This window comes from Saccharopolyspora sp. NPDC000359, assembly GCF_040300525.1.
Classification (GTDB): Bacteria; Actinomycetota; Actinomycetes; order Mycobacteriales; family Pseudonocardiaceae; genus Saccharopolyspora.
Genome location: NZ_JBEPDU010000020.1, coordinates 1 through 107,959, shown reverse-complemented (window position 1 = coordinate 107,959; position 107,959 = coordinate 1). Strand labels below are relative to the sequence as shown.

The window sequence follows — 107,959 nt, the reverse complement described above, 5'->3', positions numbered from 1 at the left end:
CGCAAGTCCACCCTGGTGGCCTCGCTGCTGACCATGGGCATCTCGACCGTGGTGATCGGCCTGCTGCCCGGCTACGAGCAGATCGGCGTCATCGCGCCGCTGCTGCTGGCGCTGTGCCGCTTCGGGCAGGGGCTGGGCCTCGGCGGTGAGTGGGGCGGTGCTGCGCTGCTGGCCACCGAGAACGCCCCGCCGCGCAAGCGCGCCCTGTTCGGCACCTTCCCGCAGCTGGGGGCGCCGATCGGGTTCTTCTTCGCCAACGGCCTGTTCCTGCTGCTGTCCGAGCTGATGGACGACCAGGCGTTCCTGTCCTGGGGCTGGCGGGTGCCGTTCCTGGTCTCCGCGGTGCTGGTGGTCGTCGGCCTGTGGGTGCGGTTGAGCATGCACGAGACCCCGGCGTTCTCGAAGGTCGTGGCGCGCAACGAGCGGGCCAAGGTGCCCTTCGCGCAGGTCTTCCGCAGCGACTTCAAGGCCCTGGTGCTGGGCACCTTCATCATGCTGGCCACCTACGTGCTGTTCTACCTGATGACGGTGTTCTCACTGTCCTACGGCACGGCCGACACCGGGCTGGGCTACGAGCGCTCGTCGTTCCTGGTCATGCTGATGATCGGGGTGGTGTTCTTCGGCCTTACGGTGCCGGTGGCGGGCCTGCTGGCCGACCGCTACGGGCGGCGCCCCACGCTGATCACCACCACCAGCGCGATCATCGTCTTCGGCCTGCTGCTGGGGCCGTGGTTCGGCGCGGGCTCCATGGTCGCGACCCTGTCGTTCCTGATCGTCGGGCTGGGCCTGATGGGCATGACGTTCGGCCCGATGGGCGCGGTGCTGCCGGAGCTGTTCCCCACCGCGGTGCGCTACACCGGTGCGTCGGTGTCCTACAACCTGGCCAGCCTGCTCGGCGCCTCGGTCGCGCCCTACATCGCGACCTGGCTGGCCAGCTCCCACGGACTCGGCTGGGTCGGTGTCTACCTGGCGGTGGTGGGCGCGATCACGCTGATCGCCCTGCTGGTCAGCAAGGAGACCAAGGAGGCCTCGATCGAGGATTGAGCCGATCCGCGCGAGCAGCTCCGCCAGCGCCCTCGCGCGGGTGATGCGGACTTCGCCCCGCCCGGCCCCGAGCCGGGCGGGGCGAAGTCCGTTCCAGGCAGGTCCTCAAGGCAGGCGCCCGGATTCGCGCAGCTCGTCGAGAAGCCGGTCGACGAACGCGGTCTGCGCCGGGTTGAGCTTCTCGCGCGCGGTGGCCGGATCGCACCACAGGGCGCGGTCGACCTCCGGGAACAGCTGGCGACGGCCCGAACGCGGCGGCCATTCCAGCTCGAACTCGTTGCTTCGCAGGGAAGCCACGTCGAAGTCGCCCTCGACTGCCCAGGCGGTGACGACCTTGCCGTTGCGCTGCTTGACCTCTCCGAGCGGGAGCAGGTCGCGGTTGGTCAGCGCGGTGCCGGTCTCCTCGGCGAACTCCCGGAGCGCCGCGGCCTGCGCGTCCTCGTCCGGGTCGTGCTCGCCCTTGGGTACCGACCAGGCACCCGCGTCCTTGTTCTTCCAGAACGGTCCGCCCGGGTGGACCAGCAGCACCTGCGGGGCACCCTCGACCAGCCGGTACAGCAGGACGCCGGCGCTTCGCTTGCTCATGCCGCCAGTGTCGCGCACCGGAGACCTGGCGGGATCGGCGGAACCCGTCGATGCTGGCAGTGTGGAACGGGTCTTGCTGCACGTGGATCTTGATCAGTTCATCGTGGCCGTCGAGCTGTTGCGCCACCCCGAGCTGCGGGGACGGCCGGTGCTCGTCGGCGGCAGCGGCGACCCGACGCAGCGCGGCGTGGTGGCCGGGGCCTCCTACGAAGCCCGCGCGGCCGGGGTCCGCTCCGGGACGCCGCTGCGGACGGCGGCCGCACGCTGCCCGGAGGCGGTGTTCCTGCCCGCAGACAACGAGACCTACCTGGCGGCCTCGGCCGACGTGATGAACGCGCTGCGCGACCTCGGCGGCATCCTGGAAGTGGTCGGCTGGGACGAGGCGTTCATGCTGGTCGACACCGAAGACGCCGAGCAGACCGCCCGCGTCGTCCAGCAGCAGGTCCGGGAGCGCACCGCGCTGGCGTGCTCGGTGGGCATCGGCGACAACAAGCTCCGCGCGAAGCTCGCCTCCGGGTTCGCCAAACCAGCCGGGGTGTTCCGGCTGGAGCGGGCCAACTGGGTCGAGGTCATGGCCGAGCTGCCCACGGACGCGCTCTGGGGCGTCGGCGCGAAGACCGCGAAGAAGCTGGCCGCGCGGGGCATCACGACCGTCGGCGACCTGGCCCGCACGGAGATGTCCGAGCTGGCTGTCGAGTTCGGCCCCAACGTCGGGCCGTGGCTCGTCGCGCTCGCGCACGGCTACGACTCGACGCCGGTCACCGACGAGCCGTACGAAGCCCGCTCGCATGGCCGCGAGGTGACCTTCCAGCACGACCTCCGCGATGTCGAGGAGATGCGCGCGGAGGTGCGGCGCCTGTCGCACGTGGTGGCCGCCGACCTCGCCGCGGCGGACAAGCTGGCCCGCCGCGTCGTGGTCAAGGTGCGCAACTCCAGCTTCGCCACGCACACCCACGGCGTGTCGCTGCCGAGCCCGACGCGCGACGCCGAAGCCATCGAGCGCGCCGCCCGCTCCGCGCTGGACCGCTTCCCGCTGGACCGGCCGGTCCGACTGCTCGGAGTCCGCGCCGAACTGCCGCGCACCGGGGCTTAGCCCTCGGCCGCCGCGGACCCGAACCCGGCCGCGATGGCCAGGAAGACCTCGGTGCAGCGCTCGACGAGCTCGCGTTCGTCGAGCAGCAGCGTGCCGTCGAGCCAGGCAGTCAGCGCCTGCGCCAGCCCACCCACGATGAAGTGCGTGGTCAGCTCCAGGTGCGGGCTGTCGGTGATGCCGTAGAAGTCCTGCGCCTGGCCACCCAGCAGCGCGGCGAACAGCCGCGAGGAGTCCAGCCGCCGCTGGGCGAGCAGCGGGCTGCTCAAGCTCACCGAGAACAGCAGCCGACCGCGCCGCGGGTCCTGCCCGATCGTCCGCACGATGTTCTCAAGCCCGGCGCGGACCTTCGCCCGCTCGTCCGGTCCCGCGGTGGTCACGGCCTCCAGTGTGGTGGTAGCCAGGTGGTCCACCACGTGGTCGTACACCGCTGCGGCCAGCGCGTCCCGGTCGGCGAAGCTCTCGTAGAAGTAGCGCGTCGCCAACCCCGCCTGCTGGCACGCGCCGCGCACCGTCAGGGCAGGGCCGTCGCCGGCGGCACCGAGCAGGTCCAGACCGGCCTCGAGCAGCTGCGCCCGCCGTTCCGCCCTGCGGTGATCGCCCTGCACCCCGCCGTAGACCCGCAGTGGTGACGTGCTCATGGGCTCATCTTGACAGATCGGCGAGGCCGCTGGTTCCCTATCTGGAAACGGTCGTGTGCAGAATTGGCCTAGGCGTGGGAGGGCAGCGGACGGTGGCTGTTCCGGAGGACGCGACCACCTCGGTCAGGAATGCGGTGACCGGGGCGGGGCTCCTCGCGGGCAACGCGAACGTGATCATGCAGCTGGCCAGGCCCGGGGTGGGGTACGGCGTGGTGGAGAGCCGGGTGGAGAGCGGGCAGCTGTTCCGCCACCCGGTCAAGCGGACCCGCACGACGCTCGCCTACATCGCGGTCGCGACGATGGGCACCGAGCGCGAGCGGGAGCTGTTCCGGCGGGGTGTCAACCGAGCGCACGCCCAGGTGCGCTCGACCGACTCCAGCCCGGTCTCATACAACGCCTTCGACACGGATCTCCAGTTGTGGGTGGCAGCGTGCCTGTTCAAGGGTTTCGAAGACCTCCACCTCCTCTTCTTCGGTGAGCCCGACGCCGAGACCGCCGAGGCGTTCTACCGCGACGGAGCAGCCCTGGGCACGACGCTGCAAGTGCCTCCTGATGCCTGGCCGAGTGACCGCGACGCGTTCGAGCACTACTGGACCGAGTCGATGGACCGGATCTCCATCGACGACACGGTGCGGGACTACCTCCTCGACGTGACGATGTTGGCCTGGCTGCCGCGCCCGCTGTCGCTGCTGTTCGGCCGGTTCAACCGGTTCGTCACCACCGGGTTCCTGCCCGATCCGTTCCGCGCGGAGATGCGGCTGCCCTGGACCGCGCGGGATCAGCGCCGATTCGACCGGATGATGGCCGCGGTCGCCGCGGTCGTCCGCTGGTCGCCGCCGGTGCTGCGGCGCTTCCCGTTCAACCTGGTCCTCTGGGACCTCCGCCGCCGTATCCGGACCGGCCGCCCGCTGGTGTGACCGGCGGACGACGCGACGCCGTCAGGGCTCGCGCGGGCGGGTAGTACCTGCCTGCCCGGGGTGTCAGACCTCCTCTCGAATCGACCACTGTGGACGTTCCTGGACGTCGTCAGCTGTTCGCACGCTCGTCACCTGTCTGGTGGTGGACTGCGCCCACCAAACATGAAAGATTTTCTGATCAGTTCGATGATCAGGGCGCATGGACTGGAAACCGACATGGCAGGGATTGACAGGCGCGGCTTCCTCCGGGCTGCGGGCATGACCGGTGCGGTACTCGGCGGCGGGTTGCTGGGCGCGGCACCCGCGTTCGGGAGGGGCACGCGACCGCAGCTGGCGCACAGCGCAGGCACCACGCTGCAGTCCGTGGCGCAACCCGAAGCGGGCGAGGGCTACCGGCGGCTCACCGCTGGTCCCGGGTGGCCGCAGGTGGTCCGCACCGACCTGGTGGTGGGCAGGACGGACCGCGTCGACCGCCGGGTCCCGGTGGTCGCGTTCACCCAGTTCACCGACCTGCACGTGGTCGACGCGCAGAGCCCGGCCCGCTTCGAGTACGTCCACCTGCTGGCCGGTGGCGCCTTCCGGCCGCAGGAGACGCTCACCGCGCTCGGCGCGGCGCACCTCGTGCACCGGGTGAACTCCCTGCCCGGAGCCCCGGTGACCGGGCGCCCGATCGACTTCGTGATCACCACCGGGGACAGCACCGACAACCACGAACTCGCCGAGCTGGACTGGTACTTCGGCGTGCTCAACGGTGGCCGGGTCGCCCCGAACACCGGCGACCCGAACGCCTACGAAGGCGTGCAGGACTCCGGCGACCCGCTGTACTGGCACCCCGACGGGGCCGTCGCGGACCGGTACCGCGAGCTCGGGTACCCGGTGCTGCCGGGACTGCTCGGTGACGCCCTCCGCCCCTTCGACAGCCCGGGGCTGCGCATGCCCTGGTACGCAGTGTTCGGCAACCACGACAACGCCGTCGTCGGCACGGTGCCGGACCAGCTGGTACCGGGCCTGGTCGACTGGTACACCGGTTCGCGCAAGATCATCGGCCGGGACGAGCGGGAGAAGCGCGAGATCGTGGCCCTCATGGAAGGGCGGAGCCAGCAGCGGACGGCCAGCGTCGTGGACACCCGCACCGGGCTGATCCGCACCGTCACCCCGGACGAGCGCCGCAGGCCGTTCACCACCGAGGAGTTCATCCAGGCGCACCGCGACCCCGCCCACACCGGTCCCGGACCGGTCGGCCACGGGTTCCGCGCGGACCACGACGAGCCCTACTACACCTTCCCAATCGCGCCCGGCGTGACCGGTATCAGCCTGGACAGCACCAACACGGCGGGTTTCGCCGAGGGGTCCCTCGGGCTGGCCCAGTTCCGCTGGTTGGAGGAGGTGCTCACCGCGGGCAGCTCGGAGTACTACGACGAGCTCGGCCGCAAGCAGCGGCGGCCGGTCACCGACGAGCTGTTCCTGCTGTTCAGCCACCACACCAGCGGCACCATGACCGCACTGCTGCCCGACTTCCGCCGACCCGGCGAGATCCGCAGGAGCGGGGCCGCGGTGCTGCGGCTGCTCAAGCGCTTCCCGAACGTGCTGGCCTGGATCAACGGGCACACGCACCGCAACACGATCACCCCGCACCACGCCGACGACCCGGCCTGCGGCTTCTGGGAGATCAACACCGCCTCCCACGTCGACTTCCCGCAGCTGGCCCGGGTCATCGAACTGGTGGACAACGAGGACGGCACGCTGTCGCTGTTCACCACGCTGATCGAAGCCGACAGCCCTTACCAGGCCGACTACGACGACCGGTCCCCAGCCGCGCTCGGCGCCCTGTACCGGGAGCTGTCCTTCAACGACCCGCACACCGATCTGGCCCAGCTCGGCGAACTCGGTGACCGCAACACCGAGCTGCTGGTCCCCGGTCGCATGCCGACCCGGTAGCGGCCGTCTCGACGAGCACGGTCCGGCGGATTCGCCCACCCTGGGAGTGTCGTCCTGCACGGCGCTGGGAGGGCCGGGATGAGCGAGTTCGGGCACGTGGTGGTCGGGGTGGATGGCTCCGCCGTGGCGCGCAACGCCGCGTGCTGGGCGGCGCGCGAGGCCGCTCGGCGCGGGGTCGTGCTGCGGATCGTCTACGCCGATCCCACCACCGCGCCCTTGCTGCCGGAGCTCCCCGGCCTGCACTGGCCGAAGGAGCACCGCGACCAGGTGCGCGAGCAGGTCGCGCACTGGCTGGACGTCGCGGCGGCCGCGGCGCGCGAGCAGGCTCCGGAGGCTGTGGTGACCACGGCAGCCTGCTCGGGCTCGCCGGAGCGGGTGCTGATCGCAGAGTCCGACACGGCCGGTCTGGTCGTCGTGGGCGACCGCGGGTTCGGCGGGTTCACCGGGCTGCTCGCCGGAGCGGTGGCGGTGAAGGTCGCCGCGCACGCGCGGTGCTCGGTCGCCGTCGTGCCGGACACCGGTGATCCGCTCACCTTCCCCGTCACCGGCCCGGTCGTCGCCGGCGTCGACGACGACAGGTCCGCCCAACCCGTGCTTGAGCACGCCTTCGCCGCCGCCTCGGGCTGGGGCGTTCCGCTGCACGTGGTGCACACCTGGGAAGTGGTCGGCATCGACCTGAAGTGGTTGCGCGGGCGGCTGCCCGCCGACGCGGTCGAGGAGGACGAGGCGCGGTTCGTCTCGGAGGCCCTCGCCGGTTGGGGCGAGAGGTACCCCGACGTCGAGGTGCACAGGTTCATCGGGCGCGGCGCAGCGACCGCCGAGCTGCTCTCGCGAGCGCGGGAGGCGCAGCTGGTCGTGGTGGGGGCACGCGGTCGAGGCGGGGTGGCGGGGGCGCACCTGGGCTCCACGAGCCACAAGCTGCTGCACCACTCGCCATGTCCGGTGCTGATCGTCCGCACCTTCACAACCGCATGAGCTGTTGGCGGGGCAGGGCCCGACCGCGATCGCGCTGATGACCTTGTTCCAGCGGTACTTCGACAACATGGCAGGGTCTCCTCCTCGTCCTTCGCGGTGATTCGCGCGACCACATTCGGGAAGTCCATTGTGGACGCAAGTCAGGCGGGTTGGTTCGCATTGGGCGGCAACCAGTTTCGAAATATACTGTCGACTGTCGTGACCTCGAACTGAGCGCCTTGCGTGATCCCAGTGTTCCACGATTCGAACGCGGTTTCGAGCGATTATCGGTCGCCCGATGAGGTGATCAACTTTGAGGGAAGTTCACTTTTCCGTTGTGTAGGGTGGGTTTCGTCGAGCGGAACCTGATGGGCAGCTGAATCACTTTGACGGGGCGATGAACTCGCGCGGTCACGTGGTTCCGTGTTCGGCTGCATGGGCGAGCCCTCGTCGCAGCGAAGCGTGCCGTCGGACGCGGCGCGACCTGGAGATACACCCTCATCGGAGCTCGTTTTCCGCACCACATCGGGGAAAGCGTCCGTCCGGTCGTCGGGGGAGTGTCGACGTCCTGGCGCGGAGGCGCGAGATTCGCTGGGGTAGGCCCTTGACTGCGATCACCCGACTTCCCATGCTCGGGAAGCCATGCTTCGGCGCCCATTTCGATGAGGAGTGGATATGAAGACCAAGGCCGCACTGCTGCACGGTCCGGGCAAGGACTGGGAAGTCGATGAGATCGAGCTGGGAGATCCCGTTGCCGGAGAGGTGCAGGTGCGGCTGGCGGCATCGGGGCTGTGCCACTCCGACGAGCACCTGCGCACCGGTGCCAGCCCCGTGGCGTTCTACCCCGTCGTGGGAGGCCACGAGGGTGCCGGGGTGGTCACGAAGGTCGGCCCCGAGGTGTCGGGCTTCAAGGAGGGCGACCACGTCGTGCTGGCGTTCATCCCCGGCTGCGGCACCTGCCGCCCGTGCGCGCGGGGCATGCAGAACCTCTGCGACGCGGGTGCCGGGCTGCTGACCGGGCAGGCGATCTCCGACGGCACCTACCGGACGACGCACCGGGGCAACCCCGTCGTGCCGATGTGCCTGCTGGGGACCTTCGCGCCGTACGTGACGGTCAACCAGGCGTCGGTGATCAAGATCGAGGACGACATCCCGCTGGACAAGGCCGCGCTGCTGGGCTGCGGGGTGTCCACCGGCTGGGGCTCGGCGACCGAGATCGGCGGCACGCGTGCCGGTGACACCGTGGTCGTGGTGGGCGTCGGCGGCGTCGGGATCAACTCGGTGCAGGGCGCCGCGGCGGCGGGTGCGCGGTACGTGGTGGCGGTTGACCCGGTCGAGTACAAGCGCGAGAAGGCCCTGGAGTTGGGCGCCACGCACGCCTTCGCCTCGATGGAGGAGGCCGCCGGGGTGGTCTCGGAACTCACCTGGGGGCAGAACGCCAACACGGTGGTCCTGGCCATCGGTGACACGACCGGGGAGCACCTGCAGCCAGCGGTGTCGATGACCGCCAAGGGCGGCCAGGTGGTGGTCACCGGCATGGGGCACTACGCGCAGGTCGACGCCAAGCTCAACCTCTTCGAACTGACCCTGCTGCAGAAGCGGGTGCAGGGCGCGATCTTCGGCGGGGTCAGCCCGCGCACCCAGATCCCGCGGCTGCTGGAGCTCTACCGGCACGGCACGCTGAAGCTGGACGAGCTGGTCACCACCACCTACCGGCTGGAGGACATCAACACCGGGTACCAGGACATGCGCGACGGGAAGAACCTGCGCGGCGTGGTGGTCTACGACGACGCCGACTACTGATCGGCCTGGGCCGGGTACCGCTTCGCGGTGCTCGGCCCGACCGGCGGCCACGGCTCACGAGTCGGCGAAGGACATCCCTATGGCGGCCAGGTCTTCCCCGAGGCCCCGGATCGCTCCAGGGCCCACGCCGTGGATCTCCAGCAGCTCGGCCGGGGTGACCTCCGCGAGCTGGGCGTACCGGGTGTACCCGTGGGCGGCCAGCTGGCAGCGGGCGACCTTGCCGATCCGCGGCGTGAACTCGTTCTGCCCGGTGGTCATCCCGGCCTCCCGGCGTCTCGACCCGCTCCGGGGCTAGTCCTCGGCCCCGAGGCGCGGCGAGTCGGCGAATGCGGCGGCGAGTTCGCGCATGGCCGCGTCCAGCAGGTCGGTGAGCTCGGTGCCGGGTTCGTCGAGCCACCGCTCGTAGGCGGCGAGCGCGACCCCCAGCGTCGCGTGCGCGATCGTCTGCGGTGCGAGGTCGTCGGCCGGGTGCCCGGTGCGCTCCCCGGCGAACTCGGCGATGACCTGCCGCCAGGCCTGGAAGCGCAGGGTCGAGTGGGCTTGCAGCGTGGGGATGCCGAGGATCAGCCGCATCCGGCGCCGGTGCGCCGGGAGCTGGTCCCGCGGCACCCGGTTGAACTCGACCAGGCAGTGCCGAATGCAGTCCATCAGCGGGGTCCCGGCGGGGGAGGCGCGCAGGTCGGCGCGCAACCGGGCCAGTTCGGCGTCGAAATCGCCCCACGGGATGTCGTTCTTCGACGGGAAGTAGTGGAAGAACGTCCGGCGCGCGATGCCTGCGGCGCGCGCGATGTCGCTGACGGTGGTGCTGTCGAACCCCTGCTCGTCGAACAGGTCGAAGGCCACCTGCTCCAGCTCGGCGGCACTGGTCACGCGCCGTCGTCCACCGGGTCGCGCGGTTGCTCCAACAGTGTTGCGCTCCAAGAGTTCCTGCCCTGGCCCTTCCAAAGTGCACCGGGTGCAAATACGGTGACGGCGGTGGATCGTTCAACGTCGACAGGAGCATCCCATGGCTGAGGAGCAGGTCGAAGCGGGAACCACCGAGCCGGTCGTCGAGGAGGAGCTGCTCGTGGAGGAGGTCTCGATCGACGGGATGTGCGGGGTCTACTGATGACTACCGCGGCGGAGTTCGACACGGGCCTGGGCTACCGGTTGAATCCGCAGGTCGCGTTGCGCCCCGAACCGTTCGGGGCGCTCGCGTACCACTTCGGCAACCGGAAGTTGTCGTTCTTGAAGGTTCCTGAACTGGTCGAGCTGGTGCGCGGGTTGGGCGAGCACGCCAGCGTCGAGGACGCGTTGCTGGCCGTGCCGCAGGAGCGGCGGCCGCAGTTCCGGCGGGCACTGGCCTCGCTGGCCGCCTCGGACATGATCCGGCCCCGTTGACGGGAGTGGAGACAACGTGACTGCGGTGGAACCGGTGCCTTCCCTGGTCGAGCAGTTCAAGGGCGGATTGGACGCCCCGATCTGCCTGACGTGGGAGTGGACCTACGCCTGCAACCTGGCCTGCGAGCACTGCCTGTCGTCCTCCGGCAGGCGTGATCCGCGGGAGTTGAGCACCGCCGAGATGAAGGCGGTGGTCGACGAGCTGCAGCGGATGCAGGTGTTCTACGTCAACGTCGGCGGCGGCGAGCCGACGGTGCGACCGGACTTCTGGGAGCTGCTGGACTACGCCGTCGAGCACCAGGTGGGGGTGAAGTTCTCCACCAACGGCCTGCGGATCGACCGCGAGCGGGCCGAGCAGCTGGCCGCCACCGACTACGTGGACGTGCAGATCTCGCTGGACGGCGCCACGCGCGAGGTCAACGACGCGGTCCGCGGGCCCGGCTCGTTCGACATGGCGGTGCGGGCGTTGCGGAACCTGTCCGACGCAGGCATGCGGGACTTCAAGATCTCGGTCGTGATGACCAGGCAGAACGTCGCGCAGCTCGACGACTTCCGGGCCATCGCGGACCGGTTCGGCGCACAGCTGCGGATCACCCGGTTGCGGCCGTCGGGGCGCGGCGCGGACGTGTGGGACGAACTGCACCCGACCGACGCGCAACAGCACGAGATCTACGCCTGGTTGGTCGAGCACGGCGACCGGGTGCTCACCGGTGATTCGTTCTTCCACCTCAACGCGCTGGGGTCCACGCCGTTGCCGGGGCTGAACCTGTGCGGCGCGGGTCGGGTGGTATGCCTGATCGACCCGGTGGGTGACGTCTACGCCTGCCCGTTCGCGATCCACGACGTCTTCAGGGCGGGCAACGTCCGCGACGAGGGCGGGTTCGCGCGGGTGTGGCGCGAGTCGGAGCTGTTCACCGAGCTGCGCCAGCCGCAGTCGGCCGGTGCCTGCCAATCGTGCTCGGCGTTCGACGCCTGCCAGGGCGGGTGCATGGCGGCGAAGTTCTTCACCGGTCTCCCACTGGATGGCCCCGATCCGGAATGCGTCAAGGGGCACGGCGGGACGGCGCTGTCCGTTGTGGACAGGGCGGGGCTGCCGAAGGCGTCGCAGGACCACTCCCGGTCGTCCCGGCGCAAGGTGGGCTTGGGGCTGCCCACCGTACCGGCCAAGCCGTGCGACTCCAGCCCGCTGGTGGCCGGTGGATGAACCTCGTGGACAGCGTGCGGCTCGGGCCCGCCGATGCACCGTCCAGGGTGGTGTTCGGGCCGCACGAGACGAACTTGGGCCGTGGGCGGGCCATCTCGGACCGCCACGTCGCCTACTACCGGGCCCGCGCGGCCGGTGGTGCCGGTGTGATCGTCACCGAGACCGCCAGCGTGCACGCCTCGGACTGGCCCTACGAACGCGCTCCGCTGGCTGCTGAGTGCGTTCCGGGGTGGTCGGCTGTCGCGGAGGCCTGCCGCCCGCACGGCACGGTCGTCCTCGCCGGGCTTGGTCACGCCGGGTCGCAGGGTTCCTCGGCGTTCTCCCAGCAGGCGTTGTGGGCGCCGTCGCGGGTGCCGGACGTGGTCAGCCGCGAACTGCCGATGGAGGTCGAGCAGGAGCAGATAGACGAGCTGGTGGCCGGTTTCGCTGCGGCGGCGCGGTCGGCCGTGCGCGCCGGGATGCACGGAGTGGAACTGGAAGCCGGCCAGTTCTCGCTGCTCAGGCAGTTCCTCTCCGGGCTCACCAACCAGCGGTCGGACCACTACGGCGAAGACCGGGTGCAGTTGTTGCACCAGGTGCTCTCCGCCGTCCGCGACGCGGTTGGGGATGGTGTCGTGGGCTTGCGGTTGTCCTGCGACGAACTCGCCCCGTGGGCGGGCATCACCCCGGAGCAGGCCGCCGAGATCGCTCGGGCGGTGTCGAAGCGGATCGACCACCTCGTGGTGGTGCGTGGCTCCGCGATGGCGACCTCGGCGACGCGCCCGGACCTGCACACCGAGCCCGGCTTCAACATCGACCTCTGCCGCCAGGTCCGCGAAGCCGTGCGCGCTGGCGAGCACGCGCCGCGGGTGGTCCTGCAGGGCAGTGTTGTGGACCCGGACCAGGCGCAGCGGGCGTTGGAGGACGGCGTCGCGGACCTCGTCGAGATGACGCGGGCGCAGATCGCCGAGCCGCGGTTGGTCGAACTGGTGCGCTCCGGGCATCCGGGGCAGGTCAGGCCGTGCGTGCTGTGCAACCAGAAGTGCCGGGTGCGGGACAACCGCAACCCGATCGTCTCGTGCATCGGCGAACCGTTCAGCGGTCACGAGGCGACCGAGGAAGTCGGTTCGCCCACGGCTCCGCGGACCGTGCTGGTCGTCGGCGGCGGCCCGGCCGGGATGGAAGCCGCGCGGGTGCTGGCCCGGGACGGGCACGAAGTGGAGATCGTCGAGCGCGCTGACCGGCTCGGCGGGACGTTGCTGCTGGCAGCGGAGGTGGGCGGTCGTGCTCGGCTGCGGCGGCTCGCGGATTGGCTGGAGGCGGAGGTCCGTCGGCTCGGGGTGCGCATCACCCTCGACACCGAGGCCACGGACGCCGACCTGATCGGCCGGGACGCGGTGGTCGCAACCGGCTCGCTGCCGGGGCCGCGCGCCTACGAGGACTTCGGCGGCACCATCCTCGACGTCACCGACCTGTTGGCGGGCGCCGTGCTGCCGGAGGGACCGGTCATGGTGTTCGACCCGGTCGGCGACGCGGTGGGCGTCGGGGTCGCCGAGCTGCTCGCCGATCGGGGACGGGACACCGCCATCGTCACCCAGGACCAGATCGTGGGCACCCAGCTCGCCCTGACCGGCGACCTGGCCGACGCCAACGGGCGCCTGCAGCGCGCCGGGGTCCGCTTGGAGAAGCGTGCCCTGCTGCGTGCGGTCCACCCCGACCACGTGGTGCTGGAGGACGTCTTCACCGCCCAGCGCCGCGACCTGCCTTGCGCTGCGGTCATCCACTGCGGACACCGCCTGCCGAACCCGGAACTGGCCGGGACACCGCGCGCCGGGGATTGCGTGGCACCCCGCACTGTCCACGAGGCGATCCTCGAAGGCCGCCGCGCCGCCCACCGGATCACCGCGCTCGAGGGCGTGCGATGAGCGGACACCGGTACCTGTTCTCCCCGCTGCGGATCGGCCCGCTCACCGTCCGGAACCGGATCGTGTTCTCCGCGCACCTGACGAACTACGCCCAGGACGGGGTGCCAACCGACCAGCACGCCGCCTACTACGCGGCACGCGCGGCGGGCGGCGCCGGGCTGATCATCACCGAGGAGCACTCCACCCACCCGACCGACTGGCCCTACGAGAAGCTGATCCACGGCTTCCGACCCGAGGTGGTGCCCGGGTACCGGCGGATCACCGAGGCGGTCCACGCCCACGACGTGCCGATCCTCGCGCAGCTCAACCACAACGGTGGCCAAGCGTCCTCGATGTACTCGAGGCTGCCGGTGTGGGCCCCGTCCGCGGTGCCCGACCCGATGTTCCGCGAGGTGCCCAAGGCGATCGACGCGCACGAGATCGCCGAGGTCGTGGCCGGGTACGGCACCGTGGCCGGGCACTGCGCGGAAGGCGGTTTCGACGGCGTCGAGCTGCAGTGCTCGCACTCCTCGATCGTGCGCGGCTTCCTGTCCCCGGCGACGAACGCGCGCACCGACGCCTACGGCGGGCCGCTGGCCAACCGCGCCCGGGTCCTGCTGGAGATCATCGACGTGGTCCGGGAGGCCATCGGACCGGGCCGGGCGCTCGGGGTACGGCTGTGCGGGGACGAGCTGATCGAGGGCGGCACCACCATCGACGAGGCAGTCGAGGTCGCGCGGATGGTCGAGGCAACCGGGAAGGTCGACTACATCAACACCTCGATCGGCGTGGCCACCTCCACGCTCTACATGATCGAGGCGTCGATGACCATCCCGCCCGGGTACGCGCTGTTCATCTCCAACGCGATCCGCCGCGCGGTGGACCTGCCGGTGGTCGGCGTCGGCCGGATCAAGGACCCGCTGCAGGCCGAGCGCGCACTGGAGGAGGGGCACTGCGACCTGGTGGGCGTGGTGCGGGGCCAGATCGCGGACCCGGACTTCGCGGCCAAGGCCCGCTCCGGGCACCGCGGCGACATCCGGACCTGCCTGTCCTGCAACCAGGAGTGCGTCGGCCGGATGGGCCTGAACCGCTGGCTGGGCTGCATCGAGAACCCGCGCACCGGACGGGAGGCCACCCCGCTGCCAATGCCGCGGGCGCGCAAGCGGGTGCTGGTTGTCGGCGGCGGGCCAGCGGGCCTGCAGGCCGCCGCGACCGGGGCGGAACGCGGCCACCACGTCACCCTGTTCGAACGGGAACCGACCACCGGCGGCCAGGTCGCGGTCGCCGCCACCGTGCCCAGCCGTGCCGAGTTCCTCGACGTGGTCCGCAACCTCCGCGCGGAGTGCGAGCGCTTCGGCGTGGACATCAAGACCGGTGTGGCGGCCACGGCGGAGATGCTGCGCGCCGAGCACCCCGATGCGGTGGTGCTGGCCACGGGCGCCCGTCCACAGCCGGTCCACTGGGCGGGGGAGGCCGAGCGGGTTGTCGATGTCCGCGACGTGCTGGAGGGCCGGGTCGCGCCGGAGGGCGAGGTGCTCGTGGTCGACGAGCTCGGCTTCCACCAGGCGGCGTCGGTCGCCGAGCTGCTGGCCGACCGCGGGTGCCGGGTGCAGATCACGACCCCGGGGATGGTGGTCGGCCAGGACCTGGGCGTGACCCTGGACCTGGAGACGTTCAACATCCGGGCGCATGCGAAGGGCATCGAGCAGCGCACGGACGAGGTCGTGATGTCCGCGACCGCTGAACCCGGTGGGGTGGTCCTGCAGATCCTCAAGCACACCACCGGGGGCACGACCGAGGCACGTTTCGACTGGGTCGTCTGCGCAGTCCACCAGGCGCCCGAGGACGGGCTTTGGCACGAGCTGAAGAGCTCGCCATTCGCGCTGCACCGCGTGGGCGACTGCATCGCCCCGCGTCGCGCCCACGCCGCAGTGGTCGAAGGACACCGAGTGGCGGTGGGCTTGTGACCGAGCTGCCCGACCTGCTGGCCGTCGTGGTCGTCCGCGACGCGGCGCTCCCCCTTGGTGCCGACGAAGCCACCGCTGAATGCGGCGGAGCGGTCCTGCTGGTCGGGACGGGCACCCGCGCTGCCGCCCGGGAGCTGTTCGCCGCGCGGAAGGCTTGGACCTGCGAGGTGCCACGGGTCGCGCCAGGCGCACTGGCCGTGGCACTCGCCCCGGTGCTGCACGACGTCCCGGTGGTGCTGCTCCCGGCGTCCCCGGACGGTCGTGATCTCGCCGCCAGGATCGCCTTCCACGCCGACCGGCGGCTCCTCGCCGGGGCCACCCGGTGCACCTCGACGCACGTCGAACTGTCCAGGGTGGATGATCGGCTGGCGGTGGAGGTCGAACTCGACGGTCCTGCCGTGGTCACGCTCCAACCGGGGGCGCGAGGAGTGCCCGAACCGCTGCCGTGCCCGGAACCAGTCGAGCTGGTCGCAACGCTGCCCGATGACGTCCTCGACGCCGAGGCGGTCCAGGTCCTGGAGCCCGACCCGGAAACCGTCGAGCTCACCGAAGCTGAGCGGATCCTCGGTGCGGGCGCCGGCTTGGTCCGGCCAGGCGAGGACGGTCGCGCTGTGATGCGCACGCTCACCGAGGTCGCCACCGCACTCGGCGCCTCGACAGGGGCGACCCGGGTCATCACCGACGCGGGGTGGGCCGACCACGACCGCCAGATCGGCACCACCGGGGTGGTCGTCAACCCGGACCTCTACGTCGCCCTCGGCGTCTCCGGCGCGTCCCAGCACGTCGGCGGGCTCGGCCGCCCCGAGCACGTGATCAGCGTGAACACCGATCCGTCCTGCCCGATGACGGCGATGGCCGACCTCGGCATCGTCGCCGACGCCCCCGCGGTCCTGCACGAACTCGCCCGCCGACTGAACGGAGCCACCGATGAGCGCTGAGCGGGTGGACGCGGTGGTGGTCGGCGCCGGGCCCGCGGGCTCGGCGGCCGCGCTGGAGCTGGCCCGCGCGGGGCGCAGCGTCGTCCTGCTGGAACGCGGTCCCTTCCCGGGCGCCAAGAACGTCTACGGCGGGGTCGTCTACGGCCGGGTCCTCGACGAGGTCCTGCCGAACTGGTGGGAGGAGGTGCCGGTGCAGCGCTGGGTGACCCGCCGCAGCACCATGGTCCTGACCGGCACCCAGGCGCTGACCATCGACTTCCGCACCCAGGACTGGGCGAGCGCGCCCCACAACGGCATGACGACCTACCGCGCCGACTTCGACTCCTGGCTGGCGGGCAGGGCGGTGGCGGCGGGAGCCCAGCTGGTGACCTCGACGGTGGCCACGGGGTTGCTGCGCGAAGGTGGGCGGGTGGTCGGGGTCCGCACCGACCGCCCGGACGGTGACCTCCGCGCCGACGTGGTCATCGCCTGCGACGGCGTCAACTCGTTCCTCGCCAAGCAAGCCGGGCTGCTGCCCACGACCGACCCCGCGCACCACACCCTCGGCGTCAAGGAGACCCTCGCGCTGCCGCGCCGAACCATCGAGGAGCGGTTCGGGCTGCGCGGCGACGAAGGCGCGGACTTCGAAGTCCTCGGCTGCACCGGCGACATCCCCGGCGGCGGTTTCCTCTACACCAACCGGGACGCGGTCAGCGTTGGCGTGGTCCTGTCGCTGCCCGGGTTGGCCGAATCGGGCCGCCGTCCCGAGGACGTGCTCGCCGACTTCAAAGCCCACCCAGGCGTCGCCCCCTACCTGCGCGGTGCGGAGCTCAAGGAGTACTCCGCGCACCTGATCCCCGAAGGTGGTTACCGCAGCATGCCGCCGCTGAGTACCGACGGCATGCTGATCGCCGGTGATGCGGCCGCGATGTGCCTGGCCGCCGGGATCTGGCTGGAGGGCGTCAACTTCGCCATCGGATCCGGGCTGGCCGCGGGACGCGCGGCCGCCGAAGCCATCGCCACCGGGAGCCGCGACCTGAGCGGTTACCGCAGGCGGCTCGAGGACAACTTCGTGCTGACCGACCACCAGAACCTGCAGCGCGCGCCCCACCTGGTGCTCTCCGAGCGGGTCCAGCGGCAGTACCCGAAACTGCTCTGCGACCTGGCCCAGGAGGTCTTCACCGTCCGCAACCCGGAACCGAAACCGGGATTGCGCAAGCTGTTCCGCCGCACCGCCGCCCGGCACGGCATCCGCCTGCGCGAACTCGCCGCGGACGCCTGGGCGGGATTCCGGACCTTCGGTTGAGGAGCGACCATGCACCACGAGATGTCCTTCGCGGACCGGATGTCCACCGTCGAGTTCGACGTCGGTGACCGCCCGCACATCACGGTCGACACCGAGGTCTGCCGCTCCTGCACCACCAAGGCGTGCGTCCCGGCGTGCCCGGCGAAGCTGTTCGTGCCGACCGACGATGGCGGAATCCTGTTCAACTACGAGCAGTGCTTCGAGTGCGGCACCTGCTACCAGCTCTGCAACTCGGCGGGCGCCATCACCTGGACCTACCCCGACGGCGGGCACGGCGTCGTGTTCCGGAAGGGCTGACATGCAGATCGTCGCAGCGCTGAGCTGGTCCTGGCAGCGGATCGAGGTGGACCCGCTGTCCGGAGCCATCGATGCCGATCACCGGGGAGCCAACGCCGCTGAACTAACAGCGCTGGAGCACGCTCTCAGGCTCGCCGAGGAGTTGGACGGTCGTGTGCTCGCGGTGACGGTGGGACCGCCCGAAGCGGACGAGGTGCTGAGAACGGCTTTGGCGGCAGGAGCGCACGAGGCGATTCGAGTAGAGCGCGACACTCCACCCGACGCCCGCTGGTTGGCGTCCAACGGTGCTGAAACCGCTCGGGCGATTGCCACGGCGCTAACCACAACCCCCGACCTGGTGCTGTGCGGTGACCGGTCGTCCGACGGCGCAACCGGCGCTGCACCGGCGTTCTTGGCAGCCCGCCTCGGCGCAGCGCAGGCGCTCGGGGTGGTCAAGCTCGAAACCGATCGAGGCACGATCCTGGCCCACCGGCGCTTGGACGGCGGCAGACGCGAAGTGCTCCGCCTGCCCGCCCCCGCAGTGGTCTCCGTCGAGGGCGGGGCCCGCCTGCGCCGAGCGAGCCTGCCAGCCGTGCTGGCCGCTCAACGCGAACAGATCCGCTCGGTGCCGTTCGAAACTCGGCCGGGCCCAGTGGTCGCTGCCCGCCCACGCCGCCCGCGCCCGCGCGAGCTCCCACCCCCAGCCGCGCCGACCGCGCACTGCCGGATCCTGGAGCTGACTGGCGCACTCGTCGAACGCACCCCGCCGACGATCGTCGGCCCGCTCACGGCGCCAGAGGCAGCTGACGCGCTCCTCGGGTACATGCAACGCCACGGCTACCTCGACACCGCACCCCAGGGCGACAGCCGCGAGGAACCGCGAGACGCACCCGCCACTGCGAGAAAGGGCAGGTCATGAGCAGAGTCGCGGTCGTCACCGGTGCGGCGCGTGGAATCGGTGCGGCCGTGGTCCGGCAGCTGGCGGCCGAGGGCTGGCGCGTGGTCGCAGTCGACGTGTGCGCGGACGTCCCCGGCGCCTCCTACCCGCTTGGCACCCGTCAACAGCTGCGAGATCTGGCCGAGCAGTGGCCGGGATCGGTGCGTGCGGTCGTGGCCGACGTCCGTGACGAAGCTGCCGTCCGGGATGCCGTCGAGGTTGCCGAAGCGGAGTTCGGGGGAGTCGACGCGGCAGTAGCGGCGGCTGCGGTGATGGCTGGCGGCCAACCCCTGTGGGAGACCACCGACGAGCAGTGGAACGCGCTGTTCGACGTCGGGGTGCGCGGCGTGGCGAACCTGGCCCGTGCCACCGTGCCAAAGATGCTGCAACGGCCGCAACCCCGTTCCGGCCGTTTCGTCGCGCTGGCCTCGTCGGCGGCGCACCGCGGGCTGTACCACCTCGCCGGGTACAACGCCGCCAAGCACGCGGTCGTCGGCCTGATCCGAGGCCTGGCGACCGACCTGCGCGGCACCGGCATCACTGCCACCGCCGTCTCACCCGGATCGACCCGCACCGACATGCTCACCGCCACCGCGGCCTACTACGACCTGGACGACGTCGAGGAGTTCAGTCAACACCAGCTCGTCGACCGACTCCTGGAGCCCGAGGAGGTCGCGGCGGCGGTGTGCTGGCTGTGCGGCGAGCAGTCCGCTGCTATCACCGGCACCGTGGTGCACGCCGACGGGGGGTTCACCGCATGACCCTCCGGCTGGTGCCCGACCCGGGCCTGCGCCGCTTCGCCGACGGCCGGACCCTCGCGGGCGGCACACCGTTCCGCGTCCTCCGGCTGAGCGCAGCAGGAGCGCACCTGGTCGATGCCTGGCTGGACGGCGAACCGGTGACCACCGGGGCAGCCCTCGCGCAGCGCTTGATCCGGACCGGCATGGTGCACCCGCACCACGAGCAGTCGCAGTTCCTCCCTGAGGACGTGACGGTGGTGCTCCCGGTGCGCGACGCCCACCCCCGCGCGCCGCAGTCGGCGATCGTGGTCGACGACGGATCCCGGACCCCAGTACCGGGAGCGGCGGTCCGGCACGAGGTCCCCCGCGGTCCGGCCGCAGCCCGCAACGCGGGCCTGGAACTGGTCACCACCCCGCTGGTGGCGTTCCTGGACGCCGACGTCCACCCCGAACCCGGCTGGCTCGAACCGCTGCTCCGCCACTTCGAGGACCCCGACGTGGCAGCGGTGGCGCCCCGCGTCAGGAGCACCCCCGGCGACTCCGCGCTGGCCCGCTACGAGAGCGCACGATCCCCGCTGGACCTCGGCGAGCAACCTGGTGTGGTGCAACCGGGCAGCCGGATCAGCTACGTGCCCACCGCAGCCCTGGTCGTCCGGACGGAGGTGTTGCGCGAGGTGGGAGGCTTCGACGAGGACCTCCGCTACGGCGAGGACGTCGACCTGGTCTGGCGCCTGGCCAGGCACCACCAGGTCCGCTACGAACCCGCAGCCACCGCGCACCACCAGCCGCGCCGAACCTGGCCCGCCCTGCTCCGCCAGCGGTTCGCCTACGGAACATCGGCCGGACCGCTCGCCACCCGCCACGGCACGGCGGTGGCCCCGCTCCGGACCTCGCTGTGGAGCGCGGCCACCTGGGCGCTGGCCAGCACCCGCCGCCCCGGCCCGGCCCTCGCCGTCACCGGCGTAGCGGCAGCGCTCCTGGCCCGCAAGCTCGGCAGGACCGGGGTCCCCGTAGTGGAGTCGCTGCGCCTGACGGCGCTGGGCACCCTCGGCGCTGGCCGCTACCTGGCCGACGCCATCGGCAGGCCCTGGGCCCCGCTCGCGGTCCCCCTGCTGTCCGCGAGCCGTACCGGTCGCCGGGTCCTGGCCGCGGTGGCGCTGAGGCACGTGCTGGACTGGGCCCGCGAACGCCCTCCGCTGGACCCGGCGCGCTGGACCCTGGCCCGTCTCGCCGACGACGCGGCCTACGGCTGCGGAGTGCTCCGTGGAGCACTCCGAGCGCGCACGGCCGCCCCACTGCTGCCGGTCCTGACCGACGTCGGCGGCCGCAGCAGCGTCCCGACGACGGGGGAGCGGCCATGACGAACCTCGCGGACCTGACCTGGCCGGACCTGACCGAACCGACCCTGCTGGCAGTGCCGGTGGGAGCGACCGAGCAGCACGGCCCCCACCTGCCCTTCACGGTGGACACCGAGATCGCGGTGGCCCTGTGCGAACGCCTGGCCCAGCACCGGCCGGTCCTGGTGGCCCCGCCGGTCGCCTACGGCTCCAGCGGCGAGCACGCGGGCTTCCCCGGAACCCTGTCGATCGGCCAGCGAGCGGTGGAGCTGCTCCTCGTGGAACTGGTCCGCTCAGCGGACGCCTACGCGGGAGTGGTCCTGGTCTCGACCCACGGAGGCAACGCCGAGCCCGTGCACCGAGCCCTCCGAACCCTTCGGGCCGAGGGCCGCCGAGTCTTGTCCTGGTCCCCGTCCGCCAGCCCCGACGACACCCACGCAGGTCGCACCGAAACATCGGTGATGCTCGCCCTGCGCCCCACCGCGGTCCGCCTCGACCGGGCCGAACGGGGCACCACAACCCCGCTGCCGGACCTCCTGCCAACCCTCCGGACGCAAGGTCTGGCGGCGGTGACCCCCACCGGAGTCCTCGGCGACCCCCGCGGAGCAACAACAGAGGAGGGCGAGCGGGTCCTGACCACCTGGACCCACGCCCTGACAGCCGCCATCGACGCCTGGACCTGCGAAAACACCAAAACAGGGGGGTAGATGATCGCCCGTTCAGAGGTGCGGTAAGCTATCGGCACACCCCAAGAGGTGAGTCGGGATGTAGCGCAGCTTGGTAGCGCACTTGACTGGGGGTCAAGGGGTCGTGGGTTCGAATCCCGCCATCCCGACGGTGTAGAGGGTCTTCGCAGGTCAGAGCCTGCGGAGGCCCTCTTTTTTGATCGCGGTCAGGCTGGCTGACTCGAGCGCGCCGTTCGTGGACAACTTGAATTCACGCTGAGTGGCTCGGGTCGCCTCATGTCCTTCCCGGTCGGCTGGATCTTGGCGTCGTCCTGGACTCCTTGACCAGGCGTCGACGATCTGGGCATCGAGCACGGACGGGAGGCACGGCTCTCGCGGGGAGCGAGCGTGCCTGCGACGTGTTCGACCTAACGAGGGAGCGTCTGCGTTCTCGCCGATCATGGTCAAGGTCCGAAGGCATCTCGTCATCGCTCTGGCCCGGCTTCTGCGAAGCAGCACTCTGGTTCTCCAAGCATTTGAGCGTCATTCGCAAGCGGCGGAGTTCCTGTGTGTCAGCTCATGGACCAGAACCAGGTCCATCGGCCTTCAGTGGTAACTGCATACGCGCGTAGATGGTGCTCATGCGGGAATGTGCTTGTAACAGGTGCACGCGGCGATGAGGGCGAGGAAGCCGCATGGCCGCGTGCTGGATCGTTTGCAGCGGTCGGTGAGCGTGCAGTAGCCGAGGGTGCCTAGTTCGGCGGCGGGCGCGTCAGACCTCGGCGTCCGCGGTCGTGAGAAACGCCGTTCTTCTCGGGGTGCAGTCGAGGGCGTCCTGGAACTGTGCCAGCACACCTTCCAGCGGGCCTTCGCTGGCCGGGTCGATGCTCAGGCGATCCTCCTCGACGAACAGGTGCGACGAGAGGAGGAAGAAGCTCTGCACCACTTGGCGGGCTCCCATCGAGTGCACTACCGGACGCAATCCGTAGTCGAGGGCCAGCACGTGTGCGAGGCTGCCCCCGGTGGCGAGCGGAAGCACCACCTTGCCGGCGAAGGCATACTGCGGCAGCAGGTCCAGGAAGGTCTTGAGCAGGCCGGAGTACGCCGCCTTGAAGGTGGGGGTTGCAAGCACTATTCCGTCGGCCTTGGCGACTCGGTTCACCGCATCGGCGATCTCGGCGTTGCTGGTATCCGCACCGAGCAGAGGTGCGGCAGGCAGTGTTCGGAGACGCAGGTGCTCAGCATCGCAGTCCGATGCGCTCAGGCGCTGCGCGATGTGCTTGCCCACGAGCTCGGTCTTCGACGTGAGCGACGGGCTACCGGTGATGATGAGAACAGTGGACACGGATACTCCTCAGTACTCTTTCGGTGCTACTCCACCAAGGCCAGGAGGGTGCCTTCGCGGACCACGTCGCCGACCCCGACCGCGAGCCGGGTGAGTCGGCCTGCTGACTCGCTGATGACCGGGATCTCCATCTTCATCGACTCCAGCAGCATGATCGTGTCGCCCTCCGCTACCTGGTCGCCTTCTCCCGCGACCAGGTCCAGGACGCTCGCGACGATCTCCGCGCGGACCTCTTCAGCCATGAACGAACCTCCTCAGGACGGTGACTCGCAGACTCGTGTTGGCATCAGCTGCAGCGCAGCAGGTTTAGGTGGTTGTCGACGATCCTGGAGACCGCCTGCCTCTGCGCGTTGAGAAAGAAGTGCCCACCTGGCAGAACGTGCATGTCGAACGGGCCGGTTGTGTGCGCTTCCCAGCGCTCTACCTCCGCGGCGGTGGCCTTCGGATCGGCGTCGCCGACGAGCGCGACGACCGGGCAGGCCAGCCGCGCACCGGGCTCGCACCGGTAGGTCTCGATCGCGCGGTAGTCGGCGCGAACGGTCGGCAGGACCATCCGCAGGATCTCCTCGTCGGCCAGCACCCGCGAATCGGTTCCGTCGAGGGACCGCATCTCTGCGAGCAGAGCCTTGTCGTCGTACTCGTGGACCTGCTCGACGCGTACGGTCGACGGTGCCCGCCTGCCCGAGACGAACACCGCCAGTGGGCCGGTTCCGGTCTCGCGTTCCAACCGAATGGCCACCTCGAAGGCGACGGTGGCACCCATGCTGTGGCCGAAGAAACCGAGCGGACGGTCGGGAAGCTCGCCGAGCGCCGCGAAGATCCGGTCCGCGAGTTCCTCGACTGAAGTGCACAGCGGTTCCTGGCGCCGTTCCATCCGCCCGGGGTACTGGACCGCATGTACCTCCACGTCCGTGGTGAACTCCTTGGCCAGCGGGGAGAAAGATCCTGCGGCACCACCCGCGTGCGGGAAGCACAGCAAGGTGGAACCCCGTGCTGATCCCTCCCGGAACCCCTGGGGATCTACTCGACCGTGACCGGATCCGGCATGGCGCTGGGCCTCCTACTCGGCGGCGTGCTCACCGCCTCGGCGTCCTGGCGCTGGGTGCTGCTCGTCAACATCCCCATCGGTAGGAGCCCGTCCGGTTCCTGCTGGCGAACAACCGGAGCGGCATGATCGGCTGCTTCGCCTTGGCCTCGTCGAGGAGGAACACCGCGAGGAGCACGATGCCGACGGCGAACGAGGCCAGGGTGATGGGGTTGCAACCAGTACCGCTTGCGCCGAAAGGCGTACGTGGGCAGATCGACCCACCGCGGGTCCTGGTCGCCGAAGAACTGCTCCCAGTCGATCCGCACACCGCGCACGTGGGCGGCGGCGAGTGCTCCGGCCAGCGCCTCCGGCTCGTGGCGGTCGCCGCGCAGGAGCGGGATCGCCCGGCCTGGTTCGCCGACGCCGGTCAGGCAGCCGGGGACCATCGCGCTGAGCGGCGCGTCCGGTCCGATCTCGAGGTGGGTGCGGACGCCGAGGTCGTGCAACGCGCGGACGGCGTCGTGGAACCGCACGGGTTCGCGGACGTGGCGCACCCAGTGCTCGACGTCGAGCAGCTCGTCGGTGCTGAGCCGGCCGGTCCGGGTGGAGACGACCGGCACCGCCGGTTCGGCGAAGGTCAACCCGCGGACAACGGTGCGGAACTCGTCGAGCACCGGATCCATGTGCGGGGAGTGGAAGGCGTGGCTGACCCGCAGCTTCGTCGTCCGGCGCCCCTGCTCGGCGAGTCGCCCGGCGATGGACCCGACGGCGTCCTGCGCGCCGGAGATCACGGTGGTGCGCGGTCCGTTGAGCGCGGCGATGCCCACGGCACCGGCGTGCTCTTCGAGCAGCGGAGCGACCTCGTCCTCGGTGGCTTCCACCACGGTCATTGCGCCACCAGACGGCAACGCCTGCATCAGGCGACCGCGCGCCGCGATCAGTGCGCAGGCGTCGGGGAGGGACAGCACGCCCGAAACGTGCGCTGCGGTGATCTCCCCGATCGAATGCCCAGCCAGGTAGTCCGGTGCGATACCCCATTGCGTCAGCAACGTGTGCAGCGACGTCTCCAGCGCGAAGATCGCCGGTTGGGCGAATGCCGTGGTGTCCAGCGCGGCGGCTTCCGCGCTGCCCGGTTCGGCGAACATCACCTCGCGCAGCGGCCGGTCCAGGTGCGCCGCGAACCCCGCGCACACCTCGTCGAGCGCCTCGGCGAACACCGGGAAGACCTCGTGCAGGTCGCGTCCCATCCCCGGACGCTGGCTGCCCTGGCCGGTGAACAGGAAGGCGGTGCGACCGCCAGCACCGGCGAGTCCGCGGAACGTGTCCGCATCGGCTTCGCCGCGCGCCAGCTCCGCCAAGCGCTCGACCAGGGTCGTGGTGTCCGCGGCGACGACCGCGGCCCGGTGGTCGAAGGCCGTGCGCCGGGTGGCGAGGCCGTGACCGACGTCGAGCGGGTCGAGGTCGGGGTGGGCGGCTAGGTGGTCGCGAAGCCGCTCGGCCTGTGCGCGGAGGGCAGCGTCGTCACGGCCGGACAGCACGACTGGCACCGCGGCCACCGCGGGGGGCCGCGGCGCGGGCTCGTCCTCGGCGACTTCGGCCTGTTCGAGCACGACGTGCGCGTTGGTGCCGCTGACTCCGAACGACGACACCGCCGCGCGGCGCGGACCCGAGGTGCGCGGCCAGGGTTCGGCTTCGGTGAGCAGCGAGACCGCTCCCTCCGACCAGTCGACCTGGGGCGACGGGCGGTCGATGTGCAGGCTCGCGGGCAGCACGCCGTGCCGCATGGCCTGCACCATCTTGATGATCCCCGCCACCCCGGCCGCGGCCTGGGTGTGCCCGATGTTGGACTTGACCGACCCCAGCCGCACCGGTTGGCCGGTCGGCCGGTCCTGGCCGTAGGTGTCGAGCACGGCCTGGGCCTCGATGGGATCGCCCAACGTGGTCCCGGTGCCGTGCGCCTCGACCACGTGGACGTCCCTCGCCGACAGCTGCGCGTTGGCCAGGGCCTGCCGGATGACACGCACCTGCGAAGGTCCGTTGGGCGCGGTGAGGCCGTTGCTCGCACCGTCCTGGTTGACCGCCGAACCCCGGACGAGCGCGAGCACCTGGTGACCGTTGCGCCGGGCGTCGGAGAGCCGTTCCAGCAGCAGCACCCCGGCGCCTTCGGCGAAACCCGTGCCGTCGGCCGCTGCGGCGAAGGACTTGCAGCGCCCGTCGGCGGCGAGCCCGCGCTGCCGGCTGAACTCCACGAACACCCCGGGCGTCGACAACACCGTGACCCCGCCGGCCAGTGCCAGGTCGCTTTCGCCGGTGCGCAGCGACTGCAGGGCCAGGTGCACGGAGACCAGCGACGACGAGCACGCCGTGTCGACCGTGACCGCTGGCCCCTCCAAGCCGAAGGTGTAGGCGACGCGCCCGGAGACGACGCTCGCGGCGCTGCCGTTGCCGATCTGGCCCTCGACGGTCTCGGGCACGCGGCGCAACCGGGCGCCGTAGTCGGCGTACATCACCCCGGCGAACACCCCGGTGCGGGTGCCGCGCAGCTGCTCGGGGACGATTCCGGCCCGCTCGAAAGACTCCCACGCGACTTCCAGCAGCAACCGCTGCTGCGGGTCGGTGGCCAGCGCTTCCCGGGGACTGAGCCCGAAGAACGGCGCGTCGAAGTGAGCGGCGTCGTCGAGGAAACCGCCCTCGCGGACGTAGGAGGTGCCCGGGGCGGCCGGATCCGCCGAGTACAGGGACGCCAGGTCCCACTCGCGGTCGGTCGGGAACTCCCCGATGGCGTCGGCACCGCTGGCCACCAGGTCCCACAGGTCCTCCGGGGAGCGGACGCCACCGGGGTAGCGGCAGGCCATGCCGACCACGGCGACCGGTTCACGTTGCGTGTCCTGCATCTCCTGCAACCGCTGCCGGGTCTCGTGCAGGTCTGCCGTCACCCACTTCAGGTAGTCGGCGAGCTTCTCCTCGTTGGTCACCTGGATCGTCTCCTCGGTTCGGGCGGTCAGACCGCGCCCAGCTCGTTGTCCAGCACCGCGAACAGCTCGTCGTCGCTCGCGCCTTCGACGCTGTCGGCGGCGTCCCCGCCCTCGGCCGCGGCGTGCCAGGTCCGCAGCAGTTCCCGCAGCCCCGCGGAGATCGTGGACCGGTTCTCGTCGTCGGCGGGCACCTCGGTGAGAGCGGCGGCGAGCCGACCGATCGCGGCCAGCGCCCGGGTCGGTGCCGCGGTCGCAGTCGGCACGAGCTCGGCCCGCAGGTGCCGGGCTAGCGCCATCGGTGTGGGGTGGTCGAAGACCAGGGTGGTGGGCAGCTGGAGTCCGGTCGCCGAGGTCAGCCGGTTGCGCAGTTCGACCGCGGTGAGCGAGTCGAAGCCGATCTCGGTGAACGCCGTCTCGAGGTCGACCTGCTCCGGCCTGGTGTGCCCGAGCACGGCCGCGGCGTGCCCGCGCACCAGGTCGCGCACCACCCGTTCGCTGTCCAGTTCGGACATCTCGGCGAGCTGTGCGGCCAGCGCCTCGGCGGGTCGGCCGACGCTCGCGGCGGCCTTGCGCGGGCCGGTTCGGGCCAGGTCGCGCAACAACGCGGGCACGGTGTCGCCGGACTCCCGGAGTGCCGCGGTGTCGAGCTGGGCGAGCACCGGCGCGGGCTCGTCCAGTGCGAGGGCGGCGTCAAACAGCGCCAGGCCCTTGGCCGGAGCCAGCGGGGCCAGTCCGGAGCGGCTCATCCGGTTGCGGTCGGCCTCGCTCAACTCGCTGGTCATGCCGTTGCCGTCGGAGGCCCACGGCCCCCACACCAGCGAGGTGGCGGGCAGCCCACCGGCCCTGCGGTGGCGGGCCAGCGCGTCCAGGAAGGTGTTGGCCGCGGCGTAGTTGGCCTGACCGGGGTTGCCCAGCGCGCCCGCGATCGAGGAGAACAGCACGAACGCCGACAGGTCCAGGCCGCGGGTCAGGTGGTGCAACGTCCAGGCCGCGTCGACCTTCGGGCGCAACACCTCGTCGATCCGTTCCGGGGTCAACGCGGTGAGCAGCCCGTCGCGCAGGACCCCGGCCGAATGCACGACGGCGGTCAGCGGCCGGTCCGCGGGGATGGCGGCCAGCGCCCCCCGCAGCGCTGCTTCGTCGGCCACGTCGCACGCCGCCCACGTGACCTCGGCCCCGAGCCCGGTCAGCTCCTCGGTCAGGTCGGCGGCGCCCGGTGCCCGATCACCTCGTCGGCTCGCCAGCAGCAGGTGCCGGACGCCGTGCGCGGCGACCAGGTGCCGGGCCACCGCGCCACCGAGCGCGCCGGTGGCGCCCGTCAGCAGAACGGTGCCCTCCGGCGCGATCGCGGGCGGCAGGGTGATCACGACCTTGCCGACGTGCTTGGCCTGCCCCAGGAACCGGAACGCCTCCGGTGCCTCGCGCAACGGCCACTCGCGGACCGGCAGCGGCTCCAGTAAGCCGTGCTCGAACAGTTCGCGCAGCTCGGCGAACATCTGCTGGATCCGGTCCGGTCCCGCGTCCGCGTACAGGTCGAAGGGCCGGTAGACCACGCCCGGGTGCTGCTCCGCGATCGCGGCCGGGTCGCGCACGTCGGACTTACCCATCTCCACGAACCGGCCGCCGCGGGGCAGGAGCCGCAGGGAGGCGTCCACGAATTCGTGGGCCAGCGAGTTCAGCACCACGTCCACGCCGCGCCCCCCGGTGCGGTCCAGGAAGTGCTTCTCGAACTCCAGCGTGCGGGAGGACGCGAAGTCCGCGTCGGCGATGCCCAAGGACCGCAGGGTGTCCCACTTGGATGGGCTCGCGGTCGCCCAGACCCGTACGCCCCAGGACTTCGCCAGGTGCACGGCGGCCATGCCGACGCCGCCGGTGGCGGCGTGCACGAGCAGCGATTCACCGCGGCGGACCGCGGCGAGGTCGGTCAGCGCGAAGTAGGCCGTCAGGTAGACCACGGGCACGGCCGCGGCCTGGGCGAACGACCACCCGGAGGGCATCGCGGCGAACATCCGCTGGTTGTTGACCGCGAACGGGGCGATGCCGCCCCTGGTCAGCCCCATCACGCGGTCGCCGAGCGCGAACGCGGTCACGTCCTCGGCCACCTCCACGACGACGCCCGCGATCTCGCTGCCGATCAGGTCGTCGTCCGGGTACATGCCCAGGCCGATGAGCACGTCGCGGAAGTTCAGCCCGGCGGCGCGGACCGCGACCCGGATCTGACCGGGTTCCAGCGGTTCGGCCGCGGCCGGGTTCGGCACCAGCGCGAGGTTCTCCAGCGTGCCCTTCTCGGTGACGTCCAGCCGCCAGGAGGTGTCGGCCGGCGGTGCGACCAGCGCATCGGAGCCTTCGGCCTTCTTGGACAGCCGCGGCGCGCAAAGCGCCCCGTCGCGGATGGCCAGCTGGGGCTCCCCGAGCGCGGACACGTCGGCGACGAGTCCCGGTGTCGTCGCGCGGCCGAGGTCGAGGAGCACGAACCGGCCCGGGTTCTCCGACTGCGCGGAGCGCACCAGCCCCCACAAGCCCGCCTGCGCCAGGTCGTCGCCGTCGACCGCTCCGCGGGTCACCACGACCAGCCGGGACCCGGCGAACCGCTCGTCGGCGAGCCAGTCGCGCAGCAGCTCGGTGGTCCGGTGGACGGCTGCGCGCACCGATGCCGCGGCGTCGGCGGAGCCGAGTTCGGCGAGTGCGAACACCACCTGCGGAGCCGGCCCGGCGGAGTCCAGGGACCCGCGCAGCGCAGCGAGGTCGGCGTGCTGCTCCACCGGAACCCCGCGGTCGAGCAGTGCTTTGGCGAAGCCGGTGTCGTCCGCGCCCAGGACGGCGCTGGGCACCAGTTCGGCGGCTTCCGGTACGTCGACAGGTAGCCAGCGCATGTCGAGGACGTCCTCGGTGCGCGGGACCTGCGCCTTGCTGGCGGGGAATGCGCTGACCGGGCGGACGACCAGGCTGTCCACCGTGATGACGGGCGCGCCGACGGGGTCGACAACGAGCAGAGCGTAAGTGTTCGGCGCTGTCGGCGAAATGCGGACGCGCGCCGCGGTGGCCCCGGTGGCGTGCAGCCGGACACCGCTCCACGCGAAGGGAAGCAGGAGCGTGTCGTCGTCGGGCAACGTCTCGACGGCGATGGCGTGCAGCGCTGCGTCCAGCAGCGCCGGGTGGACGCCGAAACCGTCCACACCGGTCTCGGCGGGCAGTTCCACCTCGGCGCACACGTCATCGCCTGCTCGCCAGGCAGCGCGCAGCCCCCGGTAGACCTCGCCGTAGTCCAGCCCGGCCGCAGCCAAGCGCTGGTAGGGGTCGTCCAGATCAACCGCTTCGGCCCCGTCCGGTGGCCACTGCTCGATCGAGCTGCCTGGCGCCGACGTCTCCGCCGCGAGCACGCCTCGCGCGTGGCAGGTCCAGGTCTGCCCGTCACCGTCGGGTTTCGCGTGCAGCGACAGCGCGCGGTGCCCGCCGTCGTCGGGCTCCGCGACGGTCAGCCGGAGATTCGTGGCGGCATGGGCCGGCAGCACGAGCGGTTCCGACAGCGTCAGTTCTCGGAGCTCACCGCCGCCGAGCCGGTCGACCGCGTGCAGCGCCAGATCGACGAGCGCGGTCCCGGACACCACGACAGCGCCGCCGACCGCGTGATCGGCCAGCCACGGGTGCGTGGTCGTCGAGATCTTGCCGGTGAACTGCACACCGCCACCGTCGGGATCGTCGACCTCCGCGCTGAGCAGCGGGTGGTCGGCGGCGCTCAGCCCGATGGCGGCCGCGTCGCTGGCGCCCAGCGGCGCGTCCAGCCAGTACCGCTGGTGCTGGAAGCCGTAGGTAGGCAGGTCGACGCGCCGCCCCAGGAATCCGAGGTGGAAGGCCGACCAGTCGACCCGGACGCCGCTGACGTGAGCTGCGGCGAGTCCGTTGACCAGCGCGCGGACCTCGGGCTGGTCGTTGCGCTGCAGTGCGATCAGCGAGGCGCCATCGTCGATGCACTCGTGGGCCATCGCAGTCAGCACGGAGGACGGGCCGACCTCGACGAGCGCGGTGACGCCGTTGTCCCGCAGAGTGCGAACACCGTCCAGGAAGCGCACGGCGTGCCGGACGTGCCGGACCCAGTAGTCAGGGGTGCGCAGGTCGTCACCGGTCGCGATCTCGCCGCTGAGGTTCGACACGACCGGGATGGTCGGCGCGTGGAAGCTCAGCGCGTCGAGGCACGACCGGAACTCGTCGAGCATGGGCGCCACGAGCGGGGAGTGGAACGCGTGGCTCACCCGGAGCCGTTTGGCCTTCCCGCCCCGGTCGGTGACTGCCCGGGCGATGGTCTCGAGGGTTTCCGCATCACCGGAGAGAACCGTCGACTGTGGACCGTTCACCGCGGCGACGTCGGCGGTGCCGCCGTGCTCGGCGAGCAGCTCCCGTGCGGCGGCCTCGTCGACCTGCACGGCGAGCATCGCTCCGCCGTCGGGCAGTGCCTGCATGAGGCGCCCGCGAGCGGCGACCAGGGCAGCGGCGTCGGCCAGCGAGAGCACCCCGGACACGTGCGCCGCGACGAGCTCGCCGATCGAGTGGCCGATGAGGTAGTCCGGTTGGACGCCCCAGCCCGCCAGCAGCCGGTAGAGCGCGACTTCGACGGCGAACAGTGCCGTCTGGGTGTGCTCGGTGCGGTCCAGCAGATCGTTCTCGGCGGTGAGGACGACCTCGCGGACCGATCGGTCGAGGTGCTTGTCCAGCTCGGCGCACACCTCGTCGAAAGCACGCGCGAAGTCCGGGAAAGCGGCGTGCAGTTCGCGGGCCATCCCGGCGCGTTGGCTGCCCTGACCGCTGAACAACAGCGCCGTCTTGCCCGAACTGCTCGCCTGTCCGCGCAGGACCGGTGCGGCGGTGTCACCTGCTGCGAGGCCTGCCAACGCGCGGAGGAAGTCGTCCCGGTCGTCGGCGACGATCGCCGCGCGGTGCTCGAAGTGCGCTCTGGTGGTCGCCAGCGAGCAGGCGATGTCGGCTGCCGAGTCGTCGCTGGTCCGGACGTGGGCGGCCAGTCTTTCGGCCTGCGCGCGGAGAGCTTCCTCCGACCGGGCGGACAGCAACCACGGGAGGACGTCGGTGCGCACGGGCTCCGCAGGTGGCTCGACCGGTTCGGGCGCGGGTGCCTGTTCGACCACGACGTGTGCGTTGGTGCCGCTGATGCCGAAGGAGGAGACGGCGGCGCGGCGGGGGTGTCCGGTGTTGGGCCAGGGTTGTTGTTGGGTGAGTAGGGAGACGTTTCCGGTGGTCCAGTCGACGTGGGTGGTGGGTTCGTCGACGTGGAGGGTTTTGGGGAGCGTGCCGTGTCGCATTGCTTGTACGACTTTGATGACGCCGCCGACTCCTGCGGCGGCTTGGGTGTGTCCGATGTTGGACTTCAGCGATCCGAGCCAGAGTGGGTGTTCGCGGTCTTGTCCGTAGGTGGCCAGGATTGCCTGGGCCTCGATCGGATCACCCAGCGAAGTACCCGTCCCATGGGCTTCCAGCAGGTCGACATCGCGCGGCGAAAGCTGGCTGGCTTCCAGTGCTCGGCGGATGACCCGTTGTTGCGCCGGACCGTTGGGCGCGGTGAGCTGGCTGCTCGCGCCGTCCTGGTTGACCGCGCTGCCGCGGACCACGGCGAGGACCCGGTGGCCGTTCTCCTGCGCGTCGGTGAGGCGTTCGAGGAGGAGGAGTCCGATGCCTTCGGCCCAGCCGGTGCCGTTGGCGTTGGTGGAGAAGGCTTTGCAGCGTCCGTCGGGGGAGAGTCCGCGTTGTCTGCTGAATTCGATGAAGGTGGCGGGGGTGGCCATGATGGTGGCGCCGCCGGCGAGTGCGAGGTCGCATTCCTGGTTGCGGAGTGCTTGGGTGGCGAGGTGGAGTGCGACCAGTGATGAGGAGCAGGCGGTGTCCACCGTGACCGCCGGGCCCTCGAACCCGAACGTGTAGGAGATCCGGCCCGAGGTCACGCTTCCCGCGCTTCCGCTGACCAGGTAGCCCTCGAAACCCGCGGGCGCCTCCGGCGCCTGATGCAGGCGGGCACCGTAGTCGTTGTACATGACGCCGGTGTAGACGCCGGTGCGGGTGTGGTGGAGGGTGGTGGGGTCGATGCCGGCGTGTTCGAGGGCTTCCCAGGTGGTTTCGAGCAGGAGTCGTTGTTGGGGGTCGGTGGCGAGTGCTTCGCGGGGGCTGAGTCCGAAGAACGTGGGGTCGAATTCCGCTGCGTCGTGGAGGAATCCGCCGTGGCGGGTGTAGCTGGTGCCGGGGTGGTCGGGGTCGGGGTGGTGGAGTTGGTCGAGGTTCCAGCCGCGGTTGGTGGGGAACTCGGTGATGGCGTCGCGTTCTTCGGTGACGAGTTGCCAGAGTTCGTCGGGGTTGGTGACGTTGCCGGGGTAGCGGCAGGCCATGCCCACGATCGCGATCGGCTCGTCGACCGGTGCGGTGCGCGCCGGCTGGACCCGCGCGTCCTCGTCGGTGCCGCCGATCTCCTGGGTCAGGTGTTCGGCGAGCGACTGAGCGCTGGGGTGGTCGAACACCAGCGTGCTGGACAGCCGGAGCCCGGTGCGGGCGCTGAGCAGGTTGCGCAGTTCCACGGCGGCCAGGGAGTCGAAACCCAGTTCCGCGAACGGTCGGCTGGGATCGACCGCGGAGCCGTCGGCGTGCCCGAGGGCCATCGCGGTCTGCTCCCGCACCAGGTCGAGAACGGCGCGCGCACGCTGCGCCGCTGGCAGCGCGGCGATCTCCTCGGCCGGCGACGAGCTCGTCGCACTCCTCGATTGGGCGGTGCGCCGCGTGGTTCCGCGCACCAAACCGCGCCACAGCGGGGGAACCTCGCCGCCCTTGCGAATTGCCGCGAGGTCGAAGCGGGCCGGTAGGACGACGGGGCGGTTAGTCGCCAGGGCGGCGTCGAACAGGGCCAGACCCTCCTCCGGCGACAGCGGCATCAACCCGCCGCGCGCCATACGCGCGAGGTCGACCTCGCTGAGCTTCTCGCCCATTCCAGCGCCGTCCCAGAGTCCCCAGGCGAGTGAGGTGGTGTTTGGGTGGTGGTGGGCGAGTGCGTCGAGGTAGGCGTTGGCGGCGGCGTAGTTGGCTTGGCCGGGTGTTCCGGTGGTGGCGGTGATGGAGGAGAAGAGGATGAGTTTGGTGAGGTTGTGGTGTTGGATGAGGGTGGTGAGGTGGTGGGCGGTGGTGGTTTTGGGGTGGAGGACGGTGGTGAGTTGTTGGGGGGTGAGGTTGTTGATGGTGGTGTCGGCGAGGGTGCCTGCGGTGTGCATGATGGTGTTGAGGAGTTGTTGGAGTTGGTGGGGGTTGGTGGTGTCGCAGGTGGTGGTGGTGATGGTGGCGCCGTGTTGGGTGAGTTGTTGGGTGAGTTGTTGGATGCCGGGGGTGTTGGGGCCTTGGCAGCTGGTGAGGTGGATGTTCTTGGCGTGGTGGTGGGTGACGAGGTGGTGGGTGATGAGTTTGCCGAGGGTTCCGGTGCCGCCGGTGATGAGCACGATCCCATCCGGATCGAAACCGGCACCGCTGGTTTCGGGCTGCAGGCGCGCCATCCGCGGTGCGAGCACGGTGCCTCCCCTCAGCGCCACCTGAGGTTCGCCGGAGTCGAGCGCGGCCCGGAAGACCGCGGGATCGGGCGTGGCCTGGTCGGAGTCAACGAGCAGGAACCGGTTGGGGTGCTCGTTCTGCGCGCTGCGCACCAGGCCCCACACCGCGGCCCCGGCCAGGTGCGGCACGTCTTCGCCAGCGGTGGCGACCGCACCCGCGGTGAGGAAGACCAACGGCTTGGTCTCCTGCTCAGCGATGTGCTGCTGGATCCGCTCCAGGGCCTGGATCGTCGCGGCCTCGACCTCGGTTTCGACGACGCGGTGGACCTCCACGTCGCGGTCTGTCCCCGGTTCCGGCTCGACCGGCGTCCACGTCAGACCGAACAGCGCATCGGGAATCGTGGTACCGGACGTGTTCGGCACGGCGCGCACGGCCAGTGACCGGACGGACGCCACGGCGTTGCCTTCCGCGTCCGCCAGCAGCGCGGACCAGGAATCACCGCGGACCGTCAGGCGCACGCGGAGTTCGGTCGCCCCCGTGGCGTGCAGCGCGAAGCCGTTCCAGGAGAACGGGATCCGAACTTCACAGCGGGCCAGCGAGTCCAGCGCGATCGGGTGCAGCGCGGCGTCCAGCAGCGCTGGGTGCAGGCCGAACCGGGCAGCGTCATCACGCAGCTCCTCGGGCAGGACAACCTCGGCGTAGAGGTCGTCGCCGTGCCGCCAAAGCGCCCGCAGACCCCGGAAAGCCGATCCGTAGGAGTACCCGCCAGCGGCTAGCTCGTCGTAGCTGTCCGTGAGGTCCACTTCGGACGATCTCGGCGGCGGCCAGGTCGTGAGGTCGCTGTTCGGTGCGGTCGGGTCGAAGGTCACGAACCCGGAGGCGTGGTGGATCCACTCCCCGTCGGCCCGCGAGTGGATGTCGACGGTTCGGCGTCCGGTCTCGTCGGCGGAGGCGAGGGTCACCCGCACCCGAACGGGTTTCGCCGCCGGTAGCACCAGCGGCGCCCGCAGCGTCAGTTCGTCGACCTCCGCTCCTTCCTGCACCGCGTCCCCGGCCCGGAGCGCGAGGTCGATCAACGTGGTGCCCGGGAGCAGGGACGTGCCGGCGATGACGTGGTCGGCCAGCCAGGGCTGGTCCGCTGCCGACACCTGACCGGTGAGCACCACACCGCCGTCGGGCAGTTCGACGCTCGCGAACAGCAGCGGGTGGTCCTCGGCGGCCATGCCGAGATCTCCCGCCGCGCGAACGCTCCTCGGCGGGTCGAGCCAGTAGCGCTTGCGCTGGAAGGCGTAGGTCGGCAGCTCGACCCGGTTCGCGGACACCACCTGCGACCAGTCAGGAGACCGGCCTGTGGTGTGGAGTTGTGCGAGTGTGGTGGTTGTGGTGCGGTTTTCGGGGTGTCCGGGGCGGAGTGGTGTGGTGGTGGTGTGGTGGGTGTCGAGGGTGTTGTGGACGAGTGTGGTGAGGGTGGAGTCGGGGCCGATTTCGGTGTAGGTGGTGACGTTGTGTTGGTGGAGGGTTGTGATGCTGTTGGTGAAGCGGACGGGTTGGCGGATGTGTTGGGTCCAGTATTGGGGGGAGGTGAGTTGTTCGGTGGTGGCGAGTTGGCCGGTGGTGTTGGAGATGATTGGGATGGTGGGTGGGTGGAAGGTCAGGGTGCGGGCGAGTGTTTCGAACTCGTTGAGGATTGGCTCCATCAGTGGGGAGTGGAAGGCGTGGCTGACCTGGAGTTGTTTGGTTTTGCGGCCGCGCCCTGCGAAGGTCGCGGCGATGGTGGCGACGGCTTTCTCGTCGCCGGAGATGACGGTTGTTTGGGGGGTGTTGAGTGCGGCGATGCTGACGTTGGTGGTGAGGTGTGGGGTGATTTCGTCTTCGGTGGCTTGGATGGCGGTCATGGCGCCGCCGGGTGGGAGTGTTTGCATGAGTTGGCCGCGGGCGGCGACGAGGGTGGTGGCGTCGGTGAGTGAGAGGACTCCGGCGAGGTGTGCTGCGGTGAGTTCGCCGATGGAGTGGCCTGCGAGGTAGTCGGGGGTGAGTCCCCAGTGTTGGAGGAGTCGGTAGAGGGCGACTTCGATGGTGAACAGTGCTGGTTGGGTGTAGTTGGTTTGGTGGAGCAGTGTGGCTTCTTCGGTGTCTGGGTTTGCGAAGATGATGTCTTGTAGTGGTTTTTCGAGGTGTGTGTTGAAGTGTTCGCAGGTTTCGTCGAAGGCTTGGGCGAAGGTGGGGTGGGTGTGGTGGAGTTCGCGGCCCATGCCGGGGCGTTGGCTGCCCTGCCCGGTGAACAAGAACGCGAGTTTGCCGCCCTGCCCCGCTGTTCCGCGCACCAGCCCGGCTGCTGGAGATCCCTCCGCGAGTGCGGCGAGCGCGCGCACCGCCTCTTCCCGGTCGGCGACGGCGGCGACCGCGCGGTGCTCGAACGTGCTCCGGGTGGTCGCCAACGAGTGAGCGACGTCGGTCAGGCGCAGTTCCGGTTGCGCAGCGAGGTGGTCCCGCAGTCGCGCCGCCTGCGCCCGCAGCGCCGCATCGCTGCGCCCTGACACCAGCAGTGGGGCAACCTCCGGTTCCTCGGCCGGTTCGACGTCCACCACGGTGGCGGGCGGTTCGGTGAGCACGACGTGGCAGTTCGTGCCGCCCATGCCGAACGAGCTGACGCCGGCCACCAGTGGCTCGTCCGGCCGGGGCCAGGCTCCCGCGGACTGCCGTCGATGATCTTCGAGCAGATGTCGCCGCCGATCACCAAGGCGTGGCGGTAGCCCCCGGTGGCCATCATCTGGCTTGCGACGTCCAGCGCCTGCACAGCACCGGTGCAGCCGGACTGCAGCTGGAAGCTGGGCACCCCGTCGATGCCGAGGGAGTCGGCGACCACGTTCACCGTGGCGGGCATCAACTTGTCCGGCGTCGCGGTCCCCATGATCAGCAGATCGACGTCCTGCGGCCGGACATCAGCTCGCGCCAACGCCTGCCGTCCCGCACCCGCCGCCAGCTCGGCGAGGGACCAACGCACCTCGCCCGTGGTCAAGTCGGTGGCCAGGTGACGGGTCCGGGTGCCGATGAAGGCCTCGACCCACTGCTCCCACAGATCGTCGGCCTCGAAGTGCCTGGCCAAAGCAGCGTTGTCCACTGGCGGCCCTGGCAGGGCCGTCCCCACCCCTAGAATGTGCGTCAGCCGAGCATCCATCCTGATCCTTCCTTGAGGGATCGTGCTGACGTGATGCTCGGTGGCGGCCCTAAAGCCGTCCTTATGCGGCCCTTGCGCCTCGCACGAGCTGCCTCGGGACAGGCTCTTGCTGTAGCTGGGTTGGTCGGGAGTCCGGAGAGGGCGATAACGGTGGACTCCACTGCTTCGGCTGGCCGTCGAGCTGCCCGGCGGAGGAAACTTCCTGCGCGCGAACGTCGGGATGGCCGAGGAAGAGCTGGCCGTCGACGGGATTCGGTAACGCACTGTGGTTGCCCGAATCTGGCGTACGAATATCAGGTGGCGCTTATGGAATGTCGCGCCTGATCAGCAGGCCGGAGAGGGAGGGCACGCGGTATGACCGAGAACTCCGTCGCACTTGAGCCAGTCGAGCGCGAGACCGGTAGCAAGCTGATCGCCGCAGGTGCTGCGCGCAGCATCGTGATGCGCCGACACTACGATTCCCCGATCGAAGACGTCTGGGCGGCGTGCACCGAACCGAACCGCATCAATCGCTGGTTCGACGATGTCAGCGGTGATCTTCGAGAGGGCGGGACGTTCTCGCTCGGCGACTACTTCACCGGAGAGGTCCTGGCCTGCAGGCCGCCCCGGATGTACCGGATCAGCTGGCCCTGCGGAGACCGGCCCGCTGATGAGGTCGAGCTCCGGCTGGAGCCGAGCCCCTCCGGCGGAACCGTGCCGGTGATCGTGGCGAAGGATTCCGATCGATCCGTCGCCTACACCAGCGCAGGTTCCTGAGGCGTTCGACGTGGAATGCGGGACCGAGCACGCAGAGGTCCACGACGATCGTCGTGCGCGGCCTCGTGAGGTTCAGCTCCGCCGACGAGGTCGGGACCCGGGTCGGCCGCGTGCTGCGAGCGCTGTGCACGCAGGGCGGACCCAGAGCGAACTGCGACATTCAGCGCCGTGGCATCACACCGGGCAGAGAACAAAATCCACCTATTGTGCTTCCTTTCCATGTAACACATGCCCTCTAAAGGTGGATGCCACCCTCGGTTTTAGTGAAACCGAGACGCCTTGGCAGGCAGTAGGCGGAGTTTGGCGCCTACTCTTCTGTTCGTCCCCCGACCGCTTGCTCAGAAGGAGCTCAGAATGACGCTACGACGCACGATTTCCGCCGCGATGATCACGGGGATGATCTCGGTGGCGCTCGCCGGGACCAGTGCGGCCGAAGGATCGGCGCAGGTGGAGGCGCGAGCCGGTTCCTGCACGTCGGGCTTCGTCGCGCGCGGAGATCAAGAAGGCTCCGGTTCCGACTGCTTCCGCCCCGAATATCCGGGAGAAGTTTTTCGCGCGGTGGCATTCTGCGAGAGCAGGCGCGGCACCTACACCGCATACGGGCCGGACCGACTGGTGGGCTCCGGACGAACTTCCATTGCTTGGTGCGCCCCGGGCGACCTGGTCACGGGTGGCGATACGCAGGATCGCGGATAGCTCCGAGCACCTGCGACCCCGGGAGCTCCGATCGCTGCGATCGGGGCTCCCACCCGTGTGCGGGCGGGGCTCGGCCGCGGCTGAGCCCTTCCGGTCGAGAGGAACGCGACGCCCGGCGGTGTCCGACTTCGGCTCCATGGTTTCCCATAGATTCGGAGATCTTCAGCAAGGCGAATCCCTTCCGCGCCAAGGCGGTCGAGCAGGGGGCCGCCGGACGAGGTGGACCAGTGGAGCCCGGCCGTGCTCCCGTGCGCGTTCCTGACGCGAAATGGGGACGGACCGGTCGTGGCCCGGCTCGGCGGCCACCCGGCGCTTCCGCTCGACGCGCCGACTCTGGACACCCCCTACGTCGCCACCGTGGACTGCGGGTCGCTGGGCCCGGTGGCACCGCACCACTTCGAACCAGCTGCCTCGTTGCGGCGCCTGGCCGACGAGCTCACCACCTGGCCACGAGGACGACGCATCGAACCGATCAGGGTTCGCGCTTCGCCGACGCCGGTGCTACTCACACGTTGGATGTCGGCGATGGGAGTGCAATGGAATAGTGCGCATGGAGGGCGACATCTTGCAGAAATTTTTCTATCGATTGCATCTCGTGGCGCACGGCGGGCTCGATCGTGTTGCGATTGGCGAGCGTTCCGTCCAGAATGGTCACCCAGTTTTCACCCTCCGGGTCTGACATTCCCTCTGCAATCAGCTTGCCGCATCCATATAGTGCTCCTGCCAGGGCCCCCCAGGCCGCCCCTTCGGCGCCTCCGGCTGATCCGATGGTCACACCAGTTGCGATTGAATTGATCATCGTATCCGCGCGGTCGGCTGCGGAGGATCGTTGATCAGGTCCGCCGCCGGTCAACTTGCTCATGGCAGATCCGAGGATGTCCAAATATTTTTGTCGCGCCTGGTCGATGATGGCCTCGCACGATTTTATGGCGGCTGACATGTACGAGAGGATGAGGTACTCGTCGTACAGGGCGTGGTCCAAGCTGTTCAAGTACGAGTTGTGGAAGTTCGAGGCGGCGCTTCCCCAGGGGCCGTTCCAGTACTGGAGGATGCCCTTGATTTCCTGAGTGGGGCGATTGTGCAGATGAATGTCATGCTTTTGGAGCGCGTTTCGCGCCTGATCTTCGATGAAGTGCGTCGCTACTTCTGTCCCTCCCGATATTTGCCCGAACCCTTCTACTGTGGTTCCGACGTCTCGGATCTTCTGCAAGTAGTCCGCGGCGGTCTCTATGCCGCTCTTCCTCGTCTCCCACACGAAGTTGTCGATTTGGGCATAGTAGTGCACGGACTCTGAAAGTCTCGCATTGAAGTCCTCAATGTCGTGTGCGAATTCGTCGTCCTTCTTCGGCATGGTCCATCCTGTCGCTACTGCGGGTCGAAAGATCGCAAAATCTTGGTGAACTCCGCCGCGGCCTGCGCATCGGCCTCGTCGTAGTCGTCGGCGGAGGCGCGAAGAGCGTCGGCGGAGTCATTGATTCTTTCCTCGGCGGCTTCCATCTTGTCGACTATTGCGCTTGCCGCTTCGCTCCACATGCCGCTTGCCGTGGAGAACGCATGAGCCAAGATGGCGGTGCCCATGCTCTGTGCGAGCACCATGTTCTCGCGAGCGATTTTCACGTCCTCGGCGATCGCAGGCAATTCCACTGCCGCGACACGTCTCATCGCGCCGGTGTCATGACTGTAATCTTCTTTCTCTTCCATGGTTCTTCATCCACCTTCCGGCGATGCTGTGCCAGGTTTTGGTAGCGCGTTTTGCATGTATATACGATTGTGTGGAGACCACTTCGGTCCCAAAACACCTCGTACTGTCCAGACACCCCCCGGCGGCGTTCAGGTCCGTTGCGTGCAGGAGCAGGCTGGCGCCGCAGATACCCCAGCGCCGACAAGCTCGCGCGGTGTGCTCGCCAGTTTCGTAGATGGTTCAGGCACGCGGGCCGCTTGTCGAAAACATCACCGTATTGGACTAATGGGTAGATGGGATGCGCTAGCGTGAGATCCGTGGGGCCGTGCCTTGGACGAGATCGCGATCACAGACCCGCGCGAGCTGCGCGGAGCTCTGGTGGGGGTGCGCGAGGACGGCTCGCGCTGATCGACGGTGAACGCGAGGAGGGGGGCCGCTCGGTGGCTGCCCCCATCCGGGACCGGAGCAGGGGCATCGCTGTGCTCAACATTGCGGTCAACGCGGCGCATGTCCGCCGGGGAACTCAGCGATCGGTGCGCGACCCTCGTGCGGGATCACGCCGAGGCCGTCTCGGCCGAGATCGGGCACCGGTGACGACAGCGCTCCGCGCCCGACCAGATCGTGTGGGTAGCCGTCAGAGGCCGGTGAGGTCGGCGCGGTCCTGGCCGCCTGCGGCGCGCAGGTCGGGGTTGGCCTCGCGGATGGCTGCGGCGTGCCGGACGTGTTCGGCGGTCAGCCTGGCGGCCTCCTCCGCGTCGCCTTCCCGCAACGCTTCCAGGATCGCGTCGTGGTCGCGTTGCAGTTCCGTGGCGGCGTCCTCGCTGCCTCAGATGGTCGCGGGCGGGGTGAAGCGCACCCACAGCGTCTCGACGTACTGCAGGACCAGTGGTGACGCCTGCTCGTAGATGGTGAAGTGGAACTGCTTGTTCAGGCGGGACAGCTCGGCGGAGGAGGCGTCCTCGCGCAGCGCCCGGTCGATCTCGGCGTGCCGGCTCTCGACCTCCCGCAGCTTCTCGGGGGTCATCCGCTCGACCGCCATCTCGGCTGCGGCGGACTCGACGGCGGCGCGCAGCCGGTAGAGGTCGGCGGCGGTCTCCGGGGTCATCTCCCGGACCGTGGCGCCCTTGTGCGTGGAGTAGACGATCATGCCGTCGGCCTCCAGGATGCGCAGCGCTTCGCGGACCCGCAGGGCCTGGGCAGCAGGGTCGCGCCGAGCCGTTCACCCGGATGGTTGTGCTGCCGTCCGCCCGGTGTTAATTTCGTTCCTGGATTTAAAAAGTTCATGCAGGTAGCGCCGCAGGTGGCGGTCCTCCAACGAAGGTGGGTCCCGAGTATGAAGCAGGTCGCGCCACAGCAGGCGCCCGTTGGACAGCGTCGTGAAGTGCCACCCGGCCTGGTCTACTTCCTCGGTGCTCTCGGGGCGGTCCTGTGGGGTTACGACAACGGCGTCATCGCGGGTGCGCTGCTGTTCATGACCGAGGAGTTCCACCTCGACCCCGCCGCGCAGGGGGTCGTCTCGTCGTCGCTGGCGATCGGCGCAGGGGTGGGGCCGTCGTGAGCGGCGCGCTGGCCAATCCGCTGGGGCGCAAGCGACTCGTCTTCATCGCCGGCCTGGTCTTCATGGGCGGCACGCTTGCCTGGGCCACGGCCGGTTCTGCAACGCTGCTCGTGGTGAGCCGGATCGTGATCGGGGTCGGCATCGGTATCGTGTCCGTGTCCGTCCCGATCTACCTCGCCGAGATCTCGCCCGCGCGGATTCGCGGGCGGATCGGGGCGCTCACCCAGCTGATGATCGCCTCCGGGATCCTGCTGTCCTACGTGGTCGGGTACGCGCTGTCCCCGTTCGAGGCGTGGCGGTGGATGGTCGCCTTCGCGTTGGTGCCCGCACTCGTCCTGATCGCGGGGATCTGGTTGCTGCCGGAGAGCCCGCGCTGGCTGCTCACCCGGGGGCGGGACGAAGAGGCGCGGGCGGAGCTCGCGCGGCAGGTGCCCGCGCACGAGGTCGAGCAAGCCATGCGCGAGATGCGTGAGGCCTTCCACCGGGCGAAGCCGTCGTGGCGGGAGGTGTTCCGGCCGGGTGTCCGCCGCATCGTCCTCGTCGCTGTGGGGTTGGCGGTGCTCACCCAGCTGCTCGGCATCAACACGATCACCTTCTACGCCCCCACCATCCTGAAGTCGATCGGATTCAGCGAGCAGGCGTCCCTGCTCAACACGATCGGCTTCGGCATCGTCTCGATCGTCTTCACGGTGCTGGCGTCCAGGCTCCTCGACGGCTGGGGTCGCCGACCGTTGTTGATGGTCGGGGCGCTCGTGATGGGGCTGAGCATGGCGACCATGGCGGTGCTGTCCTGGACCGCCGGTCTGACCGTCGGTGCCAGCGGACTCGTCGCGATCGCGTGCCTGGTCGTCTTCAAGGCGATGTTCTCGCTGTCCTGGGGGACTTCCTCGCGGATCGTGATCGCCGAGATCCTCCCGCTGCGGGTCCGGGGTTCGGCCCTCGGCCTCGCGGAGGTCTTCAACTTCGCATCGACCTTCGCGCTGTCGTTGACGTTCCCGATCCTGCTTGCGGCCGGGAGCGGGCTGGCTTTCAGCCTCTTCGGCGTCATGGGCTTGATCGCGTGCCTGTTCGTCGGCCTGCTGGTACCGGAGACCAAGGGCAGGACCTTGGAGGAGATCGAGGCCGAGATGCTCCCAGCCGGCAAGCGGTAGTTGGCGCTCACCCCAGGCGGGGCGCGGTTCGACCGCGTCCCGCGGCGGGCTCCGAAGGTGGCGGGCCGTAGAAGAAGGTTTCCAGTGCGCTCGCGGCTGCTCCGACGATCCCGGGGGACGCGAACGATGTCCGGTTGAGGAGCAACGAGTCCCGCAGCAGGGGGAAGGCCCGCTCACGGGTGCGCTCCGTCAAGTCGTGCAGGAAGGGCTCGGGCGCCTCCGCGAGCAGGCCTCCGAGGACGATCATCGTCGGGTTGAGCAGGTTCGCCACGGCGGCGAGGCCGGTGGAGAGGTGCCGCAGCACGGAGTCGCGGAGGTCGGCGGCGTCCTTCTCGGTGGTCGCGGCGTTCTCCAAGGCCTTGAGGAGTTCGTCGGCATCGTCCACACCGAGCTGGGACAGCTTCCGCCGGAGCGCGGGCTCCGCCACGATCGTTTCGAGGCAACCGCGTGCTCCGCACGCGCACAGCTCCCCGTCGGGCACGACCTGGATGTGGCCGAGTTCGCTGACGCCGTGCTCGCCGCACAGGAAGGGTTCGTCGTGGAGCACGAGGCCGAGCCCGACACCGGTTTTGACGTGGACGAAGGCGATGCTCCGGGCGCCGTGGCCGAACCTGTTCTCGGCCAGCGCCATGGCACGCACGTTGTGCTCGACGACGGTGGGCAGGCCGCAGATCTCCTCGCTGGTGGTCGCCATCGAAACGTCGCTCCAGCCGAGGTTGACCGACATGAGGTTGACCCGGTTGGTCGTGTCGACCGCGCCAGCTGCCCCGATGCCGATGCCGATCAGTTCCGACGCGGCCAGCGGCAGCAGTTCCTCCCGCACCCGCTCCGCGAGCTGCTTCATGACGGTCTCCGCCGGTGCCGATGGGTCGAACGTCCACGTCCGCACGTCGTGGGTGCGCCCGACGGCGTCGACGAGTCCAGCCCGGGCGGTGCCGACGTCGATCTGGACACCGCAGACCTCGACGGCCTCCGGGACCAGGCGCAGTCCGATCGCGGGACGGCCGATGCGGGACTCGGTTTCGGCGCTCGACTCCTCGATGTACCCCTTGCTGATCAGCGGTGCGACCGCCTTGGTCACCGTGGTGGGGGACAGGCCGGTGGTCTCGGAGATCGCGCTGCGGGAGAGCGGCTCGCCGGAGCGGAGCAGGGTGAGGATCAAGCCGTCGTGGCGTCCTCGGGTCGGCAGCGGGACGGGAGTGGAACGGGGCATCGTCTTCCTCGCGGAGCCAGGTGGACCAGGCAGCTTGATCCTACCGCCTCGCGTTGTTAATTTTTCTATGAAAGAAAATAAATCTTCGCTGGGGAAGGGTGGTCTCATGGGTAGCGGGCCAGTGGGGCGGCGGACCAACGTGGTGCTCGTCCTCGCCGACGATCTCGGGTTCTCGGACCTGGGCTGCTACGGCGGTGAGATCGACACCCCGCACCTCGACCGGCTCGGCCGCTCCGGGGTGCGGATGTCGTCGTTCTACAACACCGCCCGCTGTTCGCCGTCGAGGGCCTCGCTGCTGACGGGTCGGCATCCCCACGAGACCGGGATCGGCATCCTCACCGATGACCAGCGGCCCTGGGGTTACCCGGGTTCGCTCGACGTGGCGGTGCCGACCGCCGCCGAGATCTTCCGGGACGCGGGCTACGCGACGTGCCTGTCCGGGAAGTGGCACCTGTCCTGCGATGTGAGCACGCCCAACCCGACCTGGCCGACCCGGCGCGGATTCGACGAGTTCTACGGGATCCTCCCCCGGGGCGGACGACTACTTCCACCCGCGCAACCTGTACATGGGAGAAGAGCGGCAGCCGCCGCCTGCCGGCGACTACTACCTGACCGACGCCATCGGTGAGCACGCGGCGGACTTCGTCGCCCGTCAAGCCGACGCGGACCGGCCCTTCTTCCTCTACCTCGCGTTCACCGCGCCGCACTGGCCGCTGCACGCCCCCGAGGGCGACGTGCGCCGCTACGCCGAGCGGTTCACGGCGGGTTGGGACGAGCTGCGCGCCGCTCGGCACGCACGACTCGTGGAAGAGGGGTTGGTGGGCGACGAAGCTCCACTGAGTGAGCGGGACCCCGAGCTGGTGCCGTGGTCCGAAACCGGGGCGCAGTCGTGGGAAGACCGCCGGATGGCGGTTTACGCCGCTCAGGTCACCGCGATGGACCGCGCGATCGGCCGAGTGATGTCCACTTTGGAGCACAGCGGCGCCGCGGACGACACCCTCGTGGTGTTCCTGTCCGACAACGGGGGGTGCGCGGAGGAGCTGCCGCCGCCGGACGCGCCCAAGTTCCGCGACCGGCAGCCCTCGCGCACGCCGGACGGTCGTCCGATCAAGCTCGGCAACGATGCCGGTACCTGGCCCGGCGGGGAGGACACCTTCTGCAGCTACGGCAAGGCGTGGGCGAACCTGTCGAACACCTCGTTCCGCCTCTACAAGAGGTGGGTCCACGAAGGAGGGATCGCCACCCCCCTCATCGCCCACTGGCCGGGCGGAGGGCTCGACAGCGGACGCATCGTGCACGCTCCGCACCAGCTCACCGACGTGCTCCCGACCCTGCTCGAGGCCGCTGGCATCCCGTTCCCGGCCGGACCGGGCAGCTCGCTGCTCGCCGAACTCCGCGGGGAGCCCGACGAGCCGGAGCGCATGCTGTTCTGGGAACACGTCGGCAACGCCGCCGCCCGCCGCGGTCGCTGGAAGATCGTCCGGGAAGCAGGTGGCTCCTGGGAGCTCTACGACATGGCCAACGACCGCTCCGAGCGGTGGGACCTCGCCGCGCAGGAGCCCGGTCTGGTCGGTGAACTGGCTGCGAGCTGGCAGGAATGGGCCGACTCCGTCGGCGTCGTCCCGTGGGTCACCATCCGCGCCGCAGGCCGCTGACGAACAACGGAAGGGAACTGACCAGCATGCCCACCAGCTCGGAGCCTCGCCCGAACATCGTGATGATCCTGACCGACGACCACGCCGCGCACTCGATCGGGGCGTACGGTTCGGTCGTCAACAAGACACCGCGGATCGACGAGATCGGCCAGCGCGGCAGGCGGCTCGACAACTGCTTCGCCACCAACGCGCTGTGCTCCCCGAGCCGCGCGTCGATCCTGACCGGCACCTACAGCCACGTCAACGGGGTGCCCACCCTGGACACCCCCATCGATGCGAGCCAGCCGACGTTCGTCAGCCAGCTGCGGCAGGCCGGTTACCGCACCGCCTTGGTCGGGAAGTGGCACATGGGCCACGGCGAAGGCCACGACCCGCAGGGGTTCGACTACTGGGACGTGGTGATCGAGCAGGGCGAGTACTGGAACCCGCGGTTCCGGTCCGAGGACGGCTTGCGCACCGTCGAGGGCTACGCCACCGACATCATCACTGACCTCGCCCTGGAGTGGGTGGAGGGGCTCGAAGGAGATGAGCCCTGGTGCGTGCTGATCTTCCACAAGGCGCCGCACCGTCCGTGGGAGCCGAACCACCAGCACCAGGGCATGTACTCGGATCCGATCCCGCTGCCAGCAACGTTCCACGACGACTACGCCACCCGCTCGGCTTCGGCGCGCCGGGCTGCGGTGCGCCTGGCCGAGAACCTGAACGAGGAGGACCTCAAGGTCCGGCCCCCGGAAGGGTTGAGCTACGACGAGTTGGCCGTGTGGAAGTACCAGCGGTTCATGGAGGACTACCTGGCCTGCGTCGCGAGCGTCGACGACAACGTGGGCCGCGTCGTCGACTGGTTGCGGGAGCGCGGGGAGTTCGACGACACCCTCCTGATGTACGCCTCTGACCAGGGGTTCTTTTTGGGTGAGCACGGGTGGTTCGACAAGCGGTTCATGTACGAGGAATCGCTTCGCATGCCGTTCCTGGTCAGCTACCCGCGCCGGTTGCCCGAGGGCGGTGGCTTCACCGGCATGGTCACCAACGTCGACTTCGCGCAGACGATCCTCGACGCCGCCGGCGTGGCCCACCACCCGCGCATGCAGGGCCGGAGCTTCTGGCCCGACCTGCTCGGTGCTCCCACCGCACCGGTGGAGGGCATCTACTACCGCTACTGGGAGCACGACGACCAGTTCCACCGGGCACCAGCGCACTACGGGTACCGCACCGAGCGCTACAAGCTGATCTACTTCTACAACGACGGACTCGGGCTCCCCGGGACCGGCCCGTTCACCTACCCGCCGGAATGGGAGCTGTACGACATGCAGGTGGATCCGGACGAGCTGCACAACGTCCACGACGACCCCGCCTACCGCCAGGTCCGCGAAGAGCTGGAGGTCGCCATGTGGCGCGAACAGGCCAGGCTCGGTGATGAGCCCCACCCCAGCCAGCCGAAACCCGCGGGGATCTGAGCGCGCGGCCGCAACGGCCCGCCCCGACGGCGCTTCTCGACGCGGCTTCGGCCACCTGCGCGGGGAGCACGCTCGTCTTCGTGCCGTGTTCTCGAACGAAACGCAGGAGGACGCAGTCATGCCCCAGTGCTGTCCACCACCTCGCTCCGCTGCCAGTGAGCAACCAGAACCGCTCGTGCAGCTCCGGCCCGGGTCCGATGTGGACGCGTTGATCACCCTGCCCGGTGGCACCTTCCTGATGGGAACCGAAGATGGGGAGGGGTTCACCGCGGACCGGGAAGGGCCGGTGCGCGAGGTGACCGTCGCGCCGTTCGCGATCGATCCGCATTGCGTCTCCAACGAACGCTTCGCCCGGTTCGTCGAGGAGACCGGCTACCGCACCGAGGCCGAGGCCTTCGGCTGGACCTACGTGTTCGCCAAGTTCCTGCCCGCGGATGTGCGGAAGCGTTCGCCGCGCCCGACCGAGGCGCCCTGGTGGTGCGCGGTGGCGGGGGCTTGCTGGCGCGAGCCGGAGGGCCCGGGCAGCGGTCTCGACGGGCGGTGGGACCACCCGGTCGTCCACGTCTCCTGGAACGACGCGGTCGCGTACTGCTCGTGGGCGGGGCGGCGGTTGCCCACCGAGGTCGAGTGGGAGTACGCCGCCCGGGGCGGCCTGCAGCAGGCTCGGTACCCGTGGGGCGACGAGCTCGTCCCGGGCGGGGAGCACCGCTGCAACATCTGGCAGGGGCAGTTCCCCATCCGCAATACCGGGGAGGACGGTTACGTCGGCACGGCCCCGGTGGATGCCTTCCAGCCCAACGGTTTCGGCCTCCACAACACTTCGGGCAACGTGTGGGAGTGGTGCGCTGACCTGTTCGACCAGGTGTTGCCTGGCATGTCGATGCGCGGCGGTTCCTACCTCTGCCACGATTCCTACTGCAACCGCTACCGGGTGGCCGCGCGCACCTCGAACACGCCCGACAGCGCGAGCGGCAACCTCGGGTTCCGCGTCGCGGCGGATTTCGTCCCGGGCGAACGCCAGGGCTGAGCGGACAGCCGCGGACACGAGTCGCAGTCAGGAGTGCGGAGCGTCGGCGAGTGGGTGATCAGGCCGGTTCGCGACGCCGGTGGGTTGGCTGCTGAGTGGACGACGACCACGCGGGCTGCGCACTCATCGGTGGCGACCGAGGGGGCACGTACTCAGCTCGGGGCTGCCCGTGTCCTGGGATTGCCGGAGGTGGTGGGGTCGGGGAGGTCCTGGTTCAGGTGTGGGTGCCGTGTTCGCGGGGCCACGGGTTGCCTTCCAGTTCTTCGATGTCGGAGTTGAAGCGGGTCAGCAGGGTGACGAAGGTGGCAAGCTCGTCCTGGGGCCAGTCCGAGACGACCATCTCCACCCCTTCCCGGCTGCGTTCGCGGTCGGCGGCCAGCAGTCGCAGGCCCTCCTCGGTGGGGCGGAACTTCCGCGCGAGGCCGCCGTCGGGGTCGGGGAAGCGCTCGACGAGTCCTTGCTTGAGCAGCGCGCCGACCTGGCGGTTGATCGTGGAGATGTCCAGGCGGAAGGTCTCGGCGAGTTGCTTGAGCGACATCGCCCCCGAGATCTCCAGCCGGGTGAGCAGCAGGTAGCCGGACCTGTCCAGCTGTTGGCCGGCGCGCACCTGCCGGTTGGCCAAGTAGTGCCTGGCGAACAGCGAGAGCTCGCGTTCCAGGTCGTTGAGCGTTCGCTTGTCCTGCGTCACGGCGACCTCCTCAGCGCTGTGCGTCCCGCCTCATTGTCGCGAGGGCGACATCCGGGGGTGAATGTGTATCGTGCACATCATGTGTATGGTGCACATTGACGCCGATGGGAGGGAGCCAGATGGCCTCGTCGCAACCAGTCCGAACCCTCGATGCCTATCCAGCCGAGCGGAGCTGCCCGTTCAGCCCGCCGGACGACTTCGAACGGCTGCGCGCTGAGCAGGCACTGCCGACCGTGCCGGTGCTGCGCGGGCAGCGGCCTTGGTTGGTCACCCGGTACGAGGACGCCAAAGCCGTCCTGGCCAGCCCGAACTTCAGCGCGCGGATGGACCGGCCCGGCTTCCCGCTGATGTCGGCCACCGACGTCCAGCAGCTCCGCGCCGAGCGCCCCACCCTCATCCGGACCGACGACCCGGAACACCTCCAGAAGCGGCGCAGGCTGACCCGGGACTTCACCGTCAAGCGGATCAACGCGCTGGAGCCGGAGATCCAGCGGATCATCGACGAGACGATCGACGACCTGCTGCGGGTGGGCGGACCGGCCGACCTGGTCTCCGAACTCGCGCTGCCGGTGCCCTCGCGGGTCATCTGCCTGCTGCTCGGGGTCCCCTACGAACAGCACGAGTTCTTCCAGCGCAAGTCCGCGCAAGCGCTGGCAGGCAGGTCCGGGGTGGACGACGTGGCGGCCGCGCTGGGCGAGCTGGGTGAGTACCTGGGCGAGCTGGCCGACGCCAAGCGGCGTGCTCCCCAGCAGGACCTGTTCTCGCGGCTGGTGCAGGAGTTGCACGTGCCGGGGATCGTGGACCGGGGGGAGCTGATCGACACGGCGATGACGCTGCTGATCGCCGGGTTCGAGACCACCAGCAACATGATCGGCCTCGGCGTCGCGGCACTGCTGTGCCACCCGGACCAGCTGGAGGTCTTCCTGGCCGGGGACCGCGCGCTGCAGGAGAACGCCGTCGAAGAACTGCTGCGCTACCTCTCCATCGCCCAGCACCCGCGGCAGTTCGTCGCCGTGGCGGACACGCAGGTCGGGAACACCCTGATCAGGGCCGGTGAGGGAGTGCTGATCTCGCTGCCGTCGGCGAACCGGGACCCCGCGGCGTTCGCGGACGCCGACGTGCTCGACCTCCGGCGGCCAGCGCGCCACCACCTCGCCTTCAGCTACGGGACCCACCAATGCCTCGGGCAGGCGCTCGCGCGCCGTGAACTGCTCCTGACCTACCGGACGTTGTTCACCCGCGTGCCCTCGCTGCGACTGGTCGATCCGGTCGAGGAGTTCGACCTGAAGTCCCACACCCGCGTGCACGGGTTCAACTCGCTCAACGTCACCTGGTAGGAGGTCACGGAAGATGAAGGTTCTCATCGATGAGGACAAGTGCGTCGGTGCTGGCCAGTGCGTGCTCGCCGCGCCCGACGTGTTCGACCAGCGCGACGAGGACGGCGTCGCGTTCGCCCTCGTCGAGCATCCGGACGAGCAGCTCCGCGCCGAGACCGTGGAAGCCGCGCGGGTGTGCCCCGCTGCCGCCATCCGCATCGAGGGGTGAGCTGGTTGGGCGACGACGTCCTCATCGTCGGTGCGTGCCTGGCGGGCCTGTCCACCGCGCAGGAACTGAGGTCGCTCGGGTTCGACGGCTCGATCACGATGGTCGGGGAGGAGTCCCACCCACCCTACGACAGGCCTGCGCTGTCCAAGCAGTTCCTCGCCGGTGACGGGGACGAACAACGACTCCTGCTGCCCGGGCACGACGAGCTCGCGGAGCTGGGCATCACCTTCCGCCCGAACAGCACGGCCGTGGCAGCGGATCTCGCCGGGCGCACCGTGGCCCTGCACGACGGCACGGAGCTGCCGTTCGGCACCCTGGTGGTCGCCACCGGTGTCGCACCGCGACCGCTGCCCACCTCCGGCCCGGCACCGCTGACGTTGCGCTCCATCGCCGACGCCAAGCGGGTGGCCGCCCAGCTGCGCCAGAGACGGCGGGTGGTCGTCATCGGTGCCGGGGTCCTGGGGACCGAACTGGCCTGGGCCGCCAAGTCAGCGGGGTGCGACGTCCAGCTGGTGGGCGTGGACCCGGCGCCGCTGCCGGTGCTCGGGCCCGCGGTCGGCGAAGTGGTCAGCCGCGCGATCACCGGGGCCGGGGTGACGTTCACCGGCTCGGTGGGCGTGTCCGACGTCCGGTCCGGTTCGGACGGTGCGCAGGAGGTCCTGCTCGACGACGGCACGGTGCTGCACGCCGACTGCGTCATCACCGCGGTCGGCTCGGTCCCGCGGGTCGAATGGCTGCGGGGCAACGAGCTCGACCTCTCCGACGGGTTGCGGTGCGATTCGGGGTGCTCCGCCGCGCCGGGGGTCTACGGGGTCGGTGACGTCGCGAGCTGGTGGCACGCCGGTCTCGGCGACCGGCTGCGCGTCGAGCACCGGATGAACGCCAGTGAGCAGGGTCGGCTGGTCGCCAGCAACATCTGCGGCGCTGGGCGGGACTTCACCCCGATCCCGTTCTTCTGGAGCGACCAGGGGCCGAACAAGGTCGTGGTGCACGGCCACCCCACGTCGGAGGCCGAGTTCGAACCCGTGGTCGGGTCCCTCGCCGACGACAGGTTCGCGGGTGTCTACCGGGAACACGGCCGGGTTGTCGCCGTGCTGTCCTGGAACAGCCCGCGGGAGGCGACTCGGCTGCGGCGGGAACTGGTCGCGTGACAGCGAGCGTGGCGACGAGCGCCGTGCTCGCACAGGGTTCTGCAACATCGAGAGGCGGTCGAGGAATGAAGCTCAGTGGGAAGGCAGCGGTCATCACCGGGGGAGGTGGTGGCATCGGGCGCGGCATCGCCGCGGCCTTCGTCCGCGAAGGCGCGAACCTCCTGATCGTCGACATCGACGAGTCAGCGGCGACCCGGACGGCCGAGGATCTCGCCGACCTCGCGTCCAGTGCGGGCGGTGGGGTGGTCCCCCTCGCCCGCGACGTCAGCGATCCGTGCGTCGCGGAGGAGATCGCCGCGGCCGCCGCGGACCACTTCGGTGGGGTGGACGTGCTGGTCAACAATGCGCACGCGTCGCGGCAGGCGTCCATCCTGGACCATACCCAGGAGATGTTCGAGCTGTCCTTCAACAGCGGGTTCTTCGCCACCTACCACCTCATGCGGGCCTGCTACCCGTGGTTGCGGGAACGCGGCGGCAGCATCGTCAACTTCGCCTCCGGCGCCGGGCTGAACGGACAGCCCAACCAGGCGTCCTACGCGGCGGCCAAGGAAGCGATCCGCGGGCTGAGCCGGGTGGCCGCGCACGAGTGGGCTCCGGACGGCATCCGGGTGAACCTGGTTTCCCCGATCGCCCGCACGGCCGGGGTGGAGGCCTGGTCGCGGTCGCACCCGGACCAGTACCGGCAGGTGCTGGAGGGGATCCCGCTGAAGCGGATGGGCGACCCGGAGGCCGACATCGCCCCGGTGGTGGTCTTCCTGGCCAGTGACGACAGCCGTTACATGACCGGCCAGACCCTGATGGCGGACGGGGGGACGATCATGCTCCGGTGATGCCAGGCGCTCCCGGCGGGGAGCGGCGGTCTCGCGGAGGCCGGCCCGGTTCACGACCCGGTGCAGGAGGTCGGGGGTTGGGAGTGGGCGAGGAGGCCTGCGGTGAACTCCTGGGCTGCGGGGTGGGAGGCGGCGATGACCTGGCGGTGGTCCGCGCCGGGGAAGACCTCGTAACCGATGGCGGGGGAGCGTTCGCACAGCCGCTCGACCAGGACGTCGGTGCCCGGTTCGGACACGAGCTGGTCCTCCGCGCCCTGCAGGACCAGTGTCGGGACGCGGAGCGCCAAGTGCTCCGGTTCCTGCGACCGCAGGTACGCGGTGAGCCGGGCGAGGTCGGCGCCGTCCCGGAAGACCTGGTCCGCGTGCGTGGCCGCGGCGGCTTCCCGGATGCCGTCCAGGCAGCTCCGGCGCGCCGCGTCCAGCACCGGGCGGGCCTCGTCGTCGAGCAGGTCCTCGGGCACGATTCCGGGGTCCGCGGCGGCCGCTCCGATGAGCATCGTGGGCAGGAACGGCAGCGCTGCGCGGACGCTGTGCTCGTCGTCGGCCCGCTGCTGGAAGTAGGCCGGGGTCTGGCTCGTCTGGTAACCGCCCGGTGCGATGGACACCGCTCCGCGCAGCGACAGCCCCGGCGTCGACTGGTCCTGCGCGGCGGCGAACAGGGCGGCGTGCCCGCCCTGGCTGTGCCCGACCGCGAACCAGTCCGCGCCGACGCCGGGGGCGACGTGGCGGGCCGCGCGGACGATGTCGGCCAGCGAGTTCGCGGCGCTGCGCCCGTTGAGGTACGGGTGCTCGCCGGGGGTGCCGAGGCCCTCGTAGTCGGTCTGCACCACGACGTACCCGGCCGCTGCCCAGCGGTCCAGGGTCTGGTCGGTGAGGCTGACGTAGGAGTGCACCGGGCCGCCCGGCCGGTCGGCGGAGGGGGCGCAGGCGTCAGCGGTGCCGGTGGTGCCGTGCGCCCAGCTGATCACCGGCCACCCCCCGGGCGGGGGCGGCGACGCGGGGATCGAGACCGTCCCGGAGACCGTGATCGGCCTGCCGTGGGCGTCCTCGGAGGTGTAGGTGATCAGCCATTCACCCTGCGCGCTGGGCAGTCGCCGGTGGTCCAGCGGCGCCGAGCTGACCAGGGTTCCGCGGCCCGCGGGTTCCGGGGCGTCACCGGTGCTGGTGGAGCAACCGGAGGCAACCGGGCCGACCACGAGCAGCGCGGCCAGCAGGGCGGTCAGGGACAACCGGTTCACGAGCGTGCCTCCCGGGCGGTCGGGCTTCGACGTCCTGGTAGGCAACCGCGTCGGGCGGTGCTGGTGGTCCGCCGGTCCCACTCACCGGCACGGTCGCAGCGCCCGGCGCGGTGGGCGCTGGTAGTCATGTCCCGCGCGTCCCCCAGGCAGTGGGGGCGCCGCGAAAGGAAAGAGGAGGCAACAACATGGCGCGCCACATCGCCGTGACCGGCTCGGCATCGGGCATCGGCAAGGCACTGGTGGAGATGCTCCAGGAACGGGGTGAGACCACCACCGGCATCGACCGCGACGCCGCGGACGTCACCGCAGACCTGTCCACAGCGGACGGTCGAGCGCGAGCGGTGGCCGAGGTGAGCGAGCGCAGCGGCGGGCAGCTGGACGCGGTGGTCGCGTGTGCGGGCGTTTCGTCGTTCGACCCGATCGCGGTGAGCGTCAACTACTTCGGGGTCGTCCACCTCCTCGAAGGGCTTCGGCCGCTGCTGGCCGCCGCCCCGAATCCGCGGGCCGCGGTGGTCGGTTCGATCGCGGGCACCCAGCCGGCGGAGCAGGCCGTGATCGAGGCCTGCCTGCGCGACGACGAGGCGACGGCGATGGATCGCGCTCGGGCAGCGGTCGACAACGGCACCGGTTCCCGGTTGTACCCGTCGTCGAAGTCGGCCCTCGCGCAGTGGCTTCGCCGCGCCGCGGTGAGCGCGGACTGGGCCGGGGCGGGGATCCCGCTCAACGCCGTGGCGCCGGGTGTGGTCCTCAGCCCGATGACCGTGCCGCTGCTCGCCGACGACGCGATGAAGAAGGTCATGGACAGGGCGGTGCCGATGCCGTTGAACGGGCACGCAGAGCCAGCCGTGATCGCTGCGGCGCTGCGCTGGCTGATCAGTGTGGAGAACACGCACATGACCGGTCAGGTGCTCTACGTCGATGGTGGTGCGGAAGCGACCCTGCGGGGCCCGGAGGTGTTCTAGGGTCGGGTCTCACGCCGTGCGGCGGTGCCGCAGCGGACCGGTTGCCAGGGCGCTGACCAGTGCGGTGGCCCCGCACCCCGCGATGGCGAGGAACGCCAGCACGAAACCGGTCTCGGCGTAGCCGACGCCGGTCTGGGTCGTGCCGGGGAGCAGGAGCAGCACCACCAGCACCTGCGAGCCGATGGAGCTGCCACAGCTGCCGACCAGGTTCAGCATCCCGCCGCTGACGCCCTGGACCTCGGCGGGCACCGCCTGCACGATGATGTTGGGCAGCGCCGCCGACGCGGCCCCGATGCCGACGCCGAACACCAGCTGCGCGAGCAGGACCGCCTCCGGTGCGTCGTGGACCAGGGCCATCAGGACCGCGCCGGCGGTGAGCGCCGAGGCGCCGAAGGCCATCCCGACGCGGGGCCCGCAGCGCCGCGAGACCAACCCGCTCACCGGGCCGGCGACCATCGCCGAGACGCCCGACGCGGCCAGGAACCCGGCCACGCCCAGTGCTGTGGCGCCGAACCCGAAACCCGCCGCAGCGGGGGACATGACGAGCATCGGCACCAGCATCGAGTTGCCGACCAGCGCGAACTGCACGCAGGCGTTGGCCAGCAGCGGCAGGCCGACCCGGCGGCTCGCGAGCAGGTCGATGCGGACCAGCGGTTCGGCTGCCCGCCGCTCGTAGCCGATCCACCCCGCGATCAGCAGCACCCCAGCGATGATCTCGACCAGCGCGAGCCAACCCGCGCTCCCGGCCGTGCCGACACCGCGGAGGAAGGCCAGTGCGCCGAGCCCCAGCAGCGCCGCGCCGACCCAGTCGACCCCGACCCGGAGACGCACCCCGGTTCCCGGGACGAAGCGCCACACCAGCAGCCCCACCACCAGCGCGTAGCCGAGCTGGAACCAGAAGATGCCGCGGAAGGAGAACTGCTCGAGCAGGAGCCCGCTGATGAACGGTCCGATGATGGTGCTCGCGCCCATGCCGGTGCCGATGAAGCCGAGCGCGATCGGGACCAGCCGCGTCGGCAGCACGTCGCGGACCAGCCCGTAGGTCAGCGACAGCACGGCCAGGCCAAGCCCCTGCAGGGCCCGCCCGGTGATCAGCAGCGGAAGCACCGGCGCGATCGCGCACAGCGCGGTGCCGACGGCGAAGACCGCGGTGCAGGCCAGCGCGACCCGCTTCTTCCCGAAGACGTCCCCCAACTTCCCGCACACCGCGAACGAGATCGCGCCGACCAGGGTGACCGCGGTGACGACCCACGAGATGTCCGGTGCGCCGAACGCGGCGGCGATGCTGGACAACGCGGGCGTCACCATCGTGTAGGCCAGGCCGGTGATCTCCACCAACAGGACCAGGAGTGCGGTGATCGCGCAGTTCTGCGCGGTGGACCGCTGCTGGCGGGCGGGTCCACCACCGGCGTCGGCTCCGGCTCGCTCCGGCGTTCGGGGTGACGATGTCATCGGAACTCCTCGTCGAGTCGAGTGACTGGGATCAGCGGAGAACGCGGCAGCAGGGCGGGTTCGGGCGCCGCTCCGGGCACCTCGCCGGTCCGAAAGGGGCGAGCTTCCGGCGGACGCTAGCGATCCGGACCGGGGGTTCGCGGCGAGGTCCCGGACAGCGAGACTGGGTGTCGCGCCCGCTCAGCGGGACCGGCCTGGCACGTCCTGCGCCTTCGCGACCACGCTGCGCGGTGGAGGTGCGGTCGATGGGGAAGCTGACGGGCAAGGTCGCTCTGGTCACCGGGGGCGCGCGGGGGATGGGCGCCAGTCACGTGCGCACGTTCCTCGCCGAGGGGGCCCGGGTCGTCATCGGGGACGTCTCGGTCGAAACCGGTCGAGCGCTGGCCGCGGAGCTCGACGAGGACTGCCGGTTCGTCCGGCACGACGTGACCTCCGCCGAGGACTGGGGCGCGGTCGTGGAGCACACCACCGCCGAGTTCGGCGGGCTGGACGTGCTGGTCAACAACGCGGGCATCCTGCGGTACCAGACCTGGTCGGAGATGGACGTCGCGGACTTCCGACAGGTCCTGGAGGTGAACCTGGTGTCGCAGTGGCTGGGCGTCAAGCACGTCGCCCCGCGGATGAACCGCGGCGGGTCGATCGTGAACATCTCGTCGGTCAACGGCCTCGTCGGCGGAGCCGGGTTCGCCGGGTACAGCGCCAGCAAGTTCGGTGTCCGCGGCCTGACGAGGTCCGCGGCGCTGGAGTTCGGGCCGCGCGGGATCCGCGTCAACTCCGTGCACCCGGGGGGAGTGGCCACGACCATGACCGGCCGCGCCGAGGACGAGCTGGCGGACCAGACCGGGGGTGTGGTGGGACGGCTGCCGATCCCCCGGTTCGCCGCTCCGCAGGAGATCAGCAACATGGTGCTGTTCCTGGCCAGCGACGACTCCAGCTACTGCACCGGAGCCGAGTTCGTGGTGGATGGCGGGATGACCGCGGGCGGCGGTTTCTGATCGCCGGGTGGGGGCCGTGGCGCTGCCTTCGCCGCTGGGTCCCCGAGTGGTTGCCGATCTCCGCTGAGCAGGGGCGCGCGGTGGTCCTCAGCCGTCGGAGCCCTGCTGGCGTCCCTGGGTGCCTCGCTCTTCGGACCGCAGCAGGGCGACCAGGGTGTCGACCAGTTCCTCGACGACCTGGTTCGTGGACGGCGCCCGGTTTCGCCGGGTTGCTGCCGCCAGTTCGCGCTCGTGGTCGGCCAGCACGCGGAAGGCGATGATCGCCATCCACCGGCTGCGCCGCCGGAGCGTGCGGCCGGACAGGTGGGGCAACCGCTTGCGCAGCTCGCGCGCCATGTAGCGCAGCGCCGGTTGCTCGCCCTCGGCTGGTTCCCCGACCTCGTGCCACATCGGGTGGTCCATGACGTTGGCGAGGAACCGCAGGTACCAGGTTCGCTCCCCGGAGCGGTCGATGGTCTCGGCGAGGGGGAGGACGAGCAGCCGAACCAGCGACTCGATGTCGTCGGCGCCCGAGCGCCGGTACTCGGACACGAGCTCCTGCCGCCGCGCGTCGACACCCGGTGAGCGGACGGCGATGATGGCGTGGATCAGTCCTTCCTTGGACCCGAAGTGGTACTGCGCCGCGGAGTTGTTGCGCTGGCCCGCCTGGGCGCCGACGGTGCGCAGGGACACCGCTTCGACGCCGTACTCGGCGATGAGCTCCTCCGCCACGTCGATCATGCGCTCGCGGGCGGACTTCTCGCGGCTCCCCGGCGCTCCCGGACCGGCGGGGCCAGGGGTGGCCCTGGGTTTCGGCGTGCTCACGCGCCCAGGGTAGTCGGACGCGGCCGCACCGCGCCTTGACGTCATTAAGCTACCCGTCTTAACGTGGTCGGGACACTCGTCCCGAAGAGGGGAACCCCCGTGGTCACCAGCTTTCCCGCGAACCAGGAAGCCGCTGCTCGCAAGGCCTTCGGCCTGTTCAACCCCGATCAGGGGCTCCGGATCTTCTCCCGGGACCAGTCCTCCGGGTACGAGCCGATCGTGGTCGAGGCCGCGCCCCGGACCTGGTACATCCAGCCCAGCATGGTCAACGTCGGCCTCTTCGAGACCGACGAGGGCTTGCTGCTGGTCGACACCGGCTGCGCGGGTGACGGCCCCGCCCTCGTCGAGGCGGTCCGGTCGGTCAGCGACAAGCCCCTGCACACCGTGGTGTTCACGCACGGCCACAGCGACCACGCGTTCGGCTTGTGGGCCTTCCTGGAGCAGGGCGAGACCCCGCAGGTCGTCGCCCACGAGAACGTCGCCGCCCACTTCGAGCGGTACATGAAGACCTCGGGATTGCAGGCGCTGATCAACGGGCAGCTCCCCGGGCCGGACGGCAAGCGGTGGGCGCAGGACCCGGAGGACTTCGTCTGGCCCACCCAGGTCTTCCGCGACGAGCTCGAACTCACCATCGGCGGCGAGCGGTTCGTCCTGCGGCACGGCAAGGGCGAGACCGACGACGCGACCTGGGTGTGGGCACCGGATCGGGGGGTGGTCGCCGCGGGCGACCTCGTCACCGGGTACCTGCCGAACGCCGGGAACCCCAGGAAGGTCCAGCGCTACGCCGAGGAGTGGGCGGACGCGGCCGAGGAGATGGCCGACCTGCGCCCGTCGGTGATCATCCCCGGGCACGGTGACCTGGTCACCGGTGCGGCGGCGATCGAGGACGAGCTCCGCACCCTCGCGAAGTACCTCCGGCACATCGTCGACCACGCCCTGCGCGGCCTCAACTCCGGCGTGCTGGCCGACGACATCGTGGAGAGCCTGGCTGTCCCCGACGAGCTCGCGAACCACCCTCGCCTGGTGGCGGTGTACGACAAGCCGCAGTTCATCTGCCGCAACGTCATCCGCCGCTACGCGGGGTGGTGGGACGGCTACCCCGCCAACCTGCTGCCCGCGCCGCGCGCCCAGCAGTGCGCGGAGATCGCCGGTCTGGCCGGAGGCGTGGGCGCACTGGTCGACCGCGCTTGGGAACTCGCCGATGTCGACCTGCGCCTGGCGTGCCACCTCGCCGAGTGGGCCTTCCTCGCCGACCGCGGTGACGAGCACGCCCAAGACGCCTACCAGCGGATCCTGGAGCGCCGGGCCGACGAGGAACCCGCCCTCATGGCGCAGATCGGCCTCCGCGCGAGCGGCCAGTGGGTGGAAGCGGCGAGGTCCGCCGCGCGGGAATGAGGCGCCCGTGCGCGGTTGCCGGTGTGGACGCGTTCGCAGGTGGTTGCCGTCGGGTCCGTCCGGACGATCCGCTTCGGCTTGGCCCTGCATTGGCCACTGAGGCCATGCCGCATGACCTGCTGCGTCAGTGGTCCAACCTGGCCGGGCCGGGTTCCAGGAGGCTCGATGACCGTTGTGGAGCGACGAATCGCACTGCGCGTGCACGCCGATCGTCGAGGCGGGCGTTCTGCCAGCTCGCCGCGGACGCCTGCCGCGGCCGGACCGGTGGAGGCCACCGCGCTTGGGCAACGTGCTCGTGCAGGCGCGAGCGCACGGGGGCTCAGCGACGGGCTCGCGGCGGGCGCTGCTGCGGCAACCCGCGGCTCCGCACCTGACCCCGCCCTCGTCAGGTGCGGTCAGCTGGGGCGCTGCACCGCGTTGGACGCGGTCACCGAAGCGCCCCGGACGGACGTCAGGACGGGTGGGTGCCAATGGCACTCCGCTGTTGGCGGCGTCCCGTGTACCACGCGACTGCGCCGCACAGCAGCGCCATGACGGCGACCGTGATCAGCACGTCCGTCCCGGTCGACACGAAGTAGGAGAGGACCAGTGGGCCGGTGAGCCCGCCCAGCCGGTTGAAGAAGGAGACGGTTCCCGTGGTGCGGCTGCGGTGCCGTTCCTGCGCGAGGTCGGACGCGATGGGGAGGAAGATGCTCGCCATCGAGTTCACCGCGAACAGCGCTGCCGCCAGCATCGCTGCCGCCAGCCAGGAGTACGTCGAGGTGAGGCCGGAAGCCGTGAGCAACAGCAGGATGACCGCCGTGGAGATGCCCATCGTGGACGCCAGCCGGACCGGCCCCAGCTTGCGGTAGCAGAGCGCGAGCACCAGCGCGCACGGCACCATCACCAGCGAGACGACGGTGAGCATTCGGTTCGAGGTCGCTGTCGACAGCCCGGACTCGCGTGCCAGGGTGGGCACCCACGTGGTCAGACCGAAGGTGAGCAACCCGACCATCCCCGCGTACAGCCATTGGAGGCGGACCGTGAAGGCGGAGCTGGGAGCACGGGGCGGCGTGCGGTCTACGTTCGCGGCCACTGCCGAGGCACTGCGTTCAGGGAGGAGCAGGGTGACCATGGCCAGCAGGAGTCCGGTGGGGGCACCGATCAGCCACAGCACCCGCCAGCCGAACGTCGGCTCGAGCCAGAGGGCCGAGCCCGAGGCGACGAGGTAACCGACGGCAGTCGCCACGACGGAGAGCCCCGCGACGATCGGGCCCCGGACCGCCGGTGCGAACAGGTCGGTGAGCACGGCGATCAGCAGCGGAGCCAGCCCGCCCACCGCGATGCCCATGAGGAAGCACATGACGACGTTGCCCGCGAAGGTGGGCATGGTTCCGCACAGGCTCGTCGCGGTGAAGCCCAAGGTGGCGATCAGGTAGGTGTTGCGGCGGCCCACGCGTTCGACGAGCCGACCGGCCACGAGGGCGCCGGTGGCGGTCCCGCTGAGCCCGGCCACGGCAAGCATCGACGCCGTCGCGGCCGGCAAGCCGTACTCCGTTCGCATGCCGGGGATGACGAAACCCAACGTCGCGGTCTTGCTGATGTCGATGGTCAGCGCGGCGGTGGCGACCAGCGCGGTCAGCCGCCGGGAAGTGGCGGAGCCCGCCCCATCCGGTCGGCTGCTCGCGGTCCGCCCCCGGAGCAGTGCGCCGACCACCACGAGGAGGATGCCCATCCCGGCGACGTACATGCCGGGCATCTCCGACATCGGCATGCTGTGGATGGGGTGTCCCGCCATGGGTACACTGTGGACGACCTCGTGAGCGGTCCCGCCGAGCGTCGCGGCTGTTCCGAGCGCCATCACCCAGGCACCTGCCCGAGGTGATGTGTTGAGTGGGTCCTGCGGTCTTCGGTGGTTCGGATCCGCTGTCGACAACGGGCGGTTCGCATCGGCTGCTGACTTGTCATGCATCATGGGTGTCCAAACTCGAATCGTGTTGCGCTGCACGAGCGCTGGGGACGAAGGAATCCGGTGGTGTCGGGCAGGCCGCAACAGTTCTGGTTGGCCGGTCCTCGTCGGGCAGCATCTTCCCGGCCGACAGCGGTTCCGGTGCTGTCGAGGCGAATCCGCGACTACCGCGGACTACACCGACCGTGGCGCGATTCCAGTCATAGTACAGCTGCGGGCGGGAATGGGAAGATCGTTGCGCGCACGCGTTCTCGGCTGCTGCTCAGGTGCGGCAATGCGCAATCGGTGAGAAGTGGGGAACCCCGACGCGTCCTATATTTCCACTCGGCCAGCATCGATGCGCGGGAGGGAGGAGGTGCTCGACCCACCTGGCGACCAGCCCGCTGCCCCAGGCCGGTGAGCGGTAAACGAGGAGCCCGTCGCGTGAGCTTGGAACCACCACCACGACGACCTGTCGATTCCTGATCAGATCAACCAACTGCACTTAGGCGATTCGTGGGGCGGTGTCCGCACGACTGTCCCCGCACGGACAGGGAAGGTGAGGCGAATGGGCTCGATCGGCCTGTGGTTGATCGGAGGACGAGGTTCGGTCGCCACCACGGCGACGACTGGGCTGCTGGCGATGCAGGCGCGGGTGGTGCAGCCGACCGGGTGCGTCAGCGCGCTGCCGCAGTTCGCGTGCGCCGGTCTGGCCGACTGGGACTCCATCGCCGTCGGCGGGCACGACATCGCCGAGGTACCGCTGCGGAAACGGGCTGAGCTCCTGGCCGAGGCCGGCGTCATCCCGCACCGCGTACTCGATGCCGTGGGCGACGGCCTGGCGGACGTGGAATCCGAACTCCGGCCCGGTTACCACCCGGCGACCCATGCGGGTTCGCAGGCCGGTGCCGCACGACGGCTCGCCGAGGACCTGCGCGCGTTCAGGCAGCGACGTGGGCTGGACGAGGTCGTGGTCATCAACGTCGCCTCGACCGAAGCAGCCTTCCCCCGGCTGCCCGGGCACGAGACGCTGGAAGCGCTTGAGGAAGCCATCGCGGAACCCGGCCGCACGGTGCTCCCGCCCAGCTCTGTCGCCGCCTACGCGGCGTTCCAGGCCGGCTGTTCGTTCGTGGACTTCACACCGTCGTTGGGGGCCCGTGTGCCGGCGCTTTACGAGCTCGCAGTGCGGCGGGGACTGCCTTACGCGGGGGCCGACGGCAAGACCGGCGAGACGCTGCTGCGCAGCACGCTTGCGCCCATGTTCACAACACGGGCACTGACGGTGCGCTCGTGGGCGGGGACGAACCTGCTCGGCGGCGGGGACGGGCAGACCCTGGCCGACGCCGAGCGCGCGAGCAGCAAGCTCTCGTCGAAGGAACGAGGTCTCGTGGCGCTGCTCGGCGGCGAGGTCACCGCACCGCTGCACATCGACAACGTGCCACACCTCGGCGAGCAGAAGATCGCCTGGGACCACATGTCCTTCGAAGGGTTCCTCGGCGCGCGCATGAGCCTGCAGTTCACCTGGACCGGGTACGACTCGGCGCTGGCCGCGCCACTTGTCCTCGACCTCGCGCGGTTCACCGCCGCCGCGAGCGCAGCCGGCCAGCGCGGTCCGCTGCCGTCCCTGGCGTTCTTCTTCAAGGACCCCGTCGGCTCCGACGAGCACCGGTTGGCCGAACAATTCCAGCTGCTGGTCGAGTGGGCGGGGGACCTGTGAGCAACGGATCTGACGCAACCGGCGCTGACCAGCGGCGAGTGCCCGGGGCGCCGGTGCTCGAGAGGACCTCCCGCAACGGACCGCTCGCTGCGGTTGGGCCCTACCTCCAGCTAGTGCGGGCACCCGCAGTGCTCACCGTCCTCGGCGACACAGTCGCCGGAGCCGCCGCGGCGGGAGCGCCCCTCCGCGGGCGGCGCTGGGCGTTGACGGCGAGTTCAGCCGCCTTGTACTGGGCGGGGATGGCCATCAACGACTGGGCCGACCGCGAGGTTGACGCGAGCGAGCGACCAGAGCGGCCGATCCCCTCGGGGCAGGTGGGTGCTGGTGCGGCCCTTGCCACCGGGGCTGCGCTCTGCGCCGCCGGACTTGGGCTGGCATGGCTCGGAGGAGGGCGTCGGGCAGCTGGGGTCGCAGCACTGCTCGTCGGTTCGATCTGGGGCTACGACACGGTGCTGAAGGCAACCCCGGCCGGTCCGCTCGGCATGGCAGCGTGCAGGGTGCTGGACGTCCTCCTCGGCGCGGGTTCCGGTTGGCGCGCAGCCGTGCCGACGGCCGCAGCGCTGGGCGCGCACACGCTCGGCGTCACCGCGTTGTCGAGTGGCGAGGTGCACGGCGGCTCACCTGCGACGGCTCGCGCGGCTTTGGTGGGGACCGCGGTGTCCGCCGGTCTGGTTGCCGGCGGCAGACGCCTCCCCTTGAGTCGGGGGCTCGTGGCGCTCGGATTCGGCGCTGCCTACGGGGTGACCGTCGGCCGGGCCCAGCACGCTGCGGTCCACCGACCCTCCGCGGCCCAGGTCCGCGCCGCGACGGTGGCGGGGATCCACGGCATGATCCCGCTGCAGGCGGGCCTGGCCGCCCGACATGGCGCCGTCCGCGCGGCGGCCGTGCTCGCGCTGGCGCTGCCGCTGGCGAGGAAGCTCGGTCGGAAGGTGAGCCCCACATGAGCGCGCTTCGCTTCGGCTACGGCACCAACGGGTTCGCCAACCATCGGCTTGACGATGCCCTCGGCTTGCTCGCTGACCTGGGGTACGACGGCGTCGCCCTGACCCTCGACCACGCCCATCTGGACCCGTTCGCACCTGGTGCTGCTGCGGAGGCCGACCGCGTGCGCCGACGGCTCGAACAACTCGGGCTCGGGGTCGTGGTGGAGACCGGTGCGCGGTACCTGCTCGACCCGTGGCGGAAGCACGAACCGACCCTGGTCTCCGACCAGCCGGGGCCGCGGGTCGACTTCCTGCGTGCGGCAGCACGCATCGCGGCCGACCTGGGGGCCGAGTGCGTTTCGTTCTGGTCCGGTGTCGCGCCGGCCGACCTGGGCGCCGCGGACGGCTGGCAGCGGATGCTCGATGGCGTGGCTGCTGTCCTGGCGGACACGCCCGTGCGCTTCGCGCTCGAACCGGAACCAGGGCACTTCGTGCAGCACCTCGAACAGGCGCTGCGGTTGTGGACCGACCTCGGGTCGCCTGCCGCGCTCGGCATCACGCTCGACGTCGGTCACTGCGTGGCAGTCGAGCCGTCGAGCGCGGCGCAGTGCATCCGCGAAGCCGGCGAACTGCTGTTCAACGTGCAGCTCGACGACATGCGCCCCGGTGTCCACGAGCACCTCGAGTTCGGGAACGGGCAGCTCGACCTGCCAGGGACGCTGGAGGCACTGGTCGAGATCGGTTACACCGGGCTCGCCGCGGTCGAGCTGCCCAGGCACAGCCACGCGGCGCCGGACGTCGCACGGCGCAGCCTCGCCGCGTTGCGCGCCGCGGACTGGCTTGCCGACGCGGGGCGTGCGGTGCGTGCGGACCCGACCCGGATCCGCACGCTGTTCTCGGTGGTCGGTCGCAAGGCGGGACGATCGCCGCTCGACGTCACCGGGCTCGTCCACGGCACCGTCGACGACCACGCGCGCGTGCGGTTGCTGGCCTCGATGGAGCCCGGCGACCTCGCCGCCGAAGTCGCCGACCTTTACCACCACGGCGATGGTGCCGAGCGCAGAGCAGTGCTGCGCGGCTTGCACCTGTTGCCCGAGGAGGCCGTGCCGACCGGGCTGGCGCTGGTCGAGGACGGTCTGCGCGCCAACGACCTCGGGCTCCTCGCCGCTGCGCTCGGCCCGTTCGCCGCTGCGCACCTCGACCCCCGGTCGTGGCGGCACGGAGTGCTGAAGTGCCTGTTCACCGGCGTACCCGTCGCGGCAGTGACCGGGCTGGCCGACCGCGTGGACGGCGAGCTGATCCGGATGGTCATCGACTACGCCGACGAGCGGCGGGCGGCTGGCCGACCAGTGCCCACCGACGTCGACCTGATCCTGCGGGAGGCGGACGCGACATGAAGATCTTCGACCCGCACGTGCACATGACGTCCCGGACGACGAACGACTACGAGGTGATGCGCTCTGCCGGGGTGCGGGCGCTCGTCGAGCCCGCGTTCTGGCTCGGACAACCCCGCACCGGGGTGAGCACCTTCACCGACTACTTCGACGGCCTCGTCGGTTGGGAACGCTTCCGCGCGGCGCAGTTCGGCGTCGCGCACCACTGCGCGATCGCGCTCAACCCCAAGGAGGCCAACGACCCCCGCTGCGCGGGTGTGCTCGACGTGCTGCCGCGGTACCTGGCCAAGGACGGCGTGGTCGCGGTCGGCGAGGTCGGGTTCGACTCGGTGACCACAGCCGAGGAGCAGGCGTTCGCGCAGCAGCTGGAACTGGCCATTGAGCACGACCTGCCCGTGCTGGTGCACACGCCGCACCGCGACAAGCTGGCCGGCACGAAGCGGACCCTCGACGTGGTCCGCGAGTCCGGGATCGCGCCTGAGCGGGTGGTGATCGACCACCTCAATGAGACGACGGTGGGCCTGGTCGCGGATTCCGGCTGCTGGATGGGCTTCTCCATCTACCCGGACACGAAGATGGGGGAGCTCCGCATGGTCTCGATCCTGGCGGAGTACGGCACCGGCCGGGTGCTGGTCAACTCGGCTGCGGACTGGGGCAAGTCCGATCCGCTCACCACCAGACGGACCGGGGACGCGATGCTCGAAGGCGGATTCAGCCAGTCCGATGTCGACCGGGTGCTGTGGGACAACCCCGTGGAGTTCTACGGCCAGAGCGGAAGGTTGATGCTCGACGACGAACCCCCGACCGCAGAGGCCTTCGCTGGTAACTCGGTGCTGCGCGGGGAGCGGGTATGATGCTCTCGTACTGCACCAACGTGCACCCGGCAGAAGACCTCGACGGCATCCTCGCCCAGCTCGACGCCTACGCGGTGCCGGTGCGGGAGGACTTCGGCGCTGACCGGCTCGGGGTCGGGCTGTGGTTGGCGGCGAACGTGGCGTCGGGCCTCGCAGCCGACCGGCCGGCCCGGTTGAAGCTCCGCGACGAGCTGGCCGCACGCGGGCTCGCCGTGCAGACGCTGAACGCGTTCCCCTACCGGGGCTTCCACGCCGAGGTCGTCAAGCACGCCGTCTACGAGCCGAATTGGGCTGATGCCCGCCGGGTCGAGTACACGGCGGACTGCATCGAAGTGCTCGGCGACCTGCTTGCCGACGATGCGGCCTACGGCAGCATCTCGACGCTGCCACTCGCCTGGCGAGCACCGTGGGGAGTGTCCCAGGACGAGCGCGCCCGCCTCGCGTTCGACGAGGTCGCAGGGGTGCTGAGGAAGGCGCTCGCGCGCCAGTCGCGGCCGATCAGGCTCGCCGTCGAACCCGAGCCCGGGTGCGTGCTCGACACGGTCGACGACGCAGTGAGCTGGCTCGCCCGGCGCGTCGACCCGGAGCACATCGGGCTCTGCCTGGACACGTGCCACCTGGCGGTGTCGTTCGCCGACCCCGCCGATGCCATCGCGCGGGTGTACGACGCGGGATTGAGCGTGGTGAAGGTGCAAGCCTCTGCGGCGTTGCACGTCGAAGAGCCGGGCTCGGACGAAGCGCGCGCCGCACTCGCCGAGTTCGCCGAACCGCGGTACCTGCACCAGGTCCGGGAACTCACGCCGACCGGTGCGGTGCTGGCAGCCGACGACCTCCCGGAGGCGTTCGAAACGCTGCCGGCGGACGGGCCCTGGCGGGTGCACTTCCACGTTCCGCTCCACGCGCGCCCGGAAGCGCCGCTGGCCACTACCACTGACGTGCTCACCGCTGGTGTCGCCGCGCTCGCGGCGCGCGGCGAGGTCCCGCACGTCGAGGTCGAGACCTACACCTGGGACGTCCTGCCCACCAGCCGTCGGCGAGATGTCGCGGCCGGCATCGCCAGCGAACTGGCCTGGGCGGACACCGCGCTCGCCGGCATCGAGGAGGCACGGTGACGAAGCTGCTCGTGATCGATGTGGTGGGCATGACCCCGGCGCTCCTGCAGCACATGCCGAACCTCGCATCCCTGGCTGATCAGGGTTGGCAGGCCGAGCTGGGCACCGTCCTGCCCGCGGTGACGTGCAGCGCGCAGTCGACGTTCCTCACCGGGCGGATGCCCGCCGAGCACGGCATCGTCGGCAACGGCTGGTACTTCCGCGACCTCGGGGAGATCTACCTGTGGCGCCAGCACAACCAACTCGTGCGTGGCGAGAAGGTGTGGGAGACCGCACGCCGCGTACAGCGCGACTACGTCGCGGCGAACGTCTGCTGGTGGTACGCGATGGGCGCGACCACCGACTTCACCGTCACACCGCGTCCGGTCTACCACGCTGACGGGCGCAAGTCGCCCGACTGCTACGCCCGACCGCCGGCACTGCACGACGAACTGACCGCTGAGCTCGGTCCCTTCCCCCTGTTCCACTACTGGGGACCCACGGCGTCGATCGCGTCGACGAAGTGGATCGTCGCCGCGTCGCGCCGCCTGCTGCGCACCGAGCGTCCCGACCTGCACCTGGTGTACGTACCGCACCTCGACTACGACCTCCAGCGCTTCGGTCCGCACGCGCCGGAGGCGGCGCTCGCGGCTCGTGCGGTCGATGCCGAGTTGAAGCCGCTGCTCGACGAGGCCGAAGAAGCCGAGTACGCGGTCGTCGCGCTGTCGGAATACGGCATCACCGCCGTCGACACGCCTGTCGACATCAACCGCGCATTGCGCGGGGACGGGTTGTTGGAGGTCTACGCGCAGCACGGGATGGAGTACCTCGACCCGTGGGCGTCGCGAGCGTTCGCCGTTGCCGACCACCAGGTGGCGCACGTGTACGTCGCTGATGAGCGGGACGTCCCGCGGGTGCGCGACCTGGTCGCGGAGCTGGCCGGTGTGGACGAAGTCCTCGACCGGGCTGCGCAAGCGCGGTACGGGCTCGACCACGAGCGCGCGGGCGAGCTGGTCGCCGTCGCGGAGCCGCGCGCGTGGTTCACCTACTACTACTGGCTCGACGAGGCCCGACGGCCCGACTTCGCCAAGGGAGTCGATATCCACCGAAAACCCGGCTACGACCCGGCCGAGCTGTTGTTCGACCCGGCCGATCCACTGGTCAAGGTCAAGGCTGGGGCGAACCTGGTGCGCAAGAAGGCGGGGCTGCGCTACGCGATGAACGTCGTGCCGACCGATCCACGCCACGTGCGGGGTTCGCACGGTCGGTTGCCGGACAGCGCGGCTGACGGCCCGGTGCTGCTCTGCTCAGTCCCTGCTGGGGCGTCGGCTGCTGATGGCCACCGGCGACTGGCCGGCACCGCGGTCCGTGACCTGCTGCTGCGGCTGCAGGGCATTCGAGCGGGTGCCCGGTCATGAGCCAGCCGGGTGCATCGGTCCCGGAGTGCCGCGACGGGCGGAGTGGGGGAGCACGTCGTTGGGCCAGGTTCCTCGCGGCGACCGCTACCCGTGCAGAGATTCGTGCTCCTCCAGGTCGGCGGTAATCCAGGTGCAGATCCGCCGCGCCGCCGACATGCTGGCCCAGGAAGTCAGCTCGACGAGGGACTCGTCCGTCGGGCGGGTCTTCCGGAACTCCACGACCGTTGCGGTGTCGACCTGGGACGAAGCGAGCGCGGTCTGCACGGCGATCAGGCCGGCCGGCCGGTCCGGTGGCGGCAACTTGGCGACGGCGTCGGCGATGAAGAAGCGATCGGGCAGCTCGCCGGTCCAGTTGGCCAGCAGGCGGTGCAGCAGGTTCCGCACGGTCTCCGGTACCGAGCGGGCGCCGGCGGCGTCGATCGCCACCGCAGCGCGGGCGAAGGCCTCCGCGACGTGGGGGTTCTCGCGGGTCCAGGCAAGGTCGCTGGCCAGTGGTCCGGTGGGCAGCAGGTCGAGCGACGCTCCCGGGGGGTGCTCGGCGTGCAGGGCCATCCTCATGAGGTGGCTGAACATGAGCAACGTGCGGCTGCGCAGGGCCCGGGGGATGCCGCGCGGCAGCGGGGAATCCGGCAGGAAGATGTTGGCCATGCGGTTGATGTAGTGGAAGGTCAGCACGACGCCGACCAGTTCCGGGACGTGCTTGAGCGGGAATGGCACGCGCCGCGCAGCGGTCGTCGCGCTCGCACCGCTGCGCGCCCAGTCGGCGACGCGGCGCACACCGTGATCGGCCTCCGTGTCCTCCGGCGAAGTGGCTGACAACGCTTCCAGGGCCATGCCCTGGACCTGCGCGCAGTAGGTGCACCCGTTGCTCAGCGACACGGTGGTGGCAACCGCCTCCTTGGTGTCCCGCTTCACGTGCCCCGTGACGACGAGCGATTCGCGGAGCATGAGCCAGCACGCGGCCAGCGCGTCCGGAGCCGACGCGTGGAGCACCACGGGGAGGGGGAGCATGCCGAATTCCCGCTCCGCCTGCTGGTACACGGTGGAGGTCAGGCCAATGGCTTTGCGCATCGGGACCGGCGACACGTGCTGGATGTCGTTCAGTGTTCTACGGAGAGCAGTTTGGAGTAGAATTCTCCTCAAGTTCGCCTCCGTTCATTTGTCGGTGCCGAGCACTATACTCACGTTAGTTCGTCGGAGCAACTGACTCATCGCGCATAATTACTGGTTTGCCAGGATGTGTCCGCCGCTGCGCGTCGGTTCCCGTGCCGCCGGATTTTCCGGGCGGTTTCCTCCACTTCGCGTAGCGTTCCGTCGGTCTGGCGCAACTATGCTGTGCCAGATGATGACTAGGACGTACGCTGGCCAGCTGTGCGCGGTTGCCCGAGCGCTGGAAGTGGTGGGCGAACGGTGGACGCTGCTGATCATCCGATCCGCATTGCTCGGAGTGACGCGTTTCGAAGGGTTTCGGCAGTCGTTGGGCATCCCGCGCAACGTGCTGGCCTCCCGGTTGAACCTCCTCGTCGACCACGGCCTCCTCGAACGCGTCGCGTACCAGCAGCGTCCGGTGCGTTACGAATACCTGTTGATCGAGCAGGGGCGTGAACTCGCCACGGTCATCGTCGCCCTGCTGGACTGGGGGAACAAGTACTGCGTTGACGACTTACCAGGACCACCGCTGCACGTGCTGCACGACGGGTGCGACGGGCACGTGCGCGCGGAGCTCGTGTGCGAGCACTGCGGTCAAGCGGTCGGTCCAGGTGAGACCGCCGCGGTCCGGGCGCCCTGGCGCCAGGGCGGCGACGGGCCCTGGCCGCCGGCCGGTCCATCAGACCGCGTCCCGTAGTGGAGGGGACGTCGATGGGACGTTGACCGGGACCGCCGCGTCGTAGCTGACCTCGATGCCGCGTTCGCGGGCTGCTTGGACGATGCCCGGCACGGCCCGTTCGGCGAGCGCTCCGATGGTGAGTGCCGGGTTGACGGTGAGCGCACCGGGCACCGCGGACCCGTCGGTCACGAAGATTCCCGGGTGACCGCGGAGTTCGTGCCGGTCGTCCAGCGCCGAGGTCGCCGGGTCGTCACCAATCCGGCAGGACGACAGCGGGTGCACCGTGTACGCGCCGACCAGGTCGTTCGTCCACGGGGTGACTTCGGCCAAGCCGTCCCGCTCCAAGATGTCCTTGACCTCCGCGTCGGCCTCGGCCCAGGCGCGCAGCGTGTTGGCGGTCGGCGCGTACTGCAGCACGCCGCGACCGAGCATCTGCTGGGAGATGCGCATGGCGTTCCCGGTCGGCGGGGGAGGCCCGAACACGCCCTCGTTGTCGTCCTCGACCATCTGGAAGATGATCAACCAGGACTTCCAGCGGTCGAGCATCTCCTTCTTGGCCGGCCCGAACCAGGCCGGGGCGTCGGCGCCCGGTGCCTGGGCCAGGATCGTGCCCAGGCCGGGTGGGAAGTAGAGCTGCTCCAGGGAGAACCGCGAGTGCTCCGGCAGCGACCCGTCCACCCGGTCCCAGTTGGCCACCACTGGTCCCTTGCCGATCTGGTTCGCCTCGTAGGCCAGTCCGTTCCCGCGGTCCAGGCCCAGCACGTCCCGGACCCGGTCCTCGTTGAGCACCGCGGTGTTCAGGCGTTCCCCGTTCCCGGAGAAGTACCGGCCGACGGCGTGCGGCATGGGCCCGAGAGAGCCCTCGGAGCGCTTCAGGATCAACGGTGTGGCACCGGCCCCGGCGGCGAGCACGACGAGCTTGGCGTCGATCGCTCCGCCACCGGTGTGGACCCGGTAGTCCTCGTCGTCGATGTTCGTGTAGTGCACGCGGTAGCCGTCGTCAGTCCGCTCGATGTGCTGGACCTCGTGCAACGGCCGGATCTCCGCCCCGTGCGAGACGGCCGCCGGGATGTAGTTGAGCAGCAGCGACTGCTTGGCGTCGAAGCGGCAGCCAGCCATCATCCAGTTGCAGTTCGTGCACTTCGTCTGGTCGACCCCGACCGGTACGGGGTTCGCAGTGCGTCCGGCGTGCGTGCAGGCCGCAGCCCACAGACCACCGGCGTAGCTGACGTCGTCCCAGCTCTGCTGCTCGACCGACATGGCCTCGGAGATGCGGTCGTACCAGGGGTCGAGGGTTTCCCGGGTGATCGACGCCGGCCACATCCGCCGACCGATGCTGCCGCGCCGTTCGAACGCGTACCGGGGTGCGCGGGGCAGTGCGGCGAAGTACACGACGCTGCCACCGCCGACGCAGTTCCCCGACAGCACGCTCATGCCGTCACCCGCGACGAAGTCGAAGACCCTGGTGTAGGACGAGCCCAACAGGAAGTCGTGCTCGAAGTCCTGACCGGACAGCCAGGGACCGCGTTCGAGAACGGTGACGCGGGCACCGCCGGCGGCGAGGTAGTAGGCGGCGATCGCGCCGCCGAACCCGCTGCCGACGACGAGGACATCCGTTGACTCGACGGTCATTCTGGGCTCCCTGACGGTGTGGTGTTCGGGTGCGGTCGGGCGAGCGCCCTGCGGTAGGAGTGCTCCGGCGCTCGCCAGAGTCCGTCCTCGTCTGGGCGGCTGAACCCCATCGCGAGCAAGCCGGGGTGGCCCTTCGCCACCGCGTCGGTCGTGTGGATGTGCGCCGCGCTGTCGTAAGCCATGTAGCTGAACAGCGCGAGCAGGACCCAGGCTTCCTTCTCCGGGTGGCCGGGGGCGACGAGCCGGGTGACCAGGTCGGTGCGGTGCTCGAACGAGAGCGCGACGAAGGGTGGGACTTCGGCGGGTGGTTCCAGGCCCAGCTCCGCGAGGTAGGCGCTGGCGTGCGCGTTGAGCTGCTCGACCATCGAGCCGAGGCCGTCGGCGATTCCAGTAGCGGGGGTTCGCAGCAGCTCGAGGGCGCCGGCCTGCACCGCCCCCGAACCGGTCGCCGCTCCAGCGATCGCCCCGTCGTCAGGGGACCGTTGTTCGCCGGGTACGATGGTGTCGGCGAACGCCTCGAGCGTCATGGTATGGACATCGTCGGCATCCATCGCGTTTCCTTCCGTCCGCGCTGGCCCGGGGCGACCCGAGTGGAATGCTGGCACGGTGCTGCGGCCTGTTTGGTCCAGGCTCCGACATCGGTAATTCGCTCGGCAACTCTGAACGTGCTCACCAGGTGGTCGTAGTCCCGATTGGTTCCATTGGTCTAGGGAAACGTGTCTTCCGTTGGTCGCTGACTGCGTCGCACAGACTAGTGAACAGTGGGTTACGAATTGCTTGCGTTTCGTAGATGTGGAGTGCTAAAGTCCCAATTGGCTTGATCAAGGCGAACTCTTCCAAGGAGTTGCGTATTTCAGTTATCGACGCGGTGACTGCGATACGAATGAGTTCGACGTATCAATTAGTTTGCCGTGGCTGTGCATCCTGGTTGGCTGGGGGACGGACTTTTGGTGGATTAATGGACGAACTCGTTGAGAATGCCATTGGTCGGGCTATTGACCTCATGTGCAGGAATATGGCCGAGCGTGTCACGCTGGATGATATGGCTCGTGCGGCGATGTTCAGCAAATTCCATTTCTCGCGTATATTCCACAAGGCGACTGGGGTGTCGCCGGGACGTTTCCTGGCCGCGATTCGGATGCAGGAGGCGAAGAACCTGCTGCTCGCCACTTCCCTGAACGTCACCGAGATCAGCCAACGGGTCGGCTACCAGAGCGTGGGGACCTTCAGCTCCCGTTTCCGGAGCAGCGTGGGGATCTCCCCCAGCACCTACCGCCGGCTCGGCGGCGGCGCCTTGCAGGTGTGCGGAACGACCGCGCGGCGCCCACCGACTTCCAACCCGCCGGCGACCCTGCGAGGTCGGATCGGTGTGCCGGAGATCCCGGCCGGCCTGGGCAAGATCTTCGTCGGCCTGTTCCCGGACCGGCTGCCAGAGGGGCGGCCCGTCCGGTGCACGGTGCTGGGTGAGCCGGGACCGTTCGAGTTCGATGACGTGCCACTGGGGACCTGGTACTTGTTGAGCTACTCCGCCTCCGCCGACCGTGACCTGGTGGCGCCCAGTCCGCAGGCCCCGGAGAAGGGGCTGTACGTCGGGTCCAGCGGGCCGATCACCATCCGGCCCGGGGTCCGGTGGCCATTCGCTGACCTGGTGCTGCGGCCGATGAACCGGATGGATCCACCGGTGCTGTTGGCGCTGCTCGACGCCCGCGTGCTCCAGGGGGTCGGCACCTGAGTGGCGTTGGTGCGGGTCAGTCCGGCAGGGATGTGAAGTGCGCCCGGATCCGCTGCCGCCACACCTCGTACTGGGGATCGGCGCCTGACTCGCCACCTCGCACGGCGGTGTCGTCCGCGAGCGCCACTGCCGCGTCGACGCTCATCTCGCCGAGCGCGTTTGCCGCCCATTCGGTGTGTTCGGGTACGTGTCCTGCCCACGATCGCGCCTTGACCGCGAACACCATGCCGAGTGCGACCTCGTCGCGGTACCGCTCCGCGGAGCCGCGGAGTTCCCGGAACCCCTCCCTGCTGATGCCGCCGGCGAACGTCGCGGCCAGGCCCACCCCGCTCCACAGGTCGGCGTGCCGACCGGGCTCGAACTGGCGCACGGCAGCGGCGACGGCATCGGGGCGGGCACCGTTGATGAACCACAGGGCCCGGCCGATCCCCTGGTCGACGGCTCGATGGAAGTAGCCCGGTCGGCCTTGCCACGGGTAGGGCGCGGGAACGTGCTGCCGCTCGACCCACCTGCTGGTGTCGAAGTAGGCGCGGTCGAATCCGTAGCCGTCGACCGCCAGCCAGCTCATCGTGGGGTGGTACGGCGAGGACCCGGTCAGCTCCGGGAGGACCCGGCGCCACAGCGGGCGGGGGAGCCGGGCCATGGCGAAGCCGATGCCGATGTAGGCGAGGAAGAGGTGCGGGCGCCCTGGTCCGTCGAGCAGGTCCCGGGCCCTCCGGCCGCGCCCGCCGCGGATCGCGTCGAGGATCGTGCACGCCATCGTCGCACCCTCGTAGGCGAACCCGAGTTGTTCGGGCCGCACCAGCGACAGTCGGCGCTCCAGTTCCCACAAGGAGCGGGTGTCGAGCGCCCACTCGAAACCGCAGAGCACGGCCTGCGGGATCGCTTCCAAGTGCTGGGCCGTTTCGGTTGGTGTGGCTGGGAAGCCCCTGCGCTCGAAGGTGACCTCGGACAGCGACGGCGTCAGCAACAGCCGCCGCACCGAGCCTGCCATCGTCGGCATGAATCCCTCCTCGTGCGCGCGGCTCCTGTGGAGCTCGCGCGGGAATCGTCGGTCATCCGGTGGGGAAGCGCGAGCGCCGCAGCGCGCCGCTGTGGCGTCATCCCCGTGGTGTCCGGTGCTGTGGTGGCCGGAACAGCATCGGCAGCTCGGCCACCGCTCTGATGTCCCCGCGGACCCGGAGGTCACCGCTGTCGAGCGAGTCGTGCAACGACCGGGTTCCGCACAGGTAGGCGTGCAAGGTGGGAACGTCGGTGTCCAGGGTCGCGTCCGGTGCGTCAGGCTCACCGCGGGACAGGTGGAGCTGGCCCTCGACTACGCACACGCGGTAGCGGCGCTCGCCGATGTTGAGTCCGAAGCGGACAGTCCTGCCGCAGGCCACCTCCGGGTCGAACATGACGCGCAGCGACAACACGTTGGCGTCGATGCTGCGAGGTGCGCTGCGCGGTGGTTCCGGTGACTGCAGGGCCCACCCGCCGAGCGCGTGCACGACGGGTTCCAGCTTGTAGCCCCATTCGGTCAGTTCGTAGACGTGGACGGGCGCGGGCGGTGGCGACCTGCGACGGCGCGCCACGCCTGCGCGGACGAACTCGCGCAGGCGCTGAGCGAGGACCGTCGGGCTCGCGCTGGGGAGGTCTCCGCGCAGGTCCGTGAAGCGCTTCGGCCCGAGCAGGAGCTCACGCGCGATCAGCAACCCCCACCGGCCACCCACGATGTCCAGGGCGTGCGCTGTTGCGCACCCGTCGTCGTAAGAACGCTTGGGTGCCATGTCCTCCAGGGTAGTCGTTGTTCGACGGTTTTCCCGTGTCCAGCGGCGATGTTGTGGAATTCGCGCGATGTTGCGGTCTTCGCGGGGAGGTGGCGGTTCAGTCATGGGGAGGCGGGTCGTGCGGCACGGTACTGGTCCAACATGTCCTGGGCCGCGGCCGATGCAGCGGTCAATCGTTCCGCCGGGTCGACGTCGTGCACCAGCACGTCGTGCATGGATTCGGAGAGCAGGTCCTGGATCCGGTAGTAGTCGCCGATGAGCGCGCCAGCGGCTGGCTGGCCGCCCGCCACCTCCTCGTCCAACTGGTCGCTGGGGGCGCGGTGGTGCGGGTGCTCGTCGAACCAGCCCTGCCGTTCCAGCAAGTCGAATCCCGACCGGGTGACGGGCAAGAAGCTGTGCTCCTGGTGGTACTCGGCGACGTGCTGTGGATTGGCGAGGAACTGCATGAAGGCCAGTGCGCCGTCCTGGGCGCGCTGGTCGAGCCCGTCGGCCAGCCACAGCGAGGTCCCGGCGACCACGTTGCCGTGGTACGGCACATCGGCGTTGTACGGGAACCTGGTGACGGCGAGGTCGAACCCGGCCCGCTCGGCGGCTTCGGCGGTGGCGCCGACGTCGTTGGACGAGCTCATTCGGAAGGCGAGCTGTTGGTCGGCGAACAGCTCGAACGTGCCGAACCAGTCGCCCATCTCGCCCGAGTACTGGTAGAGGCCGTCCTTGTGCAGTTCGCGCCACCACGACATCCAGGCGAGCAACTCCGGCGCCGCGAAGTCGATCGCCGTGGCGGGTGCTGCCCGCCCGTTGTCGTGGTCGGCGATCGTGCCGCCCTGCACGGCAATGGCGTGCTGGAAAGGGATGCCGTGGTTCGCCCAGCTGATCGCGTGCGCGGGACCGGACGGCGACTGCGACACCCGCTGGCACGCGGCGCGGAGTTCCTGCCACGTTCGCGGGACTTCGGTGACTCCGGCGGCCTCGAGTGCCGTGACGTTGGTGTACAGGTTGTAGGTCGTCGCCACCGTCGGCAGTGACCGCAGCTGGCCGTAGCAGGTGTACTGGGCGCGCAAGGCGGGCAGCAGGTCGCCGAGCACCACGGGTTCGCCGAGGACCTCGGTGCGGTCGCCCACCGCGGCGGCGATCGAGGTGAAGAGCGGTCGACCGTGCTGGTCGACCTCGTCCAGCGCGTTCGGAACATCGGTGTAGTAGTACTCCGCGATGGCCGGGGCGGTGCCCTCGCGCGCCGCCCGCGCCACTTCGCCTGGCATGTCCTCGAAGTGGACGCCGCGGATCCGGACCTCGTACTCGGGGTGGGCCTGCTCGAAAGCCCGGGCCCTGGCGTGCAGGGTGTCCATGTAGTGCGGGAAGGTCAGGTCCGCCAACCAGGCGTCCACGACTGTCCGGTGTGTCATGCGCATCCCCTTCGTGCTCTCGGGTCGGTGGGTTCCTGGTCCAGTCCGCATTCCGGCGTCATGCGGGTGGTGCGGCGCCCCGTCAACCGGGGTGGGGCGGCTCAGTGCGCCGCGGCGGCCGAGGTGGTCGGTGCGCCCAGGTAGTCGCCCACCACCTCGCGGACGACCTTGCAGTCGAGCAGCAGTGTTCCGGTGCACCCGCCGGCCCGCCAGGTGCGCACGGCCTCGAGGTCCCGTACCGTCCGCACCACCGCGGCCTCGGCGCCGAGCGACCTAGCCAGACCGCAGAAGTCGGTGTCGGTGAAGACGGTGCCCGCGGCGACGGGGAGGTGGCCGTACATGTGGACCTCCGCTCCGTAGGCGGCGTCGTCGTACACCACCACGAGCGCCGAGTCCGCGGTGCGGATGAGCGTTTCCAGCTCAGCCAGCCCCATGAGGGCACCACCGTCCCCGGTGGCCAGCACCACGACGCGGTCGGTCCGTCCGACGGCGGCCCCGACCGCGCCGGCGAATCCGAGGCCGATGCTCTGCAACGACACACCCGTGAAGACGAAGCCCGCTGGATCGGGGACCGGCCAGTACCTCGCGGGCCAGCCGATGAAGTGGCCGCCGTCGGTCACCACGGTGCGCTCCTCCGGCAACAGCTTGGCCAACGCCAGCGTCAGGCTGCGCGGGTCGATCCGCTCCGCCGTGCTGCGATCGGTGAAGCCCAGCCGTTCCCAGCGCGCACCGTCGAGCCGGTCCGCGACCCGCTGCCGCCAACCGGACGGTGGAGTCCGACTCGTCAACGCGTCGCACAGGGCGGTGGCGACGTCGAGGGCGTCGGCGACGACACCGACATCGGTCCGCGGTGACAGCTGCTCGGCCCGGTGGTCGACTTGGACCACGGTGGCCTCCGGGGGGATCAACCGCCCGCCGTGCAGGGTCCATCCACTCATGCTCGTGCCGAACGCGATGACCAGGTCAGCGGCACCGATGAGACCGACGGCCTCCGGCGACGACAGGTTGCCCACGATCCCGATCGACCACGGGTTGTCCCCGAACACCCCCTTGGCCTGCAACGTGTTGGCGAGCAACCCGCCGCAGAGGTCGGCGAGCCGAGCGATCTCCGCTTGCGCCCCCGCACGCCACGCGCCGAGCCCGGCCAGCAGCAACGGTCGTTCGGCGGCGCCGATGAGCTCGACCAGCTCCGCGGTTCCCGGCGGCCTTTCTGGTGCCGCCCGCACCGGCGTCGGCGCGGGCGGCACCGGTGCCGTCACCGGTGCGGGCGAGTCCTGCACATCCACCGGCAGGAGCACCAGCACCGGCCGTCCTTCCGCGCGCGTGCGGTGCAGCGCGGCGGTGACCGCCGGAACGGCTTCCTCCGGTGCGCTGACCCGTACTGCCGCGGCCCCGAGCGCGGCGGCGAGGGCCTCGTCGTCGATGTCGATGGGCCGTTGCCGCCCTCCCGGTGGGGCGCCGCACAGCACGACCAGGGCGCTGCGGTTCTTCACCGCGTCGGCCAGGCTCGTTGCCGTGTTGGTCAAGCCCGGGCCGTAGGTCACGGTGCACACGCCCACTTCGCCGCACACGCGGTGGTACGCGTCGGCCATCGCTGCCGCGCCAGCCTCGTGCCGGGCAGCCACGTACCGCACGTCCGTCCCGGTCAGCGCGGCGACAAGGTGGACGTTGCCCACCCCCACCACCCCGAACGCGCGTCGGACACCCGCGTCGGCCAGCGCTGCAGCGATCGCTTCAGCGACCGTCGTCATGGCGTTCCCCCGATCCACCCCGCACCGCGGGGATCACCCGGCCTGCTGGAGCACCCGGCGCCGCATCTCCGGCTCCAGCAGCGCTCGCGGCGGGTCAACCAGGCCGGTCACCCGCATGAACCCGGTCATCACGGCCGGGTCCCGGCATGCTGCCGCCATGACCTTGGCCATGTAGTCGTTCATCTCCCGCATCTCCGCCGACGGTTGACCAGCCACCTCCGGGTAGGCGAGATCGCCGCCGGCGGCGGTGTTCCACGGCAGGTCGATCACCTCTGCGACCGCTCGCTGGAACGGCAGTGGATCCGGGACACCGCGCTGCGAGTGCTCGCGCAGCACCAGGGCCTCCAGCGCGGCCACGGTCATGCCCTGTCCGTAGACCGGGTTGAAGCTGCACGCCGCGTCACCGAGCACGACCAGCCCGCCCGGGAACCGGGTCAGCTCGTCGTAGCGCGGGCGGATGCTGGAGGGGAACCGGAAGGTGACCGGATCGCTGATCGCCTCGGCATCGACGACCACCCGGTGGATGTCCTGGGTCGGCAGGGAGCGCACGTACTCCAGGAAGCCCTCGGGGTCCACGGGGGCGCGGTCGCCGAGCACCCCGCCGACAGAGAGCACCCACTTGCCGTCCTCCATCGCCGAGAAGAAGGCGCTGCGCCTGGTCACCGGGGAGGGCAACGGGTTGACGGACCGGACACCGCCCATCACCGACTCGTCCGGAAGCCGGTAGACCCGGGTGGTGTAGCTGAAGTCGATCTTGATCTGCTCCTCGGTGGGTCTGTCGTAACCGAGCTCCTCCAGCCACACCGGGGTGCGCGAGCCGCGGCCGGTCGCGTCCACCACGAGGTCACCGTCCACGGTCTCCTCGGTCCCAGCGTGCACTCGTGCCCCGGTGATCCTGCTCCGGTCCGGCGTGGCGACCAGACCGACGATGTCGTGCTGCTCCAGGAACTTCACGTTCCCGAGCGCGGCGACCCGGTCCCGGACGAAGCCCTCCAGCACCGGCCGGGTCGCCGACAGGTACTTCACGCCGGTGTCGGTCCGGCATGCCTCCTGCCCGGCGAAGAACCACCGGTGGGCACCGAGGTCACCGGTCAGCGCGCCCGCCGCCACCGCGTCCTCGGTGAACCCTTCGAAGAGTTCGTCGAGGACTTGGTGGCCGCGGGCGAGCAGCCCGTGGATGTGCGCACCCTGCGGCACACCGCGCCGCGGTGAGGTCACCCCGAGCAGCTTGTCGCGGTCGACCACCAGCACTTCGGTGAAGTTCTCGGCCAGCACTCGTGCCGCGAGCAGGCCGGCCATGCTTCCGCCCAGGATTACCGCGCGGGTGCTCATCGCGTCTCCTCCGCTATTCGTTGTCCGAGGTCGGCCACGGGTTGTGCACGGGGGTGTTCTGGTAGGCGGCGAGACGCCAACCCGCGCCGTCCCGCACGACCAGCCAGGAGGCGTAGATCGCCCGGTGGTCGCTGGGCTCGGTCTGGCCGGGCTCCAGCACACCGCCGCGCGTCAGCAGGATCGCCACATCGTCACCGAGCATTCGCATGCTGACCGGCGTTCCCGTCACCCGCGTGCCCTTGAACCGCCCCCGGTACGCCTCTGCCATGTACTCGCGGATCCCGTCGCGGCTGTCGCGGTAGACCCCCGCGATGATCATCGACGCGTCCTCGACGAACTGGTCGGCGAAGCTGTCGGCATCGTGGTTGGCCCATGCGGCGCCCAACTTCTGGGTCAGTGCGGCGATGGCGGCCTTGTCCGCGTCGGTCGGCTCGCCGACCCCTGCAGTGCTCGTGCTCATTGGACACTTCCTCTCCGGCTGCTCAGACGTACTGGGAGTTCGGCGGTAGACCGCACAACACGCGGCCGTACAGCTCGGCGTTGGTGTTCGGGTGCATCAGCGCGTGCTGGTGCACGGCGTGGATGTCACGGGCGATCCGCTGGATCGGCACGTCGGTGTAGATCGACGAGCCGCCGCTCGCCGTGGCGAGGACGTCGATCGACTCCCGCACCAGGCGCACCGCCTGTCCCAGGTCGGCACGGGCCTGCACGCGCTCCTCGATCTCCCACTGCGCTGCCTCGCGGCCCTTCGCGTCCACCATGCCGGCCAGTCGCTCGGCGTGGAACCCGGCCTCGTCGAGCTTCAACGTGGCCTCGGCGACCTGCAGGTGGGTCAGGGGAGCGTCGCGTTGGCTGTCGTAGTCGCTGTAGGTGATCTTGCGCCCGGGCAGCCGCTCGGCGAAGGCCTCCTGCGCTGCCCGGCCCAGGCCGATGATCGGGCCGCTCGACGAGGCAGCGGCGACTGGCAGCAACGGGACCCGGTAGGTCTTGGACTCCGCGGTCCGGTGTGACACCGGTTCCCCGTTGACCGCGGCCATCAGGGACAGCACCCGCTCCCGCGGGACGAACACCTCGTTGGCGACGGTGCTGACGCTCCCGGTGCCCCGCAGGCCCGCCGTGTGCCAGTCGTCGACGATGGTCAGGTCGGACATCGGCACCAGCGCCATCACCGGCTGCGGTTCGGAGTCCGGGCTGACGTGCATCGCGATGATCTGCTGCCACTGGCTGTGGTGCGCACCCGAGATGAACTGCCACCGACCGTTGACCACGACCCCGCCGTCGACGGGCGTGGCGGTCGCACTCGGGCTCAACGTCCCGCAGACGCGGGAGTCCGGGTCGGCGAACACCTCGTCCTGCACCTCGTCGGGGAACATGCACGCCATCCAGCCCGGAATCGCGTACACCGCCGCGACCCACGAAGCGGACCCGTCACCGCGGCCGAGCTCGGACAGCACCTCCACCATCGTCCGGGCGTCCACTTCGTACCCGTCGTAGCGCTTCGGCTTGCGCATGCGGAACACACCAGCGTCGGCCATCGCGTCGACCACTTCGTCGTGCAGCCGCCGGTTCTCCTCGGCCCACGCCGCGTGCTTGCGCAGCGTGGGCAGGATGTCGGACGCCTTGCGCACCAGCTGTTGCCGGGATGGGAAACCGATCTTCGTCACGAGGACCTCCAGACCAGGGATCGTTGGTGGGGACTACTCCGCGGCTAGTGCGGGCAGCACCTTCGCGGCGAGGACTTCGACCTGCTTGAGCGGCTCGGGGGAGGAGAGGATGCCGATCACGGTCTGGATGCCCTGACCAGCGAGCTGGTGCAGGGTGTCGATCAGCTCCTCGGGGCCGCCGTCGTCGACGACGTCGAAGGGCAGGCAGCAGGTCTTCTCGATGTCGTCGTAGTTCCGGCCGACCTCGGCGCAGAGCTCCCGCAGGCGGTCGAGCCGGGCGGGCATGTCCGGTGTCGGGTAGAGGTTGCACGCGTCGCCGTAGCGGGCGACCAGTCGCAGGGTCTTCTCGCCGGCGCCGCCGAGCATGATCGGCGGGTGCGGCCGGGTTAGGCTCTGCGGCACACCCAGCACCCGGTCCAACTGGTAGTGCGCGCCGCGGTGCGCCCGGCCGTCACCCTGCTCGCCCTGCCAGTACCCGAGCAGGATGTGCAACGTCTCCTCGAGCATCTCGAACCGCTGGGCGACCGGGGGGAAAGGGATCCCGGAACCGGCCGCCTCGTCGGCGTTCCACCCGACCCCGAGGCCCAGCGAGGCCCGGCCACCGGACAGGACGTCCAGCGTGGTGACCGTCTTGGCCAGCAGTGCCGGGTGCCGGAAGTGCACCCCGGCGACCACCGGGGAGATCCGGCAGCGCTTGCTGTTGGCGGCCATCACCGCGAGCGTGGTGAAGCACTCCAGGTAGGGCGCCTGCTCACCGCCCGCGTTGAAGCCCTGCCACAGGTGATCACCCGTGCTCAGCGAGGTGAACCCGGCCTCGTCGGCGAGCTGGGCGAAGCGCGCCACGGTGGGCCCGATCGCCGCCGGCCCGCCGGGCCAGTCGAATGCTCCCAATTCCAGGCCAACCCGCACGTTGCGACTCCTCACTGTGTCGGCACTTCGTTGACTTGCGCACCGGGGCGGGCGGGCCGCTGCCAGGGCGGCGGTCGCGGCTCCGCCGTCCGCGCTGCTGTCCGGTGGTCGGTTCCTCAGGCGTGGGCGGGGGAGGGCGCGTTGAGCCGGACCGGGAGGTGCGTGTGGGCGTTCATGATGAACGTCGGCAGCGGCTCCAACTGGTCTGCCTCAACCGCGAGGCGCAGTTGCGGGAACCGCTCGAAGAGTGCGGGCAGTCCGATGGATGCCACGAGCCTGGCGATCGCGGAGCCGAGGCAGTAGTGCGGACCGTGCCCGAAGGACACGTGCTCCTTGTCCGGCCGGGTGATGTCGAAGTCGGCCGCGGTATCGCCGTGCAGCGCCGGGTCGCGGCCGAGGGCGGCGTAGTTGATCAGGATCGGCTCACCCTGCTTGATGGTCAGCCCGTCCAGCTGGATGTCTTCGACCGCGAACCGCAGCGGCAGGCTGGCCAGCGGGCACTCGACGCGCAGCGTCTCCTCGACCACGTCGGACCAGCTGGCCTTCCCGGCCCGGACCAGCTCGAGCTGTTCGGGATGGTTCAGCATGGCGGTGATCGCGTTGTCCAGGAAGTTGATCGTGGTGTCCGAGCCGGCACCCAGGATGGCGAAGATCGTGTCGGTCAGCTCCTGGTCGCTGAGCTTCGCGCCGTCCTCGTCGTCGCGGGCGGCGATCAGGTCACTGGCGATGTCCTCGGCTGGGTTGGCGCGCTTGTCCGCGATCAGCTCCTCGACCGCGGCCCGCCAGCCGGCCAGGATCCCCGCGGCCTGCTCGGGTGTGACGTCGACGTCGGCCATCCGGTTCATCGCGATCGCGGTCTGCCTGCGTTGCTCCTCGGTCATGCCGATCAAGCCGGCCATGAGCCGAGCGGGCAGTGGGTAGCAGAACAACGCGCGGATGTCGACGACGTCCTCACCGGTCGCCTCGATGTCGTCGAGCAGGTCGGCGACCAGTTCCTCCACCCGGGGCCGCAACTGCTCTACCCGCCGCGCGGTGAACGCCTTGCCGATCAGCCTGCGCAGCCGCAGGTGGTCCGCGCCGTAGGCAGTCGACACATTGTCCATCGCCACCCAGCTGATCAACTGCCAGCCCGGGGGGATCTCGCCGTTGCGGAACGCGGGCCAGTGCGCGTGCGCGCTCTTGGTGACGTTTCGGTCGCTCAACAACTGCTTGGCGACGTCGAAACGGGTCACCCACCAAGCGTGCACGCCACCGGGGAGCTCGACCTTGACCGCGGGTCCTTCGCCGCGCACCTGGGTGGCGACCTCGTGGATTCCGCTGCCGCTGCTGTCGAGGACGGGGCATCGGCTCTGGGACATGCTTCAACTCCTCGAATCGGTTTCGGGTTGGGCGAAGTGGAGCTGGGCCAGCTCGCGGTTCGCCATGCCGGCCAGGAAGATGCCGAGCCCGGCATGGCTGTGCAGCATCGACATGTCGCGCCACACCCGCTCGATGCGCTCACCCGCGCGCACCGAGCTGGAGCCAGCGGTGGGGAACAACTGGCCTTCGACGGCGTGCCAGCACAGCCGCACGGCCTCCCGGCCGATCAGGGCGAGCCGCAGTTCGCCTTCGCGGGTGATGGCCTGCGGTCCGCGCGCGCTCAGGTCGTGCCACTGCCGAACCGCGTCCAGCACGGCAGCCTCGGCAGCCGCGATCATGCCCGCTGCCTCGCCGTACCGGGACTGGAAGTCCGGGTCCTCGGTGCGTGGCACGATCGGCCAGAACGACGTGGTCCGCGCCCGCATCAGCTCGTCGTAGGCGTCCAGCGCGCCCTGCGCCATCCCCACCGCGAGGAAACCGAGCTCGAGCAGCATGAAGCTGAGCGCCCCGCCGCCGTACTCGGGGTTGTCGTGCAGGGCGCGGCCCGGCATGTCCTCGGCGGGATCGACCATGCTGAGCAGGCGGTCGACCGTCAGGTGGTCCGGCACGAACGCATCGGTGGCCGTGATGCCGTGCGACCCGCTGCCGCGCAGGCCGAGTTGCGCTCCCCAATCTTCTTCCAACCGCCACGATTCGCGCGGGATGACGAACATCAGCGGCCTCGGCTCAGGGTCCCCCTCGCGCTGCACCATGGTGTGGCCGAGGAAGTGGGTGGCGTACGGCGATCCCGAGCAGTACCGCCAAGTCCCGGTGAGCAGCCAACCGCCGTCGACGCGCCTCGCCTCGCCCGCAGGGGCGACCGTCGCGGGGCAGATGAAGTCACCGCCCGCGAACAGCTCCTGCTGCGCTCGCTCCTCGAAGAGCGAGCTGACCACCAGTGCGTGCGCCGCGCCGAAGAGGTACATCCAGCCCGTGGACGGGCACCCGCGGCTGATCGCCATGCACACCCTGGCGAAGGTGCCCGCATCGAGCTCGTGCCCGCCGTACCGGCGTGGCACGAGCAGCCGGTACAGGCCCGCGGTGAGGAACTGCTCGTGGATGTCCGGTGCGCAGTAGGTCCGCTGCTCGGTTTCGGCCTGGCGGTCGACGAGGCCTGCCGCGATGGCCTCGGCCCGTGCCACCGCTTCCGCCGGGGTGAGTTCGAGGCCGGTGGGTTGAGCCCGTCCTGGGCCGGTTCTGGTGCTCGTCATGTGCGCTGGCTCTCCTCGTTGCGTGGGTGGCGGACGTGCGCGATCAGGTCAGCGCGGCCGTGAGCCGGTGTCGCAGGTCGTCGGCGATTCCAGCGATGGTTGGTTCGTCGAACGTGTTGGCGTTGTACTTCAGGTTGCTCGCGATCCGGCCGGAGCGAAGGACCTCCAGGGCCCACGAACCACCGTTGGGGATGCTCGAACTCCGCGACTGCGACAGCCGACGCTCGCGGATCGCGCTGCCCGTGGCCCTGCCGAGGGTGAGTTCGTCGGCGAAGGCAGGGGGCTGCAGCACCTGGAACGCGACGACAGCGCCGCCCGGGTCGCCGAACGGCTCGGCGATCCGCGGCACTTGGTCCACGATGTCGCTGAAGGGGATGTCGTGCGCGTAGGCTTCGAAGCAGGACGCGCGCACCCGGCCCACCACATCGCGCAGGTGCCGGGTACCGGTCAGGTCCGTCAGCAGCGGGAGCAGGTTGAAGAACGGGCCGACGGTGTTGTTGAAGTGCTCCTGGTACCGGCCCGCCGTGAAGGTCGGTGTCATCACGGCGTCCACTCCGGTCATGTCCCGCAACTGCATCTGGTGCGCGGCGAGCAGGACCATGAACGGTGTGCTGCGGACGGATCGCGCGAACGCTTGGAGCCGCGCCGAGAGATCGTCGTCGAAGATGCTGCGGTACGCGGCGTAGACGTCGTGCCGGTCGTCGGGCAGCGGCCGGTCGGTAGGGACGGCGGTCATGCTGGCCCCGGTGAGCTTGTTCCGCCAGTGGGCCAGCGCTGCCTCGTCGGGATGTCCGTGGCGCCGCTGCCAGGCGGCGAACTCCGCGTACTGCGGGGCCGCCGGCAGCTCGACGGGGGTGCTGGTGAGGCGCGCGGTGTAGCAGGCGGCGAGGTCGCGTGCCAACAGCCCCATCGACCAGTCGTCGCTCGCGACGTGGTGCGTCGCCAGTACCAGGACCGAGTCGTCCGCGTCGAACTGCCCGAGCACCGCCCGCACGAGCGGCAACTCCCGAACGTTGAGCGGCTGGTCGTCGACTTCGTTGAGCAGCTCCTCCGCCACCAGGTCGCGGTCCCCGCCGGGCAGTGCCCGCACCGAGAGCTCGGCCGGACCCGATGGGTGGACGACCTGGCGCCCTCCGCCGTCGGGCACGACCGTGGTGCGCAGCACGTCGTGCCGGGCCACGACGTCGTCCAGCGCCTGCTGGATCACTTCGGGCTCCAGCGGGCCGGAGATCCGCCAGGCGTCGACGAGCGTGTGCCGTTCGCCGAACGCGCCGTCGGCGTCGCCCTTGTCGAAGGCGAGCAGGAATTCCTGGTTGAAGGAGAGCGGGACGCCAGTCATGCGGTGGGAACTCCTCGCGTGGTCGTCGCGGGCAGGAGGCCGTCCAGCCAGGCGTCGAGCTCGCGGACCGTCGGCGTGTTGAACACGTCGGCCACGTGGACCTCGACGTCGAACTCCTGCTTGAGCCGGGTGGCCAAGCGGACCGCGAGCAGCGACTGCCCACCGAGGTCGAGGAAGCTGTCGTCGATGCCGACCCGGTCGATGCCCAGCACCTCGGCGAACACCCTGCAGAGCAGCGCCTGGCGGTCGGTTGCGGGAGGCTGGTAGGCGGCGGCCGGGTCGAGGACGGGGTCGGGGAGCGCCGCGCGGTCGACCTTCCCGTTCGGGGTCAGCGGCAGCGACTCCACCTCGACGAAGGACGCCGGAACCATGTAGTCGGGCAGGGCAGCCCGGGCTCCGGCGCGCAGCGCCGCGAGGTCGAGCGCCGAGTCCTCGGGAACGAGGTAGGCGACGAGCCGCTTCTCGCCGGAGGAGGAGACCCGCGCCGCCACCGCGACGTTGGCCACGCCGGGTAGGGCCGCGAGGGCGTTCTCGACCTCGACCGGTTCCACCCGGAAGCCCCGGACCTTGATCAGGTCGGTGGCCCGCGACACGAATTCGACCAAGCCGTCACCGGTCATGCGGACCAGGTCACCGGTGCGGTACATCCGGTTCCCGGCACCGGCGAACGGGTCGGCGACGAAGCGTTCGGCGGTCAGCTCCGGGCGGTTGTAGTACCCCTGGGCGAGCCGGGTGCCGCCCACGTACAACTCGCCGACGGTGCCGTCGGGGACGGGTTCCTGGTCGTCGTCCAGGACGTAGAGCCGCACCCCGGCCATCGCGCGGCCGAGCGGCACTCCCTCGCCGGTTCTTGGTCTCGGGACCGGTGCCGAGGCGGCGAACAGCGCCAGCTCGGTCGCCCCGTACATCGACCTGACCACAATTCCCGGGCAGGCGTCCACCACCGCTCGGACCGCGGCGGCACTGATCACATCACCGCCGGTGAGGACTTCCTCCACACCCGTGAGGCAGTGCGGTGCTTCCTCGGCCACGACTCGGAAGAGCCCGGCGGTCAGGTGCAGGCCGGTGATGTCGTGCTCGGTGATCAAGCGGCGCAACGACTGCGGGTCGACGTCCTCGGGCGAAGCCACCACCACTTGACCGCCGCGCAGCAACGGCACCCACACCTCGTACACGGCCACGCTGTAGGCGTACGGCGCGACGGCGAGCACCCGCCGGTGGTACCTGCCGTCCCAGCAGGGATCGGCAACGAGCTCCAGCACGGCCTGGTGCGACACCGCCACCCCGAGGGGCTCACCGGTCGACCCGGAGGTGTGCATCACGTACGCCGTGTCGTCGGGTGTCGTCGGACTCGCCGGGTCCGTCCGGGGCAGCCCGGCCGTCGCCGGGTCGGCGTCGACCGCGATGACGACGCGGGCGTCAGGCATCGCGTGCTGCTGCGTGGCGCTGTCGACGAGGAGGACCGGATCGCCAGCGCTGCCCAGGATCCGCCGCATCCGGTCGAGCGGGTACGCGCCGTGCAGTGGCATGTAGAACGCGCCCGCCTTCAGCACGGCCAGCAGCGCCACCACGAGGTTGGCCGAGTGCTGCATCAGCACGGCGACCGGTGAGCCGGTGCGCACCCCGAGTGAGCGCAACCGGTTGGCGAGTTGGTTCGCGCGGTCGTCCAGTTCCCGGTAGGACAGTCGATCCTCGCCGTGCACCACCGCGATTGCTTTCGGCGTGCGCGTGGCCTGTTCGGCGAACCGGCTGTGAATTGAAGGAAATCCCATTCGCGATCCCCCGTGCACCGAAGGGTGGTCGGATGTGCCGTCTCCATGCTTGTGATGCGGCGCCCGCGGCGCCAACTCATGCATTGCCCCGTGCGATCGAGGCCGACCTGTGCCCGCCGTCACGCCGGACTGCCGGGCAGCTCGATCGAGAGGCAGTGCCGGAACTCGTCGCGCGGGTCGTACCGCTGCTTGACCCGCTGGAGGCGTGGGTAGTTCGCCCCGTAGTAGAGCGTGGACCACGGCACCCCCGAGGTGTTCCACCGCGGATCGGCCAGGTCCCGGTCCGGATAGTTGATGTAGGCGCCCTCGTTGCGCTCGTCGGGAACGGGTACCCCGCCGGTGTCGGCGTAGATGTCGCGGTAGAGCGCACGGAGGTTGGCGATGTGCCGCCCGTCCTCCTCGGGGTCCCACCACGAGGAGAGGAAGGACCCCTTGAGCACCGAACTGCGCTGCACGGCCGCCGTCGCGTCGGGTGGCACCGCGTTGACCTGGCCGCCGTAGCCGATGAACATGAAGTAGATCGACCTCGGTTCCTCGGTGGTCAGGTGCCGGTACGCCGCGGCGATCTGCTTCGCGGTGTAGCCCTTGCGGAGGTAGGCCGACTTGAGCTTGAAGCGGGAACCGCCCAGCCCGGTGTGGTCACCCCGGTTGCTGTGGGTGAAGAAGTACAGCCAGGACACGACCTCGTTGTCAGTGCGCGCTGTCGGCTCCACGTCGACGCCGTCGGTGACCGCGTCGAAGAATTCGTTGGTCAGCTCCCGCGCGCCGGGGATGTCGTCGTCGATGAGCGAGCCGACCACGAACACCCCGCCGGACCGGTGGGTCGCGCAGAAGAAGGCGGTCAGGTCGGTCTCCCGGGCCCCCGGCGCGCTGTTGCGCTCGAACCAGGACGCGTAGTTGCGCATGATCCGGGCGAAGGCGCTCTCCGTCATCGTCTCCCAGGACCACACCAGGTGACCGTTGCGCCACCGGACCGGCGCCCTGGGGAGCAGTTCTCGCGGATCGGTCGACGTCGCGCCCGGGGACCGCAGCCAGTACCGGGTCACCACCCCGAAGTTGCCGCCGCCCCCACCGGTGTGCGCCCACCACAGGTCGTGGTGCGGATCGGCGGGGTCGTCGGTAGCCACGACGGCGGAGGCCGTCCCGGACTCGTCGACCACGACGACCTCGACCGCGCACAGGTAGTCGACGATGGCGCCGTACCGCCGGGACAGCGGCCCGAAACCACCGCCGACGAGGTGGCCGCCGAGGCACACCTCGGTGCCCTCGCCCGCTGGCACCGTGACACCCCACCGCTTGTACAGCGTGCGGTAGGCATCACCGACCTTGGCACCCGGTTGCATCGAGAAGGCGCGTCGCGCGGGGTCGAAGTCCACTTCGGTCATCGTGGACAGGTCGAGCAGCACACCGCGCTCCGCTGGCCCGGTTCCCTCGTAACCGTGGCCGCCGCTGCGAACGGTGACCCGCTGGCCCTTCGCCACCGCGTCACCGACCGCGGTGATGACTTCTCCGGTGCTGGTGGGGAAGCAGATGGAAGCGGCATCGGACACGAAGCGCTGGTTGAAGCCGCACCGGATCGCGGTCTCGTACCGGGGGTCGTCCGCGGTGACGGCGGCCGGTCGCGACCGGGCGGTGGCGGGCGGATGCCCGCGGTTCTCGGGTGGGGTCACTGGTAGGCCTCCGAGGTCGTTCTCCGTGTTGCGCGGCGACGGTCTCCGGTGCGGTAGATCCACCACTGGACGAGCATCAAGTTGCCCACCCAACCGAGCCACCGCACTCCCTCCTGGACGTACTGGATGTCGATCACGTCGGTCATGGACAGGCCGACCCGGCCGAGGATCACACCCCACACGTTGTTCATGACGATGGCGAAGCTGTAGAGCATCAGGCGGCGGTGCCGGACGAACTGGCGTTGCCGGGCCCGGACGAACGCCATCGCGGTCACCGCCATCCAGGTGACCGTCGCCGCGATCACCCCGACCTGCCCGGGGATCGGTGCGAACGGAACGATGATGAGACCGGTGACGCCCGCGATCAGGACCGCGACCACGTAGCACCGGCCGCTGATCCGGTGCGCTCTCGGGTGCTTGATCCGCAACCATGGCCACACCTGCAGCACCACGGTGATCATCGACACGGTCGCGAAGAACATGTGGACGAGCAGGATCGGGAAGTACAGCGGGAAACCGTCGTGCGGCGGCAGCGGTGCGGTCGACTCGTCCAGGTGCCGGAACGGGCTCAATTGGTAGACGAGGTACGCGGCCACCACCAGCGCCAGGGGAATGATCCACGGACGGCGCCACCAGACTGGTCGGCCCGGTGCACCGGTCGCCCCGGAGGTGCGCTCGCTGGTCCCGGTGACCGTGTTGGTGTCGCGGGTCATGGTTTCAGCACCATCCCGGCCGACGGTTGGTGCGCACCCCGCAGCACGGAGCGGAACGCGTCGGCCACCGCTTCGGGTCCGCTGCCGCGCTGGACCTCCATCCAGGACTGGGTTCTGGTGAGGAATTCCTCCTCCGCCTGCCGGAAGCGGCTCCGGTAGGCATCGGTGCCCACCTCGGCCATGATCTGCTCCTCCACCGCGGGCGTGAAGTACTGCTGCGGTTGCGGGTCGCCGACCTCGGGTGGGGCGAACGAGGTGCTCGGGTGGGTGAAACCAGCGAGGAACGTGGTGCGCAGCTGGTCGCCCGCATGCCGGTAGATCGCACGGATCCGCTCGGCTGAGTTGGTGAAGTCGATGAACACGGTGGGGCCCGTTACCAGGTCGGTGCCCAGCTCGTCGTAGCTGAGCACGGAGTCGTGGAGCTTCCGCTCGAGGACGAACGACTTGTGCTCCCCGGAGGTCACACCGGTCACCGAGAGGTCGTCGCGGCGCAGCAGCAGCTCCGCCAAGCCGAGTGCCGTCCTGCAGGACGCGCTGCTGATCAGCACCGACTTGACGCCCTGGGTGCGCTGCTGGTCGATGACCTCGGCAAGGGTGAACGAGCACGGGAACAACGGGTGCAGCAGTGCCCGCAGGTCGTCCAGGTCGCCCGCGTCCGGTGCCACCGCCTCGTAGGTCCGGTACCAGTCGTGGGGCACGGCTTGCTGCCCGGCGTCGAGGAAACCGCCGGCGACCGGTTCGGGCGTGACCGTGAAGTGGGTGGACATCGGCAGGTACCCGAAGAACCTGCTTCCTTCGGCCACGCCCTCGGCGCGTGACTCGACGACGCGCGCGAACCCCCAAACCGGTACCCGGCCGAACCCCTGCGGCGCGGGGAAGGCGTCGAAGAAGCGCAGCGGGGAGTCGCCGAACAGCGCGTAGGTCGCGGTGAGAGTGGTCAGGCCGAAGCGTTCGACGGCGAGGCGCACCTGGCCAGGGCGCAGTAGCGCGGGCGAGACCTCACGCACTTCGTGCCTGGTGAGGTCGTCACGGTCGAACAGCAGGTCCCAGGTGTCCGTCGTGGGCATGTTGCCTCTCTTCCGTTCGTTGCACCGGTTGTGCGGTCAGCCGACGACCTCGTCGATGGCGGCGCCGACCACGGCGCTGATCGTGTCGAGCTGGGCTTCGGTGGTGATGAACGGCGGGGCGAGCATGATGCCGTAGGGCATGCCGCGGACGATCACACCGTTGCGCCAGCAGGCGGCCTCGACCAGGTCGCTGTCGTCGGCACCGGGAACGCTGATGCCGCACAGCAACCCGGTGATGTTGACCGTGGCCTTGTCGCCGACGGCGTCGGTCAGGTTCTGCCGCAGGCGGGCTGACAGGTGCTGGATCCTGGGCAGGAAACCGCCCTCGGTGAAGTGGGTGACTGCGGCCAGCCCCGCCGCCGTCGCGATCGGGTTGCCGGAGAAGGTGTGCGTCGTCCCGAAGGCCATGTGTCCGTTGTCATCGCGGAACGGAGTGCTGACCCGTTCGTGCATCAGCAGTGCCGACAGTGGCGCGTAGCCTCCGGAGATCCCCTTGCCCGCGCAGATCAGGTCCGGGGTCACGCCGACCGTGTCGGCCCCGAAGTTCTGGCCCGTGCGCCCGAACCCGGTGACGATCTCGTCGAAGACCAGCAGCACTTCGTGCCGGTCGCAGATCTCGCGCAGCCGGGTGAAGTAGCCGGGGTCGGTGGTCGCGAGCTCGCGCAGCTGGCTGAACGTCTCCACGACGAGCGCGGCGACGTTGTCGGGTCCTTCGGCCTCGATGGTCTGCTCGATCAGCGCGGCGGCCTGTTGCCCCGCCTCCTCGGCGGTCAGCCCCCACTTCTTGACCAGTGCCTCCGGTGGCAGGGTGTGCACGGCGCCGGGCATCGGGGTGCCGAACACGCCGACCCCGGGGTGGCCCGTGAGGGCGAGCGCACCGTAGGTGGCCCCGTGGTAGCTCTCGTAGTGGCTGATGATCTTCTGCTTGGTCGGTTTGCCGCGGGCGGTGTGGTAGAGCCGGGCCAACCGGATGGCCGCCTCGACCGCCTCCGAGCCGCCGCTGAGCAGCTTGACGGTCGTGATGCCCTCCGGCGCGAGATCGGCCAGCGCGGCGGCGAGCCGCAGGGCGTTGTGGTTGGTCCCGTGCAGCGGTGGCTGGAAGGCCAGTCCCCGGCGCAGCTGGGCGGTCATCGCCTCGATGATCGGCTCGCAGTCGTACCCGAAGCACGTGACGAAGACGCCGGACAGCGCATCGAGGTAGTCGCGGCCACGGCTGTCGAACAACTGGATTCCCTTGCCGTGCTCGAAGATCGTGGTCCGCTGTGTGAACGGCAGCTCGGCGCAGAACGCCCGGGTGTGCGCTGGCCACTGCATCTCGTCGGAGGTATCGGCTCGCATGGCACCTAGTCCTGTCGGGTGGGGGACACGTCGTCGCGGAACAGCCCGTCCGGATCGACCCTGCTGCGCACCCGCGCCACCTCGGCGGCCTGCGCGGGGCTGAGGTGGCGCTGCGGTCGAGCGAAGTCCTCCACGAAGCTGGGGACGACGCGGCCGGTGTTCCACGGTGCGAGGGCACGCCGGACCTCTGCGCAGTGGGCGCGGAGCGCTGCAGCGGCCTCCGGGTCGGCCGCCAGCCCGGATCCGGCGTAGGAGTAGCTGGCATCGAGGCGGTCGAGCACCCCGCCGGGCGCTGGTGGGGTGGCGTAGGCGCCACCCAGCTGCCTGAGCCCGGCACCGACCAGCGGTGATCCGCTGCCTTCGCCGATCACGTCGAGGAGCCGTGCCGCACCGGCGCTGTCGAGGTCGCCGAGCAGCATGTGGTCCCCGACGATGGGGATCGGACCGGTCGGGTCCATGTGCGCGCGCAGCACCGCGGACGGCTCGGCCTCCTGCCAGGTGTCCAGCAGCGGCGCCCCGATGGTCCGAAGTGGACGCAGGAGTTCGTCGGCGCAGCGCCGCGCGGCCACCGGGTCGTCGGCGTGCACCACACCGTCGACCGCGAACGTGGAGCGTCCGGCGAGTTCCACCGGCACATCGGTGACGTCCGGGAAGTTCATGACCCGAACAGATGTGGTGGCGATCGCGGGTGCGTCCGCGGCCCAGGACAGCCACGCGCTCAGCAGCCGGTCGGCCAGCGCTCCCGGCCAGAACGCGGCTCCGGTGATGACCGCGGACACCGGGAAGAGGTCGATCTCCAGGCAGGTGACGACGCCGAACCCGCCGCCACCCCCGCGCAACGCCCAGAGGAGTTCGGGATCCGACTCGGCGTCGACCCGGCGGAACCGCCCGTCGGCCGTCACCAGCTCGACCGCGCGGACGCTGTTGGCCGCCAGGCCGACCATCCGGCCGTACGGGCTCAGTCCGCCGCCCAACGCGTACCCGACGACCCCGACACCTCCCGACGACCCGTGCGCGGCGGTCAGCCCGTGCGGTTCCGCGGCTTGGACGACGGCCTCCCACCGGGTTCCAGCGGGAACCCTGGCGATCCGGGACCGGGGGTCGACGATGACCGCACCGTCCATCTCGGTCCGGATGAGCACCGCCTCGCGCACGGGGCGGGCCGCGCCCGCACCGTGGCCGGTCGAGTGGACCCGGACCGCCCACCCGTGTTCCTCCGCCCAGCCGATCGCGGTGCGGACTTGGTCGAGGGTGCGGACGGTGGTGGCGGCGACGGGCTCGGGCACGGCGGCGGAGTTGAACACCCGGGTGGCTTCGGCGTAACCGGGTTCTCCTGGCGCGGCCACTGCCGGTGCACTGCCGGCGACGGTCATGCGGGTTCCTCCGTGCTCTGTGGGGCGTGTGCCGGAACACCGGCTGGGCGACGTCCGGGGGTTGCACCTGTTGATCACCGGGAGAAGGCGGGTGGGCGAGGGCGCGGCGTAATTCCTCATCTCGGTCCCGCGTCCGTTCCCCATTCCACTGGTGATCGGTCGAGCCAACTATGGCAGTGGTGTGCGCGGGTGTGCTTCTCCAATGCTGCGCGATCAGCTCTTCTCGATCGAGTAGACGGGTGCCGGCGTGTAGATTCCCGGTTGCCTGTCATGCGCTTGAATGGTGACTCGCCGAATTCGCGCGGTGAAGAGAAATGGTTTCCTGATGACTTCTTCGAAATATGCGCACCCTGTTGCCGGCGTGCAGGAGTGGATTGGGCTCGGCGTGATGTGCCTGCCGACCGCTTTCATCGCGGCCGACGCGTTCATGCTGATGCTCGCGCTTCCCCATATCGTCGTCGGCGTCGGTGCCGATGGCTTCGAACAGCTGTGGATCGCCGACGTCTACGGGATCGTGCTCGGCAGCCTGCTCATCACCATGGGCGGACTCGGTGACCGCATCGGACGGCGCCGGCTGTTCCTGATCGGCGTCGCCGGCTTCGGCATCGCCTCGCTCGTCGCCGCGTACGCGACCGATCCCGGCATGCTGATCGCGGGGCGGGCGCTGCTCGGCATGACCAGTGCCGCGATCATCCCGTCGACGCTCGGGCTGATCCGCACCATGTTCAGCGATCCGAAGCAGATGGGTGTGGCGTTCGGGATCTGGGGGGCGCTCTACACCGTCGGCGCGGTCCTCGGCTTGGTCACTGGCGGCATCCTGCTCGCCCACTTCTGGTGGGGCTCGGTGTTCCTGGCCAACGTGCCCGCCGTCCTGGTCGCCCTGGTGCTGGGGCCGATGGTGCTGCCGAAGCAGCGGGAAGCCGACGCGGGACGGCCAGATTGGCCCAGTTCACTGCTCTCGCTGGCTGCGATCCTGCTCGCGGTGTGGGGGGTGAAGGGGGTCTCGAGAGATGGCTGGGAACTGTTGCCGATCGCTGCCATCGTGCTCGGCGCGGCGCTCGGTGCCCTGTTCGTCCACCGGCAACGCGTGCTCAGCCGCCCGCTGCTCGACTTGGGCCTGTTCCGCATTCGGCGGTTCGCCACGCCGTTGCTGACCATGTTCCTCCAAGCGGTGCTGACCGGGACCGTGCTGTTCCTGCTCATGCTGCACTTCCAGCTGGTCCAAAACCTCACCCCGCTGCAGGCGGGGCTCAGCCTGGCGCCGGGCCTGGTGCTGAGCTCACTGGGCGCGCCGGTGGTCGGCACGCTCGCCCGCCGGTTCCGGCCCGCTCATCTGATGGCCGGCGGTCAAGTGCTGGTGATCGCCGGGTTGCTGCTGGTCATCGTCGCGGGCAGCACCGGTGCCACCAGCCTGCTCGTCGTCGGTTTCGCGCTGTGGTCGCTCGGCGGGGCGCCGTTGCTCGCCGTCGGGATGACGTTGATGGTGGGTTCCGCCCCACCGGAGCGGGCCGGTGCCGCGGCATCGATGCCGCAGGTCAGCGCCGAGCTCGGCAACGCCGTGGGGGTGGCGGTGGTGGGCAGTGCCGCGGTCGCGCTCTACCACGGGCAGATGGCTGGCAGCCTGCCACCGGCGGTTCCCGCCGAGGCCGCCGCCACCGCCGGGCAGAGCATTGCCAACGCGGCGGAGGTGGCGGGCAACTTGCCGCCTGACCTGGCGCACCTCGTGCTCGAGCAGGCGGGTCAGTCGTTCACCACCTCGTTGCAGGCGGTGGCCGGGTTCACCGTCCTCGTTCTGGTCGGGGTTGTCGCGCTGATCATCAACCGGTTGCGGGGCGTGCCACCCCTCGGGCAGGAGGACCTTGGCACCCAGGCGGGTTCGGCAGGTGCCGACCGCTGACGTGGCTGGGGGAGGAAGCGGACCTGGTCACCGGCCAGTGCTCCGGTACCGGCGAGAAGGAGGTTCCCGCGCCCGGTGCGCATGGTGTGAACGGAAGTTGTCGCATATCGACAGGGGATGAGAGAATGAGCGAAATCGTTCCTTTCCGGGTCGACGTCGAGCAGGCCGACATCGACGAACTGCACCGCAGGATCGACGCCACGAGATGGCCGGATGAGATTCCCGGAACTGGCTGGGAACGGGGAGTTCCGCTCGCGTACCTCAAGGAACTGGCCGGCTACTGGAGGACGGAATTCGACTGGCGCGCGGCGGAGCGGTGGCTGAACCAGTACCCGCAGTTCACCACTGAGATCGACGGCGCCAACGTGCACTTCCTGCACGTGCGGTCACCAGAACCGGACGCCACACCGCTGATCCTCACCCATGGCTGGCCGAGCTCGTCCGCGCAGTACATCGACATGATCGGCCCGCTGACCGACCCGGCGGCGCACGGCGGGGACCCGGCGGACGCCTTCCACGTGGTCGTGCCGACGATTCCCGGCTATGGGTTCTCCGGACCCACGGGCCAGCCGGGATGGAGCATGAGCCGGGTCGCGCGCGCCTGGGCGGAGCTGATGAGCCGGCTCGGCTACGACCGGTACATCGCCCAGGGCGGTGACTGGGGCAAGGTCGTCTCGCTCGAACTCGGCCGCATCGACGCCGACCACGTCGACGCGGTGCACATCAACATGCTGGTCACGATGTTCGAGGACGACCCCGCGGTGCTGGCCGGACTGTCCGAGGACGACATGGTGAAGGTCGAGCACACGCGCTGGTTCGCCGACGTGTGCACGGCCTGGAGCAGGCAGCAGGCCACCAGGCCGCAGACGCTCGCCTACTCGCTGACCGACTCACCTGTCGGCCAGCTCGCGTGGATCGCGGAGAAGTACAAGGAATGGGCCGACACCGTGGACCGGCCGGAGGACGCGATCGACCGCGACACCCTGCTCACGATCGTGTCGACCTACTGGTTCACCGCCACCGCTGGCTCCAGCGCGCACATGTACTTCGAGACCATGCACACCATGGCTGACCACGTCCGGACGTGGGGCGGACCGTGGCCGCTCACCGTCCCGGTCGGCGTCGCGGTCTTCCCAGCCGACGCCACTCGCCCGATCCGGCGCTTCGCGGAACAGGTGCTGCCGTCGATGACCCGCTGGACGGAGTTCGACCGCGGCGGGCACTTCGCGCCGCTGGAGCAGCCGGACCTGCTGATCGGTGACATCCGCGAGTTCGTCCGGTCGGTGCTGCGGTCGGCGTAGCGCGGCTGACGTGCCGGGTGCCTCGATGGCCAGTTGCCGGTGCAACGGGCCATCGGGCCATTCTGCGTCGTGCTGCGCCTCGCCAGTTCCGCCTGGCACCGTTCCAGTTCTCCTCCACCTGGAGCGCGGGCAGCACAACAGCCGGGACCGCGGTCCCGGCTGTTGTCAACTGGGCGGCTGCGCTGAACCGGTGGTCAGGCCGGTTTTCGCGCGGTGACGACGTAGTGCAGGTGCGGGCCGGACCGGTCGATCACCTCGAGCCCGGCGTCGGCGATCCACCGGTCCAGGTCGGTGCGCTCGAACAACGTCAGGCCGTCCTTGTGCGACTTCGGGAACCGGTGCGACCGCACGAAGTGCCGGTAGACCTCGTCGTCGGCGTCGACGAAGGTGAACAGCGTGAAGGTGCCGCCCGGACGCAGGCACCGGCCCACTTCGGCGATCGCCAGCGGCGCCTCCTCCGGGAAGGCCTGGAGCGCGTCCCAGCAGGTCACCGCACCCAGCGACGAGTCGTCGAAGGGCAGCGAGCGCGCGTTCGCCACGACGGCGGGCACATCTGGCCTGCGGTCGCGCAGCGTGGCGAGGCTGGCCGGGAGGATGTCCAGCGCCAGCACCCTTTCCGCGCCCACGGCTTCGGCGATCGTGTCGGTCCACAACCCGCTCCCCGCCGCGAGGTCGAGCACGGTGCCGTCCACCGGGCGGAGGTGCTGCCGGATGTAGTCACCTTCCCACTGCGGGCTGACCTGGTTGTTCCAGTTCATCCCGCACAGGCGCTTGAAGGCTGGGCGCGCGTAGACGTCGATGAAGTAGGCCATGGTGCCGATGTTCGACAACTGGAAGAGGAAGTCGTCATCGTGGTTCTTGCCGTCGTAGACGCTGGTGAGCACGTTCAGCATGCCCTTGGCGATCGGGAACCCCGCGTCGCAGCCGCCGCATTCGGCGAGGCCTTGCCGGATCGTCGGCTTGCCCCCGCAGCGCGGGCAGCGCAACGCATAGCGGTGCGGGGCGTAGAGCGCGACGTCGTCGGCGTCGGTGGGATGCGCCTCCCGTGTTGGTGTGTCATCGGGGTACACCGGCTCGGGCTTGCCGTGCCGGATGGCGTAGAACGACTTCGCGCCGGCATGCGCCCGCACGGCGGCGATGTCGTTGTGCCACTGCTCGCGAACCTGCTCCGGGGTGAGCGTCCGGATCCACGCCCGGTCGACCTCCTTCTCGGAGTCGAACATCTCGTCGTAGGCAGCCGGGTACGGGAACACCCGCCCGATCACGGGGTCCTCGACGTCGAGCGCGTCGAGGGCGCGGTCCAGCCTGGACATGTCGTCCCCGTCCAGCTCCACCTCGGCCGCGGCACCGAGGATTCGGTCCCGGTCTCCGGGGAAGTGCGACAGCAGGTACAGCAGCGCCCAGTAGGTGGGCTGGTCCCGGGTGCTGGTCCGCCACAGGGCGAGGTACTGGTCCAGCTCGGTGCGCACCACTGCGGTCACCGGGCCGCCGGTGCCGGGTTGTTCGGCTTGGACGAGCAGCCCGAAGAGCTCGGCGAGGTAGGCCTTCCGCAGTTCGTCGGCCTGCTCCAGCCGACGCACGAGCTCGTTCACCGCGGGCAGCGCCAGGTCGGTCAGGGCACCGTCGCGCCACACGGCACGGAGCAGTCGGCGGTAGCTCGCCTCGAGTTCGCCCGGTGCTGTGGTGAGGAACGAATCAACCAGGCCCGAGACCTTGTTCGGATTACCGGCAACAGTCATTCTCCTGCGTCCTCCTGAACGTCACGCCGTGATCCCGCTCTGTGAGCGCTGTCCAACCTCGTCACCGCGTTCAGCAGGGCCCCTGGGCAGCCGCGGCTTCTGCTGCTTGCCGAGGGTGGGAGCTAAGCGCGGTCGAGAAGCGTTCTCACCAGCAATGGTGCGCAGTGGCGAGGTCCGTTCGCCCCTTCTCACGTGCGGAGCAGGTGGGCGCAGACGGCACAGCAGGATGCCCGGCCCGGCACCGCGGCCGGACCGGGCATTCCCGCGACTCAGGCCGGCCTGTAGTGCAGTGCCACGACACCGGTGTCGTGCTGCTTGACGTCGACCAGCTGCAGGTCGAGGCGCGCGTCCAGCAGCAGCGTTCCCTCGGGAATGGTCGCCGGGTTGACGTGGATGTAGTAGTCGTCGATCAGCCCGGCGTTGGCGCACGCCTTCGTGATCCCGATACCACCGGCGATCAGGATGTCCTTGCCCGGCTGCTCCTTGAGCGCCTTGAGGTCGTCGAGGCTGCTCAGGATCTGGGTGTTCGGCCACGACGGGTCGGCCTCGGTCAGGCTTGCCGACAGGACGTACTTGGCGAGGTCGTACTGCCAGCGGGCGTGGCGGGCCACGTCCGAGTCCGACTCGTCCTTGGCCTGCTCCGGCCAGAAGCCCAGGAAGTCCTGGTACATCTTCCGTCCCATGACCATGGCGTCACAGCGGTCGTGGAGCGAGTTGGTGAATTCCCACGTCTGGTCGGAGACCTTCGCCCAGAACATCTCGTCGCCAGGATCAGCACCGAAGCCGTTCGCGGTCGACTGCATGTACATCAGGAGCTTGCGCATAACCTTCCTTCTTCCTTCTCACTTCCGGTCCGGTGCTGCGCCGAGCGCCGGACCGACAACTGGGTGGGTCAGTTCACCGACTTGGCGTCGGTTCCGCCCGTGGCGGCGCCCGGGCCGTCCAGTTCCGCTGCCGGGGACTCCTCGCCGGAGGCGTCGTCCGCGGCGCCTTCATCTGCGCCGGTCGGTGGCACGTGCCGGAGCAGGACGGCGATCACCGCGGCGGAGACGAGCAGGATCGCCATGCAGACCATCGCGAAGGTGTTCATTCCGCTGGCGAAGGCGTCCTTCGCCGCGACAGCCAGCCGGTCGCCCACCTCGGGCGGCAGCTCAGAGGCCACGGTCAACGCGCTGGCGACGTTCTCCTGCGCGGTTGCCAGGGTCTCGGAGCTGACCTCGGCCGGGGCGGTGTCGCCGAGCTGCGCGACGTAGACCGCCGCGCCGATGCTGCCCATGATCGCCAACCCCAGCGAGGAGCCAGCCTCGTTGGCGACCTGCGTCATGGACGACGAGGAGCCAGCCTTCTCCGGCGGTGCCGAGCTGACGACCAGGTTGGTGCCCAAGGACAGCAGCGGCCCCTCGCACAGGCCCATGATGGCGAACCCGATGATCAGCGGGAGCGGGCCCGAGTCCGGCTCCAACTGGGAGAACATCGCGAACGGGACGATGATGCCGACGATCCCACCCGAGATGAGGTACGCGGGCCGGAACCGCTGGCCGAGCATCGGGGAGACGGTGGCGCTGATCGTGGCCACCACCATGCCGGGGAGCAGGCAGAACGCGCTCTCGAGCGGGGTCATGCCGGACACGGACTGCAGGAACTGGGTGATGTAGAACATGCTCGAACCGCCGATGAGGGCGTAGAGCACCAAGCCGACGAGCATCGTGCTGAACGAGCGGCTGTTGAACAGGCGCAGGTCCATGAACGGTTCGGTCAGGCGGAACTGCCGCCGCACGAAGGCCAGGGCCAGGGCGATCCCCGCGAGCCCGACGACGACCGGGACCGGCTGCCACCCGTAGCGGGCGACCTCCTTGAGCCCGTAGATGAAGGCGATGACCGCGAGCACCGACAACAGCGCACTGGTCAGGTCCAGCCGCCCCGCATCGGGGTTTTTGAACTCGGGCACCACCAGCGTGCAGACCACCAGCAGCAGCACCATCACCGGCACAGCGAGCAGGAAGACCGCGCCCCACCAGAAGTAGGCGAGCATCACGCCGCCGACCACCGGGCCGAGGATGGAGCCGAGCGTGAACCCACCGGCCCAGATGCCGATCGCCAGCCCCATCTGCTTGGGGTCCTGGAACATGTTCGTGATCAGGGCGAGGGTGGACGGTGCGAGCGTGGAGCCCGCGATGCCCAGCAGCGCCCGGGCCACGATGAGCAGCTCGGTGGTGGGGGCGAACGCGCACAGCAGCGAGGCGACCGCGAAGCACGCGGCGCCGATCATCAGCAGCTTCCGGCGTCCGATCCGGTCGCCGAGGGTGCCCATCGTGATCAGGAAACCACCGACGAGGAATCCGTAGATGTCGAGGATCCACAGCTGCTCGACCGTGCTGGGCCGCAGGTCCGCGGTGATCTCGGGCAGGGCCAGGAGCAGCACGAACATGTCAAAGGTGATCATCAACGTGGCCAGTGAGAGGGCCACGAGGCCGACCCACTCCCTGCGCCCAGCCTTGGGTGGGGCTTCGTCGATAGCCATCCTGGGGTCCTCCGGTCTCAACGCGTGCGAACTAGATCTACACCCACGACGAACGAGGGCCGGCTGATTCGACAGCCGTCGCCAGGATTGCTCTGAATTACTCCTAACGGGTGACGTCCGCTGTGGGAGCGGGCTGGGGCGCGGCCCGCATTCTCGAAGGTGATCGAGCGTGTCGCCCCCGCGACCATGGGTGTGATGGGCAACGAGCGCGGGAGGAAGCGATGACAGCGGAGCAACCAGCGACCGGGGCGGATCCGGCCGAGCCCGACGCCGGGTTCCAAGACCTCGCCGGCCGGATCCTCTCGGTCATCTGGGGCGAGAACTACCACGCCGGGTACTGGAAGTCCGAGCACGACACCTCGTCCAACGAGGTCGCGCAGCGGCGGATGAACACGGTCATGATCGAGAAGCTGGGCGTGTCGCGAGGTCAGCGGGTGCTCGATGTTGGCTGCGGTACTGGTGGACCTGCCTTCCAGCTGGTCGAGGAGACCGGGGCGGAGGTGGTGGGGGTGGCGATCACCCCATCGCACATCGAGCGGTTCCGGCGCGCGGCCCGGGAGCGGGGCCTCGACCGCCTGGCCTCAGCCGAGGTGATCGACGCGTTGTCGATGCCGTACCCGGACGACTCCTTCGACGCGGCATGGGTGGTCGAGTCCTTCATCAACATCGACCGGGAGCAGGGGCTGCGGTCGGTGGCGCGCGTGCTCAAACCGGGAGGGCGCCTGCTGTTCACCGACGTCCTGCACCCGGCGGGGCCGGTCACGGACACCGAAGAGGCTCGCGCTGAGATGCTCAAGACCATGGAGATGGCCGTCCTGCCGAGCCGCGACCAGTACTTGCGGTGGCTGCGCGAAGCCGGGTTCACCGACATCGAGATGGTCGACATCACCCCGAACACCGCGAAGACCGGTGAGCGGATGGCGGCGGCCGCGAAGGAGCACTACGCGGAACTGGTGTCCGAACTGGGCCCGGCGGCGGGCGAAATCCTCGACCAGATGATGACCTCGATCGAGCACGAGTACGTGCTGGCCACCGCTCGGCTCGCGGCGTAGGCATTCCTCTCCGCGGGCCGGGCGTGCCCGCGGGCACTCCTTGGGCGGCTACCGCAGCGCGGAACGAGGAAGTGCAATTCTTTTCGCGCCTGAATAACTGGAGTGGTCGCCGTCGGCCGAATTGGATTCCTGGTTCCCGCGAACGGATACGTGCACAATTCCGTTGGGATAGGGATCGGTCGATGTGCGAGTGGGTAATTTCGCCGTCGAACCAGGCGGTGTCCGCGCGCATTGCGAGGAGACAGCGATAATGCCATCTGACCGTGCCCGCAAATCGGTTCCGGTCCTCGTCGTCGTCATGTCGCTCGTGGCGCTCTACCTGGCCGGGCAGAGCGCAGTGGCGAGCGGCGACGCGGATCGGACCGCAGAGCCGTACCAGTTCCGGGAACTGCCGATCCCGCTCCCGGAGGGCTACGAGGACAAGCCGATGAAGAGCCTCCGGGAGGTGAACCCCGCTTACCAGCACATGGTGTCGTGGATCTCCGCGATCGGGGCGTCCGTGGCGATCAACGACCTCACCGGGAACGGGCGGGCGAGTTCGCTGTGCCTGGTGGACCCGCGGACCGATGACGTGATCGTCACCCACACGCCGACAGCGCCACCTGAGGACCGCTTCGAACCGTTCGTCCTTGACCCCGCGCCGCTGCCGCACGACGACACGATGGCCCCGACCGGTTGCACACCCGGCGACTTCAACATGGACGGCCGGATGGACCTGCTGGTCACCTACTGGGGGCGCACGCCGATCCTGTTCCTGGCCAAAGCGGACGCCGACTCGGTGAGCAATGGCGCCTACCACCGCCAGGAACTCGTCGCGGCGGAGTCGGCGGACGGTCGCTACCACGGTCCGAAGTGGAACAGCGACGCGGTGCACGTCGGTGACTACGACGGTGACGGGCGCCCGGACATCTTCGTCGGCAACTACTTCCCCGACTCCGACATGCTCGATCCGAACGGGATGAAGAACGTCGAGATGAACATGTCGATGTCCAGCGCCACCAACGGCGGCGGTGGGCACGTCTTCCGCTGGCACTCGGCCACGTCCGGCCCGGAACCGGGCGTCACCTACGTGCCGGAAGCGGAGGCCATCCCGTACGAGGCGGCGACCGGGTGGACGCTCGCCTCCTCCGGAGCGGACCTGGACGGCGACGGGCTGACCGAGCTCTACATCGCCAACGACTTCGGCCACGACCACCTGCTGCACAACCGCTCCACACCGGGGCAGATCCGCTTCGAGCTGGCGAAGGGGGCGCGCACCCCGTTCACCCCGAAGTCGTTCGTGTTGGGCGACGACTCCTTCAAAGGCATGGGTGTGGACTTCGGCGACCCGCGGGGCCAGGGCCGCTTCGACATCGTGGTCAGCAACATCACCGTTCCGTTCGGACTACAGGAGAGCAACTTCCTGTGGGAGAACCAGGCGCCGGACCACGAGCAGATGCAGTCGCAGCTCGCTGCCGGAGACGCGCCGTTCGCGCAGCGCGCGGAGGAGAACGGGTTGGCGTGGACCGGCTGGGCCTGGGACGTCAAGTTCGGTGACTTCCTCAACAACGGCAACCTCGACATCGTCCAGGCGGACGGCTTCATCAAGGGCGAGCGGAACCGGTGGAACTGGCTGCAGGAACTCGCCATCACGAACGACCTGCTGATGCGTGATCCGAGCATGTGGCCGAACATGCAGGCCGGTGACGACCTCGCCGGTGATGACGAGCTGGCCTTCTACGCCAAGGGCCCGGATGGCGGGTACGTCGACATCTCCGAACAGCTCGGCTTGGGAGTGCCGGTACCGTCACGTGCCCTTGCGACCGGTGACACCACCGGAAGCGGATCGCTGGACCTCGCCGTTGCCCGCCAGTGGGCCCCGTCGTCGTTCTACGTCAACGAGTCGCCGGGCCGCGGCGAGGTGCTGAGCCTGCGGCTGTACCAACCCCCCGCGGACAGCTCCACCACGTCCACCGGGCGAAGCGGGCTGTCCGGCGTCGGCGCCCCCGCCTACGGCGCGACCGTGACCGTCACGACGCCCGACGGCCGCAGCCAGGTGTCGCAGCTGGACGGCGGCGGCGGGCACGGCGGCTACCGCAGCTTCGACGTCCGGTTCGGCTTGGGCGACGAAACCGGCCCGGTCACCGCCCGGGTGGTCTGGCGGGACACCGAGGGCCAGCTGCGGGACGAGACCGTGCAGCTCACACCGGGCACGCACGCGCTGATGCTGTCCACCACCGTGCAGGAGGTTCCGAACCGATGACCAGCACCACCTGGCAACCGTCGGACGGTTCTGTCACCACGTCACCCGCCACTCCACCCGCACCGCAGAAGCCCGCGCCCGATGCGCGCTACCTGGCGCTGCGCAACTTCGCCATCTCTATCTCCGCGCTGAACGTCTTCGGCTACACGCTGCTGGGCTTCGAGCAACCGTGGCTCTGGCCGATCTTCGCCGTGCTGACCGGTTACGTCGCGGAGATCGCCTTCGAAACGCTGACCGCGTGGGCCTACCGGCGAACGCCCCGGTACCGGGGCCGCGGTGGCCGCGGGGTGTACGAATTCCTGCTGCCCGCGCACATCACCGCCTTGGCGGTGAACATGCTGCTGTACGCCAACAACCAGTTCTGGCCGATCGCCTTCGGCGTGGTGGTCGGGGTGGGCGCCAAGTACGTGCTGTGGGCGCCGATCTCCGGCCGGACGCGGCACTACATGAACCCGTCGAACTTCGGCATCGCCGTCACCCTCGTGTTGTTCAGCGGATGGGTGAGCCTCGCACCTCCGTACGAGTTCACCGAGAACGCCAACAGCTTCTGGCGGGTGATGATCCCGGTCATCATCATCACCGCGGGCACCACCCTCAACGGCTTGCTGACCAAGCGCATCCCGCTGATCGTCGGCTGGCTCGGCGGGTTCCTCATCCAGGGCTTCGTGCGGCACTGGATCTGGGACGTGTCGCTGTACGGGGCGCTCGGGGTGATGACGGGTGTCGCGTTCGTGCTGTTCACCAACTACATGATCACCGATCCCGGCACGACGCCGATGAAGGGGCGCAACCAGTTCGTCTTCGGCGCATCGGTGGCCACCGTCTACGGCGTGCTGATGGTCTTCGACGTGGTGTACACGATGTTCTACGCGACCGCGCTGGTCTGCCTGGGGCGCGGCCTCCTCTGGTGGGCCCTGCACCTGAGGAGCAAGCGCCAGCAGCAGCGGGCGGCGGCGATCCGGGCGAACATCGTGGGCGACGGGGGGACGTCGTCGTGAAGCCCTACTACGAGGTCCGGCACCTGATCGGTTTCGAGGAGACCACCGTTGTCGGCAACGTCTACTTCGTCAACTACCTGCGCTGGCAGGGCAAGTGCCGGGAGATGTTCCTCCGCGAGCACGCACCCGAGGTGCTGGCCGCCTTCGGTTCCGAGCTGGTGCTGTTCACCGTCAAGGTGGAGTGCGAGTTCCTCGCGGAGCTGGCGCTGTTCGACGAGCTGGCCATCCGGATGACGCTGGTGGACCTGACGCGGACTCAGATCGAGTTCGGGTTCGACTACGTCAGACCGGGAGCGGACGGCGAAGTGCTGGTGGCGCGCGGTCGGCAGCGGGTGGCCTGCATCAACGGGCAAGGTGCCGAGGCCCGGCCGGTCGCGGTGCCGGCGTCGCTGCGCGAGGCGCTGGCACCCTATGCCACCGGAACGGCGTCGCAAGCGCGGGAGACCGCCGCGGTGAGGAATGGTTGATCATGTCCAGAGCCGACCAGCAGTTCCCAGGGGAACCCGGACCGGTGCGCGATCCGGTGCGGTTCCGCAGCGTGCTCGGCAAGTTCGCCACCGGGGTCGCGGTGGTGACCGCGGGCCCGGAGAGGCCGCGCGGGATGACGGTGAACGCGTTCACCTCGGTCTCCCTCGATCCGCCGACCATCCTGGTGTGCGTGCAGCGGTCCAGCTCGATGCACGAGGCGATCCTGGCCAACGACGCCTTCGCGGTGTCGGTGCTGTCGGCGGAGCAGGAGTGGATCGCCCGGCACTTCGCGAACCGCGCCCGGCCGCGCGGTGATGGCGAGTTCGCTGCGATCGAGTGGGTGACCGGCCGCCGCACCGGGGTCCGGCTCATCGCCAACGCCGTCGCCTGGCTGGAGTGCCGGCGTGCCACGGTGTACGAGGGCGGTGATCATTCCATCGTGCTCGGTTCAGTGGTGGCGCTCGAGTGCGGTGCGGTGTCGGAGCCGCTGCTGTTCTTCGGTGGGGGCTACCGCGGGTAGCTCAGGTAGCGCCCTGCCCGGGACGCAGGTTCGACTGTGCACGGGCACCGAGCCTAGGTGTCCGGGCCCGCCCGCCGGGAACCGCTGCGCCTCACGGCAGGGTGAGGAT

General features: G+C 70.0%; 87 protein-coding genes, 1 tRNA gene and 3 pseudogenes. 49 read left to right on the top strand and 42 right to left on the bottom strand.

Annotation, left to right across the window (positions count from 1 at the left end; genetic code table 11):
* A partial coding sequence (locus ABT324_RS15480; protein ID WP_351176820.1) for an MFS transporter occupies positions 1–1,044 on the top strand: 1,044 nt, incomplete at its 5' end.
* 105 nt (positions 1,045–1,149) lie between these two features.
* Here the strand turns inward: ABT324_RS15480 and ABT324_RS15475 are convergent.
* Entirely contained in the window at positions 1,150–1,629 is a 480-nt protein-coding gene (locus ABT324_RS15475) for an NUDIX hydrolase (RefSeq protein ID WP_351176817.1), read from the bottom strand.
* A 61-nt stretch (positions 1,630–1,690) separates the two neighbouring features.
* Between ABT324_RS15475 and ABT324_RS15470 the strand changes: the two genes are divergently transcribed.
* The gene (locus ABT324_RS15470) at positions 1,691–2,722 is read left to right on the top strand and encodes a DNA polymerase IV (protein WP_351176814.1); all 1,032 of its coding nucleotides are present in this window, start codon (positions 1,691–1,693) and stop codon (positions 2,720–2,722) included.
* Here ABT324_RS15470 and ABT324_RS15465 read toward each other — a convergent pair.
* On the bottom strand, positions 2,719–3,360 hold the full coding sequence (locus ABT324_RS15465; protein WP_351176811.1) for a TetR/AcrR family transcriptional regulator: 642 nt from the start codon (positions 3,358–3,360) through the stop codon (positions 2,719–2,721). The genes ABT324_RS15470 and ABT324_RS15465 overlap by 4 nt on opposite strands.
* A 92-nt stretch (positions 3,361–3,452) precedes the next feature.
* On the opposite strand from ABT324_RS15465, the gene ABT324_RS15460 reads away from it, so the two are divergent.
* The 4 genes from ABT324_RS15460 to ABT324_RS15445 all read left to right on the top strand — a co-directional run bounded on the left by ABT324_RS15460 (position 3,453) and on the right by ABT324_RS15445 (position 8,972).
* Positions 3,453–4,277 carry an oxygenase MpaB family protein gene (locus tag ABT324_RS15460; protein ID WP_351176807.1) on the top strand — a complete coding sequence of 275 codons (825 nt, stop codon included), beginning with the start codon at positions 3,453–3,455 and terminating at the stop codon, positions 4,275–4,277.
* 216 nt (positions 4,278–4,493) lie between these two features.
* Positions 4,494–6,215, top strand: a complete 1,722-nt coding sequence (locus ABT324_RS15455) for a TIGR03767 family metallophosphoesterase (protein WP_351176804.1) — start codon at positions 4,494–4,496, stop codon at positions 6,213–6,215.
* A 78-nt stretch (positions 6,216–6,293) separates the two neighbouring features.
* Positions 6,294–7,190, top strand: a complete 897-nt coding sequence (locus tag ABT324_RS15450) for a universal stress protein (protein ID WP_351176801.1) — start codon at positions 6,294–6,296, stop codon at positions 7,188–7,190.
* A gap of 654 nt (positions 7,191–7,844) precedes the next feature.
* Positions 7,845–8,972 carry an NDMA-dependent alcohol dehydrogenase gene (locus ABT324_RS15445; protein WP_351176798.1) on the top strand — a complete coding sequence of 376 codons (1,128 nt, stop codon included), beginning with the start codon at positions 7,845–7,847 and terminating at the stop codon, positions 8,970–8,972.
* 54 nt (positions 8,973–9,026) lie between these two features.
* Here ABT324_RS15445 and ABT324_RS15440 read toward each other — a convergent pair whose 3' ends face one another.
* A complete protein-coding gene (locus ABT324_RS15440; protein ID WP_351176795.1) occupies positions 9,027–9,230 on the bottom strand; it encodes a helix-hairpin-helix domain-containing protein in 204 nt (67 codons plus the stop codon).
* 33 nt (positions 9,231–9,263) lie between these two features.
* Entirely contained in the window at positions 9,264–9,842 is a 579-nt protein-coding gene (mftR, locus tag ABT324_RS15435; RefSeq protein WP_351176792.1) for a mycofactocin system transcriptional regulator MftR, read from the bottom strand.
* Between the two features lie 136 nt (positions 9,843–9,978).
* Between mftR and mftA the strand changes: the two genes are divergently transcribed.
* From mftA to ABT324_RS15370, 13 genes are all read left to right on the top strand, one after another.
* Positions 9,979–10,080 (top strand): mycofactocin precursor MftA, encoded by a 102-nt coding sequence (gene mftA, locus ABT324_RS15430; protein WP_093149417.1) that lies wholly within the window; start codon positions 9,979–9,981, stop codon positions 10,078–10,080.
* Entirely contained in the window at positions 10,080–10,352 is a 273-nt protein-coding gene (gene mftB / locus ABT324_RS15425) for a mycofactocin biosynthesis chaperone MftB (RefSeq protein WP_351176789.1), read from the top strand. The genes mftA and mftB overlap by 1 nt, the downstream gene beginning before the upstream one ends.
* Positions 10,353–10,368: 16 nt before the next feature.
* Positions 10,369–11,556 (top strand): mycofactocin radical SAM maturase, encoded by a 1,188-nt coding sequence (gene mftC / locus ABT324_RS15420; protein WP_351176786.1) that lies wholly within the window; start codon positions 10,369–10,371, stop codon positions 11,554–11,556.
* Positions 11,553–13,460, top strand: a complete 1,908-nt coding sequence (locus ABT324_RS15415; protein ID WP_351176783.1) for a mycofactocin system FadH/OYE family oxidoreductase 1 — start codon at positions 11,553–11,555, stop codon at positions 13,458–13,460. Before mftC ends, ABT324_RS15415 begins: the two co-directional genes overlap by 4 nt.
* The gene (locus ABT324_RS15410) at positions 13,457–15,406 is read left to right on the top strand and encodes a mycofactocin system FadH/OYE family oxidoreductase 2 (protein ID WP_351176780.1); all 1,950 of its coding nucleotides are present in this window, start codon (positions 13,457–13,459) and stop codon (positions 15,404–15,406) included. Before ABT324_RS15415 ends, ABT324_RS15410 begins: the two co-directional genes overlap by 4 nt.
* Positions 15,403–16,344 carry a mycofactocin-associated electron transfer flavoprotein alpha subunit gene (locus ABT324_RS15405; protein ID WP_351176777.1) on the top strand — a complete coding sequence of 314 codons (942 nt, stop codon included), beginning with the start codon at positions 15,403–15,405 and terminating at the stop codon, positions 16,342–16,344. Before ABT324_RS15410 ends, ABT324_RS15405 begins: the two co-directional genes overlap by 4 nt.
* The gene (locus ABT324_RS15400) at positions 16,334–17,629 is read left to right on the top strand and encodes an FAD-dependent oxidoreductase (protein WP_351176774.1); all 1,296 of its coding nucleotides are present in this window, start codon (positions 16,334–16,336) and stop codon (positions 17,627–17,629) included. The genes ABT324_RS15405 and ABT324_RS15400 overlap by 11 nt, the downstream gene beginning before the upstream one ends.
* Positions 17,630–17,638: 9 nt before the next feature.
* Positions 17,639–17,926: a ferredoxin family protein gene (locus tag ABT324_RS15395; RefSeq protein ID WP_351176771.1), complete on the top strand. Its 288-nt coding sequence runs from the start codon at positions 17,639–17,641 to the stop codon at positions 17,924–17,926.
* Position 17,927: 1 nt separating this feature from the next.
* Positions 17,928–18,824: a mycofactocin-associated electron transfer flavoprotein beta subunit gene (locus tag ABT324_RS15390; protein WP_351176768.1), complete on the top strand. Its 897-nt coding sequence runs from the start codon at positions 17,928–17,930 to the stop codon at positions 18,822–18,824.
* On the top strand, positions 18,821–19,603 hold the full coding sequence (locus ABT324_RS15385; protein ID WP_351176765.1) for a mycofactocin-coupled SDR family oxidoreductase: 783 nt from the start codon (positions 18,821–18,823) through the stop codon (positions 19,601–19,603). Before ABT324_RS15390 ends, ABT324_RS15385 begins: the two co-directional genes overlap by 4 nt.
* Complete coding sequence (gene mftF / locus ABT324_RS15380; RefSeq protein ID WP_351176762.1) at positions 19,600–20,943, top strand: mycofactocin biosynthesis glycosyltransferase MftF; 1,344 nt, start codon at positions 19,600–19,602, stop codon at positions 20,941–20,943. Before ABT324_RS15385 ends, mftF begins: the two co-directional genes overlap by 4 nt.
* Positions 20,940–21,626, top strand: coding sequence for a mycofactocin biosynthesis peptidyl-dipeptidase MftE (gene mftE / locus ABT324_RS15375; RefSeq protein ID WP_351176759.1), 687 nt, complete (start codon positions 20,940–20,942; stop codon positions 21,624–21,626). Before mftF ends, mftE begins: the two co-directional genes overlap by 4 nt.
* A 54-nt stretch (positions 21,627–21,680) precedes the next feature.
* Positions 21,681–21,754 (top strand) — tRNA-Pro (locus ABT324_RS15370).
* Between the two features lie 602 nt (positions 21,755–22,356).
* Here the strand turns inward: ABT324_RS15370 and ssuE are convergent.
* The 6 genes and pseudogenes from ssuE to ABT324_RS15340 form a co-directional block, all read right to left on the bottom strand.
* Positions 22,357–22,929 carry an NADPH-dependent FMN reductase gene (ssuE, locus tag ABT324_RS15365; protein WP_351176756.1) on the bottom strand — a complete coding sequence of 191 codons (573 nt, stop codon included), beginning with the start codon at positions 22,927–22,929 and terminating at the stop codon, positions 22,357–22,359.
* 26 nt (positions 22,930–22,955) lie between these two features.
* Complete coding sequence (locus ABT324_RS15360; protein ID WP_351176753.1) at positions 22,956–23,171, bottom strand: biotin/lipoyl-binding carrier protein; 216 nt, start codon at positions 23,169–23,171, stop codon at positions 22,956–22,958.
* 44 nt (positions 23,172–23,215) lie between these two features.
* The gene (locus ABT324_RS15355; protein ID WP_351176750.1) at positions 23,216–23,908 is read right to left on the bottom strand and encodes a thioesterase II family protein; all 693 of its coding nucleotides are present in this window, start codon (positions 23,906–23,908) and stop codon (positions 23,216–23,218) included.
* Positions 23,909–23,949: 41 nt separating this feature from the next.
* Positions 23,950–26,931: pseudogene (locus ABT324_RS15350) on the bottom strand (type I polyketide synthase); the annotation flags it as partial.
* Positions 26,932–26,957: 26 nt separating this feature from the next.
* Complete coding sequence (locus ABT324_RS15345; RefSeq protein ID WP_351176744.1) at positions 26,958–37,118, bottom strand: SDR family NAD(P)-dependent oxidoreductase; 10,161 nt, start codon at positions 37,116–37,118, stop codon at positions 26,958–26,960.
* A 47-nt stretch (positions 37,119–37,165) separates the two neighbouring features.
* A pseudogene (locus tag ABT324_RS15340) lies at positions 37,166–37,636 on the bottom strand (3-oxoacyl-ACP synthase III family protein); the annotation flags it as partial.
* A 354-nt stretch (positions 37,637–37,990) separates the two neighbouring features.
* On the opposite strand from ABT324_RS15340, the gene ABT324_RS15335 reads away from it, so the two are divergent.
* Complete coding sequence (locus ABT324_RS15335; RefSeq protein ID WP_351176741.1) at positions 37,991–38,392, top strand: SRPBCC domain-containing protein; 402 nt, start codon at positions 37,991–37,993, stop codon at positions 38,390–38,392.
* 354 nt (positions 38,393–38,746) lie between these two features.
* Positions 38,747–39,088: a hypothetical protein gene (locus tag ABT324_RS15330; RefSeq protein ID WP_351176738.1), complete on the top strand. Its 342-nt coding sequence runs from the start codon at positions 38,747–38,749 to the stop codon at positions 39,086–39,088.
* A 505-nt stretch (positions 39,089–39,593) separates the two neighbouring features.
* Here the strand turns inward: ABT324_RS15330 and ABT324_RS15325 are convergent.
* From ABT324_RS15325 to ABT324_RS15315, 3 genes and pseudogenes are all read right to left on the bottom strand, one after another.
* The gene (locus tag ABT324_RS15325) at positions 39,594–40,439 is read right to left on the bottom strand and encodes a hypothetical protein (RefSeq protein WP_351176735.1); all 846 of its coding nucleotides are present in this window, start codon (positions 40,437–40,439) and stop codon (positions 39,594–39,596) included.
* Positions 40,440–40,453: 14 nt separating this feature from the next.
* A complete protein-coding gene (locus ABT324_RS15320; RefSeq protein WP_351176732.1) occupies positions 40,454–40,789 on the bottom strand; it encodes a hypothetical protein in 336 nt (111 codons plus the stop codon).
* 614 nt (positions 40,790–41,403) lie between these two features.
* Positions 41,404–41,874, bottom strand: a pseudogene (locus ABT324_RS15315) (GntR family transcriptional regulator).
* A gap of 276 nt (positions 41,875–42,150) precedes the next feature.
* Between ABT324_RS15315 and ABT324_RS15310 the strand changes: the two are divergent.
* Together ABT324_RS15310 and ABT324_RS15305 are read left to right on the top strand one after the other, a co-directional pair.
* Positions 42,151–42,327: a hypothetical protein gene (locus ABT324_RS15310; protein WP_351176729.1), complete on the top strand. Its 177-nt coding sequence runs from the start codon at positions 42,151–42,153 to the stop codon at positions 42,325–42,327.
* On the top strand, positions 42,324–43,478 hold the full coding sequence (locus ABT324_RS15305; protein WP_351176726.1) for a sugar porter family MFS transporter: 1,155 nt from the start codon (positions 42,324–42,326) through the stop codon (positions 43,476–43,478). The genes ABT324_RS15310 and ABT324_RS15305 overlap by 4 nt, the downstream gene beginning before the upstream one ends.
* 7 nt (positions 43,479–43,485) lie before the next feature.
* Here ABT324_RS15305 and ABT324_RS15300 read toward each other — a convergent pair whose 3' ends face one another.
* On the bottom strand, positions 43,486–44,691 hold the full coding sequence (locus ABT324_RS15300) for an ROK family transcriptional regulator (protein WP_351176723.1): 1,206 nt from the start codon (positions 44,689–44,691) through the stop codon (positions 43,486–43,488).
* Positions 44,692–44,797: 106 nt separating this feature from the next.
* Here ABT324_RS15300 and ABT324_RS15295 point away from each other — a divergent pair, with 106 nt between their 5' ends.
* The 4 genes from ABT324_RS15295 to ABT324_RS15280 all read left to right on the top strand — a co-directional run bounded on the left by ABT324_RS15295 (position 44,798) and on the right by ABT324_RS15280 (position 48,827).
* On the top strand, positions 44,798–45,319 hold the full coding sequence (locus ABT324_RS15295) for a sulfatase-like hydrolase/transferase (protein ID WP_351176720.1): 522 nt from the start codon (positions 44,798–44,800) through the stop codon (positions 45,317–45,319).
* The gene (locus ABT324_RS15290) at positions 45,258–46,346 is read left to right on the top strand and encodes a sulfatase-like hydrolase/transferase (RefSeq protein WP_351176717.1); all 1,089 of its coding nucleotides are present in this window, start codon (positions 45,258–45,260) and stop codon (positions 46,344–46,346) included. Before ABT324_RS15295 ends, ABT324_RS15290 begins: the two co-directional genes overlap by 62 nt.
* 26 nt (positions 46,347–46,372) lie before the next feature.
* A complete protein-coding gene (locus ABT324_RS15285) occupies positions 46,373–47,800 on the top strand; it encodes a sulfatase family protein (RefSeq protein WP_351176714.1) in 1,428 nt (475 codons plus the stop codon).
* A gap of 118 nt (positions 47,801–47,918) precedes the next feature.
* The gene (locus tag ABT324_RS15280; protein WP_502949743.1) at positions 47,919–48,827 is read left to right on the top strand and encodes a formylglycine-generating enzyme family protein; all 909 of its coding nucleotides are present in this window, start codon (positions 47,919–47,921) and stop codon (positions 48,825–48,827) included.
* 214 nt (positions 48,828–49,041) lie between these two features.
* Here ABT324_RS15280 and ABT324_RS15275 read toward each other — a convergent pair whose 3' ends face one another.
* On the bottom strand, positions 49,042–49,515 hold the full coding sequence (locus tag ABT324_RS15275; protein WP_351176708.1) for a MarR family winged helix-turn-helix transcriptional regulator: 474 nt from the start codon (positions 49,513–49,515) through the stop codon (positions 49,042–49,044).
* Positions 49,516–49,619: 104 nt separating this feature from the next.
* Here ABT324_RS15275 and ABT324_RS15270 point away from each other — a divergent pair, with 104 nt between their 5' ends.
* The 4 genes from ABT324_RS15270 to ABT324_RS15255 all read left to right on the top strand — a co-directional run bounded on the left by ABT324_RS15270 (position 49,620) and on the right by ABT324_RS15255 (position 53,041).
* The gene (locus ABT324_RS15270) at positions 49,620–50,852 is read left to right on the top strand and encodes a cytochrome P450 (RefSeq protein ID WP_351176705.1); all 1,233 of its coding nucleotides are present in this window, start codon (positions 49,620–49,622) and stop codon (positions 50,850–50,852) included.
* A 13-nt stretch (positions 50,853–50,865) separates the two neighbouring features.
* Positions 50,866–51,060, top strand: coding sequence for a ferredoxin (locus ABT324_RS15265; protein ID WP_351176702.1), 195 nt, complete (start codon positions 50,866–50,868; stop codon positions 51,058–51,060).
* On the top strand, positions 51,057–52,211 hold the full coding sequence (locus tag ABT324_RS15260) for an NAD(P)/FAD-dependent oxidoreductase (RefSeq protein WP_351176699.1): 1,155 nt from the start codon (positions 51,057–51,059) through the stop codon (positions 52,209–52,211). Before ABT324_RS15265 ends, ABT324_RS15260 begins: the two co-directional genes overlap by 4 nt.
* A gap of 65 nt (positions 52,212–52,276) precedes the next feature.
* Positions 52,277–53,041, top strand: coding sequence for an SDR family NAD(P)-dependent oxidoreductase (locus ABT324_RS15255; protein WP_351176696.1), 765 nt, complete (start codon positions 52,277–52,279; stop codon positions 53,039–53,041).
* A gap of 50 nt (positions 53,042–53,091) precedes the next feature.
* Here ABT324_RS15255 and ABT324_RS15250 read toward each other — a convergent pair whose 3' ends face one another.
* Positions 53,092–54,279, bottom strand: a complete 1,188-nt coding sequence (locus ABT324_RS15250; protein WP_351176693.1) for an alpha/beta hydrolase family protein — start codon at positions 54,277–54,279, stop codon at positions 53,092–53,094.
* Positions 54,280–54,464: 185 nt separating this feature from the next.
* Between ABT324_RS15250 and ABT324_RS15245 the strand changes: the two genes are divergently transcribed.
* Positions 54,465–55,241, top strand: a complete 777-nt coding sequence (locus ABT324_RS15245; protein ID WP_351176690.1) for an SDR family oxidoreductase — start codon at positions 54,465–54,467, stop codon at positions 55,239–55,241.
* Between the two features lie 9 nt (positions 55,242–55,250).
* Here ABT324_RS15245 and ABT324_RS15240 read toward each other — a convergent pair whose 3' ends face one another.
* Positions 55,251–56,693: an MFS transporter gene (locus ABT324_RS15240; RefSeq protein WP_351176687.1), complete on the bottom strand. Its 1,443-nt coding sequence runs from the start codon at positions 56,691–56,693 to the stop codon at positions 55,251–55,253.
* 245 nt (positions 56,694–56,938) lie between these two features.
* Between ABT324_RS15240 and ABT324_RS15235 the strand changes: the two genes are divergently transcribed.
* Positions 56,939–57,688 carry an SDR family NAD(P)-dependent oxidoreductase gene (locus ABT324_RS15235; RefSeq protein ID WP_351176684.1) on the top strand — a complete coding sequence of 250 codons (750 nt, stop codon included), beginning with the start codon at positions 56,939–56,941 and terminating at the stop codon, positions 57,686–57,688.
* 87 nt (positions 57,689–57,775) lie between these two features.
* On the opposite strand, the gene ABT324_RS15230 is transcribed toward ABT324_RS15235, so the two are convergent.
* Positions 57,776–58,492 carry a TetR family transcriptional regulator gene (locus ABT324_RS15230; protein ID WP_351176681.1) on the bottom strand — a complete coding sequence of 239 codons (717 nt, stop codon included), beginning with the start codon at positions 58,490–58,492 and terminating at the stop codon, positions 57,776–57,778.
* 99 nt (positions 58,493–58,591) lie between these two features.
* Between ABT324_RS15230 and ABT324_RS15225 the strand changes: the two genes are divergently transcribed.
* Positions 58,592–59,887 carry an MBL fold metallo-hydrolase gene (locus ABT324_RS15225; protein WP_351176678.1) on the top strand — a complete coding sequence of 432 codons (1,296 nt, stop codon included), beginning with the start codon at positions 58,592–58,594 and terminating at the stop codon, positions 59,885–59,887.
* A gap of 451 nt (positions 59,888–60,338) precedes the next feature.
* Here ABT324_RS15225 and ABT324_RS15220 read toward each other — a convergent pair whose 3' ends face one another.
* On the bottom strand, positions 60,339–61,664 hold the full coding sequence (locus ABT324_RS15220; protein ID WP_351176675.1) for an MFS transporter: 1,326 nt from the start codon (positions 61,662–61,664) through the stop codon (positions 60,339–60,341).
* A gap of 718 nt (positions 61,665–62,382) precedes the next feature.
* Here ABT324_RS15220 and ABT324_RS15215 point away from each other — a divergent pair.
* The 6 genes from ABT324_RS15215 (at position 62,383) to ABT324_RS15190 (ending at position 69,211) form a co-directional block, all read left to right on the top strand.
* Complete coding sequence (locus ABT324_RS15215; RefSeq protein WP_351176672.1) at positions 62,383–63,531, top strand: inositol-3-phosphate synthase; 1,149 nt, start codon at positions 62,383–62,385, stop codon at positions 63,529–63,531.
* 113 nt (positions 63,532–63,644) lie between these two features.
* The gene (locus ABT324_RS15210; protein ID WP_351176669.1) at positions 63,645–64,475 is read left to right on the top strand and encodes an SCO3242 family prenyltransferase; all 831 of its coding nucleotides are present in this window, start codon (positions 63,645–63,647) and stop codon (positions 64,473–64,475) included.
* The gene (locus ABT324_RS15205) at positions 64,472–65,851 is read left to right on the top strand and encodes an EboA domain-containing protein (protein WP_351176666.1); all 1,380 of its coding nucleotides are present in this window, start codon (positions 64,472–64,474) and stop codon (positions 65,849–65,851) included. The genes ABT324_RS15210 and ABT324_RS15205 overlap by 4 nt, the downstream gene beginning before the upstream one ends.
* Positions 65,848–66,702, top strand: coding sequence for a TatD family hydrolase (locus ABT324_RS15200; protein WP_351176663.1), 855 nt, complete (start codon positions 65,848–65,850; stop codon positions 66,700–66,702). Before ABT324_RS15205 ends, ABT324_RS15200 begins: the two co-directional genes overlap by 4 nt.
* The gene (gene eboE / locus ABT324_RS15195) at positions 66,702–67,814 is read left to right on the top strand and encodes a metabolite traffic protein EboE (RefSeq protein ID WP_351176823.1); all 1,113 of its coding nucleotides are present in this window, start codon (positions 66,702–66,704) and stop codon (positions 67,812–67,814) included. Before ABT324_RS15200 ends, eboE begins: the two co-directional genes overlap by 1 nt.
* Positions 67,811–69,211, top strand: coding sequence for an alkaline phosphatase family protein (locus ABT324_RS15190; protein ID WP_351176660.1), 1,401 nt, complete (start codon positions 67,811–67,813; stop codon positions 69,209–69,211). The genes eboE and ABT324_RS15190 overlap by 4 nt, the downstream gene beginning before the upstream one ends.
* 84 nt (positions 69,212–69,295) lie before the next feature.
* Here the strand turns inward: ABT324_RS15190 and ABT324_RS15185 are convergent, their stop codons facing one another.
* On the bottom strand, positions 69,296–70,282 hold the full coding sequence (locus ABT324_RS15185; protein WP_351176657.1) for a carboxymuconolactone decarboxylase family protein: 987 nt from the start codon (positions 70,280–70,282) through the stop codon (positions 69,296–69,298).
* Between the two features lie 271 nt (positions 70,283–70,553).
* On the opposite strand from ABT324_RS15185, the gene ABT324_RS15180 reads away from it, so the two are divergent.
* Positions 70,554–71,057 (top strand): winged helix-turn-helix transcriptional regulator, encoded by a 504-nt coding sequence (locus tag ABT324_RS15180; RefSeq protein WP_351176655.1) that lies wholly within the window; start codon positions 70,554–70,556, stop codon positions 71,055–71,057.
* On the opposite strand, the gene ABT324_RS15175 is transcribed toward ABT324_RS15180, so the two are convergent.
* Positions 71,040–72,671: an FAD-dependent oxidoreductase gene (locus ABT324_RS15175; RefSeq protein WP_351176652.1), complete on the bottom strand. Its 1,632-nt coding sequence runs from the start codon at positions 72,669–72,671 to the stop codon at positions 71,040–71,042. The two genes, ABT324_RS15180 and ABT324_RS15175, sit on opposite strands and share 18 nt — an antisense overlap.
* Positions 72,668–73,222, bottom strand: a complete 555-nt coding sequence (locus ABT324_RS15170) for a DUF5987 family protein (protein WP_351176649.1) — start codon at positions 73,220–73,222, stop codon at positions 72,668–72,670. Before ABT324_RS15170 ends, ABT324_RS15175 begins: the two co-directional genes overlap by 4 nt.
* 407 nt (positions 73,223–73,629) lie before the next feature.
* Here ABT324_RS15170 and ABT324_RS15165 point away from each other — a divergent pair, with 407 nt between their 5' ends.
* Complete coding sequence (locus ABT324_RS15165) at positions 73,630–74,403, top strand: helix-turn-helix domain-containing protein (RefSeq protein ID WP_351176646.1); 774 nt, start codon at positions 73,630–73,632, stop codon at positions 74,401–74,403.
* A 16-nt stretch (positions 74,404–74,419) separates the two neighbouring features.
* Here ABT324_RS15165 and ABT324_RS15160 read toward each other — a convergent pair whose 3' ends face one another.
* The 17 genes from ABT324_RS15160 to ABT324_RS15080 all read right to left on the bottom strand — a co-directional run bounded on the left by ABT324_RS15160 (position 74,420) and on the right by ABT324_RS15080 (position 95,112).
* Complete coding sequence (locus ABT324_RS15160; RefSeq protein ID WP_351176643.1) at positions 74,420–75,406, bottom strand: DUF1702 family protein; 987 nt, start codon at positions 75,404–75,406, stop codon at positions 74,420–74,422.
* A gap of 97 nt (positions 75,407–75,503) precedes the next feature.
* Complete coding sequence (locus ABT324_RS15155) at positions 75,504–76,172, bottom strand: winged helix-turn-helix transcriptional regulator (protein WP_351176640.1); 669 nt, start codon at positions 76,170–76,172, stop codon at positions 75,504–75,506.
* Positions 76,173–76,273: 101 nt separating this feature from the next.
* On the bottom strand, positions 76,274–77,575 hold the full coding sequence (locus ABT324_RS15150; protein ID WP_351176637.1) for an extracellular solute-binding protein: 1,302 nt from the start codon (positions 77,573–77,575) through the stop codon (positions 76,274–76,276).
* A gap of 101 nt (positions 77,576–77,676) precedes the next feature.
* Positions 77,677–79,326 (bottom strand): thiamine pyrophosphate-binding protein, encoded by a 1,650-nt coding sequence (locus tag ABT324_RS15145; RefSeq protein WP_351176634.1) that lies wholly within the window; start codon positions 79,324–79,326, stop codon positions 77,677–77,679.
* Positions 79,327–79,359: 33 nt separating this feature from the next.
* Positions 79,360–80,658: an FAD-dependent oxidoreductase gene (locus ABT324_RS15140; RefSeq protein ID WP_351176631.1), complete on the bottom strand. Its 1,299-nt coding sequence runs from the start codon at positions 80,656–80,658 to the stop codon at positions 79,360–79,362.
* 13 nt (positions 80,659–80,671) lie between these two features.
* Entirely contained in the window at positions 80,672–81,118 is a 447-nt protein-coding gene (locus ABT324_RS15135; RefSeq protein WP_351176628.1) for an SgcJ/EcaC family oxidoreductase, read from the bottom strand.
* Positions 81,119–81,140: 22 nt separating this feature from the next.
* Positions 81,141–82,322, bottom strand: a complete 1,182-nt coding sequence (locus ABT324_RS15130) for an acyl-CoA dehydrogenase family protein (RefSeq protein ID WP_351176625.1) — start codon at positions 82,320–82,322, stop codon at positions 81,141–81,143.
* 33 nt (positions 82,323–82,355) lie between these two features.
* Positions 82,356–83,231 (bottom strand): TIGR03560 family F420-dependent LLM class oxidoreductase, encoded by an 876-nt coding sequence (locus ABT324_RS15125; protein WP_351176622.1) that lies wholly within the window; start codon positions 83,229–83,231, stop codon positions 82,356–82,358.
* Between the two features lie 116 nt (positions 83,232–83,347).
* Positions 83,348–84,589: a cytochrome P450 family protein gene (locus tag ABT324_RS15120; protein ID WP_351176619.1), complete on the bottom strand. Its 1,242-nt coding sequence runs from the start codon at positions 84,587–84,589 to the stop codon at positions 83,348–83,350.
* Positions 84,590–84,592: 3 nt separating this feature from the next.
* Entirely contained in the window at positions 84,593–85,840 is a 1,248-nt protein-coding gene (locus ABT324_RS15115; protein WP_351176616.1) for an acyl-CoA dehydrogenase family protein, read from the bottom strand.
* A 43-nt stretch (positions 85,841–85,883) separates the two neighbouring features.
* Complete coding sequence (locus ABT324_RS15110; protein WP_351176613.1) at positions 85,884–87,179, bottom strand: condensation domain-containing protein; 1,296 nt, start codon at positions 87,177–87,179, stop codon at positions 85,884–85,886.
* Positions 87,176–88,951 (bottom strand): non-ribosomal peptide synthetase, encoded by a 1,776-nt coding sequence (locus tag ABT324_RS15105; protein WP_351176610.1) that lies wholly within the window; start codon positions 88,949–88,951, stop codon positions 87,176–87,178. Before ABT324_RS15105 ends, ABT324_RS15110 begins: the two co-directional genes overlap by 4 nt.
* A gap of 119 nt (positions 88,952–89,070) precedes the next feature.
* Positions 89,071–90,621: an FAD-binding oxidoreductase gene (locus tag ABT324_RS15100; RefSeq protein WP_351176607.1), complete on the bottom strand. Its 1,551-nt coding sequence runs from the start codon at positions 90,619–90,621 to the stop codon at positions 89,071–89,073.
* A complete protein-coding gene (locus ABT324_RS15095; RefSeq protein ID WP_351176604.1) occupies positions 90,618–91,334 on the bottom strand; it encodes a DUF2306 domain-containing protein in 717 nt (238 codons plus the stop codon). Before ABT324_RS15095 ends, ABT324_RS15100 begins: the two co-directional genes overlap by 4 nt.
* Entirely contained in the window at positions 91,331–92,401 is a 1,071-nt protein-coding gene (locus tag ABT324_RS15090; protein ID WP_351176602.1) for a DUF2855 family protein, read from the bottom strand. Before ABT324_RS15090 ends, ABT324_RS15095 begins: the two co-directional genes overlap by 4 nt.
* Positions 92,402–92,437: 36 nt before the next feature.
* On the bottom strand, positions 92,438–93,739 hold the full coding sequence (locus ABT324_RS15085) for an aminotransferase family protein (protein WP_351176599.1): 1,302 nt from the start codon (positions 93,737–93,739) through the stop codon (positions 92,438–92,440).
* Between the two features lie 5 nt (positions 93,740–93,744).
* Positions 93,745–95,112, bottom strand: coding sequence for an FAD-binding oxidoreductase (locus ABT324_RS15080; RefSeq protein WP_351176596.1), 1,368 nt, complete (start codon positions 95,110–95,112; stop codon positions 93,745–93,747).
* A gap of 325 nt (positions 95,113–95,437) precedes the next feature.
* Here ABT324_RS15080 and ABT324_RS15075 point away from each other — a divergent pair, with 325 nt between their 5' ends.
* Both ABT324_RS15075 and ABT324_RS15070 read left to right on the top strand, forming a co-directional pair.
* A complete protein-coding gene (locus ABT324_RS15075; RefSeq protein ID WP_351176593.1) occupies positions 95,438–97,009 on the top strand; it encodes an MFS transporter in 1,572 nt (523 codons plus the stop codon).
* A gap of 125 nt (positions 97,010–97,134) precedes the next feature.
* Positions 97,135–98,310, top strand: a complete 1,176-nt coding sequence (locus tag ABT324_RS15070; protein ID WP_351176590.1) for an epoxide hydrolase family protein — start codon at positions 97,135–97,137, stop codon at positions 98,308–98,310.
* A 194-nt stretch (positions 98,311–98,504) separates the two neighbouring features.
* Here the strand turns inward: ABT324_RS15070 and ABT324_RS15065 are convergent, their stop codons facing one another.
* The 3 genes from ABT324_RS15065 to ABT324_RS15055 form a co-directional block, all read right to left on the bottom strand.
* Entirely contained in the window at positions 98,505–100,049 is a 1,545-nt protein-coding gene (locus tag ABT324_RS15065) for a class I SAM-dependent methyltransferase (RefSeq protein ID WP_351176587.1), read from the bottom strand.
* A gap of 269 nt (positions 100,050–100,318) precedes the next feature.
* On the bottom strand, positions 100,319–100,873 hold the full coding sequence (locus ABT324_RS15060) for a dihydrofolate reductase family protein (protein WP_351176584.1): 555 nt from the start codon (positions 100,871–100,873) through the stop codon (positions 100,319–100,321).
* Positions 100,874–100,941: 68 nt separating this feature from the next.
* On the bottom strand, positions 100,942–102,570 hold the full coding sequence (locus ABT324_RS15055; RefSeq protein ID WP_351176581.1) for an MFS transporter: 1,629 nt from the start codon (positions 102,568–102,570) through the stop codon (positions 100,942–100,944).
* 221 nt (positions 102,571–102,791) lie between these two features.
* Here ABT324_RS15055 and ABT324_RS15050 point away from each other — a divergent pair, with 221 nt between their 5' ends.
* From ABT324_RS15050 to ABT324_RS15030, 5 genes are all read left to right on the top strand, one after another.
* Entirely contained in the window at positions 102,792–103,622 is an 831-nt protein-coding gene (locus ABT324_RS15050; protein ID WP_351176578.1) for an SAM-dependent methyltransferase, read from the top strand.
* 250 nt (positions 103,623–103,872) lie between these two features.
* The gene (locus ABT324_RS15045) at positions 103,873–105,864 is read left to right on the top strand and encodes a CRTAC1 family protein (protein ID WP_351176575.1); all 1,992 of its coding nucleotides are present in this window, start codon (positions 103,873–103,875) and stop codon (positions 105,862–105,864) included.
* A complete protein-coding gene (locus ABT324_RS15040) occupies positions 105,861–106,862 on the top strand; it encodes an enediyne biosynthesis protein (RefSeq protein ID WP_351176572.1) in 1,002 nt (333 codons plus the stop codon). Before ABT324_RS15045 ends, ABT324_RS15040 begins: the two co-directional genes overlap by 4 nt.
* Positions 106,859–107,329: an acyl-CoA thioesterase gene (locus ABT324_RS15035; protein ID WP_351176569.1), complete on the top strand. Its 471-nt coding sequence runs from the start codon at positions 106,859–106,861 to the stop codon at positions 107,327–107,329. Before ABT324_RS15040 ends, ABT324_RS15035 begins: the two co-directional genes overlap by 4 nt.
* A gap of 2 nt (positions 107,330–107,331) precedes the next feature.
* On the top strand, positions 107,332–107,850 hold the full coding sequence (locus ABT324_RS15030; protein ID WP_351176566.1) for a flavin reductase family protein: 519 nt from the start codon (positions 107,332–107,334) through the stop codon (positions 107,848–107,850).
* The last annotated feature ends 109 nt before the right edge of the window (positions 107,851–107,959 follow it).

Coding starts and splice junctions, on each gene's coding strand:
- ABT324_RS15475 (WP_351176817.1), bottom strand. CDS start 1,629: ATGAGCAAGCGAAGCGCCGGCGTCCTGCTGTACCGGCTGGTCGAGGGT.
- ABT324_RS15465 (WP_351176811.1), bottom strand. CDS start 3,360: ATGAGCACGTCACCACTGCGGGTCTACGGCGGGGTGCAGGGCGATCAC.
- ABT324_RS15455 (WP_351176804.1), top strand. CDS start 4,494: ATGGCAGGGATTGACAGGCGCGGCTTCCTCCGGGCTGCGGGCATGACC.
- ABT324_RS15450 (WP_351176801.1), top strand. CDS start 6,294: ATGAGCGAGTTCGGGCACGTGGTGGTCGGGGTGGATGGCTCCGCCGTG.
- ABT324_RS15445 (WP_351176798.1), top strand. CDS start 7,845: ATGAAGACCAAGGCCGCACTGCTGCACGGTCCGGGCAAGGACTGGGAA.
- ABT324_RS15440 (WP_351176795.1), bottom strand. CDS start 9,230: ATGACCACCGGGCAGAACGAGTTCACGCCGCGGATCGGCAAGGTCGCC.
- mftA (WP_093149417.1), top strand. CDS start 9,979: ATGGCTGAGGAGCAGGTCGAAGCGGGAACCACCGAGCCGGTCGTCGAG.
- mftB (WP_351176789.1), top strand. CDS start 10,080: ATGACTACCGCGGCGGAGTTCGACACGGGCCTGGGCTACCGGTTGAAT.
- ABT324_RS15415 (WP_351176783.1), top strand. CDS start 11,553: ATGAACCTCGTGGACAGCGTGCGGCTCGGGCCCGCCGATGCACCGTCC.
- ABT324_RS15410 (WP_351176780.1), top strand. CDS start 13,457: ATGAGCGGACACCGGTACCTGTTCTCCCCGCTGCGGATCGGCCCGCTC.
- ABT324_RS15400 (WP_351176774.1), top strand. CDS start 16,334: ATGAGCGCTGAGCGGGTGGACGCGGTGGTGGTCGGCGCCGGGCCCGCG.
- ABT324_RS15395 (WP_351176771.1), top strand. CDS start 17,639: ATGCACCACGAGATGTCCTTCGCGGACCGGATGTCCACCGTCGAGTTC.
- ABT324_RS15390 (WP_351176768.1), top strand. CDS start 17,928: ATGCAGATCGTCGCAGCGCTGAGCTGGTCCTGGCAGCGGATCGAGGTG.
- ABT324_RS15385 (WP_351176765.1), top strand. CDS start 18,821: ATGAGCAGAGTCGCGGTCGTCACCGGTGCGGCGCGTGGAATCGGTGCG.
- mftF (WP_351176762.1), top strand. CDS start 19,600: ATGACCCTCCGGCTGGTGCCCGACCCGGGCCTGCGCCGCTTCGCCGAC.
- mftE (WP_351176759.1), top strand. CDS start 20,940: ATGACGAACCTCGCGGACCTGACCTGGCCGGACCTGACCGAACCGACC.
- ABT324_RS15360 (WP_351176753.1), bottom strand. CDS start 23,171: ATGGCTGAAGAGGTCCGCGCGGAGATCGTCGCGAGCGTCCTGGACCTG.
- ABT324_RS15335 (WP_351176741.1), top strand. CDS start 37,991: ATGACCGAGAACTCCGTCGCACTTGAGCCAGTCGAGCGCGAGACCGGT.
- ABT324_RS15330 (WP_351176738.1), top strand. CDS start 38,747: ATGACGCTACGACGCACGATTTCCGCCGCGATGATCACGGGGATGATC.
- ABT324_RS15325 (WP_351176735.1), bottom strand. CDS start 40,439: ATGCCGAAGAAGGACGACGAATTCGCACACGACATTGAGGACTTCAAT.
- ABT324_RS15320 (WP_351176732.1), bottom strand. CDS start 40,789: ATGGAAGAGAAAGAAGATTACAGTCATGACACCGGCGCGATGAGACGT.
- ABT324_RS15300 (WP_351176723.1), bottom strand. CDS start 44,691: ATGCCCCGTTCCACTCCCGTCCCGCTGCCGACCCGAGGACGCCACGAC.
- ABT324_RS15295 (WP_351176720.1), top strand. CDS start 44,798: ATGGGTAGCGGGCCAGTGGGGCGGCGGACCAACGTGGTGCTCGTCCTC.
- ABT324_RS15290 (WP_351176717.1), top strand. CDS start 45,258: ATGGGAGAAGAGCGGCAGCCGCCGCCTGCCGGCGACTACTACCTGACC.
- ABT324_RS15285 (WP_351176714.1), top strand. CDS start 46,373: ATGCCCACCAGCTCGGAGCCTCGCCCGAACATCGTGATGATCCTGACC.
- ABT324_RS15280 (WP_502949743.1), top strand. CDS start 47,919: ATGCCCCAGTGCTGTCCACCACCTCGCTCCGCTGCCAGTGAGCAACCA.
- ABT324_RS15270 (WP_351176705.1), top strand. CDS start 49,620: ATGGGAGGGAGCCAGATGGCCTCGTCGCAACCAGTCCGAACCCTCGAT.
- ABT324_RS15265 (WP_351176702.1), top strand. CDS start 50,866: ATGAAGGTTCTCATCGATGAGGACAAGTGCGTCGGTGCTGGCCAGTGC.
- ABT324_RS15255 (WP_351176696.1), top strand. CDS start 52,277: ATGAAGCTCAGTGGGAAGGCAGCGGTCATCACCGGGGGAGGTGGTGGC.
- ABT324_RS15245 (WP_351176690.1), top strand. CDS start 54,465: ATGGCGCGCCACATCGCCGTGACCGGCTCGGCATCGGGCATCGGCAAG.
- ABT324_RS15240 (WP_351176687.1), bottom strand. CDS start 56,693: ATGACATCGTCACCCCGAACGCCGGAGCGAGCCGGAGCCGACGCCGGT.
- ABT324_RS15235 (WP_351176684.1), top strand. CDS start 56,939: ATGGGGAAGCTGACGGGCAAGGTCGCTCTGGTCACCGGGGGCGCGCGG.
- ABT324_RS15220 (WP_351176675.1), bottom strand. CDS start 61,664: ATGGCGGGACACCCCATCCACAGCATGCCGATGTCGGAGATGCCCGGC.
- ABT324_RS15215 (WP_351176672.1), top strand. CDS start 62,383: ATGGGCTCGATCGGCCTGTGGTTGATCGGAGGACGAGGTTCGGTCGCC.
- ABT324_RS15205 (WP_351176666.1), top strand. CDS start 64,472: ATGAGCGCGCTTCGCTTCGGCTACGGCACCAACGGGTTCGCCAACCAT.
- ABT324_RS15200 (WP_351176663.1), top strand. CDS start 65,848: ATGAAGATCTTCGACCCGCACGTGCACATGACGTCCCGGACGACGAAC.
- eboE (WP_351176823.1), top strand. CDS start 66,702: ATGCTCTCGTACTGCACCAACGTGCACCCGGCAGAAGACCTCGACGGC.
- ABT324_RS15185 (WP_351176657.1), bottom strand. CDS start 70,282: ATGCGCAAAGCCATTGGCCTGACCTCCACCGTGTACCAGCAGGCGGAG.
- ABT324_RS15180 (WP_351176655.1), top strand. CDS start 70,554: ATGATGACTAGGACGTACGCTGGCCAGCTGTGCGCGGTTGCCCGAGCG.
- ABT324_RS15175 (WP_351176652.1), bottom strand. CDS start 72,671: ATGACCGTCGAGTCAACGGATGTCCTCGTCGTCGGCAGCGGGTTCGGC.
- ABT324_RS15170 (WP_351176649.1), bottom strand. CDS start 73,222: ATGGATGCCGACGATGTCCATACCATGACGCTCGAGGCGTTCGCCGAC.
- ABT324_RS15165 (WP_351176646.1), top strand. CDS start 73,630: ATGGACGAACTCGTTGAGAATGCCATTGGTCGGGCTATTGACCTCATG.
- ABT324_RS15160 (WP_351176643.1), bottom strand. CDS start 75,406: ATGCCGACGATGGCAGGCTCGGTGCGGCGGCTGTTGCTGACGCCGTCG.
- ABT324_RS15155 (WP_351176640.1), bottom strand. CDS start 76,172: ATGGCACCCAAGCGTTCTTACGACGACGGGTGCGCAACAGCGCACGCC.
- ABT324_RS15150 (WP_351176637.1), bottom strand. CDS start 77,575: ATGACACACCGGACAGTCGTGGACGCCTGGTTGGCGGACCTGACCTTC.
- ABT324_RS15145 (WP_351176634.1), bottom strand. CDS start 79,326: ATGACGACGGTCGCTGAAGCGATCGCTGCAGCGCTGGCCGACGCGGGT.
- ABT324_RS15140 (WP_351176631.1), bottom strand. CDS start 80,658: ATGAGCACCCGCGCGGTAATCCTGGGCGGAAGCATGGCCGGCCTGCTC.
- ABT324_RS15135 (WP_351176628.1), bottom strand. CDS start 81,118: ATGAGCACGAGCACTGCAGGGGTCGGCGAGCCGACCGACGCGGACAAG.
- ABT324_RS15120 (WP_351176619.1), bottom strand. CDS start 84,589: ATGTCCCAGAGCCGATGCCCCGTCCTCGACAGCAGCGGCAGCGGAATC.
- ABT324_RS15115 (WP_351176616.1), bottom strand. CDS start 85,840: ATGACGAGCACCAGAACCGGCCCAGGACGGGCTCAACCCACCGGCCTC.
- ABT324_RS15110 (WP_351176613.1), bottom strand. CDS start 87,179: ATGACTGGCGTCCCGCTCTCCTTCAACCAGGAATTCCTGCTCGCCTTC.
- ABT324_RS15105 (WP_351176610.1), bottom strand. CDS start 88,951: ATGGGATTTCCTTCAATTCACAGCCGGTTCGCCGAACAGGCCACGCGC.
- ABT324_RS15095 (WP_351176604.1), bottom strand. CDS start 91,334: ATGACCCGCGACACCAACACGGTCACCGGGACCAGCGAGCGCACCTCC.
- ABT324_RS15090 (WP_351176602.1), bottom strand. CDS start 92,401: ATGCCCACGACGGACACCTGGGACCTGCTGTTCGACCGTGACGACCTC.
- ABT324_RS15085 (WP_351176599.1), bottom strand. CDS start 93,739: ATGCGAGCCGATACCTCCGACGAGATGCAGTGGCCAGCGCACACCCGG.
- ABT324_RS15080 (WP_351176596.1), bottom strand. CDS start 95,112: ATGACCGTCGCCGGCAGTGCACCGGCAGTGGCCGCGCCAGGAGAACCC.
- ABT324_RS15075 (WP_351176593.1), top strand. CDS start 95,438: ATGACTTCTTCGAAATATGCGCACCCTGTTGCCGGCGTGCAGGAGTGG.
- ABT324_RS15070 (WP_351176590.1), top strand. CDS start 97,135: ATGAGCGAAATCGTTCCTTTCCGGGTCGACGTCGAGCAGGCCGACATC.
- ABT324_RS15065 (WP_351176587.1), bottom strand. CDS start 100,049: ATGACTGTTGCCGGTAATCCGAACAAGGTCTCGGGCCTGGTTGATTCG.
- ABT324_RS15060 (WP_351176584.1), bottom strand. CDS start 100,873: ATGCGCAAGCTCCTGATGTACATGCAGTCGACCGCGAACGGCTTCGGT.
- ABT324_RS15055 (WP_351176581.1), bottom strand. CDS start 102,570: ATGGCTATCGACGAAGCCCCACCCAAGGCTGGGCGCAGGGAGTGGGTC.
- ABT324_RS15050 (WP_351176578.1), top strand. CDS start 102,792: ATGACAGCGGAGCAACCAGCGACCGGGGCGGATCCGGCCGAGCCCGAC.
- ABT324_RS15045 (WP_351176575.1), top strand. CDS start 103,873: ATGCCATCTGACCGTGCCCGCAAATCGGTTCCGGTCCTCGTCGTCGTC.
- ABT324_RS15040 (WP_351176572.1), top strand. CDS start 105,861: ATGACCAGCACCACCTGGCAACCGTCGGACGGTTCTGTCACCACGTCA.
- ABT324_RS15030 (WP_351176566.1), top strand. CDS start 107,332: ATGTCCAGAGCCGACCAGCAGTTCCCAGGGGAACCCGGACCGGTGCGC.